This is a genomic window from Domibacillus sp. (assembly GCF_031181085.1).
Lineage (GTDB): Bacteria > Bacillota > Bacilli > Bacillales > Domibacillaceae > Domibacillus.
Window position 1 is genome coordinate 112267 of record NZ_JAPSLE010000002.1, and the last position, 115107, is coordinate 227373.

Genomic DNA, 115107 nt, shown 5'->3' on the forward strand with positions numbered 1-115107 from the left:
TTAGTCCACAACGGGCGACGCAAAGTGTATAAGGGGGAGGGAAAGTATGGGGAAACAACCTGTATCAAGACGTCAGTTTCTGAATTACACTCTCACTGGTGTAGGCGGTTTCATGGCGGCAGGTATGCTCATGCCGATGGTTCGTTTTGCGGTTGATCCGGTGCTTAAAGGGGAAGCGGCCGGCGATTTTCATCCTACACAACAAAAGGTAGCTGATTTAACAGATGTACCGGTACGCGTTGACTTTTCTTATGAGCAGACTGACGCATGGTATACATCGGAAGTCACAAGTACGGCCTGGGTTTACAAAAACGATAAAAACGAGGTTGTTGCATTGTCTCCAATATGCAAGCATCTTGGCTGCACGGTAAGCTGGGAAGGAAGCGGTCACAAAGACAAGTTTTTCTGTCCTTGCCATAACGGCATGTATGAAAAAAACGGAAAAAATGTTCCGAATACACCGCCGTTGAGACCGCTTGATGTCTATCCGACTGCGGAAAAAGACGGGCTCCTTCAGCTTGGCAAACCACAGGCAAACAATATCGTGTAGGGAGGCGTACACTATGCTCAATAAAATTTATGACTGGGTGGATGAACGTCTTGATATTACGCCGATGTGGCGCGATATTGCAGACCATGAAGTACCTGAGCACGTGAATCCGGCTCATCACTTCTCAGCATTTGTTTACTGCTTTGGAGGCTTGACGTTTTTTGTTACCGTCATCCAAATTCTGTCCGGAATGTTTTTAACCATGTACTATGTGCCAGATATTAAAAATGCATGGGAATCAGTTTACTATCTTCAAAATGAAGTCGCTTTTGGCGTTATTGTACGCGGTATGCATCACTGGGGTGCAAGTCTTGTTATTGTCATGATGTTTTTACATACACTGCGTGTTTTCTTCCAGGGAGCTTACAAAAAACCGCGTGAGTTAAACTGGATTGTCGGTGTTTTAATTTTCTTTGTGATGCTGGGTCTCGGTTTTACGGGATATTTGCTGCCTTGGGATATGAAAGCACTTTTTGCTACCAAGGTAGGTATTGAAATTGCCGCATCCACGCCGCTGATCGGCCATGAATTAAAAGTGCTGCTTGCCGGCCACCCCGATATTGTCGGTGCACAAACACTCACACGCTTTTTTGCTATTCATGTCTTTTTCCTGCCGGCTGCTTTGCTTGGCTTAATGGGTGCCCACTTTATCATGATCCGCAAGCAGGGGATTTCCGGTCCATTATAAAATCGGCCTTGCCCATTTCAGTCCAATTCAAAGGAGGGGAACGCAATGCATCGTGGAAAAGGAATGAAGTTTGTCGGAGACTCGCGGGTTCCTGCTGAGCGAAAACCGAATATTCCGAAAGATTATTCAGAATATCCAGGAAAAACCGAGGCTTTCTGGCCGAACTTCCTTTTGAAAGAATGGATGGTCGGTTCGGTGTTTTTAATAGGCTATTTATGCTTGACCATTGCTCACCCATCACCGCTTGAGCGTGTGGCAGATCCGACAGATACCGGCTATCTGCCGCTGCCAGACTGGTACTTCTTGTTTTTATACCAGCTTTTAAAATACTCGTACGCATCCGGACCTTATAACATTATTGGTGCTTTTGTTATTCCAGGTCTTGCCTTTGGCGGGCTTATGCTGGCACCATTTATTGATCGTGGTCCAAAGCGCCGGCCCATTGATCGCCCGTTTGCAACCGGCTTTATGCTTCTCTCTCTCGCTGCGGTCATTTTCCTAACCTGGGAAGCTGTAAATGCAGTAGACTGGAAAGCAAGGGAAGCGCAGGGGGCGATTGTAGAAGAAGCCGCTATCGACACAAACTCTGATGGGTTTAAAATTTATCAGGAAAATGGCTGTATCAACTGTCATGGTGATACATTGTCAGGAGGGTCGGCCGCACCGTCTCTTGTCGGTACCGGGCTGACGGCGGAAGAAGTCGCCGATATCGCGAAAAACGGGAAAGGTTCCATGCCGCCGGGAATGTATAAAGGAAATGAAGAAGACTTAAAGAAGCTGTCTGAATTTATTTCTACACTAGAAGCAAAATAAAACCAAATGAACGGGACTGTCCGGCTCGATGGGCAGTCCTTTTTTTCCATGGAGGCAATACATGCTGTTTTTTCTTTTATCAAACCGCTCATTTATGTGGGTGCTTTTTATCATTAATTTACTTGGAACGATTTATGGATACATATGGTACATGCCTCAGTTAGAGCAGACAGATCCTGTTTTTCTTCCGTTCGTGCCTGACAGTCCGACCGCGAGCTTGTTTTTTACAATCGCCTTATTCGGCCTTTTGATTGGCCGGAACTGGGGGCTTATGCAGGCGCTCGCTGTTATGACCTTATTTAAATACGGAATATGGGCCGTTGTGATGAATGGGCTGACGCTCTTTGTTACAGGAGATCTCTCCTGGCTTGGCTGGATGCTGGTTGCCTCACATTTGGGCATGGCTGTCCAGGGGCTGTTGTATGCACCATTTTTTCGGGTCCAGCTGATTCACCTGATTGTGGCTGCGGTATGGACTGTTCATAACGAAATGATTGATTATGTTTTTATGCAGTATCCTGTGTATTCACAGCTTGATTTATACATTCAAGAAATTGGTTATTTTACATTTTGGCTCAGTCTGCTCTCTATTTTCATCACATGGTGGGTGTGTGTACGTTCAAAGCGATTAATGTGGTGAGAAACGGCATCATTCCTTCATCTCCGCGCATATACTGAAAAAAGCAGATGGGCGGGGGGATGGAGAATGGACAAAGTTATCGCATTTATCTGGAGTTTCCTTCTCATATTTGTACCAGTCAGCGGAGCAGAAGAAACGAATCCTGAGAAAAAAGAAGACTTGATTCACGTTACTGCGCTCACGAGCGGGGTTATCATGGCAGCGCTCATATACACAGGCAGAAAAAAGTACAAAGGTATGAATGAAGAACGGAAAAACAAGCATAATCTTTGACGCCCGGGGGTATAAATCGTTAAAATAAAGATAAGACAAAATACGACAACATAACGGAGGTAGAGGGAGTTAGATGATTTGGATCATTTATTTTATCCTGTTGATTTTGCTGCCGCTTTGGGCGCAATTTAAGGTGAAAAGCACGTATAATAAGTATTCAAAAGTAGCCGTTTCAACGGGAATTACTGGTGCAGAAGCAGCACGCCGCATTTTGGACGATAATGGTCTGCAGCATGTAAAAGTAGTGGAATCACGCGGGTTTTTAAGTGACCATTACAATCCGATTACGAAAACAGTGAACCTGTCACCGAATAACTTTCACGGTCATTCCATTGCCGGAGCGGCTGTCGCGGCTCATGAGGTGGGACACGCTATTCAGGACAAAGTCGGCTATGCATTTCTTCGCTTCCGCCACGCTCTTGTTCCAATTGCGAATTTCAGCTCAAATATGTCATGGATTTTCATTATGATTGGCATTTTTGCCAGCGCTACGAATATGCTCCTGCTTGGGATTATTTTAATGGCTGCTGGTGTTCTATTTCAAGTTATCACACTGCCGGTAGAGTTTAATGCATCAAACCGGGCCATGGACCAAATTGTTGCTTCCGGCATTATCCGCAACAATGAGGAACGCCAGGCGCGCAAAGTGTTAAATGCGGCTGCCATGACTTATGTAGCAGCGGCTGCTGTAGCCGTTTTAGAGCTGCTTCGCCTCGTACTCATGTATACGGGAATGGCTCAAAGCGACGATTAATAAAAAAAGCACCGGAATTTTCCGGTGCTTTGAGAGTGTAGACAAAGTAAGAAAGCAGCCTGAAGCACCGGGAATTTCCCGGTGCTTTTTAACGTTCAATCGGCTGTTTGTTTTCATCAAGAGTAAAGCCTTCTCCGAACACATCATGCACAACTGTCACCGAAACAAATGCGTGCGGATCCACCGCATGAATAATATTCTTCAGCCGGACGATCTCATTTCGGCCCACCACGCAGTATAAAACATCGCGTTCCTGCTTTGTGAAAGAGCCATATCCTTTTAAAATCGTCACTCCGCGATCCATTCGTTTGTTAATTTCGTCCGCAATTTCCTCATGAGCAGAAGAGATAATCATCGCGCCGCGCGCCGCGTATGCTCCTTCCTGCATAAAGTCAATGACACGTGCTGCGACAAAAACAGCAACGAGCGTATACATCGCTTCCCGGTAATTGATGTATGTTAAAAAAGAAGCCGTGATCACGACCGCGTCGAATAAAAACATGGTTTTGCCCATGCTTACCTGCCAATATTTATGTACAAGCCGCGCAATAATATCGACGCCTCCTGTTGTGCCTCCGTACCGAAACGTAATCCCAAGGCCCGCGCCGATAAAAACCCCCGCAAACAGCGCGGCAAGAAACAGGTCATCCCGAAGCGGAATGTGAAATTGCCAGTTTTGAAAGATCCATAAAAAGAAGGAAACGCTGAAGGTGCCAATCAGCGTATAATAAAAAGAGACGCGGCCGAGCAGTTTCCATCCAATCAAAAAAATGGGAATGTTAAGGAGTATATTCGAGTAGGAAGGATCAATTTCAAATAAATTGTATAATAGCAGGGTAATGCCCGTAAAACCGCCCTCCGCTAAATTGTTCTGCATGTTAAAATGGACAAGCCCAAATGAAAAAATAGCTGAGCCAACCAAAATAAAAAATACATTTTTGGATTTAATGCCGGGTTTCATATACGTTCTCCTTTTTATTGTGATGAATAATAAGAAAAAATTGCACCTCCTCTATATAATATGTAACATATAAAAGAAAGAAAGTGGTGAAAAAAATGGATAAATCGATGCGTGATATGCAAAAAGAAGTAGACGTCTATATCGGCCAGTTTAAAGAGGGCTACTTTAGTCCGCTTGCTATGATGGCCCGACTGACAGAAGAAATGGGCGAGCTAGCCCGGGAAGTCAACCATTACTACGGAGAGAAGCCAAAGAAAACATCCGAAGAAGAGAAAACGATCGAGGAAGAACTCGGGGATGTTTTGTTTGTAGCCATTTGTCTGGCAAATTCGCTCGAGATTGATTTGCAGACCGCACACGACCAGGTCATGCACAAATTCCAGACAAGAGACAAAGACCGCTGGACCAAAATTGAGGAGGATAAGTGAAAATGAGCAGTATTCGTGTTATTATCGCGGGCCCGCGCGGCCGCATGGGAATGGAAGCAGTTAAAATGGTGATGAATACACCAGAATTTGAATTGGTGGCAGCCCTGGACCGAAAACATGCTGGGGAAACACTGGAGGATATCGGGTTTTCCGGCTCGAAAGCACCGATTTATACAGACGCAAAAGATTGCTTCTCGGAGCATCAAGCCGATGTATTGATTGATTTAACAACACCTGAATTCGGCTATGTACATACAAAAACAGCACTTGAGCACGGTATTCGTCCAGTGGTAGGAACAACAGGCTTTACCGATGAACAGCTGGAGGAACTAAAAGAGCTTTCTGCATCAAAAGAGCTTGGATGCATTATTGCCCCTAACTTTGCCATTGGCGCCGTTTTGATGATGAAGTTTTCCCAGATGGCAGCGAAGTACTTTAGCGACGTAGAAATCATCGAGCTTCACCACGATAAAAAGCTTGATGCACCGTCTGGTACAGCCGTGAAAACAGCGCAAATGATCAGCGAAGTGCGTGAACCGAAACGCCAGGGGCATCCAGAAGAAAAAGAAACGATTCCAGGCGCACGCGGTGCCGAAATGGACGGCATGCATATTCATAGTGTCCGCCTGCCGGGCTTAATTGCACATCAGCAGGTGCTGTTTGGTGCAGACGGCGAGTCCTTAACAATCCGTCATGACTCTTACAACCGGGCATCCTTTATGTCTGGCGTAAAAGTATGTGTGGAAACGGTCATGAAAACAAAAACATTGGTGTATGGTCTCGAAAATATCTTGGATTAATGGGGGATTCTAATGAATATTGCACTGATTGCACATGATAAGAAAAAAGACGACTTGATCGAATTTGTAGACCTTCATAAAGATGTGTTTGGTGCCCACACGCTTTTTGCAACGGGCACTACCGGCACGCGGGTAATGGAAAAAACAGGACTTGATGTCCACCGGTTTCAATCCGGGCCGCTTGGAGGAGACCAGGAAATCGGCGCCCGTATCGCACGGGGAGAAATGGATTTTGTTTTTTTCTTCCGGGATCCGCTTACGGCACAGCCGCATGAGCCGGACGTAACCGCGCTTGTCCGTCTTTGTGATGTATATTCTGTTCCGCTTGCAACAAACCTTGGAACAGCACGCGTATTGATTGATGGTATTATTGAAGAACAGAGTGAATGATCGGCAGGAGAAAAATATGGGATTAAACATTGGTATTACATGCTATCCATCTGTGGGCGGGTCAGGCGTCGTGGCAACGGAGCTTGGCAAGCTTCTGGCTGAGCAGGGGCATACCATTCATTTTATTACATCGGCTGTTCCGTTTCGGCTTAATCGGGTATACCCAAATATCTTTTTTCATCAAGTGGAAGTCAATCAATATTCGGTTTTTCAGTACCCGCCTTATGATATTGCCCTCGCAAGCAAAATGGCTGAGGTGATTGAGCGTGAAAAGCTTGATATTTTACACGTTCATTATGCAATCCCGCACGCAGTTTGCGCTATTCTAGGCAAGCAGATGGCCAAGTCGAATGTAAAAATCGTGACCACGCTGCATGGAACGGATATTACGGTGCTTGGCACAGATTCGGCACTGGCACCAGCCATTAAATTCGGTATTGAACAATCGGATGCGGTCACAGCTGTTTCTCACTCGCTTGTAAAGCAGACAAAAGAGATGATCGCGCCGGATAAGCATATTGAAACCGTGTACAACTTTATTGATGAGCGTGTATACCGCCCCGTTGAGACGGCCCGCCATTTAAGGAAAGAGTTTGGCATCAAAGATGAGGAAAAAGTGGTGATTCATGTATCGAATTTCCGCGCCGTCAAACGGGTCACAGATGTAATAAAAGTATTTGCCAACATTGCTGAGCAAATGCCCGCAAAGCTTCTCCTTGTTGGAGATGGGCCGGAGATGACGGTTGTCTGCCGGCTGGCCGAATCACTTGGACTTGAAGGACAAGTGCTTTATCTTGGAAAGCAAAACAATTTAGCGGAATTATACACGATCAGCGATGTGAAGCTTCTTCTGTCAGAGAAAGAAAGCTTTGGACTCGTCGCTCTTGAGGCGATGGCATGCGGCGTGCCGTGTATTGGAACTAATGCAGGCGGCATTCCGGAAGTGATTGAGGACGGTGAAAACGGCTTTGTCCGTCCCATTGGTGACATCGAAGCGATCAGCGGGGCAGCGATTGAATTGCTGACAAATGAAGCCTTATATGAACGAATGAAGCAGCGGTCAATAAAAACCGTTCAGGAGCAGTTTCATTCATCTGATATTGTAAAGCAATATGAACGTATTTATTACAGCTTGCTGGAGGAAGCCACTTATGATTGACCATCCTTTTTTTCGCCAGGCGCTGCCGGTTATTGCACGCCTGGAAGAAGCGGGCTTCGAAGCATTTTTTGTCGGCGGAGCGGTCCGGGACCTTTTTCTGGGCCGCCCTGTTCATGATGTGGATATTGCCACATCAGCAGTGCCGGCTGAAGTAAAAGCAGTGTTTAGGAATACGGTTGACGTCGGTATTGATCATGGAACAATCCTTGTTTTGCATGATGGTATTGGATTCGAAGTGACCACATTTCGGACTGAATCCGAATATACCGATTTCAGGCGGCCAGACGAGGTCCGGTTTGTCCGTTCCCTGTATGAAGATTTAAAGCGCCGCGATTTTACGATGAATGCAATGGCGATGAATAAAAATGGCGAATGGATTGACCCCTTTGGCGGAAAAGAAGATATCCAAACGAGAAAAATCCGGACTGTAGGCCGTGCAGGCGAACGTTTTTCAGAGGATGCCCTCCGAATGATGCGTGCTGCCCGGTTCGTTAGTCAGTTGTCTTTTCGTTTGGATGACGATACGAAGGAAGCGATGACCGAGCATGCGCCGCTGCTCGGTCACATCGCCGTTGAGCGGAAGCTGAACGAAATGGATAAACTGTTTAGCGGTTACGATAAGCGCCAGGCGGTGGCTGTATTAATTGAAACAGGACTTTATCAATTTCTGCCGGGGCTGGATGGACAAAAGCCCGCGCTTACCCGATTGGCAGGTCTTCCGATTGAAGGGCTGACAGCAGATCAGGTTTGGACAGCGGCAGCTTACTTGTGTGCAGAGGAAGATCCGGTCCCATTTTTAACACAATGGCGGCTTCCGCAAAAAAGAATTAAAAGCATCAGCCGAAGTGTTCGAACGTTAATTCAGTTTTTAGCGAAAGGCGTTACCGATTGGCAGCTTTTTCAAGGCGGTCTCCAGTCATCTGTTGACGCAGCGGCTGCAGGGTACGCACTGACCGGAGGAAAAGAGCTGGATGCCGGAAGTGCAGCCAGCCGTTTTGAATCGCTTCCGATAAAAAGCCGTCACGATCTCGCCATTACAGGAAATGATTTGATCCAATGGGCGTCCAAGTCAAGGGGTCCATGGATAAAAGAAGTGCTCGAACGAACGGAGCGGGCTGTCATTGCACGCGACGTTCCAAACGAGCGAACGGAAATTGAAAGGTGGCTGCATGCATGCAATCTTCTGTAAAGCATAAGCTGCTCGAGGTGTTTTCAAAAGCAGACGGTGAGTTTGTATCCGGACAGGCATTGGCAGACTACATTGGCTGTTCGCGAACCGCTGTCTGGAAGCATATTGAATCACTGCGGCAGGAAGGCTTTGAGCTTGAAGCAGTACGAAACAAGGGTTACCGTATTACAGGGAAGCCTGATAAAGTAAGTGAAAATGAGTTGTTAATCGGCCTTCAAACGGACCAGCTCGGTAAACAAATTATTTTTAAAGAAACAGTAGAATCTACGCAGAAAGAAGCACATAAAATCGCGGAAGAATCAGAGGAAGGAACGCTGGTCATTGCGGAAGAGCAAACAGCAGGGCGCGGCCGCATGACCAGAGCGTGGCATTCTCCTAAAGGTACAGGAATTTGGCTGAGTCTTATCTTAAAGCCAAACCTTCCGCCTGTAAAAGCGCCGCAGTTTACGTTGATTGCGGCTGTGGCCGTTGCAGAAGCTATTCAGGATGTAACCGGGCTCACACCGGAAATCAAGTGGCCCAATGATCTTTTGATGAACGGGAAAAAAATAACCGGTATTTTAACAGAACTTCAAGCGGATGCTGACCGTATCCGTTCCATTATCATTGGGATTGGCATGAATGTAAACCAGCAGGCATTTCCGGCTGAGCTTGAAGGCATTGCTACTTCACTCGCCATTGAAAAAGGAGAAACCATCTCCCGCGCTAAGCTTGTACAGGCTATCCTTAAAAATATGGAAATCCACTATAAAGAGTATGTGGAAAACGGGTTTGCCTCGATCAAAGAAAAATGGGAATCGTTTGCCGTTTCGATTGGACGTCATATTACAGCCCGAACTGTGAATGGCTCGATTCGAGGGAAGGCAATTGGGATTACAGAAGAAGGCGTATTAAAGCTGCAGGATGAAGAAGGTATCATTCACTCGATCTACTCAGCGGACATTGAAATTGAACGGTAGTCAAATGAGGAGATGCCTGCTATAATAATCGTGAACAAGGGCGGTATCATGATTGAACTGCACCGCGTTCTGAAAGTAAAACGTATTTTATGACAAGACAAACACTGCCTTGATCCGAATGGACAGGGACAGAGGGTCGAAACATTATTCCGTTTACAGCGGGGTCCTTCTGCTTCTTTCCAGCAAAAGGACCCTTTTTTATTGTTTCGTCTCCTCTGATCAAAAGGAGGAAACAGCGTGAAGCGAACAGCAGATTTTATTAAGATGAAAGCCGGTCAGGAAAAAATCGCGATGATTACAGCGTATGACTACCCATCAGCCAAGCAGGCGGAAGCAGGCGGTTCAGACATTATTTTAGTTGGTGATTCTCTCGGCATGACCGTGCTTGGGTATGAATCTACGGTTTACGTGACAATTGAAGACATGGTTCATCATACAAAAGCTGTTAAGCGGGGGGCCCGCAATACATTTGTCGTAACAGATATGCCGTTTATGACTTACCACGTAAACAAAGAACAAACGTTAAATACAGCCCGTGCCATCATGCAGGCCGGAGGTGCCGATGCCGTTAAACTTGAAGGGGCCGGCGAAGTTGTGGACCGCGTCCGTGAATTAACGGCAGCCGGAGTGCCGGTATGCGCACATCTTGGGCTTACACCGCAGTCTGTTGGCGTGCTCGGCGGCTATAAGGTACAGGGGAAAACAGCTGAAGCCGCGCAGCAGCTGTTGGCCGATGCAAAAGCGATGGAGCAGGCCGGAGCGTTTATGCTGGTGCTTGAATGTGTACCGCATCAAGTGGCGCAGTCGGTTGCAAAGGCGCTTCACATTCCGGTTATTGGCATTGGAGCGGGTGTGGAAACCGACGGGCAAGTGCTTGTGTATCATGACATCACACGTTATGGAGTGGACCGGACAGCAAAATTTGTGAAAAGTTATGCGGATTTTGACCAAGACGGCATACAAGCTGTTTCTTCTTACGTAGCGGACGTAAAAGCAGGCGCATTTCCAGCCGAAGAGCATACCTTTACGATGAAGGAAGAAGAGCTGGATCGTTTGTACGGGGGCGTCCATTCATGAAAATTGTCCGTACGATCTCCGATTTAAAAAAAGAAATACGGGCAGCTCAATCGGCCGGACAGTCCATTGGTTTTGTGCCTACGATGGGTTTTTTGCATGAAGGCCACCTGACGCTTGTCCGACAGGCACGCAGCCAAAATGACGTTGTGGTGATGTCTATTTTTGTCAACCCGCTTCAATTTGGGCCAAATGAAGATTTTGAGCGTTATCCCCGTGATGAAGAACGGGATACACTGCTTGCAGGAGAAGCAGGGGTAGACCTTTTGTTTCTGCCGTCAGTAGAAGAAATATATCCGGAAGAGCCGGCTGTGACGCTGACCGTTCATAAACGGACGAATGCGCTGTGCGGTCTTTCACGAGAAGGCCATTTTGACGGAGTGGCAACGGTGGTCATGAAGCTGTTCCATTTAACCGAAGCAGACCGTGCTTATTTCGGAAAAAAAGATGCCCAACAGCTTGCTGTGATTCATGGCTTAGTGGATGCGCTCAACGTACCAATCGAAATTATTGGTGTGGATACTGTGAGAGAGCCGGACGGCCTCGCAAAAAGTTCACGGAATGTATACCTGCTTCCGGAAGAACGGGAAAAAGCGCCAGCCATCTATAAAGCGCTTGGGCTGATCAAGCAGTCCGTTGAAGCGGGGGAAACCGATGTCGCTTCCTTAAAGCAAAAAGCGCGTTACGTATTGGAAGAAGAGGCAGGAGCAGTGATCAATTACCTTGAGATTTTATCTTATCCTGCCCTTGAGCCGATTGAGAAGGTCAACGAAACAATCATTGCGGCCGCAGCTATGCAGTACAAGCAGGCGCGTTTAATTGATAATGTGATTTTACCAGTGAAAGGAAGTGCGCCATGTACCGCACAATGATGAACGGAAAAATCCACCGTGCAACGGTGACCGAGGCCAATTTAAACTATGTCGGCAGTATTACGATCGATGAGGATCTGCTTGATGCAGCAGGCATGCTGCCGAATGAGAAAGTGCAGATTGTCAACAATAATAACGGTGCACGTCTGGAAACATATATTATTCCGGGTGAGCGCGGCAGCGGCGTCGTTTGTTTAAACGGTGCAGCGGCGCGTCTTGTTCAGCCCGGTGATACCGTTATTATTATTTCTTATGTTCTAGTAGCGGAAGAAAAGGTAAAAGAGCACAAACCAAAAGTGCTGATTATGGACGCTGATAACCGGATTGCCGACATGCTTCATCAAGAACCGGCTTCTACCATTATGTAAGAATGTAGACCGCTGTTTATCCAGCGGTCTTTTTTTTATCAAATTTGGCACTTTTGTCCGTCAAGCTTCCGTTGTTTTGAAGAAAAGACGCCTGGCGGATGCTTTTGTTTGAATTGATGCCCATAAGCAGGCACCTTTTGCTCTTCTTATGGTAAACTGATAAAGAATTTACTTAAAGGTGTGTTTGCCGTGATCAATGATATTCGATTTACCGTGGCAGATTTTGAAACAACGGGCCACTCTTATGCAAGCGGCGGCCGTATTATGCAGGCTGCTTTTGTGGCAGTTGAAAATGGCCGGATTGAAAGCCAGTTCAGCACATATTTAAACCCGGAAATGCCGATTCCTCCTTTTATTCAGGAGCTGACTGGAATTGAGGATGAAGCGGTCCGGAAAGCTCCTTTTTTTCAGGAAGAAGCAGAGCGCTTTCGGGAATGGCTGGCCGATTCGGTTTTTGTGGCCCATAATGTTTTTTTTGACTTGCCTTTTTTAAACAGCGAACTGGAGGCGGCCGGTTATCCGCCTTTTACCGGTTCTTTTATTGATACAGTAGAGCTTGCAAAAATTGTCCTGCCTGTCTCGGACAGCTATAAACTGGGGGATTTATCCGATCAATTTCGTCTGAGCCACGGGCAGAAGCATCGAGCGGACAGTGATGCCCGTGCAACAGCGGAATTGTTTATTTACCTTGTCGACCGTCTGGAAGAGCTTCCGCTTGTCACAATTGAACAATTGCTGAAGCTGTCAACGGGGTTGAAAAGTGATATTCATTTGCTGCTGTCGCGTATCGCAGCGGAAAAAAAGCAGCGTGTAGAAATGCTGCCAGAGGAATGGACTGTGTACCGGGGACTTGCACTGCGCACAAAAAAACAGCCGGAAAAACGCAAAGCAGACGAGTCGATCTCGTTTCCTCAAACTGAGGAAGAAAAGTGGGAGCTGCTTGCAGGTGCTCCCGGCATGCAAAGACGTCCCGGCCAGATGGAAATGATGGAGGCGGTGCAGCACTTTTTTCAAAACAAAGAGCATACCGTCATTGAAGCCGGAACCGGGACCGGCAAGTCGCTGGCGTATTTGCTGCCGGCTGTTTATGAAAGCCGGCGAAGCGGCCGGCCGGTTGTTGTATCCACTTATACGGTTCTGCTGCAGCATCAGCTGCTTGAACGGGAGCTTGCAAAGCTTGAAATTCTTCTGCCTTTTCATGTGAAAGCTGCCGTACTAAAGGGAAAGCGCCATTATCTGGATCTGTCCCGCTTTGTTCGGTCGCTGCGTGAAAAAGAGCGGAATTATGACCGGATTATCACAAAAATGCAAATGCTTGTCTGGCTGCTTGAAACTGAAACCGGTGACGGCGATGAATTAAATTTATCTTCAGGCGGCGCCCTATTTTGGAAAGAAGTATGCCAGGCAGACGATTATATGAATAAAGCAAAGCAGGCATGGAGAAAGCATGACTTCGCCCGGTATGCGAAGGAAGTAGCGGCCAGTGCAGATATTATTGTTACAAACCATTCCTTTTTAATTGCCGATATGAAGGCGGCAAAGCCGATTTTGGTGCCGGGGAGCTTTATTTTAATCGATGAAGCACACCGGTTCGAACGAGCGGCAAGAGAACGGCTTGGCCGGGAGCTTTCAGTAGCAGATTTAAAGTTTTTTATGGGGAAAATCGGTACAACGGAGGAAAGGCGGCTTCTGTATCATTTAAATCGGATTGAATCAAAGCGTCTTACAGAGCGGCCGTCGGAAAAAATAATGACTGCTGTATCCGCCGTTTTAACGGAGGCAGAAGAATGGCTTGGCGTTGTTTCTGCTTTTTTTGAACGGCAGACATCCCGCACAAACCATGCGAAGCGCCAGCTCGCTATCACGGAAAAAAGCCGGAATATGGCCGGCTGGCAGCAAATCGAGTATGGCGCTGAACGTTTATACACTAAGGTGTCCCGTTTAGTGGAAGTGGCAGAAGAGAAAGTCCTTCCAATTGAAGATATTCGCAAGCAGCTTTCCGCCCGGGATGAATTATATGTGGATGATGCCCTTTTGTTTTTAGACCGGTGCCGAAACTGGAATCAACAGCTGTTTGAACTCGTGTTTCGTCCTGATGAAGAAGAAGTAGTGTGGATCGAGGGCGATGTACGCTCACTGTCCAATACGCTGACCATGCGGACACAGCCCGTTCAGCCGGGTGCTCTTATTCAGTCGTATTTATTGGAACGGCATCACGTCCTTTTTACTTCCGCTACGCTGACAGTTGAGCAGTCTTTCCAATTCTTTGCACGGGAAATGGGTCTGGAAGCTTTTTCGTACCGGAAACATGTGATTCCTTCACCGTTTGATTATGCGAACCACTGCCGGATTGTCATTCCAAACGATGTGCCGGATGTGAAAGAAACCGATCAGGACACATATGCGCAGGCCGTGGCTGATTATATTATCGCGGCCGCAGAAACAGCAGGCGGACGCATGCTTGTTCTGTTTACTTCGTTTGATATTTTAAAGAGAACACATGATTTTATTCGGGAAACAGAGCTGCTGGCCGAATACGCGATTTTTGCACAGGGCATCACAGGCGGCAGTGTAACACGTCTGGCTAAAAATTTTCGCCAGTATGATAAATCAATTCTGCTTGGAACCGGCGCTCTGTGGGAAGGCATTGATATTCCGGGAGAGGATTTATCTGTTCTGTTTATCGTGCGTCTTCCATTTGCTCCGCCGGATGATCCTTTTGTCGAGGCGAAAAACGAGCAGCTGAAGCGGGAAGGGGAAAATGCATTTTCTGCCTACTCGCTTCCGCAGGCTGTTATTAGGTTCAGACAGGGATTTGGCAGGCTGATTCGCACGGAATCAGACCGGGGAGTAGCAGTCCTGTTTGATCGTCGTGTCCTATCAAGCCGTTATGGAAAAGCGTTTCTTCAATCGATTCCAGATGTTCCAGCGAAAGAGCTCGATATCACTGGCACGATGGACTTGATCGAAAAGTGGATTCCAGGAGAAAAATAATTGTATGAAGGCTTATTATTCCTGCTATAATTTGAGCCAGGAGGGATTTTAATGGAGTCAAAGATCGAAGTACTTTCCATGGTGAAAGTAGAGAATAACGGCGATTTGTATAAGCTTGTCGATACGTTGAACCGGACGCTGAAACGGGAGAACTTAATGTTCGGCCTTGCATTGGATGCGGAAGATCAAACAAAAGCTGTTTTTACAATTTACCGAACGTAATGAAGATGTGGTGAATATGCGAACAAATTTTAAAAAGTGGTTATTAATAATCGGAATTCCTTTGCTTCTAATTGCGATTATTGTCGCAATAATGTATAATAATGCACAAAAACCGTATGAAAAAGCCAGAGAGGCTGCTTTAGAACAGCTTCAGAAAAAAGCGTCTCTTTCGCAAATCGACGATGTGTACGTATATAACGGCACAAAAGCGTATTATACGGGTACAGGGAAGGATGAAAGCGGAAAAGATGTGGCGGTTTGGCTCCAGCAAAACGGCAAGTCCGATCCAATCGTCCAGCCGCTCAAAGGCAATGTAACGGAAAAGGAAGCACGCGCTCTCTTCAAGGAGGAAGCGGGCGATGCAGACATTTTATCGCTGACACTTGGCTTAGAAGGCAAAACCCCTGTCTGGCTGTTTACGTTTGAAAATAAAAACGGCCGCTTGAATTATTACTATTTGTCTTTTACAGATGGTACATGGTGGAAAAAGGTTGAAAACATTTAACAGAATGGAGAATGGATTCATGGATGTACAATTAGCAGAACGCGTAAAAGCATTAACCCCTTCAACAACCTTGGCGATTACAGCAAAAGCGAAGGAATTGAAAGCACAGGGTAAAGACGTGATTGGCCTTGGAGCGGGGGAGCCGGACTTTAATACACCGGATCATATTATTGAAGCAGCCTATGAATCGTTAAAAGACGGCCAGACGAAATACACACCGGCTGGCGGTTTAGCGGAATTAAAAAATGCGATTATGGAGAAATTCCAGCAGGATCAGGGCATTACATATAAAGCAAACGAAATTATTGTCACAACAGGCGCGAAGCACGCCCTTTACAACTTATTTCAGGTGATTTTAAACGAAGGCGATGAAGTGATCATCCCGACACCTTACTGGGTAAGTTATCCGGAGCAGGTAAAGCTTGCAGACGGTGTTCCGGTTTATATTGACGGAAAAGAATCCAACGATTTTAAAATTACACCGGATCAGCTTGAAGCTGCTATCACGGAAAAAACAAAAGCTGTGATTATCAACTCTCCATCTAACCCAACAGGCATGCTTTATTCTGAGGATGAGCTGAAAGCGTTAGGAGAAGTGGCCCTCCGCCATAATATTTGGATCGTATCTGATGAAATTTACGAAAAGCTTGTGTACGGCGACAACAAGCATGTATCGATCGCCCAATTGTCTCCTGAATTAAAAGAGCAGACGATTGTGATTAACGGAGTATCGAAATCTCACTCCATGACAGGCTGGCGCATCGGGTATGCAGCCGGTAATGCGCAAGTGATCAAAGCGATGACAGACCTTGCGAGCCATTCAACATCTAATCCGACGTCAACAGCTCAATACGGTGCGATTGCAGCTTATAAAGGCACGCAGGAGCCTGTAGAAGTGATGAAAAAAGCGTTTGAAGAACGCTTAAATATTATTCATGCGAAATTAAATGAAATTCCAGGGGTTACGTGCTTAAAGCCGCAAGGTGCTTTTTATTTGTACCCGAATGTAACAGAAGCAGCGTCCCTGACTGGCCATGCGAATGTGGATGACTTTGTGACAGCGCTGCTTGAAGAAGCAAATGTGGCGGTAGTGCCAGGAAGCGGCTTTGGCACACCGGATAATATCCGTCTTTCCTACGCGACATCACTTGAATTGCTTGAAAAAGCAGTTGAGCGCATTGCGGATTATGTAAAATCAAACCAAAAAGGGTAATATCGATTAGAAAAGCGGTCCATTCGGGCGGCTTTTCTTTTTTTCCGTGTCCTAGTATAATATGAAGCATTGCAAAGGGTCGAGGTGGAATGAACATGAAAGAAAAAGAAATGATGATTCGCTGGATGGAACAGGGTGCAACAAGCATCCCGAACGTTCTGTTGGAAAACTACAAGCGGCTGTCCTTAAATGAGCAGGAAATGATGGTGCTGCTGCATATTTACGCATATGCGCAAAAAGGCATTACTTTCCCGAGCTTTGAGGAGCTGTCGAACCGTATGTCGATGTCGTCTTCTGACTGTGCAGGCTGCGTGAAAAAGCTGATTCAAAAGCAGGTCGTCGCGATCGAACAGGGCAGCCAGACCGGCTATGAGTTTTATTCGCTGGAACCTCTTTGGCACAAGCTGGCTTCCATTTTTGAATCAGATGCGAGAGGCCAGTCGGTGCAGCAGGCTATGGTTGAAGAAAAAGATTTGTACAGTTTATTTGAAGAAGAATTCGGCCGGCCGCTTTCCTCCATTGAATGTGAAACATTGGCGCTCTGGATTGACCAGGATGGCCATGAGCCGCCTGTGATCAAAGCAGCGCTCAGAGAAGCAGTTCTGTCTATGAAATTGAACTTCCGCTATATTGACCGCATTTTATTTGAATGGAAAAAGCAAGGGATTAAAACAGTGGAGCAGGCGCGCGAGCAGGGGAAAAAGTTTCGTAAACCAACTGGAGCCGAACAAATTTCCCGTTCTGAGCATGCCGTCCCGTTTTACAACTGGCTGGAGCAGTAAGGAGAACCGATCAATATGCTGAACAAAATCCAAATTCGCCGCTGCCTGGATACATTTGCCGAAATGTTTCCGGACGCACACTGCGAATTAAATCATCAAAATCCGTTTGAGCTGGTCGTAGCAGTCGCACTGTCAGCGCAATGTACAGATGCGCTCGTCAACAAAGTAACCAAAGGGCTGTTTGAGAAATATAAGACGCCGGAAGATTATTTAGCGGTTCCGCTTGAAGAGCTGGAGCAGGATATCCGCTCCATTGGATTGTACCGAAACAAAGCGAAAAACATTCAAAAAATGTCGCGGATGCTGCTGGAGGATTTTAGCGGTATTGTCCCTGACACACAGGATCGGCTTGTTAAGCTGCCGGGTGTCGGCCGAAAAACCGCCAATGTCGTGGCTTCTGTTGCATTTGGTGTTCCCGCTATCGCGGTTGATACACATGTAGAGAGGGTGTCTAAGCGGCTCGGTTTCTGCCGCTGGAAGGACAATGTAACCGAAGTGGAAAACACGCTTATGCGCAAAATTCCAAAGGAAGAATGGTCGGATACACATCATCGAATGATTTTCTTCGGCCGCTATCATTGTAAAGCGCAGGCACCTCGCTGTCCGGAATGTCCGCTGCTTGATATATGCCGCGAAGGAAAAAAACGTATGAAGCTTGGAGGCACGCGTGTATGACAGTAAGGATCCCTGAAGAGCTTCGGTATTTTTCAAATGAAAGGGAAGCAGAACTGCCCGAATCCGTTTGTATATATCCATATTTTAAATATGAATTGGGCGGAGAAAAACCGTGGGAAAGTGAAAAAAGTGGTCTCCCGCTGCTTGAGTCGGCCTGGGCAAAGATGGAACAGGCACTTGATGAAAAACAGCGTATACGCAGTAAAGATGTAAAAGAAGAAGTGGATGCGCTGTTGGCCATGTTTTTTATGGCGCTGTTTTGGGTAAACGGACAGCCGGCAGCCCCAGCGCTCTGGAAGGAAAAACAAGCGGATTTTGCGGTAAAGCCGATTAATTTTTTGGAGCGGTTCACTTATATTGATAACCGTCCTTACACATACATGGCTTATCGCCAGCTGATCGAGCTGATGACAGAGCTGAAAAAAGCCGCCGCTGTTTACGCAATAAAAAATCCCCGATGAGATTAAACTCATCGGGGATTTTTTTATGGTGTTTCGGTTTGAACGTCAGGTGCTGGTTCAGCTGAACCATTGCCCTGCGTTGTGCCGGTTCCGCCGGTATTTCCACTTGTATTACCATTCGTGTTCCCATTGCCGTTTCCATTTCCATTGCCGTTTCCATTTCCATTGTTACCTGTAGCAGGCGTGCTTGGCTGTGGAGTAGAAGGCTCAGGATCTGCTGGAGCCGGATCTGCCGGAGCTGGATCTGCTGGAGCCGGATCTGCCGGAGCCGGATCTGCCGGAGCCGGATCTGCCGGAGCTGGATCTGCTGGAGCTGGATCTGCTGGAGCTGGATCTGCTGGAGCTGGCTCAGGATCTGTTGGCTCAGGATCTGTTGGCTCAGGATCTGTTGGTTCCGGTTCTGTTGTTTCACCACCAGGAACGGTTACAGATGTAGAAGCCGAATCAACACTTTGGCCGTCCACGATGGCTGTGACCGTGATGGAGTATGTTTGTCCCGGCTGTCCGCCGCCAAAGACGGTTGAGAAGCCGCCAATCGACTGTGTTTCCAATCCATTTGATACGCTGAAGGATGGACTCCCTTCACCGCTGTAGGACCATGAAACAGACATATTTCCACTCTCGTCTGCGGTCGCCGATAAGCCCGTTACCTCACCGCTGGATGGCTCTTCTTCAGTTTGTTCTTCGTCTTCTGTCTGCTCATCTTCTTCCGGTTCTTCTTCCTTTTTCGGAGCAGAACGCTTCGGCTGTTCGCCGCGGATAAATAATTCATAGGTTACATCGCTGTCTGAAGCGCCGCTTCCTGCCACAACTGCTGGATTCGATCCTTTGACAATTGGCAGTTCAATGACGCTGTCTGGTTTTTCAAAATCAGGTGTATCTACACCCTCGGACACTTTCGTCATCAATTCTTTAAACAGCTGTTTTGCAATCTGCTGGCTGTCCTTGGACAAGTACTCATTGCGTTTTTCATAACCTGTCCAAACGGACGCTGTATATTTCGTTGTGTAGCCGACAAACCATGAATCTGGAGAAGCGCTGGATGGAATATCGTATTTTTCGCGCTCATCCTGCGTGTAGTTCGTTGTTCCGGTTTTACCGGCCATATGAAGCGAAGGAATATTCGCTGCCGTTCCGGTTCCATAGTCTACAACACTTTCTAACATATCCGTAATCATATAAGCCGTGTAATCGCTCATAGCTGGTTCGGATTTAATATCATTTTTGACGACTGTGCCGTCTGCGAGTGTAATTTGTTTAACCGTATGCGGTTTGTTGTAAATACCGCCATTTCCAAATGCAGCATAAGCGCCGGCCATTTGCAGAGGCGAAATCCCTTCTTCGCCATCCATTCCGCCAATCGCATAGGATTCAAATTCATTTTTCAAATTGATGCCGAGCTTGCCGGCAAATTCATAAGCATCGTCAAAACCGACTTCCTGGAACGTCCGGACGGCCGGTGTGTTTTTCGAACGGGCAAGCGCATCACGCATAGACATCATACCTGCGTAAGAGCCGCCGGCATTTCCAACGGAACCGCCATTTGTATATTGAAGCGGGCTGTCTTCCACTTGTTCATACGTTGACCATTTTAAATATTCGATCGCTGGGCCATAATCTAAAATAGGCTTAATCGTTGAGCCTGGCTGTGTCCGGTTATCGGTCGCGTAGTTGAAGCCGCGCTCTACTTCCTGGTTGCGGCCTCCGCCAATCGCCCGAATCTCGCCGGTTTCAGTATCTGTTAAAACGATACCGGCCTGGAACAGCTCACTCGGGTAGTCAATGTACTCATCGCTGTTTAACAGCTCATACATAAAGTCCTGCGCTTCTTTATCAAGCGTTGTTTCGATCGTCAGCCCATCTGTGTAGGCGTTATAGCCCATATCTTCTACTTCCTCAATCACCTGGTCAACAAAAGCGTCATATTCTTTATCGACACCTGATTTGTTTACCGGTTCCTCAACAAGGAAATCAGTAATGTTTTCGGATTGTGCTTCATTCATTTCGGATTCAGTAATTTTGTCATGCTGGTTCATGAGAGAGAGAACAACGTCTTTCCGCTTTTCCGCATTTTCCGGATGCTTAAAGGCATTGTAATTATTCGGGCTTTGCGGCATCCCCGCAAGGTAAGCTGCTTCCGGCAGGGTCAGTTCATCTAAATCTTTACCGAAGTAGTAATCGGCAGCTGCTTTAACACCCATCACCGCAGGAGTACCCGACATATAAATTTTGTTAACATACATTTCAAAAATTTCTTCTTTGGAGTATTTTTGCTCCAGTTTATAAGCAAGATAAGCTTCCTGGGCTTTCCGCTTTAATGTTTTATCAGCTGTCAAGAAAGACATCTTAACAACCTGCTGGGTAATCGTACTGGCCCCTTGTGAGCCAAAGCCGTTTGTCACATTTTTCACTGCTGCACCGGCAAGACGCATCGGATCGATTCCGTGATGGTCAAAAAAGCGGCTGTCTTCCGTTGCAATAAAGGCATCGCGGACCAAAGCAGGAATATCATCATATTTCACATATTCACGGCGTTCTGCACCAACATTGGTCAACAGTTTGCCGTCATCCGTATTAATTTTTGACGAAATCGGATCTTTTAAAAGTGATTCATCAATTTCCGGTGTATCTTTTACGTAATAAGCAAACAGTCCTGCACCACCGATCAAAACGAGTAAAGCAACTAAAAGCAGTCCGAGAAAAACCCGTTTGAAGATCGAACGTTTTTTGTTCGAAGGTGATTTGGCTGGTTTTGCTTTTCGTTGTGCGCGGGCCGGCTTTTTCTTTTGCTGGTTCCGCTTTTCAGTTCTTGATTTGTATTCGCCAGACATGTGTCTCTTTTCCTCACTTTCAATATTAAAAGTATACATCTTCCACGGCATCCAAAAATGGAATGCGCGGAGAAAAGCCCAGTTTCAGCTCCATACTGCAGCTGGTGAGCTCTGCTTTTGTAATAGACTTGCGGCCGCCGTTATGCATACGTTCCCAGAAAGCATTCAATGCATGAAACGGCAGAAAAAAGAGCTCGTCCGTTTTAGAAAAACGGATAATTACAAAAGCGATACCGCCATGCTCGTCCACTTGTTTCATGTGGGCAATTTGGTGGGCGTGAAAGTTTTTGAGCGGAAACGACGTTTCACTGTTCGTTTCTTTCGCTTCAAAATCAATATACTTTCCTTTATAAACCCCATTGTAATCTGTTGTAGAAGCCTGCCTGAAATAAGCTTCCTTAATGACAGCCGCGCTTCTGGCTGGATAGTCAACCCGTACAATTTGAACGGGAACAGGTTTTTTGTGAATGACCGCCATATTTTGGCTTAAATAATACGCATTCGTTTCATTAATATCGTCTTCAAGCGTCATGCCGCGGTTTGAAAAAACAGGATTCTTGTTCTGCTGCTTCGCCTGGGACGATTGAGCGGGCTGCGTATATTCTTTTCCATTCGGATAGCGGATCGCCATCTCATTCCCTCCTCTTGAATCCAATCAATATCATACCACATGAGCGAACAAATCGCCTGTTTGAAAAGACATATTGCTTTATGCCTTTTTCCGGAAGCAGAACATTGAAAAGCGACAGTCATTCAGCTAGTATATTAAGATAAATAGAATCATGATAAAAGCAGGGGATGTGCAATGAAAAAAGAATCCGAAGAGATTGGAGCCCTTCAAGAAGAAATACGAGCTTTAAAAGAGGAGCTGGCCGAATACAAGCAGTTAGTGAAGGGTGTGTCTGCTCCGATTATTCCATCTATTATCCCAGAAACCATCTTAGTGCCGCTGACAGGGAAAATGTCGCAGGAACGATTTGAACTAATTATTTCTGCATTAATGGATGCTTGCTACGAAAATGAAGTGGAAAATGTTATTATTGATTTTACAGCCATTACGAAAAAAGAGATTGAGAAAACCGAGCTGCTTGGACAATTGATCGATCAGCTGGTTAGCTCGTTAAACTTAATGGGGGCTGACACATTTTTAGTTGGATTCAGACCGGAGTTTACACAGGAGGTTATGCGAAGCGGTATGCAGATTCGTCCTGATTTACATACGTTTCTAACGTTCCGGCAGGCTCTTCAGTTTTTAATGAAGAAAAAAGGCATGACTTTTGCGTAAATTGTCGGATTGCCGCTTTCTTTGCCGTGTGTTCACTAGTTTTGTCAAGCCGGAAGGAGATCTCCTCCCCGCGGCGAATTTTACTAGTCAACAAAGCAAAGGGGTGACGGGAATGACAAAGCAAGAGTGGATGGAACAGTTGGCACAATTGGAAAAAGATACATTAGAGCTTGAGCAGCGATTGAAAATGAGGGTGGCAGACGAACGAAGCCGCAAAATTGCCGGCTTTCGCATTCACACGGAGCGGGTTCATAACCGTTTGCTTCTAGTGGAAGAAGGAGCACGCTTTTTGTGCGGGGATGTAGTGATGCCGCTGAAGCCAGCAGCTGGCTCAATATGAAATGAGGGTAGAACGTGTCTTTAGGCGATCAAACAGTGAAATTACGGGAATTAATTGAACAGGCGAAAGCTATTTTTGAAGCAGGCCGCCAAACAAAGGAACCGGCTGATTTTTTCAAAACCGTAAAGCCGTTTGCAGACGAGGTAGATGCTGCAGCGGACGCTTGGGAACAAGCGGCGCTTTCGTATTTAAAAGAGCATCCGCAAAAATACGTGCATGCTGCTCAGATTATCCAGGCAGCTGACAACGCCCGGCGGGTTGGTGCTCACGCCCATTTTTTTGATACAGGAAGGGCAAAGTTTATTCAATCGGCAGATTCAGCCTTGTATGTGCTTGAATCGCTTTATCATAACTTAGAAGAATAAAGGGCGCATTCAAGCGTTCTTTTTTTTTTGCTTTTAAAAAGATCGTTTGTTCGATAAGATAGAAGAAAAAGAACCGATTTTTAGGATCGAAAGCAGCAGGAAAAGAGGTGCCAGCAGGGCAATGTGGGAAAAAACACTTGTAGAGATGATTGAAGAGCTGCGGCAGGATGAAAATGTCATCCACTGGCATGAATTGGAGCCAGTAGAAGCAAAAACACGTCCGATGCCGGATTTTTTGGATGAGCGGCTGAAAAACGCACTGGAAGCACGCCGAGTGCGCGAGTTATACACCCACCAATATTCAGCTTTAGAAGCTGTGCAAAAAGGAGAAAATATTGTAGCAGTGACCCCGACCGCTTCTGGCAAAACGCTTTGCTATAATCTGCCCGTCCTGCAAAAAATTGCGGAAGATTCAACAAGCAGGGCTCTTTATCTGTTTCCAACGAAAGCACTGGCACAGGATCAAAAAAGTGAATTAAACGAAATGATTGCCGAAATGGGTGCCGATATTAAAAGCTTTACGTATGATGGAGATACGTCACCGACGATTCGCCAAAAAGTCCGGCAGGCGGGGCATATTGTGATGACTAATCCTGATATGCTTCATTCGGCTATTTTGCCAAACCATACAAAATGGGTCAGTTTGTTTGAGAACTTAAAATATATCGTCATTGATGAACTGCATACGTACCGCGGTGTATTCGGCAGCCATGTTGCGAATGTGATTCGCCGCTTGCTGCGTATTTGTGCTTTTTACGGAAGCAGCCCGCAGTTTATTTGTACGTCTGCCACGATTGCCAATCCGAAAGAACTCGCTGAAGCGTTAACGAACCGGCCGATGCGGCTGATCGGCAACAATGGAGCACCGCGGGGGCGGAAGCACTTTGTTTTTTATAATCCGCCGGTTGTGAATGAACCGCTGAATATTCGCCGGAGTGCGACCGTTGAAGTAAACCGCCTGGCGCAGGAATTTTTAAAAAATAACATTCAAACGATTGTGTTTGCGAGAAGCCGGGTCCGGGTTGAAGTGATTTTAAGTCATATTCAGGAGTTGGTGAAGCGGGAGATCGGCCCGAAAACTATTCGCGGCTACCGGGGCGGCTACTTGCCGAAGGAGCGGCGTGCGATTGAGCAGGGGCTTCGAAATGGAGAAATTTTAGGCGTGGTCAGTACGAACGCGCTGGAGCTTGGTGTCGATATTGGACAGCTGCAGGTCTGCGTGATGACCGGCTATCCGGGCAGTATCGCAAGCACCTGGCAGCAGGCCGGCCGTGCCGGGCGGCGTCATGGTGAAGCAGTCATCATTATGGTGGCAGGATCGGCGCCGATTGACCAGTATGTCGTGCAAAATCCGGATTATTTCTTTGAGCGAAATCCTGAATCAGCCCGCATTAATGCCGAAAATTTAATTATTTTAGTTGATCATTTAAAGTGCGCAGCGTACGAGCTGCCGTTTCGGGAAGACGAATTGTTCGGCCCGATGGAGGTAGGTGAAATCCTGGAATATTTGCAGGAGGAACGGGTTCTTCATTACAATGGAGGCAAATATCACTGGTCTCATGAATCATTTCCGGCGACCAATATTTCTCTTCGCTCGGCTGCACAGGAAAATGTCGTCATTGTTGATCAGACTGAAACGGCTAATGTAAAGATTATCGGCGAAATGGACCGGCTCAGCGCGATGACGCTTTTGCACGATGAAGCGATTTATTTGCACGAAGGGGTGCAGTTTCAAGTAGAAAAGCTGGATTGGGAGCACAAAAAAGCATACGTCCGCCAGGTGGATGTGGAATATTATACAGATGCTAATTTGGCGGTTCAGCTGAAAGTACTGGAAATAGACCGGACGCGGGAGCAGTCGCTTTCCTCTGTTCATTACGGTGACGTTACGGTGAATATATTGCCGACCATCTTTAAAAAAATTAAGTTAACGACTTTCGAAAACATTGGCTCCGGGCCGATTACACTGCCGGAAGAAGAAATTCATACGAGTGCAGTCTGGCTGGAGCTTAAAATCGATGAGCCTGAAAAATCACTGGAACATTTGCTCATGGGAATTGCGAACGTTCTGCATCATGTGGTTCCCATCCACACAATGTGCGACCGGAGTGATATTCACGTCGTTTCACAAATTAAAGCGGCCCATACAGGAATGCCGACTATTTTTTTATATGATCATTATCCGGGCGGCATCGGTCTTGCAGAAGATGTGTACAAGCGGTTCGACAGTGTCAAGGCGGCGGCCATTGATTTGATTCGCAGATGTCCGTGTGAAAACGGCTGTCCTTCCTGCGTTGGCATGGGGTTTGAGGGAATAAATGTGAAGCAAAAAAGCATCGAGCTGCTCAACCGGTTTTAAGGGGGCTAAAAATGAGTTTAATGAAAAAGCTGCAGCGGCAGAAAAAGCATATTGTACGTGATGGGGAAAAACCGGCTGCCAAAAAAGTGGAGGAACCGAAAGAGATTCGGCATTGGGAGACGTGGAAGGCAGCGGGAGCGGAGCTGTTTGAGTTTGAAGGGGAGTACTGCATCACGCGTGAAACGCACCATCCGCTCGATACGTTCCACGGCTTGTATACATTTAATGAGGCGCAAAAAACGATTGCACAGTGGTCATCTTTTAGTGGACATCATCCACTGTCGGCTAAAGGATTTCACCCATCTGATTTATACTTCTTTGACATTGAGACGACCGGGCTCAGCGGTTCAGGAAGTATTATTTTTTTACTTGGAACAGCGCGCATTCATGACCATCAAGTGACGGTTAAGCAATTTTTTCTTCCTTCTCCAGGCAATGAAACGGCACTGTATGCGAAATTTCTACAGGAAACCGACTATACGACCTTGGTAACGTACAACGGAAAATCATTTGACTGGCCGCAGGTAAAGTCACGTCACACATTTGTGCGCGAGCGGGTGCCGGCACTGCCGGCTTTTGGGCATTTTGACCTTTATCATGCATCCCGCCGGCTTTTTAAGCATACAATGGATTCGGTTAAGCTTGTCAACGTAGAAAAAAAGCACCTCGGACTCGAACGAGTGAATGATGTTCCCGGTCATCTGGCACCGATTATTTATTTTGATTTTATCGATCGGGGAGACCCAGAGGGTGTCCTGCAGGTGATGAAGCACAACGAGCGCGACATTTTAAGCTTAATTACTTTATATACGCATATCAGCCGTCTCGTGCTTGATGAAGAAGGAGGAAGTGATGACCAAACGACTCTTGAGGTAGGAAAGTGGTTTGAAGCGTCGGGAAACCGTGCGGCAGCAAAAGAATCCTTTCAATACGCTGCGAAGAGCCGCCGGGATGACGTCGCTTTAGATGCGGCGTTCCGGCTTGCGATGCAGCTGAAAAAGGAACATTCTTTTGAAGAAGCGTTGCAGCTGTTTACCCGTGTCCGTCAGGCTGGGGCGGACCGCTCTATCGAAGCAGCCGTCGAGCTGGCCAAGCTGTATGAGCATAAACGGAAAGATATTCCGATGGCGGTAAGAGAAACCAACTGGGCCCTGCAGCAAAAGCAGGAAAACCCGGCAGTCGAAGCCGCTCTGTTACACCGTTTGTGCCGGCTTGAAAAAAAGTTGTCGAAATAACGCGAAAATGACTGTCATATAGTTGTAACTTTTTTAAAAACACCGTAAAATGATAAATGGTTGTTTTGAGATAAACTATAAATATGGGGTGAATGACAGGTTGTATCGTGCAATTCTATTTTTATTTTTCGTGTTTGTCGGCTTAACTGCATTCGTATTAACAAACTTAAAAGATAGTTTTTACGCATTGTTATAAGGGAAGAAAAAACCTCTTGGCTGCCTGCTTTCCGATTGACAAACGACCCTGTTTTTGAAACAATTAATGAAAAAATAGGCAGGATTCGATGAAGGTGGTGCAAGGCAATGTTGTCGGATAAACTTAAGTTAACAGGAAAAGATATCCTGGAAAAAGAATTTAAAACATCGATGCGGGGCTATAACCCGGATGAAGTAGATCAATTTTTAGACCTTGTCATAAAAGACTATGAAGTATTTCAGCAGGCAATTGAAGAGCTGCAGCAGGAAAACTTGCGCTTGAAAAAAGAAAACAGCACGATTTCAGCACGGAAGCCGATTCCGGAAGCGCCAATTCGCCAGCAGCAGCCGGCTCCGGGATCAACCAATTTCGATATTTTAAAACGCTTATCGAATTTGGAACGCCACGTTTTTGGCGACCGTCTCCATAATGAATAAATTACCATTGCGAAATCTCGCGGTTTCTTTTATAATAAGAAACGAAATCGAATAACGTTTGGGTAATCGCTGTGAGTCTTGTGCTCGCAGAGGAAAGTCCATGCTCACACAGTGCTGTGATGCCTGTAGTGATCACGCCTGGCGAAACCATAAGCCAGGGCAGCAATTTATTTTGCTGACGGCAGGGAAAACACCTACGTCCTTCCTGGATATGGTGTGAATACCTTGAAAGTGCCACAGTGACGTAGCTTTGCTAGAAATGGCAAAGGTGGAACGAGGTAAACCCCGTGAGTGAGCAACCCAAATTTTGGTAGGGGCACTTTCCGGACGAAAACGAACGAATGGAAAGGTGAAACATATAGGTGTTTCGCAGATAGATGATTGCCACCGGAGTACGAGGCCATACCCTGGCCGTTTGTAGTACAATGGTACAAAACATGGCTTACAGAACGTTATTCAGGGTTTATGAAATCTAACTAACACAGCTCTCCTTTATAGGGGAGCTTTTGTTCTATTTGGCGGGGGAGCTGACTCCTTTTTATGAAGGATTATCCAAAACAAATGAATGAATTAATCGTTAACTACATCCGTGAAGGCGTTATGGTTACGGATAAAACGGGTGCCATTTTATTTGTAAATCCAGCGTTTCACGTAGTGACTGGCTACAAAGCAGAAGAAGTGATTGGAAAACAGCCGTGCTTTTTACAGTCGGGTCTGCACAATCGCCCATTTTATGAACAAATGTGGAAAACCATCGCACAAAAAGGACAATGGAGTGGTGAAATATGGAACCGGCGCCGCAACGGTGAGCTTTATCCGGAGTGTCTGCCCATTTTGGCCGTGCATGATGACCAGGGAAAAGCGGAACACTATATTGGTGATTTTACCGATATTTCTAATCAGCGCTCGGCAAAAGCAGAAGCAAAAAAACTGGCCCATCAAGATGCTTGAACGGGAGTGGCCAACCGTTACGCTTATTATACGCGAATGGTTTCTGTTATAGAAACTTCTCAAGCATACAATCAAAAATTAGCTGTATTTTTACTTGATTTGGATCGTTTCAAACAAATTAACGATACGTTCGGTCATAAAGCGGGAGACGAGCTGCTTGGCAATAAAGATATGATCGCCAGGCTCGGGGGAGAAGAATTTTCTCTTACACTGACCCACCTCCATCACGAACGCGAAGCTTTTCAATTGGCGGAAGCGGTTATTTCCTTTTTCTCGACTCCTTTTCATATTGCAGGGCAGGATATTTAGATCTCAACAAGCATGGGCATCAGTTTTTTTCCTGAAGATGGCCGTGATGTGGAAACGTTAATTCGGCATGCAGACAAAGCGATGTACCATTCTAAACAAACAGGACGGAACCGTTTTCGGTTTACCGTGAAGAGATGAATGAGGAAACGAAAGAAGCCCTGACTATGGAAATGGGGCTGCGCCGTGTCATTGAGCGAAATGAATTGGTGCTTCATTATCAGCCGCAGGTTGATGCAGTTTCTAAAACGGCAACGGGTGCAGAAGCGCTGCTTCAATGGCATAATAAGCATTACGGCGATATACCGCCTGCAGTTTTTATTCCGCTGGCAGAAAGAACCGGCCTGATTATTCCGATTGGAAAATGGATTATAAGGAAGGTATGCCGTGATTTACATACATTGCGCCGATACGGGTTTACCGATTTACCGATTGCGGTAAATATATCGGCTTTGCAATTTTTACAGGATGGATTTGTGGAAACCGTCCAAGCTATTTTATATGAAGAAAATATTCCGCCGGAGCGCCTCGAACTGGAGTTAACAGAAAGTACCGTTATGCCAGACGCATAGTCTTCAATCCAAAAGCTGGACCAGTTGAAAGGGCTCGGCTTCTGGTTATCCATTGATGATTTTGGGACAGGGTATTCGTCGCTCAGTTATTTGCGCCGATTTTCTATTGACCAGCTGAAAATCGACCGAAGCTTTATTCAGCTGATGGATGAAGACGAGGATGCTGCTTCGGTTGTGGAAGCCATTATGACGATGGCGCATCGCCTGCCTTCATTTGAAAGTTGTGGCCGAAGGTGTTGAAAATGAGCGTCAATTTGAGCTGCTGCAGGAAAAGTCATGTGATATCGTTCAAGGCTATTTTTATTCAAAACCGATTTCTTTATCCGAGCTGATCACTTTTTTGCAAAATGATTGGCCGAAATGAATCGATAGGAAAAGAGGATGTTATGTATACATTAATCGCAACTGCTGCGATGGGACTTGAAGCCATCGTAGCCAAAGAAGTAAAAGATCTTGGATACGAACCGAGAACAGAAAATGGAAAAGTGTATTTCGAAGGAGATGCCGCTGCGATTGCACGCTGCAACATGTGGCTGCGTACAGCTGACCGCGTAAAAGTGGTTGTGGCTGAATTTTACGCCAAAACATTTGATGAGCTTTTTGAAAAAACAAAAGCGCTTCGCTGGGAGGACTACCTGCCAAAGGACGCCTCGTTTCCTGTACAAGGGAAGTCCGTTAAATCTACCCTGTTTAGTGTTTCTGACTGCCAGGCGATTGTGAAAAAAGCCATCGTGGAGCGGTTAAAATCCGCTTATCACGTGGAAACGTGGCTGGCTGAAACAGGAGCGCGTTTTCCGCTCGAAGTGGCTCTTTTAAAAGATAAAGTAACCTTGACAATTGACGCAAGCGGTGCAGGCCTGCATAAGCGCGGCTACCGGACCGGGCAGGGAGAAGCGCCGCTGAAAGAAACGCTGGCCGCTGCCCTTGTTAAGCTGACGAATTGGTATCCTGACAAGCCGTTTTTAGACCCGTTCAGCGGCTCTGGTACCATCCCAATTGAAGCAGCACTGATCGGCCAGAATATCGCTCCAGGATTTAACCGTGAATTTATTTCCGAAGGATGGGACTGGATCGGCGGGGGTATCTGGGATGAAGTGCGAACGGAAGCAGAAGATAAAGCGAATTACGATCAGCCGCTTGATATCGAAGGGCTGGATGTAGATCCGAAAATGGCCCGGATTGCTGAAGCGAACGCGTTCGAAGCCGGTTTGGGCGATTTGATCCGGTTCCGCACAGAAGATGCAACGAAATTTCAAACCGACAAGGAATATGGTGTAATCGTTGGCAATCCGCCGTACGGAGAACGCCTCAGCGACCGTCCAGGCGTTGAAAAGCTGTATGCTGATTTAGGACGCGCTTTTAAGCCGCTCGATACGTGGTCCATTTATGTATTAACGTCCCATGAAGGATTTGAAGAAGTATACGGCCGTCCGGCTACGAAAAAACGCAAGCTGTTTAACGGATTTATCCGCTGTGATTACTATCAATACTGGGGCAAACGCCCGCCTCGCCACGAAGGTTAATAAGCGAAAAAGCCTTTGACTATTTTTCGGTCAAAGGCTTTTTCCGCTCTATAAAATGCCTGGAGGTGAGAGTACGCGAAAAGAAAACGAATAATCAGAAAACAAAAAAAAGAAATGTTCGTATTTTGTATTGATTTTCTCAAATGATATGCTATTATAATGATTATCAACTAAACATATTCACTCATATAATCGCAGGAATCGGCCTGCAAGTTTCTACCGGACACCGTAAATGTTCCGACTATGAGTGAACAAGAGAACGGACCCGTCTGTTCGCAGCCTGAAGGCATTGTTCACTCTTTTTTGAGGAATACGTTGCGCTTCAGGCTTTTTTATGCCTGAAGACGAATCAAAGGAGGAAATCTACACCATGAAGCGTCTTCATGAAAAAATGGAACAGGACGGACGCGTGCTTTCTGAGCACGTTTTAAAAGTAGATTCGTTTTTGAATCACCAGATTGATCCGCAGTTAATGAAAGAAATCGGAGAAGAATTTGCCCGGTTGTTCGAGGGAGCAGGAATCACAAAAATTCTCACATTGGAATCGAGCGGGATCGCTCCATCTGTGATGACCGGCCTTGTGTTAGGGGTGCCAGTTGTGTTTGCACGCAAGCGCCAGTCTTTAACGATGACGGATGATCTCTTGACGGCGGATGTATATTCATTTACAAAAGAAACAACCAACCGGATTGCGGTTTCTCAATCTTTCTTGAGAGAAGACGACACAGTGCTGATTATTGACGACTTTTTGGCAAACGGCCAGGCAGCGCTCGGCTTAATGGATATTGTAAAGCAGGCAGGAAGCAAGGTTGCCGGAATCGGCATCGTAATTGAAAAGTCGTTCCAGGACGGACGTGCCTTATTGGAAAAAGAAGGCGTACGGGTAGAGTCACTTGCCAGAATCGAATCTCTTCATGATGGAAAAATTCAATTTAAAGTGGAGGTACACCAATGAAACCGACACGTTTAAAAACCGCTTCGCTCGGTATTCAGCATGTGTTAGCGATGTATGCAGGAGCAGTGATTGTGCCGCTGATTGTCGGCGCAGCGGTCGGTATGACGCCGGCTCAGTTAACGTACCTTGTCTCAATTGATATTTTTATGTGCGGAATTGCGACGCTTCTTCAAGTATACCGCGGCAAATGGATCGGCATCGGCCTGCCAGTTGTACTCGGCTGTACCTTTACCGCTGTCAGCCCGATGATTGCTATCGGGACGGCAAATGGCGTTTCCGCTATTTACGGCGCGATTATCGCTTCTGGTATTTTCGTATTGGTCATTGCCCCATTCTTCAGCCGGCTTGTCCGCTTTTTCCCGCCGGTCGTAACGGGTTCCGTTGTAACGATTATTGGTGTTACCCTTATCCCAGTAGCGATGAACAATATGGGCGGCGGACAGGGAAGCCCTGATTTCGGCTCTGCCGAAAACCTTACACTTGCGTTTGCGACGCTTGCTGTCATTATTGTGATGTATCGCTTTTTCAAAGGATTTGTCCGGTCGATCTCTGTTTTGCTTGGGCTGTTGTTTGGAACGCTCCTGGCATTCTTTATGGGCAAAGTCGATTTCTCAGCTGTCACGGATGCTTCGTGGTTCCATTTGATTCAGCCGTTTTATTTTGGAACCCCGTCATTTGAATGGACAGGCATTTTAACGATGATTTTAGTGGCGATGGTCAGCCTCGTTGAATCAACAGGCGTGTACTTTGCTATTTCAGATATTTGTGATAAAAAAGTAGCAGAAAAAGATTTAGCCAAAGGATACCGTGCGGAAGGACTGGCGATTGTACTTGGCGGAATTTTTAACGCTTTTCCGTACACGGCTTTTTCACAAAACGTCGGACTCATGCAGCTTTCAGGTGTGAAATCACGCAGCGTCATTTTCTATACAGCCGGCTTTTTAATCATTCTTGGACTTGTACCAAAAATCGGCGCCTTCACAACGATTATTCCATCCAGCGTATTAGGCGGCGCGATGGTCGCGATGTTCGGAATGGTTGTTGCGCAAGGTGTTAAAATGCTCGGCCGCGTTGATATGAATGCGCAGGAAAACTTGCTGATTATTGCTTGTTCGGTCGGTCTGGGTCTTGGCGTAACAGTAGTGCCGGACTTGTTTAAAGGTCTGCCAAGCGGCCTTCAAATCCTCACAGGCAACGGCATTGTAGCCGGCAGTATGACGGCGATCATCCTTAATATCGTATTTAACGAATTAGGCCGTAAAAAAGCATCGGCTTCTGTAGCGGAAAACAAAGTTTCTTAATTTAAAACTCTCATGTTTTAAAAACGTCATCTTCATTTCTTTTGATTAAAAGAAACGAAGGTGGCGTTTTTTTGTATGCAAAAAAATTTTAAACAATGGAAGGAATTTAACTTTTCGTTTCAGCCGGCTTTCGATTATTTTTCTTCAGCAAAGAAATCCTAAGGACGAAGGGCAGCCGGCAATAAAAAGTTACTTTGAGCGTTCCAGCTTTTTAGAAAATGATGAAGCGAAAATCGCTGCGAAACGCTTGGCACAGGGATGTATACAAAGCGGAGGCCGGTGTTTTGAGCGGCATGGATTTGTACAAATTAAAACAGAAATCAACAGCTGTTTAAGTCCAAATGAAGCAACCGCATTCGATAAGGCAGAATAGTGACTCGATCAATTAGGTACATACACTTGCAGGGCATTGGCAGCTGTCTCCACCTCGAAAATGATAAATAAAGGAGAAATTTTAATATGGAAAAAAAATCATTGAACACTTTAATCACGGAGTACCGGGCGAAACAGAAGGAACATCAGGGTAAAGTAATCGCTCCGCCAGAACTAAAAGCCGGTGCAAAAGAAATCTTTGAACAAGCGAAAGCGGAAGCCGTTGCGGATTATGAGGAGAAGCTGCCGGCAGTTCTTGCGGAGATTGAAGCCGCAAAAGCGCATTATCTTTATGCTATTGCGTCTTATTCAGCACTGAAAAAAGCTGTTGATCAAAAGATTACCGAAGCCGGGCGTGAAATCGGACACGATTTTCAAGCGCTGGACCTGCCGAACCTGCGCGATATTGGATGGTTTTGCCGTGACCATGATCAAGCGGACGGTTCAAAATATACCGTATTTGAAGACGAAATCAGAAAAGCAATCCAGTGATAATTCGGTACGGTTGAACCGTAGCATTGAGGTGCAATTGATTGAAGATATCAAGGAAAATAATGCTTTTATTTGGACATTGAAGCCGCGGTTGTTCACAGCTAGACTGTTGTAATAAAAGAATCAGTATATCTTCACGGTTAAACAAAAATCAAAATGTGCAAAATTCAAATTTAAAAAGAATTGAACTGTATTTAACTGATATGTTTATATGACAGAAGTAGGCAGCCTTTCTGCCAGCTGGAAATATAAAGGTTATGCCATTCATACTCACGGTATTGTCTATTATACTTCATGCAGGGTAGAACTCTTTTCGGTTCATTTTACAGTAGAAGATCTAAGCTTATATAGAGTATAAAAGAAAGATAACAGCTTAATGACAAAATATTATTTCTTTACATAAACATTAAAAAACATTAACTCCATGTTTAATATTTCTATAGAGGGTATTAACTGAGCAATGAAGAAAAAGGAGGAAGTGTTTTTGGATCACGTTAAAGCGATTATGATTAAATTTGTGATGATTGCGACTACTTTAGGGATCGTGCTTACTGGATTTTATCAGGGAGAGCTCAGTGATACCCTCCTCATTAGTGCCGTTCTTTCAGTTGTGGCGTATATCATCGGTGATTTGCTTATATTCCACAAAGAAGGCGATGACTATGAGCGTAAGGAAGATCACGTTCAAAGAAACGTCCTTGCTTCTTTGTCAGATGCGATACTAGCTTTTTTTGTTGTGTCGCTTATGGGCAGATCACTTTTAATTAATGGCGGGGATGTTTTAACAGCTGCATTTATTTCAGCCATTCTTGTTGTAGCGGGTGAATGGTTTTTCCACAAGTATTTAGACAATCATGTGTTTGACGATGAACACGCTCACAATCATATAAGATAACGATCAAGTGAAAAGTAGGCGTATTTTGAATAAGACGACATGGCTGATTAACAAAAAAACTAAATAACAGATCTCTTTGAGCGGCCCCGTGCGGGCGGCTCGTTTTTGCTTTCAAAACAAACAAAAACAGAAGGTGGCAGCGAGGAGAATATGTAGAATGAAATTAGCCGCTGGTGAAACAATAACAGCATCAGGTGTTAAGCGCTGGAAAGAGCAGTGCGGCAGAATATATGGTGTGATATACCCAAACTAAACAAACAGTTTTACGGCGTTTCATGTTTCGCCGGCTTTTTGAAATTTAAAAAAGGGGGAGAGATAAATGGAAATTTTGTATACGGGTGAAGAAATGGTCATTAAAGGTGACGAAACTTTACTGGCAAAAATTAAAGGAAAGAGCCTGGATGATATTGATATAAGCGGCATTCGTGTAAATGCCGACGAGCTTGCTAAGTTGTTTGACGCAGCCCGCGCCGAAGGGTCTGTAGAAAGCATAGGCCGCTACGCCCTGCTGAAAGAAAAATACCTGGCAGCTTATAACGCATAAAGAGCGGTCCTGAGCGGATGGCTCTTTTTTCTATATGGAACCGTAAGAGAAGCCGCTTTTTTGTTTAAACAAATCGTTAAAAAAGAAGTTTAAAGAAAACAATAGCGTTTATTTAAGATGAAAAAAGCAAGGAGGGAAGGCAGAGAGAATGGAAATGGCCAATGTCTTTTCTTCTCATTTAAAACGAGTCGGATACAACCCTTTTCATCAAATTCTTCGAATCGAGTTTCAGGACCAAAGTATTTATGACTATGAAGGGGTGCCCGAACATATTTACAGAAGTTTAATGAGAGCAGATTCACACGGCAAATATCATGCCGCGTTTATTAAAGACCGCTATAAGTATAGAAGAGTTTGGTGACGGGGAGACATATTTTGCGTTTTTAAGAGGATGAACCGGGTAAAGATACCGTCTCAAAAGGAGGATTCGTTATAGCTGAAAACCATGGGCGCAATGAATATTTTGAAGACCGGGCTGGTACAGACGAGGCGGGATTTCATGTGGTTCCTCACGGTGATGGTGAATGGGCTGTGAAAACAGAAGGGAAAGACGAACCTAATGACACGTTCGCTTCAAAATCCGAAGCAGTAGGCGAAGCGAAAAAAAATGGCAGAAAAAGCAGGAACAATGGCTATTATTCATGACGAAGGTGGACAAATTGAAAAACAGCATAACTACCAAAGCTGACAGCAGTCAGTAAAAAAGGATGCCTCCATCAGGAAGGCATCCTTTTTATCATTTTAATATTATTGGGATCGTCCGGCGGCCAATCAAATTGCCGTCTTTATCAAAGGCAAGAAAAGTACCTTCGTCTTCTAATGATAACGGATCAATTTCGGACCTGTCTTTTTTCAAAGCAAAATACCGCTGTCCTCTGTAGATTAAGTCATAGTCGACGTCCCCGTCCGCTGCGTGGAAGCGAACGATAACACGCTCGACCTCACTGCAGCCTTCGTCAATAAACGTATCCATATAAAATGTATCCTCGGTCAGGCGAAGTGACGGTGAAGCAAAAACCGTGCCGGACGGCGAACAGCCAAGATAAAGCTCGCCGCAGGACAATTCACTTAAAATCGTCTGGTAAGCGGTACTGATCTCGCTGCTTTTTTCTACATGAAAATAGCGGCCGCCGGTTTCCTGTGCGACTTGCTGCAACAATGTTTCATTCAACTGCTCTTTTGAACCGAGCCCAACAGTATAAACTGTGATACCTTGTCTTTTGGCTTCAGCTATTTGGTTAAGAACCTGCTGTTTATTTGATTTTCCGTCTGTAACAAGAATGGCTACCTTTCTTGTGCCGGCTGTAAATCGGCTGAAGGCTTCATCCATCCCATCTGCGATATTGGTGCCGCCTGATTGAAAAACATTAAATAAACTATTGCTTGCAGTTGTCCATGAACGATCTGACCCGTATAAATGCATGCCCCGGTTGTTAAAATGAGTTGTTATATTCCATGAGGGCTTTAGTACTGTGAGCAATTCCTGTGACTTAGACACACGCAGCCGGTCGGGATCGCTTCGTTTCATACTTCCCGACGAATCAATTATGAAGGCCACTTCCAAATCTTCTCTTGCACATCCTTCAACGGTTGAAAGGCCCGGGTCATATAAAATCGGTGTGCTGTGTTTTGCTGACTTAATTTCACTATTTACTGCTTGATATCTCGAGTCCATTTGAACCAATTCTGCATAAACGGTGTCTTCAACCGGTGAAGAAGAAGATAGTGAAGTGACCCATGCAGACGCGAGTCCGTTTGAGAATGAAACATTGCTTGCTGATAAAAGAGCACCTTTTGCCGAATAAAAGCGAACCTGTCCATTGTAATCGGAAATAATCTGCCCGCCCGGCTTTACGATTTTCGCTGTTACGTATGTCATTGAATTTCCGTTTGCTGCAATCTTAGACTGGCTTGAAGAAACTTGCAGCTCGGCTTTTGGCACATATGACAAATCAACTGTAACCGGCGTCCGGTAGCACGCCATTCTTTCATTTGCTGATGTTCCTGCAGCAGCTTGTAATGAAATGGTATCATTTTTTCCTGTTGTTAAAGCAGGTGCTGTCACTTTAACCGTTACGTCCGGACCGTCAGTTTGTACGTAAGCGGATGAAGAAGCGGCCAAGTAGTAGGGTTCTTCAGTCCAATATTCGTGCTCATAATATTCTTCATTAGAAATCATGCCGCCTGATTTTGACGAAGCTTGAAAAGAAAGAGACTCATCATAAGAAATAGGGTTGCCATAACAGTCTTTGAGCGACAAGGTAATGAATGTTGAATCAATGCCATTGGCAATAAGTGTTCTTTTTTCAATATCTGCTGCCTGGAGGCGCGAGTCGCCAGCGGGAGATTCGCCTGATGGCGGCGTTTCATCTTCAGAATCTGGAAAAGTGACCGTTCCTTCCGGGAGAAAATCGGCAGGCAGCGGATATTTACTGTTGTCTTTACCTGAAGGGCTGGTGTTCAAGCCCTTCATTTCACATTTGCCCTGCTTAGCAAGGCGATGCAGAAAAACAGCTGCTTCGGCGCGGTTTAGTGACTCGTCCGCTCCATAATCGGCAAAGTTTTTAATGCCCGTTTTTCCGCTTGAAAGCTGATTTATATACATATATTGAACAGCATGATACTCGTTTAAATCAAAACCATGAAAAGCCGCCACGATTCGGGCAACCTGCCCGCGGGTCACGGGCTTGTCCCGCAGCTTCGCATCGTTATATCCGTTCAGCGGAAAGTGCTTGCTTTTCGCATATGCATAGGGTGAAGCAGCCCAGTGCAGATCGCCGGCCTGGGTTTTCGGCCATACGCTGCCTGAGCAGTCATACCGGGTCAGCATAACGAGAAATTCCGCTTCCGTCAAAGTCCGTTTTGGTCCAAATGTTCCGTTTGAGTACCCGGATATCATCTTATTTGTATAAGCCCAGTTAATAGATGTATAGGCCCAATGATTGGAGCTGATATCAGAAAAAGGGACAGCTGCTTGTCCGGAGCTGGATGAAACAAGGCCAATCATGAAAAAAGCTAACAGGAAAACGAGTCGTTTTATTTGAGTGAATACCTTCATAAAAGCCACCTTTTTGCTTATTGGAAAAATAACATATCATCCCGGTAATTCTGCTTTAAATCTTTTTCAAGAAAATGAAGAAATCGAATGGTCAGAGCAGATGCTTCTGCTCTTGTCATCGGCTTGGTCGGGTTAAAACGATTGTTTAAATCACCATACACAAGACCGATTTCCGTGGCTACGTATGCACTGTCCTTGGCCCATTTTGGAATAGAGGAATCATCCACGTAACCAGTATGGTAACCCGGATCTGGCGCACGGTACTCAAGACCAAGGGCACGAATTAAAATGGCCACTGCTTCGGCCCGGGTAAGTGCGCTGTTTGGGCTGAACTTTGTTGCGCTGTATCCTTTGGAAATCCCTTTTGCTACGGCACTTTCGATGTATAAATAGTCTTTTTCCTGCGGGTCAAGATCAGTGAAAATCGCTTTTCTCGGTGTTTTTTGTTTTTTCGGCTGTTCCAGCACACGGATATCCGCCGCTTTCATGACCCCGACAATAAATGGATAACGGTTCATTTGTGTGCCTGGAGAGAAGAAGGAACTTGAATCATCAAATACACCGAGGGCATAAAGCTGTTCAATATTTTCCTTTGCCCAGTGTCCGTTTAAGTCACGGAATTTAGGCACAATCAGCCGTTCAATTAACGGAACTCTTTCCTGGCCGACTTGAACGGTTTTTTCAATACTGCTGCCGGGAAGGGTATAGGCGTATTCACCGATCATCGACTGCTCGCTAATACGAGCGTAGCCGCCGGTGAAACTTGATAGGTCCGGATCATGCGGTTCATATTGCAAAAATTTCGTTTTACTATCGGATACTTTGCTCGTTACAAAAAAGGTACCTTCATTCGTTACAATCTCGGAATCGATAATTTGCGTTTCGGTCGTGCCCCAGAAATTCTCATAACCGACATTTTTACCGCTGAAATGAATGGTAACAAGCGCTTCATTGCTTTTTAGTTTATACGTTTTGCGCCCAGCCATATTTCCGGAATAGTAGTCTGAGGCAGGGCGGTTATCGGTAACGGTCCCTTGCGAGAGCTGATAATCATCCAGTGTATATGTTTCGCTGCCGATCGTGATTTTTTCAGAATAACTTTTAACAGACGTTTGAGAGGTTGTCTGGCCTTTTTCTGTTTTTACATTCATATTCGTCACGTAAGAAACACTGCGGGTCAGCTTATCTTTATCTTCTGGGCCTGTTAAGGTGTAACGGTACGTTTCAGTCCGCTGAGTGGCAGTTTCACGCTCAGAGACCGTTACTTTTCCGCTGAACTGAACAGGCTGGCCAGAGACAAATACATATTCTTCATACGCATATTCATTGTACACACCGCCATTATAATCAAGCGGAGCGGCCGAAGCGGCTCCGGAAAAAAGAACAGAGGCAGCTAAAGAAAACAGAACTGCTGCGGTAAAAGCAAGTAGCTTATTCATCAAAACATCCTTTCATGAAGCATCGTTAATTAACAAGAATAATTCGTCCTTTTACAATGGACTCATGGACGATATACAGCCGGTCATGGATATTCAGTTCATCTGCTGAAATCACATGTCCATCACGGATAAAGGTCGTTTGTTCAATGTTCATATTTGAAATTAATCCTGCTTGATCCCATGCACCATTTGTCCAGCGGCTTACGTTACGGACAATAATTGTTTTATGATCCTTTATCGCCTCCAGCCGTCCAACCGAAACAAGATTTGCAGATAATGCAGTTTCATTAATAAGGTGCATGCTGACAATGTGGCCGTCTGCTACATAAAAGTATCCGTAGGAACCGAGATGCTCTCTTACTTCATCCTGCTGCGGCACAATTTTAAGAACGCCTTTGTCAAAATCTTCAACGCTTGCTGTGTCATTGCTGAATGCAAGAGAAGGACTTGAAGCAGGTGTCCATCTATTTTTCGATAGTTTTTGTGCATTGGATAAAGTCAGCTGGTAACCGCTTGTCCAATGAATACGGCCAAAATAAAGAGCATGATTGATAAGATTCGGACTTTCAAAGCCATCGTTCGTAATATGGATAACGTTCGCATATTCGCTTTTTTGCCGCCCGTCTGTTACGACAAAAGCAGCTCCCTTAAACGGCAGGCTGTTGGCGTCAACCATACGCCCGTTTCGAATAAGAATGGTACCTGCGTGATACGAAACAGAACCTGATTTTTGAAGGGTCAGCTTTTTTTGAGCCAGAGTGACAGAAGAAAGAGGCTCATAAAAAGTCCGCTCATTGTTTTTCTTAATCACAATTCGTTCTACTACTTCCCTATTAAACTGCCGCACAGTAACAAAATACGCTTCATTGTTTTGATAATAACGGACTTTATCAATGGCAATCGGCTGATTGCCGATATAGATTGGCGTTTTCGCTGTGTATGTATAACTCGTCTGGCGTGGAAGTTTGTCATCCCATTTCCAGTCTTTAAATGTCGTTTCATTCTTAATGGTCAGTTTACGGCGAATCGGATCTATCGCTTGAATCGTTCCTTTGACTAAACGCTCGATTTTGATTCCTTGTGTATTGACATCAATGGACTGTATATAAGAAGTGTTATAAGAAGAAAAGGTTAATTTCACCCGGTCACCTTCATATAAAACACTTAAGTCAACAAGAGTGGTTCCTTTGTAAACTTCTGTCTGGCCGTTAAGATAGTATGTTTTGGTTTGGCCGTTGTCGAAACGGATTGAAAGAAACCCTCCATTCGGGTCGATCCGGTTAATAGTGCCGGTGACTGCTCGATCGCGGGTGTCAATGGCTCCAGGAGCCTCATAAGACTTGCCGCTCATTGATTTAATCCGGCGAAGGTTCACCGTCGCTTCGATGGCCATCCCTGTTTTAAAAGCGTCAATGGTCACGCCGATTGAATTAACAGATAAGGCCGCTGTTGAATCAATTGCCCATGTGGCGGTTTTTCCCTGATCATTTTGTATAATTACCCCCGTGAGCCGTTTTTCACTTGTCTCATCGTCAATTTGCACATATTCATAGACTGCTTCCATAAAAGTGCCTTTTACAACTGAAGCTGCATTGGCTGAATGTGCAAAAAGCCCATTTGCAGCAAAGCAAATCAGGAGGCTATAAAAAGCCAAAAAAAAGAAACGCATGCTAAATTCCTCCAAATTCTTAAGATATAATGACTATGTGAATAGTATATAAGTAGTGTATCGTCTTTTTTTTCCAAAAGTTAAGATGATGCACATTATTTTTATAAAATTGTCTAAACAAATAAACAAATAGACCGATAGAACTAATGACTTGTAAAAAAGTGATGAAATATGGCTTTTCTTGTGAAATAAAAAAGAACACGGGGGTGCTAAAGTGGTGCAGACACAACAAGATCAAAATACGATTATTAAAGAAGTGCTTAACTGTGCAGTGGAATCGATTAAAGGGATTGTTCCATTAGAGCTGACAGTAGGCCAGCCGGTACTTTTAAATGGATCTTTTAACCACCATGCGATCGGGGTATTTATTGGCATTACCGGTGATCTGCCAGGCCGTATTATTTTAGACGGACCGGAAAGCGCGTTTGCCTGCCTTGGCGAGAAAATGTTTGGCATGCCGATTGAAGGTGAAATGGTGGAGTCCTTTGCGGGTGAAGTCGTCAATATGATTGCCGGGAATATGGGTGTAGCGCTGGCTGCAAAAGGAATCAAAATTGATATTACACCGCCAACGATCATCGTAGGCGATTCGAAAATTTCAGGATTTAAACAGGCCATTGAACTGCCGCTTTCTTTTAAAGAAGCAGGCGATTACCGGCTTGTGCTCAATATTGAAAAAGGTGCTTAAAGAAGCATCTTTTTTTGTTGAGTTCTTTTTTAAAAGGTGATACCATATAAATGAGGATGAAAATTATTATCAATTAAGAAAGTGGGCGTTTGCATGATCTGGTTATTTGTTACCGCAACAGTCGTTACATATGGCGGTGTGATGAAATATGTGCTTGATCATACTGGAAAAGGAAGCAAAGCGCTTGTCTTAAAAAAATAAAGTGGCAGAGGGTACAGAAAACCGGCAGAAGCTGGGCGCTGTATCCTTTTTTATTGGGCCAAAATCGTATACAATAAAAAGAAAACGCTTTGCATCGAAAGGAATGTTCATATGGGAACGCAAACAGCTGAACGGACACTGGAAGGGATTCGCATACGCACCGCCGGTTTGTATGAGCAGTTTTTACATAATGGAGACACGGAGCGTGCTGAAAAAGCCGCTTTGTTTTTGCGCAAGCTGCATGAAAAAGAATTGATTGTAGCGTTTTGCGGGCATTTTTCAGCTGGAAAATCAACGATGATTAACGAACTGACGGGAGAAGCTCTTCTGCCATCCAGCCCGATTCCGACGAGCGCCAATGTTGTGAAGATCAAGCCGTCTGAAGAAAATTTTGCGAAAATTCATTATCATCATGGTCGGCCGCTCCTGTTCAAAGCGCCTTACGATATGAAACATGTTAAAAAGTTCGCCAAAGATGGCGATGAAGTGGCTTCAATTGAAATCGGGCATGCCGGCTCCAGCCTGCCGCCGGATGTAACGGTAATGGATACCCCTGGAGTAGATTCTACTGATGATGCACACCGCATTTCTACGGAATCTGCGCTTCACCTGGCTGATATGGTTTTTTATGTGATGGATTACAATCACGTCCAATCCGAGCTTAATTTCATTTATACGAAGGAACTTTTGTCACATGGCGTAAAGCTGTTTTTAATTATTAACCAAATTGATAAGCACAAGGAAGAAGAATTATCGTTTGATGCATTCCGCCAGTCAGTGAAAGACTCGTTTGCGACGTGGAATGTAGAGCCGGAAGCGTTTTATTTTACGAGTCTGCGCAACCGTTCCCTTCCGTATAACGACTTTGAGAAAGTGCAGGCACTGATTCAGGACAGCATCCAAAATCGGGAGCAGCTGGCGGAGCAGTCAGCGGAAACGATGATGAACCGCCTGGTGCATGAGCATATGGAATGGCTGGCCGAGCAGCAAAAACAAACGGCTGAGCCGCTCGAAGAGGTTGTAGCCGAAGCAGGCTCCCAGTCGATTGAGGAAAGAGAAGCGGCTATCCGCTCAGAAATGGAAAAGCGGGACGCATCTCTTTGGCTCAAGCAGTATGAAGCCAAGCGCGACGATGTATTAAAAAATGCGATTTTAATGCCGGCTGCCACACGTGAAAAGGCGCGCAGCTATCTTGAATCAACCCGTCCGGACTTTAAAGTTGGCTTGTTGTTTGCGAAAAAGAAAACGGAAGAAGAGCGGGAGCAGCGCCTTCGTCTCTTTGTAGAAGATATCCAAAAACAAACGGAAGCGCAGCTTGAATGGGCCATCCGCCAGGTAAGCGCGGCCTGGATGAAAGAAAGCCGTCTGGACGACCCTGCACTTGCCTTGAAAGCAGAAGAGCTTTCCGTACCGGTAGATGCCTCTTTGGCAGTGGATGCCGTAAAGCCGGGAGCCGGTGTAACGGGAGATGCCGTTTTGAATTATGCCGAGGATGTTGCGTCTCTTGTGAAAAAGCGTGCGCGCGCTGTGTCAGAGGCGTGGAAAGAAGAAGCAGCGCCTGTCCTTACAGAGCAATTCAACAGTGAATATGGGCAATATGAAAAAGAGTATAAAGTGTGGGCGAAGCGGCTGCAGGCAAAGCAGACGCTTGAGGAGCTCGAAAAGCAGAGGGAAGAAAGAGAAGCACTGCTTCGCCGCATCGTATCCGAAGAAGATCCGATTCTGCCGCGTATTGTGCAAACACTGCAGGAAAAGTGGCAGGCAGAAGATGCAGAAGCGGTTTTATATGATGGTGTGGAGCAGTGGCAGACAGAAGAACGAAGCAGTGCAGAGTTCATTGAGGCGTCCGAACAGCCCCAGCTTCCGGCAGCAGGCGACAAAGAAGCGGTTGTAAACAGACTGCGCCAAATGGCAAAGCGCCTTCATCATATACCGGGGTTTGCCCGGTTTGTAGATGGTGCTCTGCAAAAAGCAGCCCGTCTTGAAAACCAAACGTATACGATTGCTCTGTTCGGCGCTTTTTCAGCCGGAAAATCATCGTTTGCGAACGCACTGCTTGGTGAAAAGGTACTGCCGGTATCGCCCAACCCGACAACGGCTGCTGTAAACCGTATTCACCCGGTAGACAGTGAGCATCATCACCGGACAGCTGATGTGCACTTAAAGCCGGAAGAAATGATGCTTCAAGACGTTAATGCCTCTCTTGGCCTGTTTGGCCGGAGTGCTGCGTCTCTTGAAGAAGCGGTTCAAATGGTGCCGGATGTTCTCGCTGCGAATGAAGGAGAAGGAAAAGAAAAAATTCACTTATCTTTCTTGCGGGCTTTCTTAGCAGGCTTTGATGACTATAAAGGACAGCCGGATGGAACGCTGCGCGTTGATCTTGATTTGTTCCGCCAGTTCGTAGCCGAAGAGCAAAAAAGCTGTTTTGTAAATTCCATCGATTTATATTATGACTGTGATTTTACACGGCTTGGTATTACACTAGTAGACACGCCGGGAGCAGACTCGATCAATGCCCGTCATACGGGTGTGGCATTTGAATACATTAAAAATGCCGATGCGATTCTTTTTGTTACGTATTACAATCATGCTTTTTCAAAAGCAGACCGCGAGTTTTTAATTCAGCTTGGCCGTGTAAAAGATGCGTTCGAGCTTGATAAGATGTTTTTTGTGATTAACGCGATCGACCTGGCAGCAGACGAAGAAGAACTAAACGATGTAAAAGCGTATGTTCAGGATCAGCTGCTTCAGTATGGAATCCGGTTTCCAAGGCTGCACGGTGTCTCGAGCATGCTGGCGGTTGAAGAAGCCATGCGCGGCGAGTGGGATCATCCGCAGTCCGGCATGAAGCCGTTTAAAGAATCATTCCGTGCCTTTTTAACGGGCGATCTTGCCCAGATGGCCGTTCAATCCGCCGAAGCGGAAGCCGAGCGGGGAGTCAGCCAGCTTCAAAAGCTGATTGCCGCTGCCAAAGAAAGTGTCCACCAGGGAGAGCAGAAGCGGGAAGAACTAACAACGAAGCAGGCCCAAATGATCGCAGCGATCGATGCTGAGACAACAGAGGTAGAGCAAAAACGATTGGCGCAGGAGCTTGATGAACTGGTTCATTATGTGAAACAGCGTGTTTTTTACCGGTTCTCAGATTTCTTCAAGGAATCGTTTAATCCAGCCACGCTGAGCGGCCAGCACGAAACGAAAAGAGCGCTTCAGCGGGCACTCGCAGAACTGCTTCAATCAGTCGGCTATGACCTTGCACAGGAAATGCGTGCTACATCTATCCGCGTAGAAAATCATGGCGCGAAATTGATGCAGGATAAGCAAACACGGCTGGAAAACAAAGCCAGCATGATTGAACCGGAACTGCTGCTCTCAAACGTTCAAACTGGAAAGCTTATCGTACCGGACTTTAAAACAGCTTTTGAGGATCAGCCGCTCGAGCCGTTTTCCGGTACGCTGTCCCTGTTTAAAAATGCAAAAGCCTTTTTTGAGAAAAATGAAAAGCAGACGATGATGCAAAAGCTGAAGGAACAAATCGAGCAGCTGGCAGACGGCTACTTATCCGAACAAAAAAGCCGGCTGTTAATGAGTGCAAACCAGTTTATTGAACAGGAAACCGAGGAACTAAAACAAGCGATGCGCCTTGATGTAACGGAGCAGTTTGACGCGTGGCTTCTATTATTCGAACAAACCGGCAATATCGAAGAGTGGGAGCAGGTTCTTCGTGACATTTCTTAATTCACGGTTTCACGCCTGTGCCACGTGCCGGCATTTCGAAGCCTCACGACAGCCAGGCGGAATGAAATATACATGCAGCCGGCTCGGATTCGAGACGAAGCCGGATTACCGGTTTAACTGCTGGGACCCAAAGGAGCATGTAAAAAAGCTAATGAAAAAGGAGTGATTGGATGATCGTCACAACGGAGTGGCTGAGAGAGAAGCAGAATCAAAACCGGGATCAAGTCGTAGTGATTGACTGCCGGTTTGATTTAGCCGACCCGGCAAAAGGAGCTGCTTTATATGAAGAGAGCCATATTCCAGGCGCTTATTATGCGCATTTAGATCATCATCTATCCGGTGAAAAAGGGCAGGGAGGCGGACGCCATCCGCTGCCGGACATGACGGTTTTTGCAGCGTTTATGGAAAGCTGCGGTATATCGGATGACACGTTTGTGGTCGCTTATGATGATGGCGTATCGATGTTTGCCGGCCGTCTCTGGTGGCTTCTGACTTATGCCGGCCACAAACATGCCTGCGTTTTAGACGGCGGCTTTTCTGCTTGGACAAGCGAAGGACTGCCGGTAACAAAGAAGCAGCCGGCGCGCAAAACAGGTGAGCTCACTCTTCAGCTTCAGCCGGGTATGGTCGCCTCTGCCGAAGAAGTCGCAGGAGGGGGAGCGCTTTTAATTGACTCGAGGGCACCTGAACGCTATCTAGGAGAAACCGAGCCGCTTGACCGGGTACCGGGCCACATTCCAGGTGCGATCAACCGTTTTTTTGCCGAAGCGATGGAAAACGGCAAATGGAAGCCTGCCGAAGCGCAGCAGGTGCGGTTTGCCGGGATAGAGCCGGATGAGCCGGTTATTGTATATTGCGGTTCAGGCGTATCCGCAACACCAAATATTTTAGCCCTGCAGCAGGCGGGCTTCACCAATGTAAAGCTTTATCCGGGAAGTTACAGCGAATGGTCAAGTGACGAATCGCGCCCGGTTGAAACGGAAAGGCATGATCGATAAGATGACAACCAAGAAATTACTGCTTGTGGACGGAATGGCTCTTCTATTCCGTTCTTTTTTTCAAACGGCGCCGAGCGGCCGTTTTATGTTCAATGAAAAAGGAATCCCAACAAACGCTGTGCAGGGGCTGATCCGTCATTTGTTTGCGGCGGCGGACCGCATTCGCCCGACCCACATTACAGTCTGCTGGGATATGGGAAAGGACACGTTTCGGACCGATATGTTCGACTCGTATAAAGCACATCGCCCGGCTCCGCCGGCAGAGCTTGCGCCGCAATTCGATTTAGCGCAGCAGGCATCGGCCGCGTTTTCTCTTCACAATGCCGGGGTAAGAAACTATGAAGCAGATGACTGCATCGGCACCATTTCCAAATGGACAAAAGGAGAGGAAACCTACATTTTAACCGGGGACCGGGATCTTTTGCAGCTGTTAAATGGCCATAATTACGTGTGGCTGCTGCAGACGGGCTATGGAAATTGGAAGGCATATGACGCCGCGCTGTTTCGTGAGGAATATGGGATCGATCCGGAGCAGTTTCATTATGTGAAAGCACTGATGGGAGATGCAGCCGATGGCTATCCCGGTGTAAAAGGAATTGGAGAAAAAACGGCACTGAAGCTCATTCGCGAGTATGGAACGACAGATGGTGTATTAGCAGGGCTTGACGGTATGACCCCCGCGCTTCAAAAAAAATTGCGTGAAGGAGAAGACATGCTGCGCATGTCGGAAAAACTGGCAGAAATCCATTGCGATGTACCGCTTGAGTGGACGTGGGAGCAGGCCGCTTTTACAGGTACAACAGAAGAGGCCACCCGCTTTATCGAGGAAAACGGAATGAAGGGACTGTCCCGCCTCGCCCGCCATACAGGCTATATAGAAGTAGATCCGTTTGGCTTTGATTGAGGCAGGACGTGTACATAATCATTTCTTTTTTTGAAGAAACTGATCAGGAGAAAGTCTTTAAAACACCGTTTACGGGTTTGCCCGAATGGCGTTTTTGGCTTCCTGGTCTGCTTTATTTTGTTTCGATGGAATCCATTTAACAAAAAATAATGGGAATTCATCCGCCATCGTTAAAATGGTCTGCAATAGCGGTTTATAATCCGGCTTATGAATATATTCTTTTTCAATAGCCGCTACAACCGTTTGAGAATCGCTCCGGAGTGAGATGGTCTGGGCGCCCCGCTCCCTGCACAGCTCAAGTGCTTTAATGACAGCGGTAAACTCGGCTGCATGTGTATCCATTTCTCCAAGCGGAATGGAAAATCGTTCTGTTTTGCCATCCCAGCGAATCACGACACCTGCGCCTGCCCGGCCGGGATCGCCGGTTGAGGCTCCATCTGTATACACTTCAAACATATTGATTCCCCCCGATCTTTTCTTTTTTATTTTAAAGAATGGAGGCAGCGAAATGCAAATGACAATCCGCTTTATGTATGATTTTAAAGGTGTGAAAGCGACGTTTACGTCTGAACCAATTGACCGGCATCTTGTACAGAAAACCGCTGATGACCTGCTGAAAACCGGCCGCGTGAAAGAAGTAGAGATCATGGATGAGATTGGCCAGGAATGGACATTGAAGGAATTTAAAAAGCTGAATGAAAAACTGGATGAAGAGCCGGAAAATATTACGGTGCTGTTTGATGGCGGCTTTGACGTCGAATCGGCCAGTACAGGAGTGGGTACAGCGATTTACTACACAAAAGGCGGCCGCCGCTACCGGCTGCGCGAAAATGCCCGGCTTGAAGGGCTTGATTCAAACAATGAAGCAGAATATGCGGCTCTTTACTTTGCGATGCAAAAGCTTGAGGAACTCGGGGTAAACAGCCAGCCGGTGACCATCACAGGTGACTCGCTCACCGTGTTGAACCAGCTTGGCGGGGACTGGCCGTGCTTTGAGGAAAGCCATGCCCGGTTCCTGGCGCGGATCGAAGAAAAAATTGCATCCATGCGACTCAAGCCGCTTTACAAACCAGTGGATAGAAGGCACAATAAAGAAGCTGACCAGCTTGCGAGGCAAGCACTCGAAGGCACACCCATCTCAAGTCATGCAGAGATCGGGAGTTAATGGGAAAGGCAGGTGCCACGTGTTGAACCGAACAGAACTTTTACTCGAAGTAGAAGAGTTACTGAATACGTACTGCAAAGACTGCCTCGTAAAAAATACACTGCGTAAAGAAAGAGGCAAAACCGCTGCTCATAAATTTTGTATTACCCAATGCACAATCGGAGAAAAATTAAAACAGTACGGAGATAAGCTTTCTTAAGCCGGCCTATGCCCGGCTTTTTCCTTGTTTGAAAGGAATAGTTATAGTACACTTTTATTGATGACAATGTCAGGGGGAACGTCCTTATGCCGACACCGAGTATGGAGGATTACATAGAACAGATTTATTTGCTGATTGATACAAAAGGGTATGCACGTGTTTCGGACATCGCCGGTGCCCTGTCGGTTCATCCGTCGAGCGTAACGAAAATGGTGCAGAAGCTTGATAAAGATGAATACCTTGTGTACGAGCGGTACCGGGGCCTTATATTAACAGCAAAAGGGCAAAAAATCGGCCGGCGTTTAGTGGAGCGGCACGATTTGCTTGAACGGTTTCTGTCGGTGATCGGGGTGGATGAAGCACATATTTACGAAGATGTGGAAGGTATTGAACACCACTTAAGTTCCGATTCCATCAACCGGATCGCGGACTTGATCGAATACTTTGAAGAAGACCCGGCGCGCATCGAAGCGCTGAAAAAAGTAAATGACCGAAACAAGGAATGAATCCGTCTCTTATTTAGAGCGGATTTTTTTCCAAACAAGGAGGAGGAGTCCAGCATGAAGATTTTAAAAATTGAGCCGACACCAAGCCCGAATACGATGAAAGTGATTTTGGACGAAGAGCTTGCGGCTGGTAAAAGTACGAATTACAAGCCGGAGACGGCAGAAGGGGCGCCTGAAGTTATTCAAGCAATCTTGAAAATTGAAGGCGTCCGCGGCGTTTACCATGTGGCAGACTTTATCGCGCTTGAGCGAAACGGCCGTTACGACTGGCAGGATATTTTGCCGAACGTCCGCGCCGCATTTGGCGAAAGCAGCACAGAAGAAAGAGAAACAAAACCGCTTGAGCATTTTGGCGAAGTGGAAACCTTTATTCAAGTGTACAAAGGCATTCCCCTGCAGCTAAAGCTTGTATCAGCAGACGAAGAAAAACGGCTGGCGCTCCCGGACTACTGCCAGGACGCGTTCCGGCAGCTGACCGAAAGCGGCGGTGACAATTACATTTTAGAGCGTAAGTGGCAGGAGTTCGGTATCCGTTACGGAGAGCTTGATGCAATCGCTCCTGAACTGCTGGAAGAAGTGATGGCCGCTTACCCGAAAGAGCGGGTGGAGCGCCTTGTGGAAGCAGCGCAGGCAGGAGGCCCGCTTGTGCAGCATAAAGACCACGGCGTAAAGCCGGATAAAGAAGCGTGGCTCGGGGAGCCGGACTGGCGCAAACGATACCAGCAGCTGGAGCAAATGCCAGATCCCGATCTTGCGGATATGCCGCTGCTCATAGCAGCGCTTCAGGACGAAAAAGCCGCCATCCGGCGTTTGGCCGTTGTGTATGCGGGAATGATTGAAGACAAGCGTATTTTGCCTGTACTGCGTAAAGCACTCGAAGATCCAGCTGTGACGGTGCGCCGTACAGCGGGTGACTGTATGAGTGATCTTGGTTTTCCAGAAGCAGCGGATGCAATGATTGGGGCGCTGAAGGATAAAAGTAAAATTGTCCGCTGGCGCGCAGCGATGTTTTTATATGAAGTGGGAGACGAATCAGCGCTCCCAGCCTTGCGCGAGGCAGCAGATGACCCAGAATTCGAAGTGAAAATGCAGGTTATGATGGCCATTGAACGGATCGAAGGCGGAGAAGAAGCAAAAGGCTCAGTATGGAAGCAAATGACAGAAGCCCGGAACCAATAAGGAGGAATAAAGATGAATGCTTACGAAGAATACATGAAACAAATGGTGATCCCAATGCGTGCGGAACTGACGAACGCCGGGTTCACAGAACTGACAACAGAAGAAGAAGTAAACAGTTTTATGGAATCAGCGGAAGGCACAACACTTGTCGTGATCAACTCAGTGTGCGGCTGTGCGGCAGGTCTTGCCCGCCCGGCAGCGGTTCAAGCGTCTATGAATGAGCCTGCACCGGACCGCCTCGTGACGGTTTTTGCCGGACAGGACCGGGAAGCAACAGCTGCGATGCGCGCATGGATGCCGGAATTTGAACCATCTTCCCCATCGATGGCGCTTTTAAAAGGAAATAAAGTTGTACATTTTGTGCCGCGTGAGCAAATCGAAGGCCACGATCTTGGCGCAATTATCTCGAATTTAACAACGGCTTTTGATCAGCACTGCCAGTGATTGTCACCACATCTCAGCGGGCTGATACCCGCGTAAGAGCGAGGGCAGCGGCGCTTGCTGAGCAGTTTAGAGTGCCCTTTATAGAACGGAAAAAGCAGCCGGTGAACAAGCTGGCTGCTTTTTATGAATGTCCGGTTCTTTTGGTATCGAAGGAGCGGCTTGAACTGCATGATGGCAGCGGGACGCCTTTCTTTTTCCATCCGGGGTCCGCGATGTTTCGCGTCAAGCGGCTGCTCGCGGGCGGAGAAGATGAACTGGTAAACGTGTGCGGTTTGGAGAGCGGCATGTCGTTTTTAGACTGTACAATGGGACCGGCGGCCGACAGTATTACCGCTTCTGCTGCTGTAGGAGAAGCGGGACGCGTGCAATCGATAGAAGCAAATCCGTTTATTGCCCATATTGTCGGGGAAGGGCTTGAGTCATGGACGGACGGGCCGGAGCCGCTGCTTGTGGCCATGAAAAGAATCGAGGTTCGGCCGGCCGATTATCATACGTATTTAAAAGAAGTGCCGGATGAATCGTTTGATGTGGTTTATTTTGATCCGATGTTTGAAACCGCAGTTGATTCAAGCGGAATTGCTCCGCTTCGGTCATTTGCCGCTTACCACGATTTGACCATGGAGGCTGTCGGGGAAGCAAAGCGGATTGCCAGACATCGCGTGGTGCTGAAAGACCATTTCCGTTCTCAGCGTTTTGCAGAATTCGGTTTTACCCAGCATATCCGTAAAACATCGAAGTTTCATTTCGGCACGATCGAGAAATAGAAGTCGCCGTATCATTGAAAAAATAAAATCAAGAAAAGATGCCTGAGGCCGATAAATAAACTTTATCGGCCTCAGGCTTTAGACAAATGATATGGATGACCGTTCACATGAATGGGATGGGATCGGCGGCGTCCAGGCAGCTCCGCTTTCCATGGGGCCAGCGCTGAGCCCATAGGAGTCTGCGCCGCTCTCCCGCCGCCAAGTGGCTTGCGACAAGATTGAATAGAGCTAATAAGGTTCGATCTTTCTGTTTAAAGTCTATTCGGTCCCTGCTTATGGAACTTCAACACCACTTAGTGAAGCCGGCCAGACGAAGACTCCTGCGGGAAGTACAGTGAGTCGGGAGACCCCGCAGGCGCAGCCGAGGAGGCTCCCGCACTGCCCGCGGAACGCGAAGTCCGGCCGGCTTCACTTATCGGCTCTTTTTTAAAACGGAAGAATTTGTCTACACACCGAGGCCGATAACTGAACTTTATCGGCCTTTTTTATTAAAATATTGTTTTGAAACGAATAAAACCATGCCTGGTATCGAGGCATGGTTTTATTCGTTAATAAAGAAAAGGTTGCTGGATGTCCCACCTTCAGAAGCCGCTCGCTGCTTGTCCTGGGAAAGCAGATCACTCTGCCGGTAGAGATGAATGCGCCAATCCAGTCTTCTCTTTGAGAAAAAGGCGTAAAGAACAGCATGGGAATAGACATACAAAAAAACGGGCTGTAGAAATTCGAGACAGCTTAAAAGTGTTTTCCTGGGAATAATGATTTTGAACGAGAACAGGGAGGAACAGTATAAGATTGTTGACACCCTTAAATTAATTGTATAATATTTAATTGTACACAACTTAATTTTAAAAAATATAATTTCGAACAATTTATATAGTTGAAGGAATGATGGAACTGTGAATGAGAATTTAAAGCTTGAGAATCAGCTTTGTTTTGCGATCTACGCTTGTTCCCGTGAAATCACCCGGTTATACCGTCCTGTCCTTGAGCAATTTAACATCACGTACCCCCAGTATTTAACGTTACTTGTACTTTGGGAGCATAATCGGCTCACAGTAAAGGAAATTGGAGAACTGCTTCATCTTGACAGCGGTACATTAACGCCCATGCTAAAGCGAATGGAAGCGATGGACTTAGTCAAGCGGGTAAGGTCAATGGATGATGAACGGAAGGTATGGATTGAAGTAACAGAGAAAGCAAATGAAATGAGGAAAGAAGCGGGGTGTGTATCGCAAATGTGTTCTCCTCATTACGGTATTACACAAGAGCAGTATGTGGATTTACTAGCCCAAATGAAACAAATTTTAGGAAACTTACAAAAAGAAACAAGGAATATAAAATAAAAGCGGGATACACAACAAATACAGCAGAGACGGGTCGCAATGAACGAGCAGATTCTTCTGGCAGCATAGTAGACTTGGATTTAAAAACACTTATGTACAAAATGGAATTTCGAAAACATAACGATTTAATAGAAGGAGTTTTACAGCTATGACTACACAAAAAACAAACGACTTTAACGAAATTGTAAAAGGACGCCGTTCAATTAAAAATTACGATCCAGCGGTGAAAATCAGCAAGCAGGAAATGGAAGAAATTCTTACCCTCGCAACTACAGCACCTTCTTCCGTTAATATGCAGCCGTGGAGACTTCTTGTGATCGAAAGTCCCGAGGCAAAAGCAAAGCTTGCTCCTCTGGCACGCTTTAATCAAAACCAGGTGGAAACTTCTGCTGCGGTGATTGCAGTGTTCGGCGATATCAACAACTTTGAGAAGTTTGAAGAAATTTATGGAAAAGCAGTAGAAGAAGGGCATATGCCGCTTGAAGTGAAAGAAGGCATTCACAAGTCCTTTGCTGGCTACTTTGAAACCATTTCCCGTGCAGAGATGGAAGATGTCGTACTAGTAGATGGCGGCCTTGTATCCATGCAGATCATGCTTGCTGCCCGCGCGTATGGTTATGATACAAATCCGATTGGCGGTTATGAGAAAGACAAAATTGCCGAAGCATTTGGTTTAGACAAGGAACGTTATGTGCCAGTTATGCTGATCTCTATCGGGAAAGCTGCAGATACAGGACACACGTCTGTCCGACTTCCAATCGACCGGGTGGCACAATGGAAGTAAGTTGTATAAAATGCTTCATGAAGAATGACTTCTGATGGTCATTCTTCATGGTTCCTTAGAAATGATGATTGAACAGGTGAAACCGGAATAATGGCTTTACCTGCTTTAAATGTAACAAAAACTGTTACAGTTTGCTGCGATGAATAAAGCGATTATTATGTAACCTCAAGATTGGAGGATCAGGAAAAATGGCAGCTTTAACATATGAAAACTGGGATGGCGTGCAGATCGATTTTCCAATAGACAATTCTTTAAAAGGCAGCCGCGATGTATTAAAGTGGGCTTTTGAAGAATATGGAGAAGAGATTGTATATGCGTGCAGCTTTGGAATAGAAGGTGTCGTCTTAATCGACCTTATCTCAAAAGTAAATCCAAACGCGAAGATCGTGTTTCTCGATACAGACTTTCACTTTCAAGAAACATACGAACTAATTAAAAAAGTAAAGAAAAAGTATCCGACACTTCGTATTGAAATGCAAAAACCAGAATTAACACCAGAAGAGCAAGCTGCACAGTACGGGGAAGAGCTCTGGAAAAGCCAGCCCGATCTTTGCTGCAGTATTCGCAAAGTAGAGCCTTTAAAGAAAGTATTGACGGGACCAAAAGCAGGGATATCCGGCTTAAGAAGGGAACAATCTGAAACACGGCGCCACGTTGAATTTATCAACTTTGACAACAAATTTGAATCAATTAAAATTTGTCCATTAATTCATTGGACAGCAGAAGATGTCTGGAACTATGTTAAAGCATTTGGACTTCCGTATAATACTCTTCACGACAAAGGCTACCCGAGTATTGGCTGCGAATATTGCACCATTACGGTTGAGGCAGGACAAAATTCACGTGCAGGCCGATGGGCTTCCCTTGAGAAAACAGAATGTGGTCTTCATAAGGTATAATTCTCAAAAAATGATTCAAAAGGAAAAAGCCAATAGAAAGAATGAAGAACTGTACTTTCAGTAAAGTAAGAAAGTGTCATTTAAATAGAATCAGGTAGATTTTATTTAAATGATGCTTACAAACTCATCTTTTTCTGCACACTCAGATGCTCGATAGGAATGGACGGTTACGGACATATTTATATATGCACAGGCAAAAAAAGTGATCTTTCATCACAGGGAAGGTCGCTTTTTTGCTTATTCGATTCCCGATTATTAAACGGCCACGTTCAGCCATGGCGGAGGAAGTGAGCTGATTGATTTCCAGGAAGCCCGGTCTATGTTAACAATCGGCGGGTAAACCGGAAGTTCCGTTAGTTATTTTAATCATGTAATTACGGTTTAAACTCCCGATTTTTCGCCCGTTCTGTTAAAACATCGGATCAGGGCTTGAACCGAAAAAGCTCTCTTGGTATGATGCGGAGGGTACAGAGAAATGAACGGTCCCCATGGATCAGTAGGAGGAAACAGGTGAGCAGCAGTGAACAACAATATCTTGATTTAAGCCGGGATATTTTAGCGAACGGTAACAGAAAAGAAGACCGGACCGGTACGGGAACCATTTCTGTATTTGGCCGGCAGATGCGGTTTAACTTAGCGGAAGGATTTCCTCTTTTAACGACAAAGCGGGTGTCTTTTAAACTGGTAGCCTCGGAAATGCTTTGGTTTTTAAAAGGAGACACCAATATCCGTTATCTGCTTCAGCACAACAATAATATTTGGAATGAATGGGCATTTAAACGCTGGGTGGAAAGCGCCGAATACGAGGGACCAGATATGACTGACTTCGGCCGGCGTGCTTTGGCTGATGAAGCATTTGCGGCGCAGTATGATGAGCAGATGACGCTCTTTAAGCAGCGTGTGCTCGAAGACGCGGACTTTGCGGAAAAGTTTGGCGAACTCGGTGACGTATATGGACGCCAATGGCGTGCATGGAAAACCTCACAGGGCGAAACCATTGACCAAATCGGCGATGTGATCGAGATGATCAAAAAAACACCGGACTCCAGACGTTTGATTGTATCAGCCTGGAATCCAGAAGATGTGCCGTCGATGGCGCTGCCGCCATGCCATACGATGTTTCAATTTTACGTAGCGGATGGAAAACTTTCCTGCCAGCTTTATCAAAGATCGGGTGATACGTTCCTCGGAATTCCATTTAACATTGCCGGCTATTCGCTGCTGACGCATTTAATTGCGAACGAATGCGGCTTAGAGGTGGGAGAATTTGTCCACACGATTGGCGATGCGCACATTTACACCAATCATATCGAGCAGGTAGAGACGCAGCTCTCACGCGAGCCAAAAGCGTTGCCGACCCTTCAAATAACAAAAGGAAAATCATTATTTGATATTGAGCTTGATGACCTTCAGCTGACGGGCTATGATCCCCATCCAGCAATCAAAGCTCCTGTTGCAGTTTGAAAACCGGCCTTAGGCCGGTTTTTTTGTTTGTTCTTTTCCTTGTTTAAAGCTGTTTTCGCAAATGCTATTGCTATCTATATAAATGGAGGATTATTTTAGTTTGTATAGTAGGATTTATACATATGCTTTGTTAGTACAAGAAGAACAGTTACAATAGGCTAAACCAAATAACAAAATGAGAGTAACTGCAGAGGTGTATTTTGATGAGGAAGAGTTCAAATCCAAATTTTTCAAGGGGACTTATTATAGCCTTAATTCCGGGTCTTCTGGCGTTTTTATTTACAGGGTATTGAACAGGTCACTTAAATTGGAACTTGTTATTGAATTATATTTTACTTCTGATGCTTGTAACTATTTTGCTAACTATCATATATTCACTTATTACCCGACAGAAAAGAAAATAAGGGAAAGATATTGAGTTAACCAATAAGTGTGTTAACTCAATACCGACCAAAGTCATCTCCTAACTGGATATGGCTTTTTTAGATCTCTCGCAAATACTTCGCTGTGACGACATAGGAGGATATTCAAAATAGCAACAATTTATGCGAAAACAGCCTTGTTTAAAGCGAATAGCGTCCGGGTAAGGAAAAGAAATCTGACCAAACTTTCCATAGGGAGGCATTTTCATGAATCAAAAACTGCAAATTTTAGGAGAAGGACGCAAAGTCCTTAAAAAAGAGGTAGACGAGTTTGGAACAGACCAGACCGTTTCAACGATTGAATATGATGATGGAACAGTGGTGAAAATTACGATTGCAAACGGCGATATAGATATTGAATGCAATAAAGGGCTGAGCATGGGGCCTGACGGAAACACAGCAACCATTGTCGGGTAGTGTTGGGAAAAAGCATCCGGGCGGATGCTTTTTTCATGTAATGGATGGAAATGTGGTACGATGTGAACGAGGAACGAAAGAAAGGAAGAGAGCCATGATTTCATTTATTTGGGCAGAGGCGAAAGGCGGCGTGATTGGCCGTGATAACGACCTGCCGTGGCGCCTGCCGGAGGATTTGCGCTTTTTTAAAAGAACAACACTTGGGTACCCGATTGTTATGGGGAGAAAAACATTTGCGTCCTTTGGAAGTAAGCCGCTGCCAAAGCGGGAAAACATTATTTTAACGACAGACCGCAGCTTTCATCAGGACGGTGTGACGGTTGTTCACTCAAAAGAAGAGGTGCTCCAAAGAGCGAAAAATGAAGATATTTTTGTGATTGGCGGTGCGAATGTGTTCAAGCAGTTTTTGCCGGAAGCAGACCGTCTATATGTCACGAAAATCGAGGCGGAATTTGAAGGAGACACGGTTATCGACTTTATTCCATGGGACGAGTTTCAAGAAACCTCCTGTACAAAAGGAGAAAAAAATGAAGAAAATCCGTACGACTACTTTTTTTGTGTGTACGATCGAACGACAAGGTAAGAAGCCTTGTCGTTTTTTCTGTTTATAGGTCATTTATTGTAAGGTATATTAAAAAAATTCTTGCTTTTCTGTTATTATTCGAAGATAATAAATATTAATTTACTACATAAAAGCGGTTACGCAAAAAAGAGGGGGCAGTTTAGGGATGAGTAAATGGAAATGGATGATGACGACAGGTGCGGCGGCTATGATGCTGGCAGCATGCGGCGGAGAGGAAGAAGCCAAAACCGAATCCGGCGGATCATCAGGAGGAGATACATATAAAGTGGGTGTTACACAATTTGTAGAGCACCCATCGCTTGATAATGCATATAAAGGATTTCAAGAAGGACTGAAAGAAGAAGGCGTTTCCGTGGAACTTGATGAACAAAATGCCCAGGGCGATCAAAACAACAACCAGACAATTGCGCAGAACTTTGTAGCGGATGACGTCGATTTGATTTTCGCTAACTCGACACCGAGCGCAACAGCGGCACTGAATGCAACAAAAGATATTCCGATTGTATTTACATCCGTGACCGATCCAGTAGCAGCAGGTCTTGTTAAAGACGCGGAAGCACCAGGCGGCAATATCACAGGCACAGTTGACCTTCATCCAGATGCCATTTCTAATACCGTAAAATTTATGACGGAAGCAGTGAAAGGCAAAAACGTTGGCGTGATTTATAACGCGGGCGAGCAAAACTCTGTTGCGCAGGCAGAGCAGGTAGAATCCATTTTAAAAGAAAATGGCTTGAAAATGGTACCGGTAACGGTTTCGGCTTCTTCTGAAGTAAAGCAGGCAGCAGAAAGCTTAGTCGGCAAAGTGGATATGTTTTATATCTTCACAGACAACACGGTTGTTTCTGCTCTTGAATCCGTTATTCAAGTAGCGAATGATAAAGATATTCCGCTGTTTGTCGGAGAAAAAGATTCAGTTGTACGGGGCGGCTTTGCAGCTTACGGATTCGATTATGAAGAAATCGGAAAAGAAGCCGGCAAAATGGCTGCACAAATTTTAAAAGGTGAAACAAAAGCAGGCGATCTTCCTGTTTTGCCGCCGCAGGATTTAAAACTTGTAATCAATGAAAAAGCAGCAGCAGAAATGAATATCGAAATTAAAGATGAGTGGAAACAAGATGCAGAGATTGTAAAATGAGTGGAAAAGGCGCGCCTTCACCGGGCGCTTTTTCTTGTATATGGAGGGATTTTTTATGATGACAGCCATGTTTGGCGCCGCGGAATCGGGCGTCATTTATGCGATTATGGCACTCGGTGTTTACCTGTCATTCCGGGTGCTTGATTTTCCAGACTTAACGGTAGACGGAAGCTTTGTAACAGGCGGAGCCGTTGCCTCGATTATGATTGTAAATGGAAGTGATCCATTTACAGCAACGGTTGCCGCGCTGTTTGCCGGTTTTCTGGCTGGATGTGCAACCGGAATTTTGCACACAAAAGGCGGCATTAACCCGCTTTTATCCGGCATTTTGATGATGATTGCCCTGTACTCTATTAATCTGCGGATTATGGGCAAGCCGAATGTGCCGCTGTTAGCGGAAGAAACGGTGATGACGAAAATAACTTCCTGGTTTGCCTCTGAGTGGAGCGTTCTTTTGTTTATGCTCCTGTTAACGCTAATCATTAAATTTGTCACAGATTTATTCTTGAAAACGGAAGTCGGACTGAGTCTGCGCGCTGTCGGAGACAATGAAGGAATGGTGCGAAGCTTTTCGGCCAATACAGGCTGGATGAAAGTGCTCGGTCTGGGTCTTTCCAACGCACTCGTGGCGTTCTCCGGTGCCCTCGTTGCCCAGTATAACGGATTTAACGACGTTGGCATGGGGATTGGGATGATTGTGATTGGTCTTGCTTCCGTCATTATCGGTGAAGCGGTTATCGGGCATTCTTCTATTGCCCGGGCGACTTTGGCTGTTGTGGTCGGAGCGATTTTATACCGGATGATTGTGACGCTGGCGCTCCGGATTGAATTTTTAGATACAGGTGATATGAAGCTGATTACAGCCGTTATTGTCATTATCGCGCTTGTTCTGCCAAAAATGCTCGACCGGCAAAAAGCGGCTGCACGAAAGAAAAAACGGCTTCAGCAGTTAGGAGGCAGCAGCCATGCTTGAAATGAACCAAATTTTTAAAGTATTTTACGAAGGAACGCCTGACGAAAAAATTGCCTTGAACCGGGTAAACCTGTCGATGAAGCCGGGTGATTTTGTAACCGTGATTGGCTCGAACGGGGCGGGGAAATCAACGTTGATGAACGTGATTTCCGGCAAGCTTACCCCGGATATGGGAACGGTCACGATTGACGGGACGAACATGACGTCGCTTGCCGAGCACAAGCGGGCATCCAAAATTGGCCGCGTGTTCCAGGATCCAATGGCGGGTACAGCCCCGACCATGACAATCGAAGAAAACCTGGCTCTTGCTTACAACCGGACGAAAACACGTACGCTCGCATTCGGTGTAACGAAAAAACGGCGTGATTTTTACCGGGAAAAGCTTGAAATGCTGCATCTGGGCTTAGAAAACCGGCTGCAGGCAAAAGTCGGCCTTCTTTCAGGCGGAGAGCGGCAGGCGCTTTCTCTTTTGATGGCGACATTCACTGATCCGAAAATTTTGCTTTTGGACGAGCATACGGCAGCCCTTGATCCGTCACGGGCGGAGCTGATTACAAACTTAACGAAAGAAATCGTAGACAAGCTCGGTTTGACTACACTGATGGTCACCCATAACATGCAGCAGGCACTGGATCTTGGCAACCGGCTGATTATGATGGACAAAGGGCAAATCATTTTTACGGCCAACGAAGCAGAAAAAAGAAGGCTGACCGTAGAAAAGCTCCTGGCAGAATTCCAAAAAATAAAAGGCGGCGGAGGCTTAAGCGACCGCTCGCTTCTGTCGTAAAATGGGAAGAAGACGATGCGTCTTCTTCTTTTTTTGTGAAAAGCGTTAAGAAGATGGGAAGAATGGATAAAGAAAGATAAAATAAAGATATCACCACGTTGAATGGCAGGAAAGAAGGGATATAAATTGGGCAGCATTAAAATTGTAACAGACTCGGCACTGGATATGACGAGCGATGAACTCCAAAAGCTCGGCATTACGATGGTGCCGCTGACCGTCCTGATTGACGGGAAAACATATTTGGATACGGTTGATATTTCAGCAGAAGCGTTTTTAGATAAAATGGCCGCAGCCGGGGAACTTCCGAAAACCTCACAGCCGCCGGTCGGCCGGTTTTTGGATGTGTACAATGATCTCGGTGCAGACGGCAGCCAGATCATTTCTATTCATATGACCGGAGAAATGAGTGGCACGTATCAAGCGGCACGCCAGGCTGCTGAAATGTCCTCATCTGATGTAACGGTCGTCGATTCGCGCTATATCTCAAAAGCGCTTTCCTACCAGGTATTAGAAGCAGCTGAGATGGCGGCGTCCGGCCGCAGCGTCGAAGAAATTACCGCACGCCTTGATGAAATAAGGGCCGAAACAAAGCTGTATATTATGGTGGATACACTGGAAAATTTGGTTAAAGGCGGCCGGATTGGCCGTGCAAAAGGGTTTATCGGCTCTCTTTTAAATATTAAGCCGATTGCAGACTTGGATATCGGGGCATTGTCTCCCGTTACGAAAGTAAGATCACATACAAAAGCGCTGCGTTTTTTTGCAGAGCAGCTGGGTGAAGAACTGGAAGGGAAAAAAGTTGTGCGTTTTTCCATTATGCATGCCGGCCGGAACAGTGCCGCTTTTTCACAAAAGCTGAAAGAAGAAGTGGAACGGCTTACCGGTTTTCAGCATGTTGAGATTGGCATCACAGCGCCCATTATTTCTGCTCATGCCGGACCGGGCGCCGTCGGCATTATGTATCAGGCTAAAAAAGACGGATAAAAAAACAGGAACGAGCTTATCATAAGCCGTTCCTGTTTTTTTTATATGCATCTATAGGCGGATGAAGCGGCAAAGGACGAAGTGTCACTTGAATAGACCGCGGCATTTGGTGACTGGACTGAGCTTCCTTTAGAAAGCGGTACATGGCTTTTCCGCCTGTTGAATTGGCTGAATGAATGGTAATCCGCTCCGCAAACAGCTGGTGCTCAACCATAAGCTGGACAAGAACGAATCCATTCCTGCTTTTACTGACTAAATCATGATCCAGCGACAAATGGCCGATGGCATGATTTTTTAATAAATCAAAACATTCGTCGATTGTTTCGACAAGTGTGTGGTCGGGAGGACAAGTGCGGTAGTCATCAAGGAAAACATTGATACTCATCATTATCAGCCCTCACGTTTGACGTAACAAAATTATACCACGTTTTGGGCGTTTAAACGAGAAAAAGAAAAACCAGACGCTTTATTTAAGCGCCTGGCAGCGGAGTAGGAGTTGGTTCTGCATAGCCTTCGCTATACGTATGATCAATATAAGTACGGATTTCTTGCGGTGATTTGCCTTCTTCTGTCATGGCTGCAGCTGTGGCGGCAATGTCCAGGCAGACCCCGCAGCGAGTACCATGGTCATCCCAGGTGATTTCATTATTGTTTTGTTCTGCAATAAAACAATTCAAGCTGCTTTTATGGCCGGCAGACTCTCCGCATCCACAGTAGCAGGGTATTTGACCGAGCACAGCCGCATGTTTGGCAGCGGCTGTATAAACAGCCCGTACATTTTCCTCTTTGTCATCTAAAAAAGCCGGCAGTGTATCGGCTGAAGCTGTCACTTCCTGCAGATCGCCATTTGCGGCTGTATGTGTATGAGAGGTATGTGACTCAGCGTTGTCGTTATGCCCACATGCGGCTGCAAAAGGAATAGACATCGTTAAAATGATGATTGATAGTTTCTTTTTCAAGGTGTTTTGGGGCTCCTTTCAAATTAGAAGAATACCGGGAAAACTGATATAATCATACATTGAAACCCAATCACTTTCAACCGTGCTTGGAACATGATACGATTTTGAAAAAGAAGAGGTGACGGCGTTGAAGTGGGGAGCAGCGGGCATAATATTAACAGTGCTGCTGGCCGGGTGTGGGAACAACGCACAGGAAACAGTAGAAACACGCGTCCCGCAAGATATAAAGATTGTGTCAATCGGGGATTCCCTGACAGAAGGGGTCGGAGATAGTACAAACTCCGGCGGCTATGTTCCATACCTGGAAGATCAGCTGGAATCGCTTGATGAAATAAAAGACGCATCGTTTGTGAATTATGGAAAGCGCGGCAACCGTACAGAGCAGCTGATTAAACGGCTGAAAGAGGAAGAAATTGAAGCAGACATTCAACAGGCCGATATCGTCATGGTTACGATTGGCGGCAATGATGTGGTAAAAGTAGTAAAAGAAAACTGGTCGGATTTAACAGTGGATACATTCGAAAAAGAAGAAGAAGGCTACGGGGAGCGCATCCGCACTGTACTGCAGGACATAAGAGCCATTAATGAGGAAGCAGGCATTGTGCTGATCGGCATCTATAATCCTTTTGGCCGTGTTTTTGTTGATACGGATGACGACGAAGCGATTGTCCAGGCATGGAACAAGCGGGCGGAGGAGGTGGCCGCATCATTTGATCGAACTGTATTTGTAAATGTCGAAACGGTTTTTGGCGAAGGCAGTGACGGGCTGTTTTTTGAAGATCAGTTTCATCCAAATGATATGGGGTATGAACAAATGGCAGGCCGCATTTTTGATACGATCAATGGAGATCCGCTTGAAGAACTGACCAGCCAAAAAATTGTTATGCCAAATGAGGGATCAAATTGACGAAATGGAAAGTGGCCTTTTTTATACTGTTAGGCGGTATTATTGCTTTTATGGGAATGATTTTGATTTTTATTTTTCTTCCCTCTGGTGCGGAAAAACCAGCCATGCTGGAAGCAGAAGGGAAAACGGCTTTTCACGTAACCTCCACAAAAGCGGAGCTGAATCAGCTCGTAAACTATTATTTAGCACAGGAAGCCGGCGATGCGCCGATCGATTACGATGTATATATTGGCAACGATGTAGAGCTGTATGGCTCTTTTCCGGTGCTTGGGACAGACATTGACTACTATATGACATTTGAGCCGGAAGCGATGGAAAACGGCAATATTGTCCTTCATCAAAAAGGCCTGCGCGTCGGCCTGCTTGATATTCCGGCCTCATACGTACTGAAAACAGCTGACAGCGCCTATGCGTTTCCCGACTGGGTGCATGTTGTGCCTGATGAAGAGCGGATTTATGTGTCACTTGCCGAAATGCGGCTCGATAATGGGATGCGGGTAAAAGCCGAATCATTTAATTTAGCGAAAGACGATATTCAATTTGCGGTGCTTCTGCCGGAAGGAGCCGCAGAATAGGAGGCAGCAGGATGGAAAAGGCAATTTTTGCAGGAGGATGCTTCTGGTGTATGGTAAAGCCGTTTCATGAACAGCCGGGCATTGAAGCGGTTGTAAGCGGCTATACAGGAGGACACACCGAAAATCCAACGTATGAAGAGGTATGCAGCGGAGCAACCGGTCATATTGAAGCGGTTGAAATCACTTTTGATCCGGATGTTTTTTCATATGAAAAGCTGCTCGATGTATTTTGGATGCAGATCGATCCGACCGATGCCGGCGGTCAATTTTATGACCGGGGACGCTCTTATATGCCGGCCATTTTTTACACCACTGAAGAGCAGAAGCGCCTCGCGGAAGGATCGAAGCAGCGGCTTGATGCAAGCGGACGGTTCAAAAAGCCGATTGTGGTAGAAATCCTGCCGGCAGAGCCGTTTTACCCGGCAGAGGCGTATCACCAGGATTACTACAAGAAAAATCCTGCTCACTATAATGCGTACCAGACGGGTTCAGGCCGGGCTGCTTTTATTCAATCACACTGGAGGGACATGCAATGAACAAAGAAAACTTAAAAGAAACATTAACGCCGATGCAATATAACGTCACGCAGCAAAACGGGACGGAGCCGCCTTTTCATAATGAATACTGGAATGAAACGGCAGAAGGCATTTACGTGGACATCGTTTCAGGCAAGCCGCTGTTTTCTTCTAAAGACAAATATGATGCGGGCTGCGGCTGGCCAAGCTTCACGAAACCGATCGAAGCGGCAGAAGTACTGGAAAAACGCGATTTGTCGCACGGCATGATTCGAACAGAAGTACGAAGTAAAACAGCTGATTCGCACCTTGGTCACGTATTTCCGGATGGGCCGATGGAAGCCGGCGGTCTGCGCTACTGCATTAACTCGGCTGCGCTCCGCTTTATCCTCAAAGAGGATTTAGAAGCAGAAGGATATGGAGAATACAAAAACCTTTTCTAAAATTTTTAAGAGCGTGGACAAAATAAGAAGACAGGCTGAGTGAAAACGCCTGTCTTTCCAGGAACGCCGCCGGCTGGGAAGCGGAGTGGCCTTTTTGGGGTCATGAGCATTCACGGCCGGCAAGTGACGCTGAAAGTGGGCGTTTGAGGGCAGCCTGAAGACCTTTTTTAAGGTCTTTTTTTTGGAGGGAAACTAGAATGCATAAATCATTTTATCATTATTTAATGAAGTATCGGGAGGATCCGCCGCGCGATAACCTGGCCCTGTTTGCGAATGAAGCATTTGCGGACCATTCCTTTCCGAAAACGGCGGATTCTTACGATGTATTGAGCCGTTATTTGGAAATGGATGTGGATTATTTGCCGACGATGAGCGTATTTGATGAAGCATGGGAAAAATATGAGCAGGATGAATTAAACCGGTGAAACTTTTTAGATAATGGGTCGTAAATAAAGCAACGACAAAGAAATGGAGTGAAGCTGGATGGCATTGTTTAACAAAGCATTGGCAAGCATTGGAATTGGAAACGCAAAGGTGGATACGAAGCTGGAACGAGCCAAATACACAGCCGGCGATGTGATGCGCGGCGTTGTAGAGGTAAAAGGCGGAAACGTCGCCCAGCAGGTGGATTCCATCTACGTATCGGTGATGACGACATATGTGCGGGAAACAGATGACCGCAAAGTAGTAGAGGAAGCAGCGGTAGTAAAGGAAAAATTAAACGAACCCTTTACCATTAATCCTGGTGAAGTACGGGAGTTTCCGCTTCAATTGACACTTCCATATGAAACGCCGATTACCCAGGGGAAAACGCGGGTTTGGGTTGCCACAGGCCTTGACATTAAGCAGGCAGTGGACCCGGCCGATAAAGATTATATTGATGTTCATCCTACTGTTATGGCAGAAGAAGTGCTCGATGGCGTCCGCGCGCTTGGCTTCCGTCTTCGCGAAGTAGAATGTGAGCATGCCCGCCTGACGAAATATCCATTTGTGCAGGAGTTTGAATTTGTGCCGGTAACAGGCGAGTATGCCGGCAAACTCGACGAACTGGAGGTCTCATTCCTGCAGCAGTCGAAAGAGGAAGTCGAGGTGCTGCTGCAGGTGGATAGACGGGCACGCGGCTTGGGCGGCTTTTTGTCTGAAGCAATGGGCACCGACGAAACAAATGTCCGGCTGCGCATTTCCCGCCAGCAGCTTTCAGGATTGCGGAATATGCTTGACGAAACGATCCGCCGCTTTGCTTAAGAATCAATGAACTCACTTTGACCGCTAGCATGATGGATGCCGGCGGTTCTTTTGTGGTGTCATTCTTGTACTGCCCGCAAAGGTGGGATAGAATGAGATAGAATCCAGGCATTCGTCTGGGCAGATTCGTGCGTTTTAATATATGTACGATGGGAGAGCCAGTGGGGAAAGTCTCGAGTTAATTGGCTTATTTTATTTGATGGAGGAATTATAAATGAGTGTACACATTGGTGCAAAACAGGGCGATATCGCCGAAACAGTCCTGCTTCCGGGCGACCCGCTGCGGGCAAAATATATTGCGGAGACATTTTTGGAAAATCCGGTCTGCTATAACGAAGTTCGTGGCATGCTGGGCTTTACCGGTACATATAAAGGAAAGAAGGTATCTGTTCAAGGTACCGGCATGGGTGTGCCGTCGATTTCGATTTATGTGAATGAGCTGATTCAAAGCTACGACGTCAAGAACTTGATTCGGGTCGGTACTTGCGGAGCGATTCAGCAGGATGTAAAGGTGCGTGATGTGATTTTAGCAATGACGTCATCAACAGATTCCAGCATGAACCGGGTGACATTCCCGGGAATCGACTATGCGCCGGCAGCCGATTGGTCCCTGCTGAAAGCGGCTTTTGATGCCGGTACGGAAAAAGGGCTTCAGCTGAAAGTGGGCGGCGTGTTCACAGCGGATCAGTTTTACAACGACAACGCCGACCATAAAAAATGGGCGCAGTACGGCATTTTAGCCATTGAAATGGAAACGACCGCTCTTTATACACTGGCAGCAAAATTCGGCCGCCGTGCCCTGTCGGTGCTGACGGTAAGTGACCATATTATTACAGGCGAAGAAACAACAGCCGAAGAACGTCAGACAACGTTCAATGAAATGATTGAAGTGGCGCTTGAAGCGGCGGTTCTATCCAAATGAAAAAAACAGCTTTAACCCTGGCAGCGGCTTTGATGCTGTCCGGATGTACATCAGCAAAAGAAGAACCTGCAAAAGAAAGTGAACAAACAGCACCTGCAAAAGAAGCCGTGAAAGAAGAAACAGGCCCTGTCATTGACGCATCATATTTCAATCAATTGAAAGAGGTGGACGGTGTGCAGGAAATTCAAAATCCGGAAAATATGATGGTGCTTGTGAACAAAGAGTTTGCGCTGCCTTCTGATTACAGCCCGCCGGATTTGGTTCGCCCGAATGTGCAGTTTTCCTTCGGCAACCAGGACATTGAGAAAAGCTATATGAGAAAAGAAGCAGCCGCAGCGCTTGAAACGATGTTTAAAGGGGCGGAAGAAGACGGGATTTACTTGTTTGCCGTGTCAGGCTATCGCTCTTACAGCCGCCAGGAAGAAATTTTAGCGGCCGGGGCGGCAGCAAGCAGCAAAGAACAAGCCCTGAAATCGATCGCTCCGCCAGGTATGAGTGAGCATCAGTCGGGTCTTGCCATGGATATTTCCTCCGAAAGCAATCAATATGAGCTCAATGAAGAGTTTGAAGCGACAGAGGAAGGCCGCTGGCTCAAAGATCACGCCCATGAATACGGTTTTATTCTTCGTTACCCGAAAGGCAAGGAAGATATTACCCAGTATATATATGAACCGTGGCATTTTCGCTATATCGGCAAGGAAGCAGCGGCTGTGATTTATAAAAATGGCTGGACACTCGAGGAGTATTTCAAGCAGGTGAAACCAGCAGAGTAATCTGGTGATTTCTGAGTGTAAACAGTGCTAGAAAGCAGGCTGACTGGAACCGGCAGAGTAATCTGCCGGCTTTTTAGCAGGTTTTTGTTTTCAAAAATAGACGAAAACTGCTAAAATGAGAAGATCAGTGTACATAGATGATGAAAGCGGGGAACAAAATGGAAGAAGAAAAGCCGGAACAGGGCCATTATGTCAAAATAAAACGATTTCCGTTTATTATAATGATTTTTGCGCTCGTGTTTATTACGGCGGCGGTAACGACACTAACGCTTGCTTTCGGTGACGAGAAAGCAGTTGAAGTTGGAGCGCCGGCCCGTTCAGAGTTCAGCAAATTATATGAAGCATACGACAAAATCCAAAGCACGTACTACGAGGATGTAGATCAGGACACGCTCGTCAACGGTGCGATTAATGGGATGATTGATTCACTTGAAGATCCATACTCAGATTATATGGATGAAAAGGAAGCTTCTCAGTTCCATGAAGAAGTATCGAGCTCGTTCCAGGGAATTGGAGCTGAAGTACAAGAGCAGGACGGTTACATTGTCGTCGTATCGCCGATTAAAGGATCTCCTGCCGAAAAAGCGGGCTTAAAGCCGAATGATATGATCCTTTCTGTAGATGGAAAAAGCATTCAAGGCATGAGTGCTTCCGAAGCTGTTCTTCTGATCCGCGGCGAAAAAGGAACGAAAGTAACATTGGAAGTGCGAAAAGCCGGAACGGAAAAAGCACAGAAAATGACGATCGTCCGTGATGATATTCCGATTGAAACGGTGTATGCCGAAATGCAGAAAAACGGCATCGCCCACATTCAAATCACAAGCTTTTCCGAGCATACAGCCGAGGAGCTTGAAACAGCCCTTGCTGATATGAAAAAAGAAGGCATGAAAGGCATTGTGCTGGATCTTCGTCAAAATCCGGGCGGCCTGCTTGATCAGGCCATCGACATGGCCACCCTTTTTGTACCGGAGGGCAAAAACATTTTACAAATCGAATCCGCCGGCAAAACCCAGGCGTATAAAGCTGAAGGCGGCGAGAAAATTGAGTTGCCGACTGCTGTGTTGATTGACAGCGGCAGCGCCAGTGCGGCAGAAATTATGGCCGCAGCTTTAAATGAATCGGCAGGCATTCCGCTTATTGGTGAAAAATCCTTCGGAAAAGGCACGGTTCAATCGGCTGAGGACTTCAGCGATAATTCTAATTTAAAGCTGACCACAGCAAAATGGCTGACGCCGAACGGAACATGGATTCACAAAAAAGGCATTAAGCCGGATGCGGTTGTAGCCCTTCCTGATTACGCAAACTTGACGTATATTAATCCGGAATCCAAGCTGCAGCTTGAATCGATGTCAGATGAAGTGAAAACAGCTGAAAACATGCTGTCTGCCCTTGGTTACGATCCGGGCAAAGCGGACGGCTACTTCGATGAATCAACAGAAAGCGCCGTAAAAGAATTTCAAAAAACGGCAAAGCTTGAGGAAACGGGTATCCTAACGGGCGCTTCTACGACGAAACTGATGGAGAACCTTCGCTTAAAGCTGGAAGAAAACGATACACAGCTAAACCGGGCGATCCAGTCCGTCGAGGCAAAAATCAAATAAAAAAAACCTCTCCCGGCGTGGAGAGGTTTTTTTATGGGCACATTTTATGGGAGAATAGACGTTTGTCTCTAGCCAAACGGGAAAAAGAAGCATAAAATAAAATTCGGAAATAAAGGAGGGTTCTTTTTGGCAGATTGGCATGCATTGTATCAAGCACTGTGGAAAGGACGCACGTTTACCGATATAGAAGAAGCGATCCAAAACGAGCTTGAAGATAAACTGAATCATCCGCGCCTGCGCAAAAAGCCGGAACAAAAGCTGGTTGAAGCGGTACGCCGTGTTTGCGCGTCGTCCTTAACGGATACAGAAAAAGTAACATTAATTTCTGTTTATTTGGATCATTTTGAAGAAATCAAACAAAAGCATTGATTTTATACCCCTTCGCGTATAAAATAAAGCAGGAAACGGATGGAGGGAAGCAAAAATGACGGTGGTGATCATGGCCGCCGCAGTGCTGGCAATCACAGCAGCGCTGCTCATTGGCTATAAACGTTATTGGCCGGTTAACGTAAAGCGCATATCTCCCGAAGAAGCGGCTGGGCATCCGGTCATTGATGTGCGTGACTGGCAGGAAGCAAACCGAATGCCGCTTGAAGGAGCAGAGCTTATTCCATGCGGTTACATTCCGCGGAATGCGGGCAAATTTGGCGGGCAGGAAGTATATATCGCTGCTGCTTCAGCGGTTGAACGGAACTTTTCCGTCCGGCTGTTGAAAAAATACAATATTCATGTAAAAGGGTTTATTTGCATGGATGGCTCTCTTTAAGCCGGTGCTTTTGCATCGGCTTTTTACATTTGCCAGCCCCGTATCGAATCATTTAGGACGAAAGAAGAGAATGGGGGGACGCTTTATGGCAAAACGCGCATTGATCACAGGCGGCTCAAAAGGAATAGGGCGGAAAACAGCGGAATACTTGGCAGCCGCAGGATGTTCGGTCGTCATTAACTACCGCTCAGATACAGCAGGTGCAGAAGTGTTTGCAGCAGAGCTGTCAAACCGGTTTGGCGTACAGGTGTCAGCGGTACAGGGAGATGTGTCGCGGAAAGAAGATTGTGAGAAAATGGCTTCCTTCTCTGGAGAGATTGATATTTTAATACACAATGCAGGGTCCTACATACAAGAACGAAAACCAATGGCCGACTATTCCTGGGATGAGTGGCACCAGCTGATCAGCGGTAATTTAACCTCTGTGTTTTACTTGTCAAAGCTTCTCCTGCCGGGAATGAAGGAGCGGGGCTTTAATCGGCTGATTGCATTTGGCTTTGACCGCGTTGAAACAGCGCCGGCATGGGTCGACCGTTCCGCTTTTGCAGCTGCTAAAACGGGGCTGGCCTCCCTTATCAAAACAATTGCTCTGGAAGAAGCATCATCCGGCATCACTGCGAATATGATTTGTCCGGGAGACATCGCGGGCAGGTGGAAAGAAGAAGATATAACCGCTGCAGAGGGAAAAACGGCTCCACTTGTGCCGGTCGGCCGGGAATCGGCGGGGACATTGCGCGGGTAGCCGCATTTCTTGCTTCCGAGGCCTCCGCTTTTATTACCGGTGCGATTATTCGGGTAACGGGCGGCCAGGATGTGCTTTGCAAGCATTTTCGAAATGGAACATAAGGAAAGAAGGAAGCTTTTATGAAAAGAAAACATTTTGAACCAGCAGCCATCCTGCTCATCATTTACTTGAGTGCGATTTTACTGGGGACTCTGCTGCTTAAGCTTCCCGTATCAGAGGATGGTCCGCTTTCATGGACGGATGCTTTTTTCACCGCCACGTCTGCTTATACGGTAACAGGCCTTGCAGTAGTAGACACGGGGACAGAATTTACGCTGTTTGGTGAACTCGTTATTTTGCTGCTCATTCAAATGGGCGGCCTTGGCATTATGTCATTCTCGGTTATTGTGTTTATCCTGCTTGGCAGACGAATCGGCATTAAGCAGCGTCTCGTTGTTCAGCAGGCGCTCGGCCAGCTGCATTTCGGCGGTGTGATAAGACTTGTTCGGAATCTGCTGCTGTTTTCAGTCGCAATTGAACTAATTGTGGCCTGTTTTCTTGCCATTGACTGGGTGCCGCAGTACGGAGCGGCCAAAGGCATGTATTACAGCATTTTTCATGCCGTTTCCGCTTTTAACAACGCAGGATTTGGGCTTTGGCCTGACAATATGATGCAGCATGCGGACAGCTTGATTGTCACGATCGGCATCACATCCTTAATTATTCTAGGAGGCCTCGGCTTTACCGTGCTTGTGGATGTGTATGAACATCGTTCGTTCCGAAAATGGTCCCTTCATACAAAAATTATGATCACGGCAACGGCAGGGCTGAATATATTCGCGTTTATCATGATCTACTTACTCGAACACGGAAATTTGAGCACCATCGGAGCAATGCCGCTGTTTGACCAGCTGCAGGCTTCCTGGTTTCAAGCAGTGACCACCCGTACGGCCGGCTTTAATTCAATCGATATGGGAGAGATTCACAGCCAGACCGCTTTTTTTATGATGATCCTCATGTTTATTGGAGCCGGCAGCAGCTCTACGGCCGGCGGGATCAAGCTGACGACATTTATTGTGATGGCAGCCGCCATGATTACATATGTACAGGGAAAAAAAGACATCACTTTATTTTACCGGACCATCAAGCCTGAATATGTGATTCGGGTTCTGTCGATCACAATGATTGCTTTTTTCACCGTTATCACGGGCACGTTTTTACTCAATGTAGCGGAGGACAAGCCTTTTTTGCCGCTTATGTTTGAAGCAGTATCCGCTTTTGCTACAGTCGGCTTGTCTATGAACTTAACGCCCACTCTGTCGGACCCGTCCAAATGGATTTTAATTATGCTGATGATTCTGGGGAAAGTGGGTCCGCTGTCTCTTGTTTATATGATTGCTAAAAGACGAGAATGCCATTTTAAATATCCATCGGAAGATGTGCTGACCGGATAAAAATAAAAAACATCACGCTGCCAGGCGTGATGTTTTTTTGTGCTGGACCATGCGAAGGCGCACAGACAGCGTGATGGCTCCGCACGTTAAGCCGGTAATTAAGCCGATCCAGTAGCCGTACGGTCCCCAGTCAGTCCAGCGAGCGAGCGCCCAGCCGAGCGGCAGCCCGATGATCCAATAGCTGATCATGGTCATCATAAACGTGACATTGACATCTTTGTATCCGCGGAGTGCGCCCTGCACCGGCGCCTGTACCGCATCCGAAAGCTGGAAAATCGCCGCGTAGATTAAAAACGAAGCAGTAAGCTGGAGAACTTCCGCATCAGTCGAATACAAATGAGCGATCGCATCACGGAACCCAAAAATCACAACCGTGCCGACTGCGGCAATGCCAACTGCCATCGCAATGCCGATTCGGCTGTACTGCCGGGCGTCTTGAAACCGTCCGGCCCCGGCTTCAAAACCAACCACAATCGTCAGCGCCATCGATACGCTGAGCGGGATCATATACGTGAATGAAGCGAAATTAAGAGCAGCCTGATGAGCCGCAATGACGTTTGTGCTGTACTCACTCATCAAAAGCGTTACCGCCGAAAAAATACTCGTTTCAAAAAAGATCGACAGCCCAATCGGCAGGCCCAGCAGCAAAATTTCTTTCCATTTTGCAAAGGATGCACGCGGCAGGCGCCCAAACAGCCGGTAAGCCGAAAACGGCTCCTTGCGCCATACAATCCAGACAGCGAGCAGGAAAATAAGCCAGTAGCTGATCGCGGACGCGTAACCAGAGCCGACACCGCCGAGCTCCGGAAAACCGAATTTCCCATAAATGAGCAGGTAGTTAAAAGCGACATTGACGGGCAGCGTCATCACCGTAATAATCATCGACGTGCGGGTCATGCCGAGCGCATCGATAAATCCGCGGACAACAGCCGTTAAAAAAAGCGGCAAAATGCCGAATGACAGTCCGATCACGTACTCATAGGCGATGCGGCGCACATTATCTGTTAAATTCATAATGCCAAGCACGGGTTCAAGCAGGACCCATCCAAGCAGATAGGTAATGGCGGAAATCACAAGCGCCACATAAATCGCCTGCATCACAGAAAAAGACACCTCACCGCGGCGTCCGCTTCCCGTTAAATGGCCGACAATCGGCGTAATCGATAATAAAATACCGCTGAGTCCTGTATAAACAGGCATCCAGAGAGAAGAGCCGACTGCTACACCGGCTAAATCATCGGCACTGTAATGCCCGGACATAATCGTATCGAAAAATGTCATCGCAAACATGGCGATCTGCGTTACAAGAATAGGGATTAAAATAAATAAAAATTGGCGTACCTTTGCACGCGTTGTGGCTGTTTCAATCAAGCCGTTCAACTGCTCCTTTACATGTACCTAAAAGTGTACATAAAGATTTTTTCCTGCTTCTTCGTGCCCCGCCTCGCCAAAAGCCCGCTACTACGGTTTGTACAGCACTCCACAGGCGTCAATTCCCGACGTATGAGCCATCGGTACATATACACCATCTCGTTTAAGTGAGAATCGTGTATTCCTTCGCATTCTTTAAATTGATTGCTGCGTTTTCATCGCGGTCCATCGTGTGTCCGCAGGATGAGCAATGAAAAACACGCTCTGAAAGGGAAAGGGATATTTTCTGTTCCCCGCAGGAGGAGCAGAGTTTGCTCGACGGGTAAAAATGTCCAACTTCGCGGAGCTCAATGCCGAGCTTTAAACATTTGCTTTTCAGCTTTATTTTAAACTGGTAAAATTTCTGGTCCGCCACGGCTTTGGAGAGATGCCTGTTTTTCATCATGCCTTTTACGTTTAGGCTTTCCAGCGTGATAAAGGAAGGCTTGGTTTTGACCGATTCTCGTATCACATAGTCCTGGTAGGCATCACGCATGTTTGCCAGGCGCACATGTAGCTTTTGCAAGCGGCGGATGTTCTGGTTCAGGTTTTTCCACTGGTTTTCTGTTTCACCTGGATTTTCTTTCTTTTTCATTTTTTTGATCTTTTGATAGTAATCATATTTTCTGGAAAGGGATCGCTGTTCCCGCTTCAGCTTTTTCTCCAGGTTTTTGATGCGCCTGCTTTTGTTGATGTTTTTAAACACTTTGCCATCACTTGTCACCGCAAAGGATTTTAACCCGACATCTATGCCGATTCCTTCAGAGCTAAGGTTCGGTTTCGGCTCTGTTGCATCGCTTTTCACCAGTATAGAAATATAAAACCGCCCCGCTTTCTGCTCCACCGTGCAACTGGAGACTTCGGAACCAGCTGGGATATACCCTTTTTCTTTCAAAGACACCCAGCCAAGCGTCGGCACCTTGATTCTGTGGCGCTCAACGACCAGGTCGGTTTTGTTGTTTTTCGGGAAATAAGCTTTGACGTCCTGGTCCTTTTTCTTTTTAAAGCGGGGGAATTTTGACTGGCCTTTAAAAAAACGCTTGAATGCATTGTCGGCGTTCATAATCGCTTTTTTTCTTGCTTTGGAAGAGACCTCCTTGATCCATGGATGTTCAACGGATAACACATGGTTGACATGTTTGTCAAAGTCCATCCCTCCGCAGAATGTCGCTTCTTTTTCATACAGATCCTGGTTGTGGGAAATAAACGCGTTATACAAAAATCGGCACACGCCGATGGTGCGGGCGAGCTTATCGACCTGTCTAGGCGACAGGCGGATTTCCGTTTTGTAGGCTTTCATAGTTCACGATCCTTTTGAATGGTGTTTTTGTACTTTCTCAGCCCGTGTATTCTGCATGAGAATACATGGATAATAGAAATCAAATCCTGGATCATTTCTTCCTGGGGGGACAGCTTTTCATTTTTTACTACAATTATTTCTGTGCCCATTTTCTCTACAAAGCGCTCAAACCAGTCATAGCCAAAGCGGACAAAACGGTCTTTGTGTGTGATATAAACTTTAGATACATGATGCGCTTGAATGTCATCCAGAAGCTTATTCCACTTTTTGCGGTTATAATTCAGGCCGCTGCCTATATCTTCAATAATTTCATCTACAATTACACCTTGCGCATTCGCAAACTGCTGGAGAAAATTCACTTGACTTTCTAAATCGTCTTTCTGGCCTCTGTTAGAAACTCTGGCATATAAAACGACTTTCCCTGCTTTTTCATCTTCAGGTGTTTCGCCTGTATACGCAAGATATTGATTATGGGTATAATACCTCCTGTTTTTGGGTGTCCGATAAGCATTCAATGTACCTTCGCGATCCCAGCGCTGCAATGTCTTGACAGAAACGTTCAATAACTCGGCAAATTCACTTGGCTTATATTTTTTGTCCATAAATACATTTTAACACACCTTAACACATTTATACACATATGAGAAACCTGTTTCTAATAGTATAGCACAAAGAGGGAAACTTTGTTTTCTTAGTCTCGTTTTATTTCTGCATGGATATGTCAATAAGCTGTGTCCTGTTCATACGGTGCTTTGGCTGACAAGCGGGCATATGAAAATGACATGTATGGTAGCTAAAAGCAACACCCCATCGCTCCCTTGCTTACATCAATAAGCCGGACAAGCTGCCAGTGAAAAGAGCGGAGTTATAGATAAAAAGAGGTATTTTTGGGATATGCGAAATATTTTTCCATTTTATTCGTAAAGAAAAAAGAAGCGAGTAGAAGGGATGGAGCTGTTGAACATTCTTTACCGGATAACATCGGCTTCTATTCTTCATTCTCAAGCAAGGAAAGGAGCGATTTTGTTGATGTCGTGGATGTCTTTGCTGCTGGCGGTGTTGATCGCTGCACTTCCATTGACGATTTACCGAAGGAGAAAGTATGGTGTGACGGGCTGGAAAAGCTGGCTGGCACGGGTTTGCTTTTTTCAGCCGGACTAGTCGGTTTGATCCAGCTCTGGCTGCCTGTATTTGACGCATATGCATGGCTGATTCAACTCGTTTTACTGATCGCAGGAAGCTACTTCACGAAGTATATGCTGCCTGCGCAAAAAGAGCAGCGAACCGAATGACGTACTACATACGAAAAGCGGATATAATCAACCTGGAAGACCCTGTCGATATGCGGCTGTCCTTATTAAAAGAAGGCAGGGAAGCAGCGGAGGAAAACGAAGAAACAAACCGTCGCCATCAGCGGGCTTGTTTTCTTTGAACGGCCGTGTGTACATACGGCCGGAATATCGAAGGCGGGAAATGGCCCGCTCTTTAATAGAATCCATTCTTATCCCCTGTTTATCGGAACACCTCGACCATTTTGTCCCGAGATGCTTCGTCCCGGATCAGCCGCAGCTGGAACTCGTTTAAGCCGTTTGACAGCCGCGCTCCGTCCAGCATTGTTAAACCATCTGCGAAAAGAGCCAGCTCCAGCTGCCGTCCGTCCTTTGTGGTTGCATAAAGGGCTTCCGTGCGGACAAAAGCGGTCGATCCGCCTTTTTTTCCAGCACGGGCCAGCCACTCCCGGTTTTCGGGTGATTCCATTAGCTGCTCCAGCACCGGAGATAAAAACGAATGAACCGATTCCGAAAGAAGAGAGCGGCTGTTGAGCCTTGCCATGATCGATACATATTCTTCTGTTGTCGAGCGGGCCAGCCGGTCTGACCAGATGCGCTGATTAGGAACGCTCATCAAGCGGTACAGTGCTTTTTTCTCTGCTTTTGTCGGCGGGCTAGATGCGAACCGCTCATGAAGCGCTATGGCGCGCTGTCGGTAATCGGAAAGACTCATCTCTTTTAAAGCCTGTATCGCCTGCTTTCGATTGCCCCCATGCTCATGAACGAGCTGGACCGGCACAAACAGCGAGCCCGCCAGCGGATAAATCGGCTCATGCCGTTTGAGGCCAAACAAAGCAAGAACCCTGTTTACCTCTTCAAGGCCAAGCAGCGCCAACAGAAAATCAGTATTGGCATTGGAGCTGTACGCAATCATACCGCGCGCCACTTCACGAAGCGGCACCGACTCACCGTCTCCGAGTCTTTCAACAGAGCCCAGCCAGGCTGCATGGGCACCGCCATCCGTTCTTGGAATGAAATAACGTTCAAGCGCCTGAAGCGGCACCCGTTTCTTCGGGTCAATCCTTCCTTCAGCCGCCTGCCGTGCGTACTCAATCGCCACAATGATTTTCATGGTGCTCGCCAGCGGCAGACTCACATCCCCGTTTACATTTACCACTGTTTTCCCGTCCAGCCGAACCGTTAAAGCAGCTCGTTTCTCCGCTGCATGATTCCGGACAAACTGCCACACATCATCTGGTTCCGTCTGTTTCACCTTGCGCGAGAACACAGTACTCAAAATGAAAAAAATGAAAACGAGGATGAGCACTGATCCCCTAGGCCCTATAATAAGAAATTCATTTTCCTTCACTCCCCGCTGTTTGCTTTCTTTTCCTTACACGGGAGAATGGAAAAAGTTTCATGAAGCACAGTCTTTAAAAAAAATAAAAAGTCTATGAATAAAACCGAGGTGTTCAAACATTAAGTAAGAATTTTGAGGCTTAAGAAGTTTATCCAAAAAGCGACAATTTTTTTATGGAAATTTGCTAAAATAGTTTAACAGACAGTAAAAAGGAGTACCTTGATGAAGAAAGAAGAGTTTTTGCACAAAATCTTAAAGACGAATATCTGGCGTAAGTAGGCTGTTCTAGTAACGAGTTCATTTATATCTTACAGGAGCTGTTTCTACTTACTAATCTTTTTCGTTTAAAATTACAGCTCAGGATTGCCCCGGGGAAGAAGATATCAAACTGCAAGGATTGTTTTTTAGAATTAGAATATTGTAGGATAGAAGGAAATATGGAAGATACAAGCTATAAGAAGGAGAACATATGGAACTTTTCAAATATTTGTCTACCCTCACAGCTTATGAACCGCAGATTCGGTTACTTATAGATCTGATACCTGAGTTTGTTGTTTTAAAAGATGGAAAAGGCCGGTGGCTTATTACAAATAAACTGGTGCTTAATTCCTACGATATGGGAGAAGATTATCCTTACCAAGGGAAAACAGATCGGGAGCTAATGGAGCTTTTTCCAGGTCATCGACACAACTTTATGTTTAATATTGATACAGATGAAATGGCTTGGGAAAAAGGTGAAACGGTACAAATTGAAAAATCCTTTCAAACTCCTGATGGTGTAACCAGGACTTGGGAAGTAATGAAAACACCGATTTTTGATGAAAATGGGAACAGAAGCCATTTAGTTATCGTTAGTAGAGAAATAACGAACCGAAAAAAAGCAGAGGAAGCCTTAAAGATAAGTGAATCAAACTATCGTTTAATCGCTGAAAATATGAAAGATATACTTATAACAGTTGACCATAAAGGAATCATTACGTATTTATCCCCGTCCTTTGAGAAAATAACAGGTTACTTGATTAAAGACTATATTAATCAGGATGCTCTTGTATTTATGAAATACATTCATCCAAATGACTGTGAATTTATACAACAAACCTACCGAGAATTGATATTTGAAGGGGAAAAATTTCAAAGTAATTATGAATATCAATTTTTAAAAAAAGATGGCCAGTATATTTGGCTTGAAGCAAATTTGAATACCATTTACGGTGAGAATGGAGAACTTGAGAAACTAGTTTTAGTTGCCAGGGATATTATTCAGCGAAAAAAACACCAGACCCAATTAGAAACGATGGCCTATTACGATCATTTGACGGATATTCCAAATCGTCGCTTTTTCATGGATAAACTCTCACATGAAATTGTAAAAGCAGCAAAATCTGCTCAATTATTAGCTCTAATGTATCTAGATGTCGATCATTTTAAAGACATAAATGATACAATGGGCCATGACACTGGCGACCAGCTCCTTATACAGCTTGCAAGAAGAATTCAGCATATTATTCGCGATTCAGATGTATTGGCTCGAATCGGTGGAGATGAATTTGCTATATTGCTTCCTGATTTGACTAGTGCAGCTCAAGCAAAGGTAATAGGAGACAGGATAGTAAATAAATTAAAAGAACCCTGGCATATAGAAGGCAATACCTTTCAAACAACCTCTTCAATTGGGATTGCTCTTTATCCGCAGAGTGGTACGAGTCCGCAAGTGCTCCTTCGAAACGCTGATGAGTCGTTATATAAAGCAAAAGCAAAAGGAAGAGCACAGATACATTTCTATAGTGAATAACAATTGGATTTTATGAATGGCTGAGCTTTTATATCAGCGTTATTTTTCAACAAGAATAAAGCACTATCAGTCAAAGGCTGGCTGAGCTTTTTGCATTGTTATTTCTTACAGGACAAGCTCCTCTGTACCGATAAAAGCGGGATCATCATTGCCAAAAAGAGACGGCACGCCGAGTAGCGTTTCATCCGGCACCTCGCCGGCTTCTTCTTTCGGCACCGTTAAGGCAAGTGTGTCTTTTAGAGCTTGACTCTCCATCTGATCCGGGCAGGCTTTAAGTACACGGCTTCCGGATCCAGATTGTGATCGATGCACCACTGGGCAAACACCAAAATTATCATACTCTCTTCTTTCTAGTAGCTCTGCACAATAAACTCCTCCATTTCCTTTGACATTCCATCTCTCCTCACACAGATTGCTTTATTTCAGTAAACATTCATAGGTGTTTGTTAAAATAGTTTAATAGACAGTAATAGGAAGTGCTCTTTATGAAAAAGGAAGAGTGTTTGCAAAAAAGCTTAAAGCTGAATATCTGACGAAGAAATAGTGATAAAAGCAAAAATCTTTTCCTGTTTAACATTACAGCTGGACACCATTTTAACGATTGAAAGGATATGTGAAAAATGAAAAATTGTAAAATAACTGACTGCAAGCATGAGCACTACGCACGCGGTTTTTGTGAACAACACTATCATGACTTTTTGAAAAATGGAGAATCAGAACGGCTTCCCGTTGTACCGCGTGATGGGAAGAATAAAAATCTTTCCTTCAAGCTGAATGAGGCTTTGATAAACAAACTTTACGACGAAGCGGTTAGAACGATGCACAAACCATTGTATAAGGGGATTAACGGACCCATCCTGAATCAACTCTTAACGCTAGCCATTAACCTGGCCGGCTGCCATTCCGCCAGTCGTTTATTTATGGCAGAGATGATTGATGATTTAAGAACGCTGGCAGAAGCAAAAGACAAGGTTCGTTTTATGGAAATGCTGGAAACCTGGCAGCAAAAACACACGGATTTTGAAGAGACCAGTAAAAATACGAGGCGAGAAAATGTATTTAAATTAAAGTAGTCAAAGTGATGTCTACAGATTCTTATTATCACGATAGCATTCAATGACCGGGAAACTGTTATTCAAACCATTTCAGTACACATTTCATAAAAAAGAAGGAAAAGGCTGCACAGCCGGATGATCCGCTGGCAGCCCTTTTTAATGTTTATAGCTTTTACTTTCCATCCCGCCGGGAAATCTCCTCTGTAACGATAAAAGCAAGATCATCATTGCCAAAAAGAGACAGCACGCCGAGCAGCGTTTCATCCGGCACATCGCCGGCTTCTTCTTTCGGGACCGTTAAGGCAAGCGCGTCTTTTAACGCCGGATTCTCTGCCTGATCCGGATAGGCTTTTAAGTACACTGCTTCCGGGTCAAGACCGTGATTGATACACCACTGGGCGAACACCAGAATCATCATATTTTCTTCTTTCTGGTAGCTCTGCATAATAAACTCTTCCGTTTCCTTCGACATAACATCGCTCCTCCCACGTTATTCTGTGGCTTCATTGTACCCGTGACCGTCTCCGGCACTCAAGCACTATACTTCCTAGGAAGAAACTAATTCTTTTCTTTCCGATTACATCATTTGAGCGTTTTAGCCAAAAATCAATAAAGATTCATAAGTATTTGTTAAAATAGTTGGATAGAGACCAAAAGGAAGTGTCCTGGATGGAAAAAGAAGAATTTTTGCAAAAAATCTCAAAGTTGAATGTTTGGCGGAAAAATGACGATCGCGCGCCGCATAAGCCGCTTGTTTTACTATTTGCCCTCGGGAAGATCCAAAATGAACAGATGCAGGCTTTTCGCTTTGAAGAGGTGGAGGATTCACTGGAAAAACTGCTCATTGATTTTGGGCCGCCGCGTAAAAGCAATCATCCAGAACAGCCATTTGTCCGTCTTAAGAATGATGGAGTGTGGAAAATAACAAAGCCTGTTCCTTCAGCTTCTATTTCAAAACGTTTTCTTCGTCAGGAAAACATAGGCGGCGGATTTACAGACGAAGCGTACCAGCTGCTGCTTGCTCATCCGGAGCTGGTTCAGGAAGCAGCATACACACTGTTGAACCTTCATTTTCCGGATACGTTTCATGAGGATATATTAGAAGCAGTCGGGCTCGATTTTTCAAATTTCAGCATGCAAAGAAAAAAACGTGATCCAAAATTCAGGGATAAAATATTGCGCGCGTATGGCTATTCATGTGCTGTCTGCGGATTTAACGTCAGGCTCGGGCATACATTAGTGGGTATTGAAGCAGCTCATATTAAATGGCACCAGGCCGGCGGACCGGACGTTGAGGAAAATGGGATCGCTTTATGTTCCCTGCATCATAAATTATTTGACCGGGGTGTTTTTACATTAAATCCTGAACGCATTTTAATCGTTTCAGAAGAAGCACACGGAACGAGCGGATTTGAAGAATGGCTCATGAAGTACCACAGCAAGCCAATCTCAAAACCAATCAGTCAATATTACGAGCCAGATCAGTCTTTTTTATCATGGCATGTGAAGGAAGTATTTAAAGGTCCGGAACGATACATTTACTAAAAAGCATCCGTCATCTTTAAAGACATATCAAAGAATTCGGCAACATAGTACTATATCGAAAAAAAGATGCAATTGAGAAATGAATAGGAAGGTGCGATAGAGGCAATGGAAAAGTTGATTGAGGCAGCAAGAGAGTTTCGTTTGGATGAAGAGTACATAAAAACTAGTGAAAAGAAGAGACAGGAGTTTATCGAGCGCTTTCCGCTGGATTCACTGTCGGAGATGCCGGTTCATGAGTATGCGGATACGTCAACGAGAGATGCTTTCATCTACTGGCTGGAGCACAAGGAGGTTCTTGGCGGGATCGGCGGCGGCAATGCTTCCAAGTTTGGCATATACAGAAGCGGCAATGGCCAGTACTGCATGGGGGCGGCTGCGAAAAAGAAGGAGCTGGCAGGGGACGAGCTAGAGACCGAGTACGGTAAATTACGTGATCAGATCGTTACGAATCTAAGGCTCGCTGCCGAGGACCGGATTCAGGAAATGACATTTACAAACTTGAAGCTGTGGCCAATGGTCATGCTGAAAATATTAAACATCTACTATCCGGAAAAATTCTTTAATGTGTATGCAAGAAAAGTCCTTGATCCGCTGGCAGAGGATTTGCAGCTGCCACCCGGGCTGCTTAAAGAAAGGCCGAGAAATTATATTCTTTTGCAGTATTTGGAGTATAAGCGGTTAAGAGAAATAGAGCCTTTTAAGGATTGGGATTATGTTACGCTCAGTGAATTTATCTGGAAGCGTTATGGAGAAAAGAAGCAAGCAAAGCACTGGCTCATCGAGCATCGATATGAGGAGCGTGACTACCTTTCTGCTTTTCTGGAAAGTGGAGTGATATCCCTTCCTGTTTTCAAGCAGGATTTATCCGGCTATCTGGCCATCGATGACCCTTCGGTGATTTTAGAGGAAATAAAGGATGAAAAAGAAAAAGTAGCACTGGAAGCCTTTTTAAAGCTGGATAAGGGAGACATAGTCGGAGTGAAAACGACTTATTCAGAGAGGCTGGAGAATGAAAGTCTTACATATGTACTCAAAATTTCAGCCGTTGGCAGGCTCAAAAGCCGGGTGCTGGACAGCTATGAGTTCAATGAACGTCTGGGACATACGGTACCGGTGGAATGGATTGAGAAGGAGGAGAGGCTTCTTCCGGGCTATGGAGGTTTTCGCGACCGGATTCACAAAATTACCAAGAAGCGTGATATCAAGAAAATGTTTAATAAAGTAAAAGCAGCGGAGGAACAGGCTCCTGAAGAAGAGCACCAGTCTCCACTAAGTGAATTCAACGGACCGCTGAATACCATTTACTTCGGGCCTCCCGGGACAGGCAAGACATACAATATTGCCAGCCGGGTCGTTGAAATCGTGGAGGATTCAAGCGAGGAAGTGGATGTGAAAAAGCACTTCAAGGATCTTCAGGCCCAGGGCCAGGTTCAATTTGTGACCTTCCACCAGAGCTTTTCCTATGAGGATTTTATTGAAGGGCTGCGTTCCGATGGAAAAGGCGGCTTTAGGTCGAAAGACGGAACGTTAAAACGGATTGCGATCGAGGCTCTTTATGAAGGGCTGAAAAAGAAGGAAAGCCCTGAGAAGTATCCTTCGCGGAAGCAGGAAGTATTAAAGGCTCTTAATGAAAAGGATGCTTTTGACTTTACGGCGGCACCCCGATACGTGCTGGTCATTGATGAGATCAACCGTGCCAATATGTCAAAGGTATTTGGGGAATTGATCACATTGCTTGAGGATGACAAGCGGCTGACAAAAGAAAATGAAACCATGCTTCAGCTTCCTTATTCGCGGGATCCGTTTATCCTTCCTCCGAACCTTTATATCATTGGAACGATGAATACGGCTGACCGTTCGATTTCCCTGCTGGACACCGCCCTGCGCCGGCGCTTTTCATTTGAGGAAATGATGCCGAAGCCATCCCTGCTTCAGCCGATTGAAAACATTGATCTTCCGGCTCTTTTGGAAATGATCAATCGAAGAATTGAAGTGCTGTTTGACCGCGACCATATGATTGGACATGCTTATTTTATAAATGCTGAAACAGAGGAGGAAGTGTACCAGGTTCTTTTAAATAAAGTGGTTCCGCTTTTACAGGAATATTTCTATGATGATTGGGAAAAGATCGGGCTTGTGCTCGGAGGACTGGGTACCTCAGAAGATGAGCCATGCATTGTTTACCAGGAGGAGGTGAACATGCAAAAGCTGTTTAAAGACTCTGCGATGCTGGCCACTCTTGATTTGCCGGTTAAATACCGGATCAAGAAAACGATCAAACTCCGGGATGTTCAGAGGATTTACGAGTGATGAAAAATGTCAGTATCCGGGAAGCCTATGATTGGCTTCATCTGGGAAAGCATATTACGCAGCATGAATGGGAAGAGCTCCTCCGCTATGTGCAGGAAAAGTACACTTCCTTTGTGGAAATAGGCTATGGCAAGGTCCGGTTTATTAATATCGTCGGAATCATTCAGCTTTCGACCGTTCGGATTGAAATTTTGCCTAAACTGACCATTCATGATGAGTCGGAAGAGAAAAACAGGAAAGCCTTATTAAACATGCTTGCTGTGACAAAGTCCCTGCCTGTCAGCCTCCATGAATCAACGTTAAGCCAGCTGGCAAAAGCGGATTTACTCCATATTTTTGCGAATGTGTATCTTCGGCTTCTATTAACAGAGCTTCGGCGTGGCGTTTACAAGGAATACAAGCTGACTCAGGAAAACAGTCCCGCTTTAAAAGGGCGTTTCCTGCTGCAGGAGCATATAAAGCGAAATGCTTTTCAGCCTGTAAAAGCATACTGTGAATTTGATAATATTCAGGAAGACATCCTGTTGAACAGGATTTTAAAAAAGGCACTTCAGCTTATCTTCCCGTATATTTCTAAAAGTGCCCTGAAGACGGAATCCCTCTTTATCATGGATATGTTTCAACATGTGTCGGAGGGGCCGATTTTGAAAAGTCAGCTGGAGACTGTTCCCTTCAATCGGCAAAACCGCCGTTTTGAGAAGGTATTCCAGGTAGCAAAGATGATTCTAGCCAATGACATGATGACGTCAAAATACAGCAGCATCCATAGCTTTTCCTTCCTTTTTGAAATGAATGTGCTGTATGAGTCTTACATTGAAAAAGCATTTCGCTTCCTTGCGCCTGAGAAAAAAATGGATGTCCAGGTCCAGCATGACGAAAAGCGCCTTCTCATCAATGTGTATTCTGGCCGGGAAAACATCAAGCTGAAGCCTGATTTTGTCATTAACGGTGAAGATTTTCAAATGATTGTCGACACAAAATGGAAAAACATTGTTCACGAAGGACGCATCCTTTACCAGCAGTCTGACCTGTACCAGATGTATGCGTATATTACTTCCTACAAAGAAGCGAAAAAGTGCATCCTGCTGTATCCTAAATCAGAGGAAGCCCGCTTTCCAAAGTGGCAGGTGCCCGGTCAGGAAAAATACGTCGAGATTCAAACAGTCAGTTTGTCCTCATTTTCGGAAACAGTCGATGATTTAAGGATGATCCTGGCACAGAGAGATTAAATCTGGATGGGAGCAGTTTACTGTAGTACTTACACCTCTATTCGATTCGCTACGGCGGGAAAGCCAGTGATTCACTTGATTAAAGAGAAGACAGCAAAAAAAGCTGTCTTCTTTTTTATTTTCTGACACAGATCGATCCCTGGACGGGCATAGTGGTTTGTTTGATATGGATCGAAAAAGTAATAGAAAACTATAATTATAAAATGTTAAAATAAGGATTTTAATTTACAAAAATGGAATATTATATCCAGAAAGTAAATCAGTTCTTTTGACCCCTGCGAAAAATAACATTCACTTTACAGTTCTTTTACAAAACAGGGGATTTAATGGATAGAATTAGAGAAACCCCATCTTTTTCCTTTCGTCAGCGAGGAGTATAACAAAGGGTGTCGGAGCGGGCAAGTTTAAGCTGGAATTTGTCGTTTTCACCTTAATATTTGGCGCTTTTTGTAGGCATTTACACTCATTCATTCACACGCTACGATGGTCATGCCCTTAAGGAGTACCCGGGGCTGGCGCTAGCTTGGATTGGATGTTTCCATGTTATTTGAACAACTTGCGCAGCAATACAACCCGATGATTCACCGCATCATGAACAAGCTGCATATTTACAAAAACAAAGAGGATTTTCATCAGGTGGGGCTGATTGCCCTGTGGGAGGCACATACACGATTCGATGCGTCAAAAGGTGATTTTGCGCCGTATGCGTATTCGTACATTCAGGGACGCCTGAAAAATGCTCTGACAAAAGATGCCACATTCAGTGACGAAACGGTCTTGACCGGCCAATCGGAATTGTTTGAGGGCGTGGATCCGGAGCCAACACCGGAGTCCGCGGCGCTTGTTCAGTTATGCGGGGAAGAGCTCGATGGCCGGGCGGGGGAGTGGTTTCGCCTGTCTGTGATCAAAGGCTTATCGAATCCGGACATCGCCAGAAAATGCGGTGTGACGCCGGCCGCTGTCCGGAAATGGCAGCAGGCTGCAATCAAGCAATTGCAGGGTGAGTTCGGCGGCAGTGAGTAAACAGGTCCGTTGATGCAGGTAGGCTGCCCGGAACGATAGGTGAAAGGCGGGACAGATTTTATACATTTCTTTTTTACAGATTCGAGTCTTGAATCTTGTATGACCGGAATATACTTCATACGGTGGCCTTTTAACTGTTTGTCAGGAGCAAGGCCGAAAAATGGCAGAATACAAGGAGGAATCTATATAAAAGCGATTGTCTGTTCCAAATACGGGACGCCGGATGTTCTGCAATTCACCGAGGTGGAGAAGCCTGTTCCAAAGGATAACGAAGTGCTGGTAAACATTCGTGCTGCATCGGTCAATTATGGAAATCTTGTTTTGTTGAAAGGGGAACCGTTCCTCGCCCGCTTTGCGTTTGGCCTTTTGAAGCCGAAGCACCCGATACCTGGAGGAGATATTGCAGGCCGGGTAGAGGCGGTGGGCAGGGAGGTGAAGCAGTTTGGGCCAGGTGATGAGGTGTTTGGCGACTTGTCCGGCTGCGGCTGGGGCGGCTTCGCTGAATATGCGGCGGTACCCGAAAGGGCACTGGCGCTAAAACCGGCCCGGCTTTCGTTTGAGGAAGCAGCGGCGGTCCCGATGGCAGGCGTGACAGCGCTGCAGGGTCTGCGGAATAAAGGGAACATCCAGACGGGGCAAAAGGTGCTCATACACGGTGCTTCTGGAGGGGTCGGCACATTCGCCGTCCAAATTGCCAAAGCATTCGGGGCAGAGGTAACGGGTGTGTGCAGCACGAGAAATGTTGATACGCTGCGATCGCTGGGTGCAGACGATGTTATCGACTATACAAAAGAGGATTTTAAGAAAAAAACGCAGCAGTACGACTTGATTCTGGCGGTGAACGGGTACCAGCCGCTTTCTGCTTATAAGCGCGCCCTGCGTCCCGGGGGCATTTTCGTTCACGTCGGAGGGTCGGGTGCCCAGTTAACCGAAACGATGGTTCGCGGGCCCTGGATTTCTTTAACCGGAAATCGGAAAATGAGCAGCATGCTGCAGCGGCAAAGCCAAAGCGATTTAGTTTTTATAAAGGAGCTGCTCGAAGCGGGCAGCGTAAAGCCGGTGATGGATAGAAGCTACACATTGAGTGAAGTGCCCGAAGCTTTCCGGTATTTTGCAGAAGGACATGCGCAGGGGAAAGTGGTTATCACCGTTTAACACACTTTTAATAGAATCGAAGAAGCACCGGAAAAAGGATAGGAATAGAGTACGAGAGGAAGGCAGCCAAAAGCTGTCTTCTTTTTCTTTTTTTCCTCTCCAGGTATCGATTTTTCCTTCCTTTCTGTACATAAAAAACGAAAGGGGAGGAAAATGGATGAAAACGAAGATGACGATCAAGGAAGCCGCGGTGTTTTTAGGGGTATACCCGGGGACACTGTACCGGTATGTGCAGGACGGGTCGGTGCCTCATTACCGGGTAGGGCGGCGGATTTTTTTCTCGCAGGAAACGCTGTCTGAGTGGATTGAGCGTCAGGAGGGATCATAAATGGCGAAGTACCGGTTTGTTTATACGAATATATGGAGTGATGACAAGGTGATGGATCTGTCAGCGGCGGAGAAGCTTTGTTTTTTATATGTGCTGACAAACAGCCAGACGACGCAGATTGGCATTTACCCGCTGAATGTGCGCAAGGCGGCGTTTGAAATGGGAATGGCGGCGTCCAAGGTAGAGGAATGTTTTCGGGTGCTTCAGGAGGAAGGCATCATCCGCTTGAGTGAAGAAACAGGCGAAATGGCGATTCGGCATTGGGGCCGCTACAATTTTACCCGGGGCGGCAAGCCGGTCGAGGATTGCGTGGAAAAGGAATTGTCGCTCGTGAAAGATACATCGCTTGCTGCTTTTGTCGCAGCGCATATTCCGCCTGGGCGCATTCGGGCTTTGTACGATACGTGGACGATACGCCGGCAAAAACAAAACGGAACTGAACAAAAGGAAAAGAAAACGGAACAAAACCAAACGGAAAGCCGTCCGGCGGCCGTGGATTTTTGGGAATCATCATTCGGCCGGGCGTCATTAGCCATTGAGCAGGGTTTACTGGAATGGTGCTCGGCACTCAGCGAAGAGCTGGTCATTGAAGCAATGAAGCGGTCACAGGAGGCGGACAAGCCCTATGCGTACGTGCAGAAGATTTTAACGAGCTGGCAGGCGGAAGGCCGGACATCGCTGCAAGAGGTCCGGAGTAAAACGGAAAGAGCGGCAGCTGATCCATTATATGAGCCGCTTGTACCCGATATAGAAGCAGGGGAGGAAATCGGATGAAAGCGGAAATGGCGGTTTTAGGCACCTGCCTGCATGACAGCCGGGTGGCGCTTGATACACACATTATACCGGCTTATTTCGAATCTGCCCTGCACCGGGAGCTGTTTTCCCACATTCAAACCGAAGTGCAGGCCGGACGAATTGTCGATGTTGTAACGCTGTCGGTCGGCGGGCTGATTGAGTCGTTTGGCGGCGCCCCGTATATAAATGATTTGATCGCACATGCGAATGTTGACCGGTTTACCCATTATGAAACGCTTTTGATGGAGGAATGGCAGAAAAGGGCGATCCGTTCGATGTGCATTCAGGCATCGTCAGAAGAGTGGCCGGCAGACCGGATTATGGAGGCAGCGGCGCGCATAGAAAGCGTCCGTATACAAAGGGCCCAGTCGACGTCCCATTTAGTAGAGCCTCTTCGAAAAGCGCCATTTGAAAAAGAAAAACAGGAGCCCCGCGCCATGACAGGAATCCAAAGGCTGGATGAGACGCTGGGCGGCTTTCAGGCAGGCGAGCTGACGGTCATTGGCGCCCGTCCTTCGATGGGAAAAACCGACGTAATGCTTCATCTGGCACGGATGGCCGCAAAGGGAGGATACATGCCGGTTGTGTTTTCCATTGAAATGTCAGCATTGTCGCTTGTAAAGCGGCTTTTAGCGGTGGAAGGCCGGTTTAATCGGACGAAAATGCGTAATCCGTATGAGCTGTTCACCGCAGCACAAAAAGAAAAGTGGCCGGAGATGGTTCAAAAAGTAGCCGGGCTCGGCATGTATGTCGTCGATCAGCCTGCCGTTACGGTGTCTGATATGCGCTCGGCGGTCAGAAGACTGTTAATCGACCACCCTGAAGCGCGCCCGGTTGTCTTTATCGATTATTTAGGGCTAATTACGCCGCCGCATTTTTTTGACGGGAATGTAACCGCGCAAATAGCGGCGGTTTCGAGAGGCTTAAAAGCAATGGCAAAAGATTTTGACTGCCCGGTGATCTGTCTCACGCAGCTTTCACGGGCTGTGGAAGCACGCGCGGACAAGCGGCCGATGCTTTCAGATGTGCGGGACTCCGGGTCGGTGGAGCAGGATGCGGATGTGGTGCTGTTTTTATATAGGGACGCTTATTATTCCAAACAAGCAGGGGATAAACGGATGGAAATTATTGTGGCGAAAAACCGAAACGGCCAGACGGGGTTTGTGACCGTCACCTACATAAAAGAAACGGGCATTCTGGTTGACCGTGACGATCCGGTCTCTGTTTAAGGAAGCGTTTAAACGGCAGGAAGATACGCTTGTCTATGGGCTGCTCGATTTATTGCGCCGCGGGGTGGTCCATGCGGAAACGGGCGAAAATAACATTCCGTTTGAAGCGATGGATAACGAAGCGATTCGGGAGATGAAAAAACAAAATGAGCTCGGCTTTGTCCCGGTTCGCGTGTATGCCATAACCTCCAATCGGACGCTTTGGCTGCTTATAGCGGCGGAGTCCAGAGAAGAAGCCATACAAAAAGCGTGCGGCCTTGGCGAGCCTCCCTAGTGCAGTCGCATGCTGCCGCTCTGATTATGTTGTTGAGCGAAACGGGCGGGCAGTGACGATGGGAGATATGATTGCCGAATGTGAGTCGTTTCCTGCGCTTGTCGGTGTGGTAGATGTGAACAAGCCGCAATCCTCCACATTCTCTAAATCATACTGTAAAAAATAAATTTTCCAAACAGCCTGTACGAAGCATGCAGGCTGTTTTCGTTACAAATAGGCAAAAGAGCGGACCGGTTCGGCTTCTTAAAACGATGGAAAAAAGTTCCGAAAACGAATGTATTTCACTTATCTTACGAGAAAACGACAAATTTAACGTGTCATGGCTAGTTTCTTCTGCTATGATCAATTTATAGGTCTAAGGGATTATAAAACGCATATTTCGACAATAAAGGGGAAGAAAATATGAAATACATCGGTAGGATAGGCACACCGTTGTTTGCCGATTTTGCTTATTTCTTTTGGACAATGAAGCTTGATTTTGCGCAGCTTTACAATGGATACCATCTTTTATCGCTGTTCTTTTTTTCTATCATTGCCTGGTGGATGGGCAGGCACTATGATTATAACCGCAATTTAAACGAAAAATTAAAGGAAAAAAAGCATGAGCTGCAAAGCCTGTTAGATAACGTGGATGCTGCTATTTGGTCCATTGATTACGGAACAAACCGCATCTCACTGTCGAAAGGATTTGAAAAAATTCTCGATGTTTCGCTTCAAGATGCTTACACAGAGAGAACACTTTGGCGCAAATACCTTTATCATGAGGATTATCAAAAAGTGCTACATTTTCTTCGCTCTTATAAAGACGACAAAGAAGAAGTAGTTCAAACGACTGAATTCCGGATCGTAAGTAATGGGCACATCAAGTGGGTAGAGGTAAAACTATCCCCGATTCGGAATGAAAAAGGCGAGCTTGTGAAAACAAACGGTGTCGTTCTAGACATCACTGAAAGAAAAAAATCGGAAGAGCAGATTAAGCAGTTAGCGTATACGGATTTGCTTACGGGGCTGCCAAACCGGACGTCATTGTTTATTGATTTGAATAAGCGGCTGCAGGAAGGAAAAGAAACAGCGCTGTTCATCATTGATCTTGATCGCTTTAAAACAGTAAATGATTCTTTTGGCCACCTGGCAGGCGACACACTGCTTAAAGAGGCAGCCGGCCGGTTCAAAAGTGCCTTGATGGAAGAAAGCGGTACCATTTACCGCTTTGGCGGAGATGAATTCTGGTTTGTCAGCCATAAGACAAACAAAGTGCAGCTCACCCTCCTGGCGGAAAAGCTGCTGCAAACCTTAACCACACCTTTTACGATACAGGATCATGAAATTTTGATTACGCCGTCCATTGGAATCAGCACGTCGCCCATTGATGCAAACAGCATGGATACATTGCTTGTGTACGCAGATTCCGCTATGCGTATAGCCAAAGAAAAAGGGCGAAACAATTATCAGTTTTTTCATTCGAGTTTATACAATAGGCTGCAGCGCAAAGCGGCGCTTGAAAAAGAGCTGAGACGGGCCATATGGAAAGGGGAACTTTTTTTACACTATCAGCCTCAGGTCGATCTGGCCACAAGCCAAATAACAGGATTTGAAGCGCTTATTAGGTGGAAAAATGAAAGATTTGGCTCTGTGTCTCCGTCTGAATTTATTCCGATCGCCGAAGAATCTGGCTTGATCACCTCAATTGGCGAGTGGGTGCTGAAAGAAGCATGCCTGCAAAGCAAGCGGTGGGAGCAGCAGGGATACGGACGGTTTAGCATGAGCGTCAATATTTCCGTTCAGCAGTTTCAAAGCCGGCATTTCGCGGATACCTTTAAAGCGTTGATTCGGGAAACCCATATGGACCCAAACTTGCTGCAAATTGAAATTACTGAAAGCATCATGCAGAATACGCAGGAAACAAAGCGTATTTTGGACCAGTTAAAAGAAATTGGGGTGAAAGTCTCGATTGATGATTTCGGTACCGGCTATTCATCTCTCAGCGTGTTAAAAGAATTGCCGCTCGACTGCTTGAAAATTGACCAGTCTTTTATAAGGGATGTGACGACGTCCAGAAAAGAAGCAGCGATTGTTAAAAATATTATCGACCTGGCGCACAATCTTGAGCTGAACGTGGTGGCAGAAGGTGTTGAAACAGCCGGCCAGCTGGGCATGCTAAAGAAGCTGGGCTGCCAGACCGGACAGGGCTACTTGTTCAGTAAGCCGCTTCTTTATCAGAAAGCAGAAGAGCTGCTTGTGCGGGAGCAGCAAAAAATGAAGATTGATGCGTAAGGCTGTTTTTATGACGTGTGGGCTTCATAATGAAGTAAAGCAGGCGTAAGCAGCCATTTTAAAATTGGTCATGCGGCTGTTTGCCTGAAGCAAGCGCTGAGCGGCTCCATAAAACAAAAAAACCTGCCGGAATCCGGCGGGTTTTTTTACCCTTTTAAAAATGCGACCATCATTAAAATGAACCAGGTGAAAAACGGAACCACCATCGCCAGAAGCACATGTTTATAGGAATACCGGTCGCGCCATTTTTTTAACATCCGGTCGATCACAAAGAAAAACAGCGCAGCGGCCAGTGTGTACCAAAATAAAATAAGACCGAAGATCAAATGAAAGATCAGGGAAAACAGCCATTCATTGTGACCGTTTTTCCGGCGGGTCAAATAACGGGCCGCTCTGTCACTGATCAATGATGTCAGTACAAAATAAATAATGGCCACCGGCGCAATGTACATCATGTAAACCGGAAGTGCGTTTGTAAATCGCTGAAGGGAATTGGACCAGCCGGATGCCGGCGTATCAATCGGCAGCGGCTGAATAAAAACCAGCAGCAGGAAAAAAAGTGTACCGGCCAGGGCGCCGGCAATGAGTTTACGTTCATAATACCCCGGGCTTTTTCTAACAGGCATAAAAAGTCTCCTTTCGACTCGTTCCATTGCATGCATCGGACGTCTGCCGTTTTGCGCAGGAACGTGTATGTAAATGAATGAACTTATCTACATCTTTAACCTTTCTTGACAGTAGTTTAAACATTTGCGCGCCATAAAATGTGCCCCTGGCTGTTAACCGGCAGAAAAATCCGATTTTTTTCGAAAAGCACTTAGTATAAAAGAGAAGAAACAAAACAGCAGCCGGCTCCCAATGCCGGCTGCTGTTCGTTTAAGCAAAAAATTCGTCTGGCGGCGCCGGCCTTCCGAGCAGGTAGCCCTGAGCGGCGTCGCATTGGTATTCTTTTAAAACGGAGAGCTGTTCTTCCGTTTCGACTCCTTCAGCCACAACGTGAAGACCGAGATGATGCGCCATTAAAATAATAGTCGTCGCGATTTTTTCGGAGCTTTCGTTGACGGCAATATCGCGGACAAAAGACTGATCGATTTTTAACGTGTCAAGCGGCAGCTTCTGCAAATAACTGAGCGAGCTGTAGCCTGTCCCAAAATCATCAATGGAGATAAAAACACCGATACGCTGCAGCTGCTGCAAAACAGCAGCAACGTTATCTGTATCCATTGTCATGCTTTCGGTAATTTCACACGTTAAATGAGATGGCTGTATGCCGGTTTCTTTGATGATCGCCTGGATCGTTTCTGCCAGATTGGACTGGTAAAACTGTGAAATAGACAAATTGACGGACATACAGGTAAGAGAACGGCCTTCTTCCTGCCACGCCTTCAGCTGATGGCAGGCGGTGCGGATGACCCACTCGCCGATCGGAATAATCAAGCCCGTTTCTTCCGCAATCGGGATAAACTCGCCAGGTGAAACCAAGCCGAAATGCCGGCTGTTCCAGCGAATCAGGGCTTCTGCTCCGTAAATGTCACCGGTGCACAAGTTCTGAATCGGCTGATAGACAAGGCTTAATTCTTCCCGTTCAAGCGCTGAGCGAAGCTCGCTTTCCATCTTTAATTTTTTTAGTGACTGCCGGTCCAGCATACTGGTATAAAACTGAAAGGAATTCCGGTTTTTCTTTTTGGCTTCATACATCGCCATGTCGGCTTTTCGAAACAGGTCCTGTTCCTGCAGACCGTCGTGCGGATACAAGCTGATGCCAATGCTTGCTGTCATAAACAGCTCATTTCCTTGAAGGGAGAAAGGCTCGCGAAACGTCTCTAACATCGCTGTCGCCATATCAGCCGCATCCTGGGGGCTTGTCCCCTCAATCCAGACGGTAAATTCATCGCCGCCTTCCCGGGAAAAAAGAAGAGAATGACCAAGACGCGTTTGAATGCGGTCAACAATCATCTTAAGCAAATCATCACCGGTTTTATGGCCGAACGAATCATTAATAAATTTAAAACGATCCAGATCCAGGAAAAAAAGTGCGTGTGTTTCATGCGGATAACGGGCAATCGTATTCTCGAGCGCCTGCCGGAACTGCCGGCGGTTCGGCAGGCCGGTCAAGTGGTCGTGATAAGCTAATTGGTAAATTTGTTCTTTCGCCCGGTAATGCTGAATGGCCAGGCTCGTTAACCGGGTCGCTTCACGGATGAGCCGTTTATCCGCTTCGGTCGGTACAGACGGCTGGCGGGCATACATCGCAAACGTGGCAATAATCTGCTGATCATCATCAAAAACAGGGGTGGACCAGCAGGCATTTAACTGATGTTTAAGTGCGATATCCCGATATCCAGGCCAGCGGCGGTCTTTTGCTACGTCCGCTGCAATAACAGGTGCCCCTAAAAAAGCAGCCGTGCCGCACGATCCCTGGTTTTCAGCGACGGGGACCCCATCAATATATTTAATATATTCATCAGGCAGCCTAGGCGCTGCAACGTGAAAAAGAGCCTTCTTTTCTTGGTCAAGCAGCATAATCGCACACAGATGGCCCGGTGAAATGCGCTCTGCCATGGCTGCAATCTGGTGAAGAACTTCATCAAAGGGAGCGCCTTTGGCAATCATTTGCAAAATACGGTTTTGTCCGTTTAAAAGCTCGCTTGTGTATTGTTCATTCGTCCGCACGCGGCCGATGCCAAAAGCGCCTTGAACAGTACCGTTCTCGTAAATAGGAACGGCGTTTACAGATAAGTGAACAATATATCCGTCTTTATGCTGAAACATCATACGAAAAGATGCTTTATTTCCTTGAAGAACATGGGAAAAATGGACCTCTACCTCTGCCACATGTTCGGTTGGAATTACTTGTTTATAATCAATCCGGTTAAATTCAGCTGACGTATAGCCCAGTATCCGGACAGCCGCTTCGTTCATCAGCTGTACATTTCCTTTCATATCCACTGCAAACGAAATTTCGTCACCTTGTTCAAATAAAGATTGGTACACATCGAGCAGTGATGAAGACCAAAACAAATTTTCCATGACCTCTGCTCCTCTTTCCACAGGCATTTTTTTAAATCTTACAAGAAATTTGTCGAATAAGCTATGTAAAACCGGGGAAAACCGGTATTTCAAAAAGAAAATGGAATCCGCTTCTTTTTCTTTACCCTGTTTTCTACATAAAGAGCAGGCAAACAATAGTTTTCATAAAGGAATAAATTGTTTATACTGTAAATTATGAATAGTTAAATAGCAAAGGAGCAGATGTCATGGCGTTTCAAGATCAAATGCGGACGTTTTTAGACGCTCGTTATAAAGATGAATTATTTTTAGCAGACTTGTTTCTCGATTTATATGGAAAGTTAGAAGCGTTTGACGATTCTTTGGAAAAATATGCAGCGGTCGGCTTGGACGCAGCATTTGAAGCAGCAGAAAACGCAGCAGCGCTCCGAATCGAAGATCGTTTTCTCCGCTTTGACGTTGTATTTGATGAAACAGAACCGTTTATCCAAGTAAGTGCGGGCAAAACAACGGAAGAAGAGCCGGATATTCTCGACAATATTTATGCGGACCAGGCAGCCTATGCGGACAGCTTATACTGGCAGCAGGGCGAAGAAAAAGCGTTTGATTCCTATTTGAAATCAGCGTTTGCCCGGCTCTTGTAAAAGCTTGCTTTGGGCTGAATAGATCATACAAAGGCGGCCTGTCAATTGGGACAGGCCGTTTTCGTCTGTAAAAAAGCTAAAACGACACAATTCTTCCTTTATTTGGTCTTTGATTGTGATAAAATGAAAGAAAAAGGGAGAGTGGGAAAGTGAGAAAAATGATTCAAACAGCCGGAGTGCTGTCTCTGCTGGCAGCCGGCCTGTCTTTTAGTGGACAAGCCTCTGCTGATACTTCTGCATGTGCTGCGTATGGAAGCGTACAGCCGGGCGTGAATCCGTCCTTTCAGCACATTAACTGCCTGCTGACAGAAGAAGCGCTGAAGCAGGAGGTTCCGCCAGAGGTTGTTAAAGCGATTGCGACACAGGAAAATGGCGGTTGGAAACAATTCGATGAAAGTGGACAAGCAGTCGTTTCAGACGATGGCGGCATTGGTCTTATGCAGCTGACTAATCAGTCCCAATTTAAAGAAGAACTTTTAAAAACAGATCTGGTTTATAACATTAAAGCGGGCGTGACTGTGCTTGACCAGATGTATGACAGCAATGTCCCGAAAATTTCTGGTGCAGGCCGTGATGTGATCGAAAACTGGTATTTTCCTGTGATGGCCTACAACGGTATCAAGCCGGTTAACAGCCCAGTTAAACAATCAACCGGTGAGAAAAATACGGGTGCTTATCAAGAAAAAGTATTTGCTGAAATCAAAGCGTCGAGTTTTTTAAACGAGCGGTCATTTGCGGACTTTGGCTTTAAACCGGAGGACTTTCAATACGATCCGGACCGGACGGACAATATTGTGTTCAAGAAAATGAGCTATACGCCGACAGGCAAACTCAATCAAACTGCTTATCATCTGCAAAAAGGCGATCAGGCCGTAATAATAGCAGATTCGAAGTTAAGAAGCATTCCAGGCGGCGGAACAAATGATTATAAGGAGATCCTGCCTGCAGATACCGCTTTAACGATTACGGGCTCGTTTCAATTTGACGAAAATCCAAATAACACTAGCCGGCAGTTTGTCTGGTACCCAGTGAGAACCGCAGATGGCAAAACAGGTTTTGTTTCGTCTGCTTACCTTGAAAAATCGGACAAGCCTGCTGCGCCGTTGTTCAAAGATGTGTCAGCTAATCACCGTTTTTATAACGATATTGCCGCGCTTAGCAGCCAGAGCATTATCAGCGGATACCCGGACGGAACCTTTAAGCCTGGCAGCCAAGTAACCCGCGGAGAGGCAGCGACGATGGTCGTGCGGGCGCTCGGGTTGCCGACCAACGGTATGAAGCCTATTGAAGTCGCCAAGAAACAGGGGATTATAAACGGAGACAGGAACGGCCGTTTAGCAGAAACAGAGCCGGTTACAAGAGCGCAAGTGGCCATTATCCTGACGAATGCATTTAACTTAAAGGAAACCGTCTCGATTTCATTTACGGATGTACATTCACGAATGGCAGCCTACGATTCAATCCGCCGGGTAGTCGCAGCAGGTATTGCCTACGGAGATAACAACAAGTTTAATCCGGACAAGCCTGTTACACGCGGCGAGCTTGCGGCGTTTTTAAACCGCACGCTAGAGCGATAATCCAAAAGACCTGCTCGTCAGCAGGTCTATTTTTTTGTTGCCAATTGTGCAAAATTCAAAATAAAAAGTGTTTTTAAACAGACAAGCAAGGGAACGGTAAAGGGAATAGAAAAAAGAAGGGGGACTTCGCATGTGGCAGGCATTAATGTGGGGCGGTGTATCCGGCTCAGCCGTATTGCTCGGTGCATTAGCTGCGTTGTTTGTGCCTATCCAGAAGCGGCTGATCGGCTACATTATGGCTTTTGGTACAGGTGTGCTGATTGGAGCAGCCTCTTATGAGCTGCTCGGTGAATCTGTTGAAGAAGGCGGATTTCTAGCGACCGGAGCCGGCTTTATGGCTGGAGCGCTTGTTTTTACGCTTTTAGACATTTATATTTCAAGAAAAGGGGCCGCTAAACGGAAACGCTCGCATGAGCAGGAATCGGACGGCGGATCAGGACTTGCGATTTTCATTGGAACGGTCATGGATGCTATTCCAGAATCCATCATGATCGGTGCGAGCCTTTTAGCGGGAAAAGGGGTCAGCTTTTTACTTGTCATTGCTATTTTTATCAGTAACGTGCCGGAGGGGCTTTCAAGTACGACGGGTCTTTTAAAAGGCGGCTATTCAAAGAAAAAAATATTCCTTTTATGGCTGACTGTTCTGATCATTTCTGCTCTTTGCGCATGGGGCGGCTATTTCTTTCTGGAAGATGCAAGCCCGGCCATTATGGCGGCCATCGCGGCTTTTGCGGGCGGCGGGATTATTGCAATGGTCGGGTCGACTATGATGCCCGAAGCATTTGAAGAGGGCGGCCCGGTCGTCGGCTTTATGGCAGCACTGGGGTTGTTTGTATCCCTGCTCCTAAATGAGCTGTAAAAGAGGGGCCTCCCTCTTTTTTTCTTGTCTTCAATTTATGGAAAACTGCTACACTGTTAATAAGAGGTGGACGCTTTATGATAGAGGCAGAACAGTGGATCGAAAGAATGATCGAGCAGGCGGGCTGGCTTGGACCGGTTTTATTTGTTTTTTTACATCTTATCCGCCCATTTTTATTCCTGCCGGTTGTGATTGTTTGTATGGCAGGAGGATATGTATTCGGATTTGTCTGGGGATCTTTATATTCTATTGTTGGCCTGTCATTGATGAGTGCCGTTTTTTATAAACTGATTGACCAATTTCCACGTGTGCGCGAACGAATGTTAAAAGTAAAAAGGAAAGTAGCCGGGGAGCGGAAAATGACGCTTGGGCAGGTCATGGTGCTGCGGGTAATGCCGTTTGTTCATTTTCACCTGCTGTCCGTTTATTTAATGGATATGACCAAATCGTACCGCGAATACATGCACTATTCTATGCTTGGCGTAATTACACCGGCTCTTTTATATACCGCTTTTGGCGACGTGATTGAAAAAATGCCCTGGTATGAATCGCTTACGTTTCTAACGGTGCTGCTTTTGCTTTATGCACTGCTTGAAAAAAGGAAAAAGCGCAGGCCGCAGGATCGGGATAAAATATCTTAACACATTTGATTTATTTCTGAATTCATTATGTGCAAAATTCAATAAAAAACAAAAACAACAGTATCCAAGTAATGTTTATTCTTTGTGAGCGGGGGAATACTTTTTCTGTAAAATAAAACGGATGGAGTGGATACCATGACGCAAGATAAATTTGAAAAAATGGATGAACAAACACCTCCGCAAACACAAAGTGAGCAGCCGGGTATCGAATCAGAAATGACGCCTGAGCCGCTGTATGATGACCCGAATTATAAAGGATCTGGAAAGCTCGCCGGAAAAGTCGCTTTGATCACAGGCGGCGATTCTGGAATCGGCCGTGCGGTAGCGGTTGCTTTTGCAAAAGAAGGAGCCAATGTCGCGATTGCCTATTTAAATGAAGAAAGTGATGCGAAAAAAACGGTCGAAATCGTTGAGTCCTATGGTGTAAAAGCGATGCACAAAGCAACAGACGTCAGCAAGGTGGAAAACTGCAGGAAGCTTGTGGAAGATGTTGTGGCAGAGTTTGGCGGTTTAAACATTCTTGTAAACAACGCGGCCAAGCAATTTCCGACAAAGAACTTTTTAGAGATTTCACCAGAGCAGCTGCAGGAAACGTTCCAAACGAACATTTTCTCGATGTTTTACATGTCACAGGCAGCCCTCCCGCATCTAACAGAAGGAGATGCCATCATTAATACATCGTCCGTAACGGCGTACCGAGGCTCACCAGAGTTGATCGATTATTCGTCCACTAAAGGAGCGATCACAACGTTTACCCGGTCGCTGTCAGCGAATTTAGTGGAAAAAGGAATCCGTGTAAACTCTGTTGCGCCAGGTCCGATTTGGACGCCGCTGATCCCGGCTACATTCGACGAAAAGAAAGTAGGAAAGCATGGAGACAGCACGCCGATGAAGCGCATGGGACAGCCGTCTGAGAATGCGCCGGCTTATGTATACCTTGCTTCAAATGATTCCACATACGTCACAGGACAAACGATCCATGTCAATGGTGGCGACTATATTAGTTCTTAATCATAAAACCCCTGCTTTTAGCAGGGGTTTTTGTGTGAGAAAAGTTCACATTTCTATTGTGATTTTGGGTGAAAGCCTTTATTCTAAAAAAGTAATCTATTTTAAATATAGAAATGGAGAGATGATGTTTGGAAGCATTCGTGACCGCATTAAATGGCATTTTGTGGAGTACCCCTGTCATCTATATTTTACTTGGTGTAGGCCTTGTTTTCTCAATTTTAACAAGATTTTTACAAGTACGTCATTTAAAAGAAATGGTAAAGCTTATGTTTCAAGGAAAAAGCTCAGAAGCAGGCGTATCGTCCTTTCAAGCTTTAGCTATTGCGTTGAGTGGTCGGGTGGGTACGGGTAATATTGCCGGGGTAGCGTCTGCTATTTTCTATGGCGGTCCGGGCGCTGTTTTCTGGATGTGGACCATTGCTTTTATTGGAGCGGCAAGCGCATTCGTAGAATCGACACTTGCCCAGATTTACAAACAAAAAGAAGATGGACAGTACCGTGGTGGTCCTGCTTATTACATTGAAAAGGGAATGGGCATCAAATGGTTTGCTGTTTTGTTTGCCATTGCTGCATTAATTGCTATGGCTATTTTAATGCCAGGGGTTCAATCTAATTCTATTGCCTCCGGAATTGAAAATGCATTTGGTCTTAATCCCGTTGTTACAGGTATTATTACAATATTGCTTCTTGGTTTTATCATATTCGGCGGTGTCAAGCGGATTGCCCATGCTGCACAGGTAATTGTTCCGTTTATGGCGCTGGGTTATATTCTGATTTCTCTTATTATTGTGTTAATGAATATTACTGAACTACCGGGGGTTATTGCTCTTATCTTCCGCAGTGCGTTCGGCGCCGACCAAGTCTTTGGCGGATTGCTCGGAATGGCAATTGCATGGGGAGTTAAGCGCGGTGTTTACTCAAACGAAGCTGGACAGGGGACAGGCCCTCACCCGGCGGCCGCTGCTGAAGTGTCTCACCCGGCAAAGCAAGGGCTTGTACAGGCATTTTCTGTTTATATTGATACATTATTCGTTTGCTCGGCAACAGCTTTTATGATTTTGTTTACAGGTATGTATAATACCACAAATGAAAACGGTACGATGCTCGTTGAAAACCTGGCAGGTGTTGAAGTAGGACCAGGCTTTACTCAAGCAGCTATCGACAGTGTTCTTCCAGGCTTCGGTGCTGGATTTGTGGCAGTTGCATTATTTTTCTTTGCTTTTACAACGATTATGGCTTACTACTATATTGCTGAAACCAATATTTCGTATTTGATGCGGGGGAAAACGAACCCGATTGCCATCAATGCATTGCGCGTTGTGCTGTTAATTACTACATTTTATGGGGCAACAAACGAAGCTGCGCTTGCATGGGCACTCGGAGATACAGGACTTGGCATCATGGTTTGGCTGAATGTAATTGCAATTGTTATTTTAGCTAAACCGGCGCTTCTCGCATTGAAAGATTATGAAGCGCAGAAAAAGCAGGGCAAGGACCCCGTTTTTGATCCAAGGCCTCTTGGCATCAAAAACGCAGACTTCTGGGAAAATGAATATAACCAGAATGACGGAGACTTAAATACACCACCTGTTCAAAAAACAAGCGGCCCCTAAAAGGGCTGCTTTTTTGTGTATTGAGGGAAGAAATGATGCGTGTGGAAGCGATGCAATGAAAGTTTGACTCCTTTTGTTTAAATGTATTTTCGTTTAAGAAGCAATTTGTTAAAATGAGCAAGGATGAACAAAAGGAGGTTTTTTACATGACTGGTGATCAGAGGAAAAAGTTAGTTATTTTGATGATTAATATGTTTATTGCCATTGGCAGCTTCGGTATCATTATTCCTATTTTGCCTGCATATTTGGACTCCATTAATGAAGGAGGAATGGCGGCCGGGCTGATGATCGCGATTTTTGCAGGTGCGCAGCTTGTTTTTTCACCGATTGCCGGTAAATGGGCGGATGATTATGGCCGGCGGAACATGATCATATACGGTTTGTTCGGACTTGCGCTTTCTATGTTTGTGTTTTATTTCTTTGATTCGATTTGGATGCTGTACGCTTCGCGTGTGATCGGCGGAATTGGAGCAGCTTTATTAGTGCCGGCTATCTTCGCTTATGTAGCGGATATTACGTCGTTTGACCAGCGGGCGAAAGGCAACAGCTTGATTTCAGCCGCCATGTCATTCGGGATCGTAGTCGGACCTGGTATCGGCGGCTTTCTTGCGGATTTCGGCTTAAAAGCCCCGTTTTTGGTTTCTGCGGTTGTCGCCTTGTTTGCGGTTTTGTTCTCTATTGCGCTTCTAAAAGAACCGGAGCGGCCGGAACAGCCAGCTGCAGCAGACCATCCGGCTGAGGAGCCGATGATGAAAAAGCTGGCCCGCTCGGTGACCATGCCCTATTTTATTCCGCTTGTGATTACACTTGTGATGAGCTTTGGCTTAATGGCGTATGAGTCGGTGCTTGGTTTGTTTGTGGATGATGAATTCGGGGCATCGCCGCAGGATATTGCGGTAATGATCACCTCTACCGGCGTTGTCAGCGTTCTTGTACAGCTGTTTGTCGTCGACCGGATCGTCACAAAATACGGAGAAGGAAAAGTGTTAAATCTTTTTCTGGCAGTCGCTGCCCTTGGGTTTTTCCTTTCGCTGTTTGCCGGGAACTACTGGCTGTTTTTTGGCATTTCCCTGCTTATTTTTTGTGCCACATCGATTTTACGTCCAGTGTTAAACACGCTTATTTCGAAGATGGCAGGATCGGAACAGGGCTTTGCCATGGGCATGAATAACATGTATATGTCAATTGGCAACGTACTGGGCCCGACTTGTGCCGGTCTTTTGTATGATATCAATATCTTTTTTCCGTTTATGCTCGGCCTGGTACTGCTTGCGCTGACGATTTTCATTACGGTAGTATGGCAGAAACGGGCTGTGAAACAAAATATGCTGTCTTCCTGAGGGAAGACAGTTTTTTTGTCGAAAAAAGGCGATGAAACATGGATTGACAATCCATCATTGTTGTTGTAAAATCACTTCCATTGACTTTTAGAACTGTAACAAATAAAATTACAGTATGTTTTCAGAGAGGGGAACGCACGGTTGAACAGTAATTTCACCATCGCGGTGCATAGTCTTGTGTACCTGGCTTATCTTTCGGGGCATATGGCATCGAGTGAGGCTATCGCTCATAATGTGGCGACAAACCCTGCCCGTATCCGCAAAGTGATGAGTGCGCTCCGCAATGAAGGGTTTGTGAAAACAAAAGAAGGTGTCCGGGGAGGATACATGCTCGGCGAAGATCCAGGGAAGATTACATTGGGACACGTATATGAGGCAATTGCGCGTGGAGCCTTACAGCCAGGATGGCAGACAGGAAATCCAGAGTGCGGCTGCCCGGTTTCCTCTAATACGCAAACAGTAATGGACCACATCTTCAAAGAAGCAGAGGAATCATACACATCCTTTCTACACCAATTTACGGTTGCGGCTGTTTTACTCAAAATAAAAGCAGATAAATGACCGGTTGAAACAGGGAAGTGGAAAAATGGGGAACAAAGTACAATTTCATGTCGGTGACTGGGTACAAGGCGAAACGTGGGACAAACAAAGAATCTACGGATATGTCATAAAAATAGAAAACCCGGAAGACATTACAAAAGTGTATATTGTTGAATCTGTTAACAAAGAATTAGAAGGACGAATGATTCGTGTTCTGTCCAAGTCTCTTCAGCTCGTGCCGGAACAGGAACCAGCGGAAGCAGCACTTGAACAACTGATTGATATAGCACTTTTAACAAAAGATGAAGAATGGTTTGGGCAGCTGCTGAAACAGCTGAAGGAACTGCGAACACAATATTCATAACAGAACCAGCTCCCTGCTTTAGCAGGGAGCTGATCTTTTCAAAGGAGATGCTGGAATGAAATCAAAGTATGAATTCTTATTTGAAACAGTCACATTGCGCAGCGGTCTTGAATTAAAGAATAAAATCGTAATGGCTCCAATGACGAACTTCTCGTCGAACGAAGACGGCACTGTTACAGACGCGGAAATTGCGTATTACGCACGCCGCTCAAAAGGAGTGTCAGCGGTTATTACAGCTTGTACATATGTAACACCAAACGGAAAAGGATTCGAGGGAGAGTTTGCTGCTGACCGGGATGAAATGATTCCAAGTCTTGCACGTCTTGCCTCAGCGATCAAAGCCGAAGGCGCTAAAGCCATTTTACAAATTTTTCACGGAGGCCGCCAGGTGCCGCCACATTTAGTGGATGGAGACGTAGTCAGCGCCAGCAGCGTACCGGCTGAAGCGGAAGGAAGTCCTGTACCGCGCGAATTACCTGCTGCGGAAGTAGAAGAAATCGTTGCTGCTTTCGGGGAAACAACCCGCCGGGCAGTGGAAGCCGGCTTTGACGGCGTAGAAATTCACGGCGCGAACGGCTACTTGATTCAGCAATTTTTCTCTCCTCATTCAAACCGCCGGGAAGATCAATGGGGAGAACGCCTGGCGTTTCCGCTTGCCGTTGTAGATGCGGTGAAACAAGCCGCTGCAAAAGCAGATCGCCCGTTTGCGGTCGGCTACCGCTTTTCACCAGAAGAGCCGGAAACACCGGGGATTACAATGGCAGACACGCTTGAGCTGATCGATGCTTTAAAAGAAAAAGAACTCGATTATCTGCACGTATCTCTAATGGAATTTTGGTCCGAGCCAAGACGGGGCGTCGATGATACGCGCACGCGTCTTGAAATCATTAATGAGCGTGCGGGGGATGCCGTGCCGGTTATCGGTGTCGGTTCGATTTACACAGCAGATGATGCAGTGAAAGCACTCGGAACGGGTGTGGATTTAATTGCGATCGGCCGCGGGCTTATTATTGAGCCGGACTGGGTACAAAAAGTAGAGAGCGGACTGGAAGAATCCATTGCCGTGAAGCTCGATAAAGAAGCGCAGGAACAGCTTGTGGTGCCAGATCCGCTCTGGAAGGCGATTATTCATACACCAGGCTGGTTCCCGGGCGTTTAAGAGAAAGGGTGCTTTTTACATGCCGTTTATCACAGTAAAAGTGTTAGAAGGAAAAACACCTGAACAAAAACGTGATCTTGTCCAGCGGATGACGGCAGCTGTCAAAGAATCATTCGGTGTAGACGCGGATAAAGTATTCATCTTTTTTGAAGACTTAAAGCCGGAGGATTACGGAAAGCAAGGCGAATTGCAATCGTTTAAAGAGGAAAAATAATCGGGCAGCCCGGAGTGATCCAGGCTGTTTTTCTGTATAATAAGCAGAATACCAAACAAAAAAGAGGAGTCATTATGACCGAAACATTTCAATCATTTTCATTAAACAAAGATATTATGCGGGCACTTGATACACTTGGCTATCACGATCCCACCCCGGTTCAGGCCGCTGTAATCCCCGAAGCTCTGAAAGGAGCGGACTTGATTGTCAAGTCACAGACCGGAAGCGGCAAAACTGCTTCTTTTGCGATTCCGCTCGTTCAGCTGACCGAATGGGAGGAAAACAAGCCGCAGGCGCTTGTGCTAACACCGACACGGGAGCTGGCTGTACAGGTGAAAGAAGACATTACTAATATCGGCCGGTTTAAACGGACAAAAGCAGCTGCAGTGTACGGGAAATCTCCATTTGCCCGTCAGAAGCTGGAGCTCAAGCAGAAAACGCATATTGTGGTTGGAACACCGGGCCGTGTGCTCGACCATATGGAAAAAGGAACGCTGGATACCGGCAGCATACGCTTTCTCGTCATTGATGAAGCGGATGAAATGCTCAATATGGGCTTTATCGAGCAAGTTTCATCGATTATTGAGCGTCTGCCGGCGGAGCGCGTTACGATGTTGTTTTCCGCTACATTTCCGGAAGACATTGCCCGCCTGGCAGACACGTATATGAAAGAGCCGAAGCGGATCGAAATGGCGAAAGAAACGGCGGCTCCGTCGATTACCCATGAGCTGATCCACGTGGCGGAAGAAGCCAAAAACCGCATGCTTAAAAACGTGTTAACAGTGGAAAATCCGGACAGCGCCATCCTGTTTTGCCGGACACAGGAGCGGGTGGAAGCGCTGTTTGACATGCTGGATGCAGCGGGTATTTCATCTGGCATGCTTCACGGCGGCATGATACAGGAAGACCGGTTTATGGTGATGAATAAATTTAAGCGGGCGGATTTCCGCTATCTGTGTGCAACCGACGTGGCGGCGCGCGGCATTGATGTAGAGAACATTCCGCTTGTCGTTCACTTTGACGTACCGCTCGAGCGGGAAGCATATGTGCACCGTACCGGCCGCACCGGGCGTGCCGGCCATACAGGCAAAGCGATTACGCTCATGGCCCCGTTTGAAGAAAAATTTATCGAACCGATTGAAGAACTGATTGGATTCGAGCTGAACCGGATTGACCCGCCGTCCGAGAAAGCAGTAGAAGCGGCAAAGCCGGCATTTGAGGCGAAAATGGCTGCACGCCCTGAACGAAAAAGAGACAAAGGGGAGCAGCTCAACAAGGACATTATGAAGCTGTACTTCAATGGCGGCAAAAAGAAAAAACTGCGTGCGGTTGACTTTGTCGGCACCCTTTCTAATCTGCCGGGCATAAAAGCAGCCGACATCGGCATTATCACCATTCAGGACAATGTAACCTATGTAGAGATTTTAAACGGGAAGGGGCCGGCTGTGCTCCGCGCGATGAAAACAACGACGGTAAAAGGAAAGCAGCTGAAAGTGCAAAAAGCAAGAGATTGACCGCAGCACTTCGTGACCCATCTGCTTGAATCTATATACACACGAAAAGCACGCCCTGGGCAACATGCGGGGCGTGTTTTTTCATGCAGCTGTTCTCGAGCTATACAATCACATATATCTAAATAATATAAATCATCTGATAAATTAGTTGTCGGCTATATACAAAACACTAAACAACCGTTTGTAGTAGAAGAAGACATCAAGGGGATAGCTGAAAATAACAACGTTGTTATTATTAAAAAAAGGGAGGGTAAATGAACGAAAGTAAACGCTTTCAAACTATGTTGATGAGGATGAATTTTTGTTGGGAGATAATGAGGTACGCGTTTTTTGTAAAGTTCATAAACTCTATCCCGGCGGGAATATGATGAAGTTTAATAAAATAATAACCTAGTTACTGGTTCTAACATTTTTTGCTTCGTCGCTATTAGTAGGTGAAGGTAAAATAACAAGGGCAGCAGTGATTGATTCTATCCCAAACACCACAAGAGATGTGAAGGAATACAGCAATCGTTTTCTGTCCGTGACCGGTTTTGCGTCATTAGGGGTGAAGGATCGAAGCGGGTACTACGAAACCTCCTATTATCGTAAGGTAAAAACTGAAAGAGAGTTTTTGCAGGCCGTTTTGGATGCTAAAAACGGTAGCGTGAAAGTAATGGAAATAGCGAAAGATCTAAACTTGGGATGGAAAGAACTAAATTTAAGTTCAGAAGAAGCCAAAAAGTACAGTTTTATAACAAAATATCGGGATCCTATGAACGGATTTACAAATCCAACGTTAGCTTCCTCCGGTGTTTCACAATTAAGTATTGCGGACATCGATGGGTTAACGATTTTTTCAAAAAAAGGGAAAACAATTAAGCATGCTGAAATAAAATTACAAAGGTCAGAGAATGATGTTGTCCTGAGGAATTTGAATTTTGATGGAATGTGGCAGTGGGATGATACCGGAAAACATAAGGAAGCAGGCTGGGCTTATATTAAAGTGAATGGGGCAAATAATGTGTGGATAGACCATTGTAAATTTTCTATTGCGGCGGATGGATTAATTGATACTGAAAATGGCGGCTCCAACATTACCATTTCCTGGTCCGAATTCGGATTACCTGCAAATGAGAATCCGCCAGAAAACAGCGATATTTATCAATCGATTCAGTATATGGAAGAAAAATACACTTAAAATAAACTGAATTCCGATAGTGTGTACTATAATATGCGCAATGGCGGGGCCACGAAAGAGCAAATCATGGCATATGCCGCCTATCACAGCAAGGTGCATTTAACGGGCTCCGGAGATAAAGACTATGTAAATTATGTGTCGAGCAGTGGAGCAGAGATAAAGGATGGAAATCAACGAATCCGGTTAACCCTTGCCTATAACCGTTATACCAATGTTGGGCAAAGAATTCCGATGATACGTCAAGGCAGTGGTCATATGTACAACTGTTATATTGACAACTCAACTCATTATGATGTTTCGGATAATGTAAGCGCTATCTATGAATACGGAATCGATCAACTATCACGAGCACTGAATGCAAGGAATGGGGCTTCTATAGCAGCGGATTCCTGTGTATTTCATGATATCAGCGAGCCAATCACCGGTGCTGAGATTCAAGGAGAAGATACAAAAAACATGGATGAATCCTAGGCTAATCTATTCCAAAATGCTTATAATAATAATTTAATTGTAAACTCCCAAATCACAAATAAATATGGGACGTATACAGGAAGCAGCTGAGACAATAATGGCGAAAATCTATTCACAAAAGGATTTACATGGTATGACAAATCAACCATAGGGAACTGGGCATGGTCTTCTCATATTGTAGGAAGTGAAAATATGAGTAAAACAAATCCACCGACTGATCCATTTACCTTCGAATACAATTATGATGAGGAGTTGCCGTATACGTATAATGTACTTCCTCTAAATGATGTTGTGGCCACACTTGCAAAACATGCAGGGGCAAACAAAGTGAAACTGAGTCCAAAAGATTGGTTAAAAACAGAGTATAGCAGATAAAAAAACCGCTAATGGCCGTGCAGCACATGATTAACACTTTATTTGCCTGCAACAAGGAAATTTGAACAAAAACAAGCAGGTAATAGGGCGGTCAAATAGATAGAAGCCTGAATACAGGGTAAGACAGTTAGTTGAAAATGGAACTTTATAGTGTGAAATTACGTTAATTAGAGTCTATAGTTCATACCTGTTCCTAAGTCTTTTGAAAAACTGAGAACCCCCTGGTGATTCATTCAATCAACAGGGGGCTTTTACATAGAAACATTCACGATTTTTTTAACACACGCTGCTTCTTTTCATAATGATCATATAAGGTTTCATCTGCTGCTTTTGATGTTTGGAAAGCCCACTGAATGAGGGCTTTCATCGATTCTGCAGCATAGTCAGTATTCCTAAAAAATAGTAATGGCCAAACAGCTTATTATATTCCTAGTTCCCGCATTTTTGCGGTGATTGTTTTCACCCTGCCATCCATATCGGTACCGCTGAATTTCTTAAACCGCAGTTCACTCACAATTTTTCCATCGCACATAAACATAATGCGCTCCGTCCTGGCTGCAACCTTTGCGTCGTGAGTGACAAGCATAACCGCAGTACCTTCTGTATTTATTTCAGAAAGTATATCCATGATTTTCTGTGCAGATATGGAGTTAAGCGCGCCAGTCGGCTCGTCACCGAAGATAATTTTCGGATGATTCATAACTGCGCGGCATATCCCCGCACGCTGAAGCTGCCCTCCGGAAACCTCAGTAATATCACGCTTTTCCAGTTCCTCAATCTCCATCTTTTTCATGAGCGCTCTTGCTTTTTCAGTCGTCTTTGCAGCGTTTCTTTTGTTGTCCCGCATAGCTGGGAGAATAATGTTATCGAGAATATTCAGGTTTTTAAGCAAAGTCGGCTGCTGAAAAACAAATCCCATTTTTGTTCGGCGTATGTTGCTAAGCTCCTTTTCACAAAGTGCTGATAAATCTCTGCCATCAAACAAAACGGTTCCGCTATCAATGCTGTCCATTCCACTCACCGCATACATGAGTGTCGTTTTTCCTGAGCCTGAAGGACCCATAATCGAGATAAACTCTCCTTCGTGGATTTCAAGAGATACGCCATCGAGAACATGGTGTTTTTCATTTCCTGCGCTGAAAGATTTGACTATATTTTCACCGATAATAATCTTTTTCATCGTCTACTCCTTCATGTTTGCGGCTATTTGGATTTTTCCTGCCCCCGATGTGCCGAGCATGGTTGCGATCAGCACCGAGCCTATCATCAACAGCAGTGGACATAATAGGTACAAAGAAAGTGGGTGATCCACAAATTGAAACGAAGATGCCCCGAACGATGAGATAACTGCACCCGCAAGCGCCTCTCCGAGAGTGTTGGCGAGCAGCGTCCCAAGAACCATTCCTGCCATCAGGACAAATACCGAGCGCGAAATATACTGGATGGTAATATCCGTGTCCGTAAAACCCACTGATTTCATGATAGCAATGGAGTAGCTGTCCTTTGCGACAAGCATTTTCATAAACAAAAGGATAATCAATCCCGTGATCATCAGCGCAACGGCAATAGCTGTATCGGAGGCTTTTCCAACGGAGCTTATGGTCGAGCCGAATGTTTGTGCAACATATTCATCAATGTGTGAAACCTTCGCGAAAGGAAACCTGTCCGCATATTCCAATGTCTTGACTTCAGCAAGAGACTGATCAGAAAGCTTCGCATAAATAACGCTCCACATAATATCCGCCGATTCGTCAGAGAAAACAGCTTTTGCAGTTTTGCCCCCGTTCGTAACGTCGGAATACGTTCCACATACCGTGAGATCTTTCTCCTTGCCTTCAATTATCAGCGTCATGACATCGCCGACTTTTATTCCGAGATCATTGGCGTTCATAGTTGAAAGCGCAATTTCATTTTCTGCGGCGGGCGCTCTGCCCTCGAAATATTGTACCGGGAGTATTGAATGGTCACCAAGCTCAACTTTTATTCCTTGCTCCGCTCCGTCAGCCGTCTTTGCTTTAAAGGCTTTGGTCGTAAGCACAGCATACTTAGATATAGAGCCGTCATGCTCCATCGCCTTTACAATTTCTGCTGCTTTTTCGGAAATATGGCTGGTTTGCTGAATATCCATGCGCATATCGCTGCTTCCTATCCCCATGTATGTAATGAAGCTTTTAGAGGAAATCGTATTGTACAGGTTCTGTGGAACGATAATGATAAAGGTTGAAATGACGAGCACCGCAAGCATTGTGGCATAGAGACTTTTTCGTGCCAGAACATCTTTTACGCCCAGAAAAACATTCGTGTTAAGCAGCTTGTTTTTGCTTAAGCGAACATGTTTTGCGCCCGCGGCTTTTCCTTGTGAAGTGCCAAATCGTATTGCATGTGCGGCCGATATTTTTCGAAAGCGTTTCAGTACGTTGTTTACATAAGCAATAATGGCAAAGAAAACAACCAGTATACCGACTATTCCAAAAATGAAAGCGAAAGAAGCATATTCACTTTTCCCCATATAAAGCCGTATGTTTTCAAGAAGCAGGCCTCTGAAAACAAATGAAAGGGCAAATCCAAGTGTACAGCCAGCTGCTGCAATTACCGCGTATTTCACTAGATAAATCTTTTTCAAGTCAGAAACCTGCAGCCCAATTGCTTTCATGACGCCTATTTCACGGTAGTCGTCTTCGATTTTTGCAAGGAGCGTAAAGTGTATGCACATAAAGGTGATGGCAACGATAAGTGTACTGACAAGAAGCAGAACCGCGATCATCAGCCCATCGGAAATAGCATTGAGCATTTTAAAAAGAGGGTAGGTGATTGTCGGGCCGTTTGCTTCAAGCTCTGCAGAGGTGTACGCCGTTTCGAAGGCACCTATTTTAGACAAGTCCTTTAATCTGAACTCAATCAGATATTCCGTGCTTCCGCCGTCCTTTATCGCCGCATAATCATTTTCGCTCACAAGAAACCTCTTTGACGATGCAAGCAGCGAATTCATCTGTGAATCACGGAGGAATCCCGCCACAGTCAATTTCTTTCCGTTTATCGAAATCGTATCGCCGACTTTTCCAGTGCCGTCCTTCATGTAACTTACTGGAATATAAATTTCTCCATCGGAGACAGTGATAACGTTTCCGTCAAGATCAAGAAGATAATCAAATTTTTCGCTCTGTGAGGTGAAGCCGTTATCCTGAACACTGTCCGCAAGCGAGTTTCCGTCAATGACAATCCGCGCACCGTCCACATTGAGAAATTCAAGCACCTGAAATTCATCGACATGGCTGTTTTGCTCTGCGAAAGCTGCAAGCCGTCTGGCATCAATATCGCCTGAATGCATCTGCATAAAATGCGGCGTTTTCGCCTGATCCATAAGCATATTTATCGAACCTGAAAGATTGACGACAAGTATCGCCGAGAGAGAAACAAGCATAGCCGCTATCGCGACAAATATCATGGTTGTCATGGTTATCAGTTTGCTTTTTAACATGTCATTACGGATTATTCTGTAATACATACGCCACCTCTGTTTTTAAGGTTTTTAACCGATTTCAGGCTGTACAGAATGACTTAAGCAACACATCACAAATTCCGGCTATAATCATGAATTTTTCTGCCAGGGGACTTAGAGTCGAGGACATAAACGCAAGGAAAGTGACAAGGGCCATTGTTTTTCTGACTGCCCGAAAATACAAATCCTAAATAAACAACAAGCCCGCTTTTTGTCGGTGAAATAAGCTGTCCTGCCCGTAGAAGAATTTTCTTGAATTACTCATTGCTGCTTCTATTACCGCTGTCAAACATCTTCATCATGTACGTAAGACTTCCGCTTTCAACACCGAGCAGTCTTTCTACGTTGAAAGCAAACGCCTGAATACGCGAAGCACGTTCTTCATTCGTGATAGTAACTAGTTCCTCATCAAAAACGGTATTCGTATACACCACAACCATTTCCATGCATTCATACGGATAGGGCGTGCTGAATAGCCCTTGCTCAATGCCCTCCCGGATTATTTCCGTGAGTATCGGTGGAACTTCGTTGATTATGACCTTTTGTACCTTCTGATGCATAAGTGCGTTCTGAGGCTTGTGAATATGCTCCATAATTTCCTTGTCATTTCCGCCACTTATGTTCAATGCCATGACAACACGGATAATGCGTTCATTCACAGGTATGTTCTTATCTGCGGCAATTTCTTTGGCTGCTCCTAAAAGGAGGACAGTGTGCCGCTCAATCAATGCATTCATAATCTCCTCCTTTGACTTAAAGTGATAGTAAAGCGTTCCCCGCGCAATTCCGACTTTTTCGAGAATATCATTTGTAGTTGTGCCATCAAAGCCCTTCTGGCCGAAAAGCTCATCAGCAGCATCAAGTATTTCGTTCCTGCGCTCCTCTGCTTTTTTAGTAACTCTCATTTTTGCAATTCCTCTCTATAGACCGTCTGTCTGTCGGTTTTATGCTTTTATAGTATCATACTACTCGTTTAAAATAAAATTCGAGTAAAATTTTTATAGCTTTTCCGTACGAGAAAACCCACCAGAGGCAATAGCCTGCCTTTAGGCGTGGGATGATAGTGAGGCTGGTAGGGGATGGCTTTTGCTCTCTTAATGGACCGAAAAGACAAAAAACAATCGCCGGCCATACAAACAAAGCGATTACGTTTATGGCCCCGTTTGAAGAAAAATTTATTGAACCGATAGAAGAATTGATCGGATTCGAGCTGAACCGGATTGACCCGCCGTCCGAGAAAGCAGTAGAAGCGGCAAAGCCGGTATTTGAGGAAAAAATGGCCGCGCGTCCTGAACGAAAAAGAGACAAAGGGGAGCAGCTCAACAAGGACATTATGAAGCTGTACTTCAATGGCGGCAAAAAGAAAAAACTGCGTGCGGTTGATTTTGTCG

Annotated in this window: 117 protein-coding genes, 1 other RNA gene, 6 pseudogenes and 1 riboswitch (1 of these 125 only partly in view); of the genes and pseudogenes, 104 read left to right on the plus strand and 20 right to left on the minus strand. The window is 45.8% G+C overall.

Features of this window, described 5'->3' with window-relative positions; genetic code table 11:
- Positions 1-46: 46 nt before the first annotated feature.
- From RIN81_RS04280 to RIN81_RS04305, 6 genes are all read left to right on the plus strand, one after another.
- Entirely contained in the window at positions 47-550 is a 504-nt protein-coding gene (locus tag RIN81_RS04280; RefSeq protein ID WP_251270913.1) for a Rieske (2Fe-2S) protein, read from the plus strand.
- Between the two features lie 13 nt (positions 551-563).
- Positions 564-1238 (plus strand): menaquinol-cytochrome c reductase cytochrome b subunit, encoded by a 675-nt coding sequence (gene qcrB, locus RIN81_RS04285; protein ID WP_046173709.1) that lies wholly within the window; start codon positions 564-566, stop codon positions 1236-1238.
- 45 nt (positions 1239-1283) lie between these two features.
- A complete protein-coding gene (locus tag RIN81_RS04290; RefSeq protein WP_309087735.1) occupies positions 1284-2051 on the plus strand; it encodes a menaquinol-cytochrome c reductase cytochrome b/c subunit in 768 nt (255 codons plus the stop codon).
- 61 nt (positions 2052-2112) lie between these two features.
- Positions 2113-2691 carry a lipoprotein heptaprenylglyceryl N-acetyltransferase LhaT gene (gene lhaT / locus RIN81_RS04295; RefSeq protein ID WP_309087737.1) on the plus strand — a complete coding sequence of 193 codons (579 nt, stop codon included), beginning with the start codon at positions 2113-2115 and terminating at the stop codon, positions 2689-2691.
- Between the two features lie 66 nt (positions 2692-2757).
- Positions 2758-2964 carry a hypothetical protein gene (locus RIN81_RS04300; RefSeq protein ID WP_309087739.1) on the plus strand — a complete coding sequence of 69 codons (207 nt, stop codon included), beginning with the start codon at positions 2758-2760 and terminating at the stop codon, positions 2962-2964.
- 73 nt (positions 2965-3037) lie between these two features.
- Positions 3038-3718 carry a zinc metallopeptidase gene (locus RIN81_RS04305; RefSeq protein WP_309087741.1) on the plus strand — a complete coding sequence of 227 codons (681 nt, stop codon included), beginning with the start codon at positions 3038-3040 and terminating at the stop codon, positions 3716-3718.
- Between the two features lie 88 nt (positions 3719-3806).
- Here the strand turns inward: RIN81_RS04305 and RIN81_RS04310 are convergent, their stop codons facing one another.
- A complete protein-coding gene (locus RIN81_RS04310; RefSeq protein ID WP_309087742.1) occupies positions 3807-4679 on the minus strand; it encodes a YitT family protein in 873 nt (290 codons plus the stop codon).
- A 95-nt stretch (positions 4680-4774) separates the two neighbouring features.
- Here RIN81_RS04310 and RIN81_RS04315 point away from each other — a divergent pair, with 95 nt between their 5' ends.
- The 16 genes from RIN81_RS04315 to RIN81_RS04390 all read left to right on the plus strand — a co-directional run bounded on the left by RIN81_RS04315 (position 4775) and on the right by RIN81_RS04390 (position 18770).
- Positions 4775-5107, plus strand: coding sequence for a nucleotide pyrophosphohydrolase (locus RIN81_RS04315; RefSeq protein ID WP_309087744.1), 333 nt, complete (start codon positions 4775-4777; stop codon positions 5105-5107).
- Between the two features lie 2 nt (positions 5108-5109).
- Positions 5110-5907, plus strand: a complete 798-nt coding sequence (gene dapB, locus RIN81_RS04320; RefSeq protein ID WP_309087746.1) for a 4-hydroxy-tetrahydrodipicolinate reductase — start codon at positions 5110-5112, stop codon at positions 5905-5907.
- Positions 5908-5919: 12 nt separating this feature from the next.
- The gene (locus RIN81_RS04325; protein WP_251270906.1) at positions 5920-6297 is read left to right on the plus strand and encodes a methylglyoxal synthase; all 378 of its coding nucleotides are present in this window, start codon (positions 5920-5922) and stop codon (positions 6295-6297) included.
- A gap of 16 nt (positions 6298-6313) precedes the next feature.
- Positions 6314-7456 carry an N-acetyl-alpha-D-glucosaminyl L-malate synthase BshA gene (gene bshA / locus RIN81_RS04330; protein WP_309087748.1) on the plus strand — a complete coding sequence of 381 codons (1143 nt, stop codon included), beginning with the start codon at positions 6314-6316 and terminating at the stop codon, positions 7454-7456.
- The gene (locus RIN81_RS04335) at positions 7449-8645 is read left to right on the plus strand and encodes a CCA tRNA nucleotidyltransferase (RefSeq protein WP_309087750.1); all 1197 of its coding nucleotides are present in this window, start codon (positions 7449-7451) and stop codon (positions 8643-8645) included. Before bshA ends, RIN81_RS04335 begins: the two co-directional genes overlap by 8 nt.
- A complete protein-coding gene (locus tag RIN81_RS04340; protein WP_309087752.1) occupies positions 8630-9604 on the plus strand; it encodes a biotin--[acetyl-CoA-carboxylase] ligase in 975 nt (324 codons plus the stop codon). Before RIN81_RS04335 ends, RIN81_RS04340 begins: the two co-directional genes overlap by 16 nt.
- 237 nt (positions 9605-9841) lie before the next feature.
- The gene (gene panB / locus RIN81_RS04345) at positions 9842-10681 is read left to right on the plus strand and encodes a 3-methyl-2-oxobutanoate hydroxymethyltransferase (RefSeq protein ID WP_309087754.1); all 840 of its coding nucleotides are present in this window, start codon (positions 9842-9844) and stop codon (positions 10679-10681) included.
- Complete coding sequence (gene panC / locus RIN81_RS04350) at positions 10678-11550, plus strand: pantoate--beta-alanine ligase (protein WP_309087756.1); 873 nt, start codon at positions 10678-10680, stop codon at positions 11548-11550. Before panB ends, panC begins: the two co-directional genes overlap by 4 nt.
- Positions 11535-11918 (plus strand): aspartate 1-decarboxylase, encoded by a 384-nt coding sequence (gene panD / locus RIN81_RS04355; RefSeq protein WP_242233633.1) that lies wholly within the window; start codon positions 11535-11537, stop codon positions 11916-11918. The genes panC and panD overlap by 16 nt, the downstream gene beginning before the upstream one ends.
- 189 nt (positions 11919-12107) lie before the next feature.
- Positions 12108-14912, plus strand: a complete 2805-nt coding sequence (gene dinG, locus RIN81_RS04360; protein ID WP_309087758.1) for an ATP-dependent DNA helicase DinG — start codon at positions 12108-12110, stop codon at positions 14910-14912.
- Between the two features lie 51 nt (positions 14913-14963).
- Positions 14964-15134 (plus strand): YpmA family protein, encoded by a 171-nt coding sequence (locus RIN81_RS04365; RefSeq protein WP_309087760.1) that lies wholly within the window; start codon positions 14964-14966, stop codon positions 15132-15134.
- Between the two features lie 16 nt (positions 15135-15150).
- The gene (locus RIN81_RS04370; RefSeq protein WP_309087762.1) at positions 15151-15639 is read left to right on the plus strand and encodes a cell wall elongation regulator TseB-like domain-containing protein; all 489 of its coding nucleotides are present in this window, start codon (positions 15151-15153) and stop codon (positions 15637-15639) included.
- 19 nt (positions 15640-15658) lie between these two features.
- Positions 15659-16852: a pyridoxal phosphate-dependent aminotransferase gene (locus tag RIN81_RS04375; RefSeq protein ID WP_309087764.1), complete on the plus strand. Its 1194-nt coding sequence runs from the start codon at positions 15659-15661 to the stop codon at positions 16850-16852.
- Between the two features lie 95 nt (positions 16853-16947).
- Entirely contained in the window at positions 16948-17634 is a 687-nt protein-coding gene (locus RIN81_RS04380; protein WP_309087766.1) for a DnaD domain-containing protein, read from the plus strand.
- A 15-nt stretch (positions 17635-17649) separates the two neighbouring features.
- Entirely contained in the window at positions 17650-18309 is a 660-nt protein-coding gene (gene nth, locus RIN81_RS04385; RefSeq protein WP_309087769.1) for an endonuclease III, read from the plus strand.
- Entirely contained in the window at positions 18306-18770 is a 465-nt protein-coding gene (locus tag RIN81_RS04390) for a YpoC family protein (RefSeq protein WP_309087771.1), read from the plus strand. Before nth ends, RIN81_RS04390 begins: the two co-directional genes overlap by 4 nt.
- Before the next feature lie 23 nt (positions 18771-18793).
- Here the strand turns inward: RIN81_RS04390 and RIN81_RS04395 are convergent, their stop codons facing one another.
- Entirely contained in the window at positions 18794-21601 is a 2808-nt protein-coding gene (locus RIN81_RS04395) for a transglycosylase domain-containing protein (protein ID WP_309087773.1), read from the minus strand.
- Between the two features lie 25 nt (positions 21602-21626).
- Complete coding sequence (gene recU / locus RIN81_RS04400) at positions 21627-22232, minus strand: Holliday junction resolvase RecU (RefSeq protein WP_309087775.1); 606 nt, start codon at positions 22230-22232, stop codon at positions 21627-21629.
- Between the two features lie 174 nt (positions 22233-22406).
- Between recU and RIN81_RS04405 the strand changes: the two genes are divergently transcribed.
- From RIN81_RS04405 to RIN81_RS04490, 19 genes and pseudogenes are all read left to right on the plus strand, one after another.
- Positions 22407-22886, plus strand: a complete 480-nt coding sequence (locus RIN81_RS04405) for an STAS domain-containing protein (RefSeq protein ID WP_309087776.1) — start codon at positions 22407-22409, stop codon at positions 22884-22886.
- Positions 22887-22998: 112 nt separating this feature from the next.
- Positions 22999-23226: a hypothetical protein gene (locus RIN81_RS04410; RefSeq protein WP_242233645.1), complete on the plus strand. Its 228-nt coding sequence runs from the start codon at positions 22999-23001 to the stop codon at positions 23224-23226.
- A gap of 14 nt (positions 23227-23240) precedes the next feature.
- A complete protein-coding gene (locus tag RIN81_RS04415; protein WP_309087779.1) occupies positions 23241-23591 on the plus strand; it encodes a DUF1798 family protein in 351 nt (116 codons plus the stop codon).
- A 121-nt stretch (positions 23592-23712) separates the two neighbouring features.
- Positions 23713-25950, plus strand: coding sequence for a DEAD/DEAH box helicase (locus RIN81_RS04420; RefSeq protein WP_309087781.1), 2238 nt, complete (start codon positions 23713-23715; stop codon positions 25948-25950).
- Between the two features lie 11 nt (positions 25951-25961).
- Entirely contained in the window at positions 25962-27185 is a 1224-nt protein-coding gene (locus tag RIN81_RS04425) for a ribonuclease H-like domain-containing protein (protein WP_309087783.1), read from the plus strand.
- Between the two features lie 303 nt (positions 27186-27488).
- Positions 27489-27818 (plus strand): cell division regulator GpsB, encoded by a 330-nt coding sequence (gpsB, locus tag RIN81_RS04430; protein WP_242233649.1) that lies wholly within the window; start codon positions 27489-27491, stop codon positions 27816-27818.
- Positions 27819-27872: 54 nt separating this feature from the next.
- Positions 27873-28268, plus strand: an RNA gene (rnpB, locus tag RIN81_RS04435) — RNase P RNA component class B.
- A 90-nt stretch (positions 28269-28358) separates the two neighbouring features.
- Positions 28359-28769: a PAS domain-containing protein gene (locus RIN81_RS04440; protein ID WP_309087786.1), complete on the plus strand. Its 411-nt coding sequence runs from the start codon at positions 28359-28361 to the stop codon at positions 28767-28769.
- A gap of 6 nt (positions 28770-28775) precedes the next feature.
- Positions 28776-29216, plus strand: a pseudogene (locus tag RIN81_RS04445) (diguanylate cyclase domain-containing protein).
- Between the two features lie 32 nt (positions 29217-29248).
- Positions 29249-29887 (plus strand): annotated as a pseudogene (locus RIN81_RS04450) (EAL domain-containing protein).
- Complete coding sequence (locus RIN81_RS15770; RefSeq protein ID WP_375164493.1) at positions 29871-30011, plus strand: EAL domain-containing protein; 141 nt, start codon at positions 29871-29873, stop codon at positions 30009-30011. The pseudogene RIN81_RS04450 and the gene RIN81_RS15770 overlap by 17 nt, the downstream one beginning before the upstream one ends.
- A gap of 22 nt (positions 30012-30033) precedes the next feature.
- Complete coding sequence (locus tag RIN81_RS04455; protein WP_309087788.1) at positions 30034-31170, plus strand: THUMP domain-containing class I SAM-dependent RNA methyltransferase; 1137 nt, start codon at positions 30034-30036, stop codon at positions 31168-31170.
- A 164-nt stretch (positions 31171-31334) separates the two neighbouring features.
- A riboswitch (purine riboswitch) is annotated at positions 31335-31434 on the plus strand.
- Positions 31435-31540: 106 nt separating this feature from the next.
- A complete protein-coding gene (locus RIN81_RS04460; protein ID WP_309087790.1) occupies positions 31541-32125 on the plus strand; it encodes a xanthine phosphoribosyltransferase in 585 nt (194 codons plus the stop codon).
- Positions 32122-33426 carry a nucleobase:cation symporter-2 family protein gene (locus RIN81_RS04465; protein ID WP_309087792.1) on the plus strand — a complete coding sequence of 435 codons (1305 nt, stop codon included), beginning with the start codon at positions 32122-32124 and terminating at the stop codon, positions 33424-33426. Before RIN81_RS04460 ends, RIN81_RS04465 begins: the two co-directional genes overlap by 4 nt.
- Positions 33427-33885: 459 nt before the next feature.
- Positions 33886-34290 (plus strand): hypothetical protein, encoded by a 405-nt coding sequence (locus RIN81_RS04470; protein ID WP_309087794.1) that lies wholly within the window; start codon positions 33886-33888, stop codon positions 34288-34290.
- A 484-nt stretch (positions 34291-34774) separates the two neighbouring features.
- Positions 34775-35185, plus strand: a complete 411-nt coding sequence (locus RIN81_RS04475) for a DUF2512 family protein (RefSeq protein WP_375164494.1) — start codon at positions 34775-34777, stop codon at positions 35183-35185.
- Between the two features lie 319 nt (positions 35186-35504).
- A complete protein-coding gene (locus RIN81_RS04480; protein WP_309087796.1) occupies positions 35505-35729 on the plus strand; it encodes a hypothetical protein in 225 nt (74 codons plus the stop codon).
- A 154-nt stretch (positions 35730-35883) separates the two neighbouring features.
- On the plus strand, positions 35884-36090 hold the full coding sequence (locus tag RIN81_RS04485) for a KTSC domain-containing protein (RefSeq protein ID WP_309088276.1): 207 nt from the start codon (positions 35884-35886) through the stop codon (positions 36088-36090).
- Between the two features lie 140 nt (positions 36091-36230).
- The gene (locus RIN81_RS04490) at positions 36231-36374 is read left to right on the plus strand and encodes a DUF2188 domain-containing protein (RefSeq protein WP_309087798.1); all 144 of its coding nucleotides are present in this window, start codon (positions 36231-36233) and stop codon (positions 36372-36374) included.
- Positions 36375-36465: 91 nt separating this feature from the next.
- Here the strand turns inward: RIN81_RS04490 and RIN81_RS04495 are convergent, their stop codons facing one another.
- From RIN81_RS04495 to RIN81_RS04505, 3 genes are read right to left on the minus strand one after another with little or no spacing between them, the layout of a single operon-like run.
- The gene (locus tag RIN81_RS04495) at positions 36466-38787 is read right to left on the minus strand and encodes a VWA domain-containing protein (RefSeq protein ID WP_309087800.1); all 2322 of its coding nucleotides are present in this window, start codon (positions 38785-38787) and stop codon (positions 36466-36468) included.
- Between the two features lie 17 nt (positions 38788-38804).
- On the minus strand, positions 38805-40226 hold the full coding sequence (locus tag RIN81_RS04500) for an S-layer homology domain-containing protein (RefSeq protein WP_309087802.1): 1422 nt from the start codon (positions 40224-40226) through the stop codon (positions 38805-38807).
- Between the two features lie 25 nt (positions 40227-40251).
- Positions 40252-41895: a hypothetical protein gene (locus RIN81_RS04505; protein ID WP_309087804.1), complete on the minus strand. Its 1644-nt coding sequence runs from the start codon at positions 41893-41895 to the stop codon at positions 40252-40254.
- A gap of 217 nt (positions 41896-42112) precedes the next feature.
- Here RIN81_RS04505 and RIN81_RS04510 point away from each other — a divergent pair, with 217 nt between their 5' ends.
- The 4 genes from RIN81_RS04510 to RIN81_RS04530 all read left to right on the plus strand — a co-directional run bounded on the left by RIN81_RS04510 (position 42113) and on the right by RIN81_RS04530 (position 48421).
- The gene (locus RIN81_RS04510) at positions 42113-42583 is read left to right on the plus strand and encodes a chemotaxis protein CheX (protein WP_309087806.1); all 471 of its coding nucleotides are present in this window, start codon (positions 42113-42115) and stop codon (positions 42581-42583) included.
- Between the two features lie 312 nt (positions 42584-42895).
- Entirely contained in the window at positions 42896-46519 is a 3624-nt protein-coding gene (locus RIN81_RS04515; protein WP_309087807.1) for a dynamin family protein, read from the plus strand.
- 170 nt (positions 46520-46689) lie between these two features.
- Positions 46690-47517 (plus strand): sulfurtransferase, encoded by an 828-nt coding sequence (locus RIN81_RS04525; protein WP_309087809.1) that lies wholly within the window; start codon positions 46690-46692, stop codon positions 47515-47517.
- Position 47518: 1 nt separating this feature from the next.
- Complete coding sequence (locus tag RIN81_RS04530) at positions 47519-48421, plus strand: 5'-3' exonuclease (RefSeq protein ID WP_309087811.1); 903 nt, start codon at positions 47519-47521, stop codon at positions 48419-48421.
- Between the two features lie 69 nt (positions 48422-48490).
- Here RIN81_RS04530 and RIN81_RS04535 read toward each other — a convergent pair whose 3' ends face one another.
- Positions 48491-48877 (minus strand): ribonuclease HI family protein, encoded by a 387-nt coding sequence (locus tag RIN81_RS04535; protein ID WP_251270872.1) that lies wholly within the window; start codon positions 48875-48877, stop codon positions 48491-48493.
- 52 nt (positions 48878-48929) lie between these two features.
- Here RIN81_RS04535 and RIN81_RS04540 point away from each other — a divergent pair, with 52 nt between their 5' ends.
- The 16 genes and pseudogenes from RIN81_RS04540 (at position 48930) to RIN81_RS04615 (ending at position 62472) form a co-directional block, all read left to right on the plus strand.
- A complete protein-coding gene (locus RIN81_RS04540; protein WP_309087813.1) occupies positions 48930-49586 on the plus strand; it encodes a reverse transcriptase-like protein in 657 nt (218 codons plus the stop codon).
- Between the two features lie 22 nt (positions 49587-49608).
- Positions 49609-49785, plus strand: a complete 177-nt coding sequence (locus tag RIN81_RS04545; RefSeq protein ID WP_242233667.1) for a zinc-finger domain-containing protein — start codon at positions 49609-49611, stop codon at positions 49783-49785.
- Positions 49786-49871: 86 nt separating this feature from the next.
- Positions 49872-50291, plus strand: a complete 420-nt coding sequence (gene mntR, locus RIN81_RS04550; protein ID WP_242233668.1) for a transcriptional regulator MntR — start codon at positions 49872-49874, stop codon at positions 50289-50291.
- A 54-nt stretch (positions 50292-50345) separates the two neighbouring features.
- Positions 50346-51470, plus strand: a complete 1125-nt coding sequence (locus tag RIN81_RS04555; RefSeq protein ID WP_309087816.1) for a conserved virulence factor C family protein — start codon at positions 50346-50348, stop codon at positions 51468-51470.
- Between the two features lie 12 nt (positions 51471-51482).
- Positions 51483-51914, plus strand: a complete 432-nt coding sequence (locus tag RIN81_RS04560) for a BrxA/BrxB family bacilliredoxin (protein WP_309087818.1) — start codon at positions 51483-51485, stop codon at positions 51912-51914.
- Positions 51911-52678, plus strand: a complete 768-nt coding sequence (locus RIN81_RS04565) for a class I SAM-dependent methyltransferase (protein WP_309087820.1) — start codon at positions 51911-51913, stop codon at positions 52676-52678. The genes RIN81_RS04560 and RIN81_RS04565 overlap by 4 nt, the downstream gene beginning before the upstream one ends.
- 896 nt (positions 52679-53574) lie before the next feature.
- Positions 53575-53872, plus strand: a pseudogene (locus RIN81_RS04570) (MarR family winged helix-turn-helix transcriptional regulator); the annotation flags it as partial.
- Between the two features lie 297 nt (positions 53873-54169).
- Entirely contained in the window at positions 54170-54805 is a 636-nt protein-coding gene (locus RIN81_RS04575) for a nitroreductase family protein (protein ID WP_309087824.1), read from the plus strand.
- A gap of 188 nt (positions 54806-54993) precedes the next feature.
- Positions 54994-55704 (plus strand): phosphoadenylyl-sulfate reductase, encoded by a 711-nt coding sequence (locus tag RIN81_RS04580; RefSeq protein WP_309087826.1) that lies wholly within the window; start codon positions 54994-54996, stop codon positions 55702-55704.
- 510 nt (positions 55705-56214) lie between these two features.
- Positions 56215-57168 (plus strand): thymidylate synthase, encoded by a 954-nt coding sequence (locus tag RIN81_RS04585; protein WP_309087828.1) that lies wholly within the window; start codon positions 56215-56217, stop codon positions 57166-57168.
- 629 nt (positions 57169-57797) lie between these two features.
- Positions 57798-58007, plus strand: coding sequence for a hypothetical protein (locus RIN81_RS04590; RefSeq protein ID WP_309087830.1), 210 nt, complete (start codon positions 57798-57800; stop codon positions 58005-58007).
- Positions 58008-58101: 94 nt separating this feature from the next.
- Positions 58102-58590, plus strand: a complete 489-nt coding sequence (locus RIN81_RS04595; protein WP_309087832.1) for a dihydrofolate reductase — start codon at positions 58102-58104, stop codon at positions 58588-58590.
- A gap of 145 nt (positions 58591-58735) precedes the next feature.
- The gene (locus tag RIN81_RS04600; protein ID WP_309087834.1) at positions 58736-59728 is read left to right on the plus strand and encodes an ABC transporter substrate-binding protein; all 993 of its coding nucleotides are present in this window, start codon (positions 58736-58738) and stop codon (positions 59726-59728) included.
- Positions 59729-59783: 55 nt separating this feature from the next.
- The gene (locus RIN81_RS04605) at positions 59784-60701 is read left to right on the plus strand and encodes an ABC transporter permease (protein WP_309087836.1); all 918 of its coding nucleotides are present in this window, start codon (positions 59784-59786) and stop codon (positions 60699-60701) included.
- Complete coding sequence (locus RIN81_RS04610; protein ID WP_251270859.1) at positions 60694-61488, plus strand: ABC transporter ATP-binding protein; 795 nt, start codon at positions 60694-60696, stop codon at positions 61486-61488. Before RIN81_RS04605 ends, RIN81_RS04610 begins: the two co-directional genes overlap by 8 nt.
- Positions 61489-61614: 126 nt before the next feature.
- Positions 61615-62472, plus strand: a complete 858-nt coding sequence (locus RIN81_RS04615) for a DegV family protein (protein WP_309087838.1) — start codon at positions 61615-61617, stop codon at positions 62470-62472.
- A 19-nt stretch (positions 62473-62491) separates the two neighbouring features.
- Here RIN81_RS04615 and RIN81_RS04620 read toward each other — a convergent pair whose 3' ends face one another.
- The gene (locus tag RIN81_RS04620) at positions 62492-62860 is read right to left on the minus strand and encodes a cyclic-phosphate processing receiver domain-containing protein (protein ID WP_309087840.1); all 369 of its coding nucleotides are present in this window, start codon (positions 62858-62860) and stop codon (positions 62492-62494) included.
- Between the two features lie 82 nt (positions 62861-62942).
- Complete coding sequence (locus tag RIN81_RS04625) at positions 62943-63431, minus strand: PCYCGC motif-containing (lipo)protein (RefSeq protein WP_309087842.1); 489 nt, start codon at positions 63429-63431, stop codon at positions 62943-62945.
- A gap of 118 nt (positions 63432-63549) precedes the next feature.
- Between RIN81_RS04625 and RIN81_RS04630 the strand changes: the two genes are divergently transcribed.
- The 13 genes and pseudogenes from RIN81_RS04630 (at position 63550) to RIN81_RS04690 (ending at position 73356) form a co-directional block, all read left to right on the plus strand.
- On the plus strand, positions 63550-64338 hold the full coding sequence (locus tag RIN81_RS04630) for a GDSL-type esterase/lipase family protein (protein ID WP_309087844.1): 789 nt from the start codon (positions 63550-63552) through the stop codon (positions 64336-64338).
- Positions 64335-64913 (plus strand): YpmS family protein, encoded by a 579-nt coding sequence (locus RIN81_RS04635; RefSeq protein ID WP_242233686.1) that lies wholly within the window; start codon positions 64335-64337, stop codon positions 64911-64913. The genes RIN81_RS04630 and RIN81_RS04635 overlap by 4 nt, the downstream gene beginning before the upstream one ends.
- Before the next feature lie 11 nt (positions 64914-64924).
- Positions 64925-65449, plus strand: coding sequence for a peptide-methionine (S)-S-oxide reductase MsrA (gene msrA, locus RIN81_RS04640; protein ID WP_309087846.1), 525 nt, complete (start codon positions 64925-64927; stop codon positions 65447-65449).
- Positions 65446-65871, plus strand: a complete 426-nt coding sequence (msrB, locus tag RIN81_RS04645) for a peptide-methionine (R)-S-oxide reductase MsrB (RefSeq protein ID WP_309087848.1) — start codon at positions 65446-65448, stop codon at positions 65869-65871. Before msrA ends, msrB begins: the two co-directional genes overlap by 4 nt.
- 197 nt (positions 65872-66068) lie before the next feature.
- The gene (locus RIN81_RS04650; protein WP_309087850.1) at positions 66069-66296 is read left to right on the plus strand and encodes a YozE family protein; all 228 of its coding nucleotides are present in this window, start codon (positions 66069-66071) and stop codon (positions 66294-66296) included.
- Positions 66297-66354: 58 nt separating this feature from the next.
- A complete protein-coding gene (locus tag RIN81_RS04655; protein ID WP_309087852.1) occupies positions 66355-67116 on the plus strand; it encodes a sporulation protein in 762 nt (253 codons plus the stop codon).
- A gap of 214 nt (positions 67117-67330) precedes the next feature.
- A complete protein-coding gene (gene deoD, locus RIN81_RS04660) occupies positions 67331-68038 on the plus strand; it encodes a purine-nucleoside phosphorylase (protein ID WP_242233691.1) in 708 nt (235 codons plus the stop codon).
- Entirely contained in the window at positions 68035-68811 is a 777-nt protein-coding gene (locus RIN81_RS04665; protein ID WP_309087855.1) for a M15 family metallopeptidase, read from the plus strand. Before deoD ends, RIN81_RS04665 begins: the two co-directional genes overlap by 4 nt.
- Before the next feature lie 158 nt (positions 68812-68969).
- Positions 68970-70412: a lmo1851 family serine protease gene (locus RIN81_RS04670; protein ID WP_309087857.1), complete on the plus strand. Its 1443-nt coding sequence runs from the start codon at positions 68970-68972 to the stop codon at positions 70410-70412.
- Between the two features lie 126 nt (positions 70413-70538).
- Positions 70539-70781: a hypothetical protein gene (locus RIN81_RS04675; RefSeq protein WP_309087859.1), complete on the plus strand. Its 243-nt coding sequence runs from the start codon at positions 70539-70541 to the stop codon at positions 70779-70781.
- Positions 70782-70836: 55 nt separating this feature from the next.
- A complete protein-coding gene (locus tag RIN81_RS04680) occupies positions 70837-71178 on the plus strand; it encodes a hypothetical protein (protein ID WP_309087861.1) in 342 nt (113 codons plus the stop codon).
- 85 nt (positions 71179-71263) lie between these two features.
- Positions 71264-72024, plus strand: a pseudogene (locus RIN81_RS04685) (SDR family oxidoreductase).
- Positions 72025-72042: 18 nt separating this feature from the next.
- A complete protein-coding gene (locus RIN81_RS04690; protein WP_309087863.1) occupies positions 72043-73356 on the plus strand; it encodes a TrkH family potassium uptake protein in 1314 nt (437 codons plus the stop codon).
- Positions 73357-73368: 12 nt separating this feature from the next.
- On the opposite strand, the gene RIN81_RS04695 is transcribed toward RIN81_RS04690, so the two are convergent.
- From RIN81_RS04695 to RIN81_RS04705, 3 genes are all read right to left on the minus strand, one after another.
- On the minus strand, positions 73369-74727 hold the full coding sequence (locus RIN81_RS04695; RefSeq protein ID WP_309087865.1) for an MATE family efflux transporter: 1359 nt from the start codon (positions 74725-74727) through the stop codon (positions 73369-73371).
- A 163-nt stretch (positions 74728-74890) separates the two neighbouring features.
- Positions 74891-76066 carry an RNA-guided endonuclease InsQ/TnpB family protein gene (locus tag RIN81_RS04700; protein ID WP_309087867.1) on the minus strand — a complete coding sequence of 392 codons (1176 nt, stop codon included), beginning with the start codon at positions 76064-76066 and terminating at the stop codon, positions 74891-74893.
- Complete coding sequence (locus RIN81_RS04705; RefSeq protein WP_309087869.1) at positions 76063-76668, minus strand: IS607 family transposase; 606 nt, start codon at positions 76666-76668, stop codon at positions 76063-76065. The genes RIN81_RS04700 and RIN81_RS04705 overlap by 4 nt, the downstream gene beginning before the upstream one ends.
- A gap of 285 nt (positions 76669-76953) precedes the next feature.
- Between RIN81_RS04705 and RIN81_RS04710 the strand changes: the two genes are divergently transcribed.
- The gene (locus RIN81_RS04710) at positions 76954-77358 is read left to right on the plus strand and encodes a hypothetical protein (protein ID WP_309087871.1); all 405 of its coding nucleotides are present in this window, start codon (positions 76954-76956) and stop codon (positions 77356-77358) included.
- Positions 77355-77498 carry a hypothetical protein gene (locus RIN81_RS04715; RefSeq protein ID WP_309087873.1) on the plus strand — a complete coding sequence of 48 codons (144 nt, stop codon included), beginning with the start codon at positions 77355-77357 and terminating at the stop codon, positions 77496-77498. Before RIN81_RS04710 ends, RIN81_RS04715 begins: the two co-directional genes overlap by 4 nt.
- 80 nt (positions 77499-77578) lie before the next feature.
- On the opposite strand, the gene RIN81_RS04720 is transcribed toward RIN81_RS04715, so the two are convergent.
- Positions 77579-78610 (minus strand): serine hydrolase, encoded by a 1032-nt coding sequence (locus RIN81_RS04720; RefSeq protein WP_309087875.1) that lies wholly within the window; start codon positions 78608-78610, stop codon positions 77579-77581.
- 556 nt (positions 78611-79166) lie between these two features.
- Between RIN81_RS04720 and RIN81_RS04725 the strand changes: the two genes are divergently transcribed.
- Complete coding sequence (locus RIN81_RS04725; protein WP_309087877.1) at positions 79167-80489, plus strand: sensor domain-containing protein; 1323 nt, start codon at positions 79167-79169, stop codon at positions 80487-80489.
- Positions 80490-80594: 105 nt separating this feature from the next.
- Here the strand turns inward: RIN81_RS04725 and RIN81_RS04730 are convergent.
- Positions 80595-80827, minus strand: a pseudogene (locus RIN81_RS04730) (hypothetical protein).
- 282 nt (positions 80828-81109) lie between these two features.
- Here RIN81_RS04730 and RIN81_RS04735 point away from each other — a divergent pair.
- Entirely contained in the window at positions 81110-81562 is a 453-nt protein-coding gene (locus RIN81_RS04735) for a hypothetical protein (protein WP_309087879.1), read from the plus strand.
- Between the two features lie 154 nt (positions 81563-81716).
- Here RIN81_RS04735 and RIN81_RS04740 read toward each other — a convergent pair whose 3' ends face one another.
- Positions 81717-82016 (minus strand): hypothetical protein, encoded by a 300-nt coding sequence (locus RIN81_RS04740; protein ID WP_309087881.1) that lies wholly within the window; start codon positions 82014-82016, stop codon positions 81717-81719.
- Positions 82017-82213: 197 nt separating this feature from the next.
- On the opposite strand from RIN81_RS04740, the gene RIN81_RS04745 reads away from it, so the two are divergent.
- The 10 genes from RIN81_RS04745 to RIN81_RS04790 all read left to right on the plus strand — a co-directional run bounded on the left by RIN81_RS04745 (position 82214) and on the right by RIN81_RS04790 (position 93706).
- Positions 82214-83089 (plus strand): phosphorothioated DNA-binding restriction endonuclease, encoded by an 876-nt coding sequence (locus tag RIN81_RS04745; RefSeq protein ID WP_309087883.1) that lies wholly within the window; start codon positions 82214-82216, stop codon positions 83087-83089.
- A gap of 105 nt (positions 83090-83194) precedes the next feature.
- Complete coding sequence (locus RIN81_RS04750; RefSeq protein WP_309087884.1) at positions 83195-85399, plus strand: McrB family protein; 2205 nt, start codon at positions 83195-83197, stop codon at positions 85397-85399.
- Positions 85399-86628, plus strand: coding sequence for an McrC family protein (locus RIN81_RS04755; RefSeq protein WP_309087885.1), 1230 nt, complete (start codon positions 85399-85401; stop codon positions 86626-86628). The genes RIN81_RS04750 and RIN81_RS04755 overlap by 1 nt, the downstream gene beginning before the upstream one ends.
- Positions 86629-87168: 540 nt before the next feature.
- The gene (locus tag RIN81_RS04760) at positions 87169-87651 is read left to right on the plus strand and encodes a sigma-70 family RNA polymerase sigma factor (protein ID WP_309087887.1); all 483 of its coding nucleotides are present in this window, start codon (positions 87169-87171) and stop codon (positions 87649-87651) included.
- A 186-nt stretch (positions 87652-87837) separates the two neighbouring features.
- Positions 87838-88806, plus strand: a complete 969-nt coding sequence (locus tag RIN81_RS04765; RefSeq protein ID WP_309088279.1) for an NAD(P)-dependent alcohol dehydrogenase — start codon at positions 87838-87840, stop codon at positions 88804-88806.
- A gap of 157 nt (positions 88807-88963) precedes the next feature.
- Complete coding sequence (locus RIN81_RS04770; protein WP_309087889.1) at positions 88964-89134, plus strand: helix-turn-helix domain-containing protein; 171 nt, start codon at positions 88964-88966, stop codon at positions 89132-89134.
- The gene (locus tag RIN81_RS04775; RefSeq protein WP_309087891.1) at positions 89135-89908 is read left to right on the plus strand and encodes a DnaD domain protein; all 774 of its coding nucleotides are present in this window, start codon (positions 89135-89137) and stop codon (positions 89906-89908) included. It abuts the gene before it with no gap.
- Positions 89905-91158 (plus strand): replicative DNA helicase, encoded by a 1254-nt coding sequence (locus tag RIN81_RS04780; RefSeq protein WP_309087894.1) that lies wholly within the window; start codon positions 89905-89907, stop codon positions 91156-91158. Before RIN81_RS04775 ends, RIN81_RS04780 begins: the two co-directional genes overlap by 4 nt.
- Complete coding sequence (locus RIN81_RS04785; RefSeq protein ID WP_309087896.1) at positions 91130-91432, plus strand: hypothetical protein; 303 nt, start codon at positions 91130-91132, stop codon at positions 91430-91432. Before RIN81_RS04780 ends, RIN81_RS04785 begins: the two co-directional genes overlap by 29 nt.
- Before the next feature lie 402 nt (positions 91433-91834).
- The gene (locus RIN81_RS04790) at positions 91835-93706 is read left to right on the plus strand and encodes a putative bifunctional diguanylate cyclase/phosphodiesterase (RefSeq protein ID WP_309087898.1); all 1872 of its coding nucleotides are present in this window, start codon (positions 91835-91837) and stop codon (positions 93704-93706) included.
- Positions 93707-93852: 146 nt separating this feature from the next.
- On the opposite strand, the gene RIN81_RS04795 is transcribed toward RIN81_RS04790, so the two are convergent.
- Positions 93853-94332: a hypothetical protein gene (locus RIN81_RS04795; RefSeq protein WP_309087900.1), complete on the minus strand. Its 480-nt coding sequence runs from the start codon at positions 94330-94332 to the stop codon at positions 93853-93855.
- 250 nt (positions 94333-94582) lie between these two features.
- Positions 94583-96736, minus strand: a complete 2154-nt coding sequence (locus RIN81_RS04800) for an EAL domain-containing protein (RefSeq protein ID WP_309087902.1) — start codon at positions 96734-96736, stop codon at positions 94583-94585.
- Between the two features lie 227 nt (positions 96737-96963).
- Between RIN81_RS04800 and RIN81_RS04805 the strand changes: the two genes are divergently transcribed.
- The 15 genes from RIN81_RS04805 (at position 96964) to RIN81_RS04875 (ending at position 110217) form a co-directional block, all read left to right on the plus strand.
- On the plus strand, positions 96964-97359 hold the full coding sequence (locus RIN81_RS04805) for a hypothetical protein (RefSeq protein ID WP_242233722.1): 396 nt from the start codon (positions 96964-96966) through the stop codon (positions 97357-97359).
- Positions 97360-97517: 158 nt separating this feature from the next.
- A complete protein-coding gene (locus tag RIN81_RS04810; protein ID WP_309088281.1) occupies positions 97518-98936 on the plus strand; it encodes an S-layer homology domain-containing protein in 1419 nt (472 codons plus the stop codon).
- 130 nt (positions 98937-99066) lie between these two features.
- Positions 99067-99795: a ZIP family metal transporter gene (locus RIN81_RS04815; protein ID WP_309087904.1), complete on the plus strand. Its 729-nt coding sequence runs from the start codon at positions 99067-99069 to the stop codon at positions 99793-99795.
- 77 nt (positions 99796-99872) lie between these two features.
- Positions 99873-100436: a TVP38/TMEM64 family protein gene (locus RIN81_RS04820; protein WP_309087906.1), complete on the plus strand. Its 564-nt coding sequence runs from the start codon at positions 99873-99875 to the stop codon at positions 100434-100436.
- A 135-nt stretch (positions 100437-100571) separates the two neighbouring features.
- Entirely contained in the window at positions 100572-101447 is an 876-nt protein-coding gene (locus RIN81_RS04825) for an SDR family oxidoreductase (protein WP_309087908.1), read from the plus strand.
- 128 nt (positions 101448-101575) lie between these two features.
- The gene (locus RIN81_RS04830) at positions 101576-103060 is read left to right on the plus strand and encodes an alanine/glycine:cation symporter family protein (protein WP_309087910.1); all 1485 of its coding nucleotides are present in this window, start codon (positions 101576-101578) and stop codon (positions 103058-103060) included.
- 146 nt (positions 103061-103206) lie between these two features.
- Positions 103207-104400 (plus strand): MFS transporter, encoded by a 1194-nt coding sequence (locus RIN81_RS04835; RefSeq protein WP_309087912.1) that lies wholly within the window; start codon positions 103207-103209, stop codon positions 104398-104400.
- A 141-nt stretch (positions 104401-104541) separates the two neighbouring features.
- On the plus strand, positions 104542-104961 hold the full coding sequence (locus tag RIN81_RS04840) for an Rrf2 family transcriptional regulator (protein WP_309087914.1): 420 nt from the start codon (positions 104542-104544) through the stop codon (positions 104959-104961).
- Positions 104962-104986: 25 nt separating this feature from the next.
- Positions 104987-105304 (plus strand): hypothetical protein, encoded by a 318-nt coding sequence (locus tag RIN81_RS04845; protein ID WP_251270814.1) that lies wholly within the window; start codon positions 104987-104989, stop codon positions 105302-105304.
- A gap of 55 nt (positions 105305-105359) precedes the next feature.
- Entirely contained in the window at positions 105360-106463 is a 1104-nt protein-coding gene (locus tag RIN81_RS04850) for an NADH-dependent flavin oxidoreductase (RefSeq protein ID WP_309087916.1), read from the plus strand.
- A gap of 19 nt (positions 106464-106482) precedes the next feature.
- Positions 106483-106677: a 2-hydroxymuconate tautomerase gene (locus RIN81_RS04855; RefSeq protein ID WP_309087918.1), complete on the plus strand. Its 195-nt coding sequence runs from the start codon at positions 106483-106485 to the stop codon at positions 106675-106677.
- Positions 106678-106751: 74 nt separating this feature from the next.
- On the plus strand, positions 106752-108191 hold the full coding sequence (locus tag RIN81_RS04860; protein ID WP_375164496.1) for a DEAD/DEAH box helicase: 1440 nt from the start codon (positions 106752-106754) through the stop codon (positions 108189-108191).
- 460 nt (positions 108192-108651) lie between these two features.
- Positions 108652-109371: a pectate lyase family protein gene (locus RIN81_RS04865; RefSeq protein WP_309087920.1), complete on the plus strand. Its 720-nt coding sequence runs from the start codon at positions 108652-108654 to the stop codon at positions 109369-109371.
- 33 nt (positions 109372-109404) lie between these two features.
- Positions 109405-109842, plus strand: coding sequence for a pectate lyase family protein (locus RIN81_RS04870; RefSeq protein ID WP_309087922.1), 438 nt, complete (start codon positions 109405-109407; stop codon positions 109840-109842).
- Between the two features lie 192 nt (positions 109843-110034).
- Positions 110035-110217: a hypothetical protein gene (locus RIN81_RS04875; RefSeq protein WP_309087924.1), complete on the plus strand. Its 183-nt coding sequence runs from the start codon at positions 110035-110037 to the stop codon at positions 110215-110217.
- Between the two features lie 421 nt (positions 110218-110638).
- Here the strand turns inward: RIN81_RS04875 and RIN81_RS04880 are convergent, their stop codons facing one another.
- The 3 genes from RIN81_RS04880 to RIN81_RS04890 form a co-directional block, all read right to left on the minus strand.
- On the minus strand, positions 110639-111397 hold the full coding sequence (locus RIN81_RS04880) for an ABC transporter ATP-binding protein (RefSeq protein ID WP_309087926.1): 759 nt from the start codon (positions 111395-111397) through the stop codon (positions 110639-110641).
- A gap of 3 nt (positions 111398-111400) precedes the next feature.
- Positions 111401-113722 carry an ABC transporter permease gene (locus RIN81_RS04885; protein WP_309087928.1) on the minus strand — a complete coding sequence of 774 codons (2322 nt, stop codon included), beginning with the start codon at positions 113720-113722 and terminating at the stop codon, positions 111401-111403.
- Positions 113723-113973: 251 nt separating this feature from the next.
- On the minus strand, positions 113974-114621 hold the full coding sequence (locus tag RIN81_RS04890) for a TetR/AcrR family transcriptional regulator (protein WP_309087930.1): 648 nt from the start codon (positions 114619-114621) through the stop codon (positions 113974-113976).
- Positions 114622-114839: 218 nt separating this feature from the next.
- On the opposite strand from RIN81_RS04890, the pseudogene RIN81_RS04895 reads away from it, so the two are divergent.
- Positions 114840-115107, plus strand: a pseudogene (locus RIN81_RS04895) (DbpA RNA binding domain-containing protein); its annotated part runs 173 nt beyond the window's last position; the annotation flags it as partial.

Excerpts from the sequence above, each read along its gene's own strand:
- mntR (WP_242233668.1), top strand. The coding sequence starts at position 49,872 with ATGCCGACACCGAGTATGGAGGATTACATAGAACAGATTTATTTGCTG.
- RIN81_RS04465 (WP_309087792.1), top strand. The coding sequence starts at position 32,122 with ATGAAACCGACACGTTTAAAAACCGCTTCGCTCGGTATTCAGCATGTG.
- RIN81_RS04420 (WP_309087781.1), top strand. The coding sequence starts at position 23,713 with ATGTGGGAAAAAACACTTGTAGAGATGATTGAAGAGCTGCGGCAGGAT.
- RIN81_RS04595 (WP_309087832.1), top strand. The coding sequence starts at position 58,102 with ATGATTTCATTTATTTGGGCAGAGGCGAAAGGCGGCGTGATTGGCCGT.
- deoD (WP_242233691.1), top strand. The coding sequence starts at position 67,331 with ATGAGTGTACACATTGGTGCAAAACAGGGCGATATCGCCGAAACAGTC.
- RIN81_RS04455 (WP_309087788.1), top strand. The coding sequence starts at position 30,034 with ATGTATACATTAATCGCAACTGCTGCGATGGGACTTGAAGCCATCGTA.
- RIN81_RS04470 (WP_309087794.1), top strand. The coding sequence starts at position 33,886 with ATGGAAAAAAAATCATTGAACACTTTAATCACGGAGTACCGGGCGAAA.
- RIN81_RS04805 (WP_242233722.1), top strand. The coding sequence starts at position 96,964 with ATGGCGTTTCAAGATCAAATGCGGACGTTTTTAGACGCTCGTTATAAA.
- RIN81_RS04850 (WP_309087916.1), top strand. The coding sequence starts at position 105,360 with ATGAAATCAAAGTATGAATTCTTATTTGAAACAGTCACATTGCGCAGC.
- RIN81_RS04535 (WP_251270872.1), bottom strand. The coding sequence starts at position 48,877 with ATGTTTGAAGTGTATACAGATGGAGCCTCAACCGGCGATCCCGGCCGG.
- RIN81_RS04375 (WP_309087764.1), top strand. The coding sequence starts at position 15,659 with ATGGATGTACAATTAGCAGAACGCGTAAAAGCATTAACCCCTTCAACA.
- RIN81_RS04460 (WP_309087790.1), top strand. The coding sequence starts at position 31,541 with ATGAAGCGTCTTCATGAAAAAATGGAACAGGACGGACGCGTGCTTTCT.
- lhaT (WP_309087737.1), top strand. The coding sequence starts at position 2,113 with ATGCTGTTTTTTCTTTTATCAAACCGCTCATTTATGTGGGTGCTTTTT.
- RIN81_RS04425 (WP_309087783.1), top strand. The coding sequence starts at position 25,962 with ATGAGTTTAATGAAAAAGCTGCAGCGGCAGAAAAAGCATATTGTACGT.
- RIN81_RS04440 (WP_309087786.1), top strand. The coding sequence starts at position 28,359 with ATGAAGGATTATCCAAAACAAATGAATGAATTAATCGTTAACTACATC.
- RIN81_RS04705 (WP_309087869.1), bottom strand. The coding sequence starts at position 76,668 with ATGGACAAAAAATATAAGCCAAGTGAATTTGCCGAGTTATTGAACGTT.
- RIN81_RS04300 (WP_309087739.1), top strand. The coding sequence starts at position 2,758 with ATGGACAAAGTTATCGCATTTATCTGGAGTTTCCTTCTCATATTTGTA.
- RIN81_RS04605 (WP_309087836.1), top strand. The coding sequence starts at position 59,784 with ATGATGACAGCCATGTTTGGCGCCGCGGAATCGGGCGTCATTTATGCG.
- RIN81_RS04280 (WP_251270913.1), top strand. The coding sequence starts at position 47 with ATGGGGAAACAACCTGTATCAAGACGTCAGTTTCTGAATTACACTCTC.
- RIN81_RS04310 (WP_309087742.1), bottom strand. The coding sequence starts at position 4,679 with ATGAAACCCGGCATTAAATCCAAAAATGTATTTTTTATTTTGGTTGGC.
- RIN81_RS04410 (WP_242233645.1), top strand. The coding sequence starts at position 22,999 with ATGACAAAGCAAGAGTGGATGGAACAGTTGGCACAATTGGAAAAAGAT.
- RIN81_RS04770 (WP_309087889.1), top strand. The coding sequence starts at position 88,964 with ATGAAAACGAAGATGACGATCAAGGAAGCCGCGGTGTTTTTAGGGGTA.
- RIN81_RS04780 (WP_309087894.1), top strand. The coding sequence starts at position 89,905 with ATGAAAGCGGAAATGGCGGTTTTAGGCACCTGCCTGCATGACAGCCGG.
- RIN81_RS04500 (WP_309087802.1), bottom strand. The coding sequence starts at position 40,226 with ATGAATAAGCTACTTGCTTTTACCGCAGCAGTTCTGTTTTCTTTAGCT.
- RIN81_RS04880 (WP_309087926.1), bottom strand. The coding sequence starts at position 111,397 with ATGAAAAAGATTATTATCGGTGAAAATATAGTCAAATCTTTCAGCGCA.
- RIN81_RS04505 (WP_309087804.1), bottom strand. The coding sequence starts at position 41,895 with ATGCGTTTCTTTTTTTTGGCTTTTTATAGCCTCCTGATTTGCTTTGCT.
- RIN81_RS04670 (WP_309087857.1), top strand. The coding sequence starts at position 68,970 with ATGGAAGAAGAAAAGCCGGAACAGGGCCATTATGTCAAAATAAAACGA.
- dapB (WP_309087746.1), top strand. The coding sequence starts at position 5,110 with ATGAGCAGTATTCGTGTTATTATCGCGGGCCCGCGCGGCCGCATGGGA.
- RIN81_RS04580 (WP_309087826.1), top strand. The coding sequence starts at position 54,994 with ATGGCAGCTTTAACATATGAAAACTGGGATGGCGTGCAGATCGATTTT.
- RIN81_RS04885 (WP_309087928.1), bottom strand. The coding sequence starts at position 113,722 with ATGTATTACAGAATAATCCGTAATGACATGTTAAAAAGCAAACTGATA.
- RIN81_RS04390 (WP_309087771.1), top strand. The coding sequence starts at position 18,306 with ATGACAGTAAGGATCCCTGAAGAGCTTCGGTATTTTTCAAATGAAAGG.
- qcrB (WP_046173709.1), top strand. The coding sequence starts at position 564 with ATGCTCAATAAAATTTATGACTGGGTGGATGAACGTCTTGATATTACG.
- RIN81_RS04815 (WP_309087904.1), top strand. The coding sequence starts at position 99,067 with ATGTGGCAGGCATTAATGTGGGGCGGTGTATCCGGCTCAGCCGTATTG.
- RIN81_RS04480 (WP_309087796.1), top strand. The coding sequence starts at position 35,505 with ATGGAAATTTTGTATACGGGTGAAGAAATGGTCATTAAAGGTGACGAA.
- RIN81_RS04800 (WP_309087902.1), bottom strand. The coding sequence starts at position 96,736 with ATGGAAAATTTGTTTTGGTCTTCATCACTGCTCGATGTGTACCAATCT.
- RIN81_RS04560 (WP_309087818.1), top strand. The coding sequence starts at position 51,483 with ATGAATGCTTACGAAGAATACATGAAACAAATGGTGATCCCAATGCGT.
- RIN81_RS04495 (WP_309087800.1), bottom strand. The coding sequence starts at position 38,787 with ATGAAGGTATTCACTCAAATAAAACGACTCGTTTTCCTGTTAGCTTTT.
- RIN81_RS04335 (WP_309087750.1), top strand. The coding sequence starts at position 7,449 with ATGATTGACCATCCTTTTTTTCGCCAGGCGCTGCCGGTTATTGCACGC.
- RIN81_RS04575 (WP_309087824.1), top strand. The coding sequence starts at position 54,170 with ATGACTACACAAAAAACAAACGACTTTAACGAAATTGTAAAAGGACGC.
- bshA (WP_309087748.1), top strand. The coding sequence starts at position 6,314 with ATGGGATTAAACATTGGTATTACATGCTATCCATCTGTGGGCGGGTCA.
- RIN81_RS04740 (WP_309087881.1), bottom strand. The coding sequence starts at position 82,016 with ATGTCGAAGGAAACGGAAGAGTTTATTATGCAGAGCTACCAGAAAGAA.
- RIN81_RS04655 (WP_309087852.1), top strand. The coding sequence starts at position 66,355 with ATGGCATTGTTTAACAAAGCATTGGCAAGCATTGGAATTGGAAACGCA.
- RIN81_RS04860 (WP_375164496.1), top strand. The coding sequence starts at position 106,752 with ATGACCGAAACATTTCAATCATTTTCATTAAACAAAGATATTATGCGG.
- RIN81_RS04315 (WP_309087744.1), top strand. The coding sequence starts at position 4,775 with ATGGATAAATCGATGCGTGATATGCAAAAAGAAGTAGACGTCTATATC.
- panD (WP_242233633.1), top strand. The coding sequence starts at position 11,535 with ATGTACCGCACAATGATGAACGGAAAAATCCACCGTGCAACGGTGACC.
- RIN81_RS04680 (WP_309087861.1), top strand. The coding sequence starts at position 70,837 with ATGACGGTGGTGATCATGGCCGCCGCAGTGCTGGCAATCACAGCAGCG.
- RIN81_RS04755 (WP_309087885.1), top strand. The coding sequence starts at position 85,399 with ATGAAAAATGTCAGTATCCGGGAAGCCTATGATTGGCTTCATCTGGGA.
- RIN81_RS04750 (WP_309087884.1), top strand. The coding sequence starts at position 83,195 with ATGGAAAAGTTGATTGAGGCAGCAAGAGAGTTTCGTTTGGATGAAGAG.
- RIN81_RS04845 (WP_251270814.1), top strand. The coding sequence starts at position 104,987 with ATGGGGAACAAAGTACAATTTCATGTCGGTGACTGGGTACAAGGCGAA.
- RIN81_RS04735 (WP_309087879.1), top strand. The coding sequence starts at position 81,110 with ATGAAAAATTGTAAAATAACTGACTGCAAGCATGAGCACTACGCACGC.
- msrA (WP_309087846.1), top strand. The coding sequence starts at position 64,925 with ATGGAAAAGGCAATTTTTGCAGGAGGATGCTTCTGGTGTATGGTAAAG.
- RIN81_RS04600 (WP_309087834.1), top strand. The coding sequence starts at position 58,736 with ATGAGTAAATGGAAATGGATGATGACGACAGGTGCGGCGGCTATGATG.
- RIN81_RS04870 (WP_309087922.1), top strand. The coding sequence starts at position 109,405 with ATGCGCAATGGCGGGGCCACGAAAGAGCAAATCATGGCATATGCCGCC.
- gpsB (WP_242233649.1), top strand. The coding sequence starts at position 27,489 with ATGTTGTCGGATAAACTTAAGTTAACAGGAAAAGATATCCTGGAAAAA.
- RIN81_RS04305 (WP_309087741.1), top strand. The coding sequence starts at position 3,038 with ATGATTTGGATCATTTATTTTATCCTGTTGATTTTGCTGCCGCTTTGG.
- recU (WP_309087775.1), bottom strand. The coding sequence starts at position 22,232 with ATGGCGATCCGCTATCCGAATGGAAAAGAATATACGCAGCCCGCTCAA.
- RIN81_RS04540 (WP_309087813.1), top strand. The coding sequence starts at position 48,930 with ATGCAAATGACAATCCGCTTTATGTATGATTTTAAAGGTGTGAAAGCG.
- RIN81_RS04515 (WP_309087807.1), top strand. The coding sequence starts at position 42,896 with ATGGGAACGCAAACAGCTGAACGGACACTGGAAGGGATTCGCATACGC.
- RIN81_RS04395 (WP_309087773.1), bottom strand. The coding sequence starts at position 21,601 with ATGTCTGGCGAATACAAATCAAGAACTGAAAAGCGGAACCAGCAAAAG.
- RIN81_RS04340 (WP_309087752.1), top strand. The coding sequence starts at position 8,630 with ATGCAATCTTCTGTAAAGCATAAGCTGCTCGAGGTGTTTTCAAAAGCA.
- RIN81_RS04665 (WP_309087855.1), top strand. The coding sequence starts at position 68,035 with ATGAAAAAAACAGCTTTAACCCTGGCAGCGGCTTTGATGCTGTCCGGA.
- RIN81_RS04530 (WP_309087811.1), top strand. The coding sequence starts at position 47,519 with ATGACAACCAAGAAATTACTGCTTGTGGACGGAATGGCTCTTCTATTC.
- RIN81_RS04790 (WP_309087898.1), top strand. The coding sequence starts at position 91,835 with ATGAAATACATCGGTAGGATAGGCACACCGTTGTTTGCCGATTTTGCT.
- RIN81_RS04690 (WP_309087863.1), top strand. The coding sequence starts at position 72,043 with ATGAAAAGAAAACATTTTGAACCAGCAGCCATCCTGCTCATCATTTAC.
- RIN81_RS04855 (WP_309087918.1), top strand. The coding sequence starts at position 106,483 with ATGCCGTTTATCACAGTAAAAGTGTTAGAAGGAAAAACACCTGAACAA.
- RIN81_RS04760 (WP_309087887.1), top strand. The coding sequence starts at position 87,169 with ATGTTATTTGAACAACTTGCGCAGCAATACAACCCGATGATTCACCGC.
- RIN81_RS04365 (WP_309087760.1), top strand. The coding sequence starts at position 14,964 with ATGGAGTCAAAGATCGAAGTACTTTCCATGGTGAAAGTAGAGAATAAC.
- RIN81_RS04590 (WP_309087830.1), top strand. The coding sequence starts at position 57,798 with ATGAATCAAAAACTGCAAATTTTAGGAGAAGGACGCAAAGTCCTTAAA.
- RIN81_RS04835 (WP_309087912.1), top strand. The coding sequence starts at position 103,207 with ATGACTGGTGATCAGAGGAAAAAGTTAGTTATTTTGATGATTAATATG.
- RIN81_RS04405 (WP_309087776.1), top strand. The coding sequence starts at position 22,407 with ATGAAAAAAGAATCCGAAGAGATTGGAGCCCTTCAAGAAGAAATACGA.
- RIN81_RS04620 (WP_309087840.1), bottom strand. The coding sequence starts at position 62,860 with ATGATGAGTATCAATGTTTTCCTTGATGACTACCGCACTTGTCCTCCC.
- RIN81_RS04820 (WP_309087906.1), top strand. The coding sequence starts at position 99,873 with ATGATAGAGGCAGAACAGTGGATCGAAAGAATGATCGAGCAGGCGGGC.
- RIN81_RS04485 (WP_309088276.1), top strand. The coding sequence starts at position 35,884 with ATGGCCAATGTCTTTTCTTCTCATTTAAAACGAGTCGGATACAACCCT.
- RIN81_RS04745 (WP_309087883.1), top strand. The coding sequence starts at position 82,214 with ATGGAAAAAGAAGAATTTTTGCAAAAAATCTCAAAGTTGAATGTTTGG.
- panC (WP_309087756.1), top strand. The coding sequence starts at position 10,678 with ATGAAAATTGTCCGTACGATCTCCGATTTAAAAAAAGAAATACGGGCA.
- RIN81_RS04650 (WP_309087850.1), top strand. The coding sequence starts at position 66,069 with ATGCATAAATCATTTTATCATTATTTAATGAAGTATCGGGAGGATCCG.
- RIN81_RS04795 (WP_309087900.1), bottom strand. The coding sequence starts at position 94,332 with ATGCCTGTTAGAAAAAGCCCGGGGTATTATGAACGTAAACTCATTGCC.
- RIN81_RS04525 (WP_309087809.1), top strand. The coding sequence starts at position 46,690 with ATGATCGTCACAACGGAGTGGCTGAGAGAGAAGCAGAATCAAAACCGG.
- RIN81_RS04825 (WP_309087908.1), top strand. The coding sequence starts at position 100,572 with ATGACGCAAGATAAATTTGAAAAAATGGATGAACAAACACCTCCGCAA.
- RIN81_RS04380 (WP_309087766.1), top strand. The coding sequence starts at position 16,948 with ATGAAAGAAAAAGAAATGATGATTCGCTGGATGGAACAGGGTGCAACA.
- RIN81_RS04775 (WP_309087891.1), top strand. The coding sequence starts at position 89,135 with ATGGCGAAGTACCGGTTTGTTTATACGAATATATGGAGTGATGACAAG.
- RIN81_RS04725 (WP_309087877.1), top strand. The coding sequence starts at position 79,167 with ATGGAACTTTTCAAATATTTGTCTACCCTCACAGCTTATGAACCGCAG.
- RIN81_RS04810 (WP_309088281.1), top strand. The coding sequence starts at position 97,518 with ATGATTCAAACAGCCGGAGTGCTGTCTCTGCTGGCAGCCGGCCTGTCT.
- RIN81_RS04890 (WP_309087930.1), bottom strand. The coding sequence starts at position 114,621 with ATGAGAGTTACTAAAAAAGCAGAGGAGCGCAGGAACGAAATACTTGAT.
- nth (WP_309087769.1), top strand. The coding sequence starts at position 17,650 with ATGCTGAACAAAATCCAAATTCGCCGCTGCCTGGATACATTTGCCGAA.
- RIN81_RS04370 (WP_309087762.1), top strand. The coding sequence starts at position 15,151 with ATGCGAACAAATTTTAAAAAGTGGTTATTAATAATCGGAATTCCTTTG.
- RIN81_RS04325 (WP_251270906.1), top strand. The coding sequence starts at position 5,920 with ATGAATATTGCACTGATTGCACATGATAAGAAAAAAGACGACTTGATC.
- RIN81_RS04715 (WP_309087873.1), top strand. The coding sequence starts at position 77,355 with ATGACGTACTACATACGAAAAGCGGATATAATCAACCTGGAAGACCCT.
- RIN81_RS04290 (WP_309087735.1), top strand. The coding sequence starts at position 1,284 with ATGCATCGTGGAAAAGGAATGAAGTTTGTCGGAGACTCGCGGGTTCCT.
- RIN81_RS04610 (WP_251270859.1), top strand. The coding sequence starts at position 60,694 with ATGCTTGAAATGAACCAAATTTTTAAAGTATTTTACGAAGGAACGCCT.
- RIN81_RS04875 (WP_309087924.1), top strand. The coding sequence starts at position 110,035 with ATGAGTAAAACAAATCCACCGACTGATCCATTTACCTTCGAATACAAT.
- RIN81_RS04555 (WP_309087816.1), top strand. The coding sequence starts at position 50,346 with ATGAAGATTTTAAAAATTGAGCCGACACCAAGCCCGAATACGATGAAA.
- msrB (WP_309087848.1), top strand. The coding sequence starts at position 65,446 with ATGAACAAAGAAAACTTAAAAGAAACATTAACGCCGATGCAATATAAC.
- RIN81_RS04700 (WP_309087867.1), bottom strand. The coding sequence starts at position 76,066 with ATGAAAGCCTACAAAACGGAAATCCGCCTGTCGCCTAGACAGGTCGAT.